This is a genomic window from Thermaerobacter sp. FW80 (assembly GCF_004634385.1).
In the GTDB taxonomy this organism is placed as follows: domain Bacteria; phylum Bacillota; class Sulfobacillia; order Thermaerobacterales; family Thermaerobacteraceae; genus Thermaerobacter; species Thermaerobacter composti.
Genome location: NZ_CP037895.1, coordinates 346,029 through 461,371, shown reverse-complemented (window position 1 = coordinate 461,371; position 115,343 = coordinate 346,029). Strand labels below are relative to the sequence as shown.

Here is a 115,343-nt window from a genome sequence, read left to right as displayed (position 1 = left end):
CGGGCGGGCGCGGCGGGCGAGGGCACCGCGTCCGCCCGGCACCAGCCAGAGCAGGCTGGACAGGATGACGGGCTGGGCGGGGGCTGGCGTCTCGGCCTTGCCGGCCAGCGCCAGCATGATGCCGGTGCGGAGCACGGCGTAGGACGCGGCGGCCGCCGGTGCGTCGGCCGGTCGACGGGCCGACGACGCGGCATGGGCCAGGACCCAGGCGGAGAGGACCACCGACCCCAGGACGAAGGCCGTCGGCGGCAGGCGGTGGACGGGATGGTCCGCGGGCAGGGCGGCGAACTCCCACGGGGCGAGGGCGGCCAGGCCGAGCGCCAGGGCGGCGCCGTGGCAGGTCCAGCGCTGGACCGCGCGCCAGGGGTCGTCGGTGCCCGGCGGGGCGGCGACGTCACCCGCGATCAGGGCGGCGAGGACGGCGGCCATCAGCACCCCGAGCCCGGGCAGCGTCCACAGCTCCGTGCCCAGGGCCGGCAGCGGGGCGGAGCCACTCCCGCCGAGCCACGCGGACGCGGCCAGGCCGTAGCCGGCGAGGCCGATCCCCGCCAGGACGAACCGGCGCGTGCCGCCGGGCGCCGCTCTGGGGCGGGCGGGTGCGGCGTCGGGACGGCCGGGTTCAGCGTCGCGGCCGCAGGGTGCGGCGTCGGGACGGCTGGGCCGTCCCGACGCCGCGGGGGCTTCGCTGCGGTGGGACAGGCGGCCCGCGACGGCTTGGGCCGCCCACCGCACCGCCAGCAGCCCGAGCCCCGCGGCGGGCAGGGCCGCCCCAACGGCCAGCAACGGATGCCGGGAGGGCGGGGCGCCCGGGTCGCGCACTGCGGCGGCGAGGCTGAGGTAGAGCCCGACCACCGTCAGGACCGCGCCGGCGGCGGCGAACCACCCCCAATCCGCAGCGGGCGCCTTCCGTCGCTCCGATGTCCTCGCCCGGGAGCGATCCGCCAAGGGGACGAGGACCAGGGGTAGGGCCTCGCCTGCCGCGTCGCCGCGGGGGGAGGGGACGGCGGAAGCGAGGGGCACCGGGCGCCGGCTCCCGCCGTCCGCGCTGCGCGGCCCCGGCGGGCGCAGGGCGGCCCCGCGGGTTCCGGCCGGGACGGCGGGGTCGGGCGCCCGAGGGTCTTCAGCGATGGGAGCGGGTGGGCCGTACGGTGCCACGGAGATCCCTCCTTCGGGGCTGCGAGGGCTGTGGCGTCGCCGTTCCCGGTCGCGGCCCCCACGGCCCTCGCGGCGACCAGCCCGCGGTCGGTCGGACGGCACCGGCCGACGGCCGCCCCCGTACCGGCGGCCGGGTCGACGGCCGTCGTAGCCATGCTATGCAGGGGCTCGGGCGGACATGGCAGACGGGGCACTCTTCGTGGCGGCGGACTCGCGGGGCGGTATGACCGGGGCCCGGGCGGACATGGCAGAGAGGGGCTCTGCGGTTCCAGCTCTGCGGTTCCAGGCAGTGACAGGAGGAGTGGCCGCTCGCGGCGGGGAATGAGGCAGCCGGGAGGAGGGAGGACGTGGCGGCGATCCTCCGCTTGGTGTTGTCGGTGGTGGTCTGGCTTGCGGGGCTGGCCGCGACCCGCGCCGTGCTGGAGCCGGTGGTTCGCCAGGGCGGCGAGGCCTTCCCGCAGCTGGCCTGGCCGGCCTTGGCGGTGGCCCTGTTGGGGGCGACCGGGGCGTACGGCATCCTGGCCATGGGTTGGGGCCGGTGGATGGACGGCCGGAGTGCCTGGCTGCGGATCCCCGTTGCCGTGGTGTGGGCGGGGGTGGCGGCGTTGGCCCTCCTGGCCGCCGTGCGCGGCATCGTCCGCGTCGACCCGGCGACCGGTGCCGCGCCCACGGCCCCGGCGCTCCTGCTGGCGCTGCTTGGCTCCCAGCCCGCGTGGATCGCGGGGCTGCTGCTGGCCCTGGCCGGCGCGACCCTGGGCGCCCGGCCGCCGGAGCGGCGCCGGCGCCTGGGTGGGGGGCCGCCCCGCTTCGGCTGAGCGGTGCCGCGTTCGTCCGCGCGGTCGACGCCATGCGCGGTCCACTCGACGACGCGACCCGCGCGAGGCCGTCAACGCAACCAGCGGATGCGCCCCAGCGGCCAGAAGACCAGCACCGCCCGGCCGTCCAGCCGGTCCACCGGCACGGGGCCGAAGGAACGGCTGTCGTAGCTGCTGGGGCGGTTGTCCCCGAGCACGAACACGGTCCCCGGCGGCACCTCCAGGGGCGGCAGGTCCGACCGGTCGTCGTACACCACGTAGGGCTCCTCCAGGACCACGCCGTCGCGGATCACGCGGCCGTCGTCCAGGGCGACGACGGAGCCGGGGCCGGCGATCACCCGCTTGATGTACTCGCCGCCCGGCTGCTGGGGCGGGCGGAAGACCACGATCTCCCCCGGCTGGGGTTCCCGCCAGCGGATGCCCAGCTTCACCACCAGCACGCGCTCGCCGTGGTGGAGGGTGGGCTCCATGGAGTGCCCCTGCACGACGAAGGACTCGGCCACGAAGGCGCGGATCGCCAGGGCCAGCAGCAGGGAGAGGACCAGGGTTTGCAGCAGTTCCATGAGAACGCGTCCTAGCGTGCGGAATCGGGCCATGAACGACGCTCCAATGCGGGGACCGGACCTGGAGGCGGTCCGCTCCCGGCTGATCCATTGGTATGACCGTCACCGCCGAGATCTTCCCTGGCGGCGCACCCGGGATCCCTACGCCGTGCTGGTGTCGGAGGTCATGCTCCAGCAGACCCGGGTGGAGACGGTCCTGCCATACTACGTTCGCTTTCTCCAGCGATTCCCGTCGGCCTCCCATCTGGCGGCGGCCTCCGAGGACGAGGTGCTCCGCCTCTGGCAGGGGCTGGGCTACTACCGCAGGGCCCGCCAGCTGCACCAGGCGGCCCGCGTCCTGGTGGAGCGTTACGGCGGGCAGGTTCCTCCGGATCCCGAAGCCGTCCGAGCGCTGCCCGGGGTCGGCGACTACACCGCCGGCGCGGTCCTGAGCATCGCCTTCGACCTGCCCGTGCCCGCCGTCGACGGCAACGCCCAGCGGGTCCTCGCCCGGGTGTTCGGGGTGGACGAACCGGCCGACCAGGCGGCCGGGCGGCGGCGGTTGCACGACCTGGCGCGGCGCCTGGTGGACGGGCCGCGGCCCGGGGCGCTAAACCAGGCGGTGATGGAGCTGGGCGCCACGGTGTGCCGCCCCCGGCGGCCCGGCTGCGGCGACTGCCCGCTGGCGGAGCTGTGCGTCGCCGCGCGCACCGGCGACCCCGAGGCCTGGCCGGTGCGGCGGCGCTCCGGCCGCTGGGTGGAGGAGGACGTGGCCATCGCCTGGTGCCGGGTGAACGGGCGGGTGGCGGTGGTGCGGCGGCCGCAGGAGGGGTTGCTCGCCGGGCTGTGGGCGCTCCCGTACACGCGCCGGCGCGACGGGGAGGGGTGGCTCGAGGCCCGGGACCGGCTGGCGGCGGCCCTGGAGGCGGCCGTGGGACGACCGCTGCGTTGGCGGCGCGAGACCCTCCAGGGACGGTGGGACTTCAGCCATCGACGGTGGCACTGGCGCCTGTTCCTGGCGGACGACGCCGGGGAACGCCCCGATGGGCCAGCCGGCGGACCGGCGGGTGGGCGGGGCCGGCCCCAGGGTGGGTGCGGGGCGTCGCGGCCGGCTGGCCGGCCGGCGGCGGGGGACCCCTCCACCGCGCACGAACCGGCTCCGCCCCGGGTGCCGACGGGGTCCGACGGGGCGGCGGTGGCCGAGGGCCTCGCCCCGTGGGGTTCCGCGGGCGAAGGGGGGGAGCCGTCGCCGTCGCCGGCGCCGGCGCGGCCGTTGCGGGCGTGCGCCGCGGCGACCGCGGAGTGGGCGGCGGAGACCATCACCTGGGTTCGGCTCGCGGACCTGGAGCGGCTGGCCATGGCCTCCCTCGACCGCCGGGTCCTGGCGGCGGTGGCAGGGCGGGGCGAGGGGGGGCCGCGGGGCGCCGGCGCCGGGGCCGCGGAGCGCCCGGACTGAGGCGCGGGCGCCCGGGATGCGACGGGCCGGCGGAAGGAGGCGGCGGTGTTGCGGACGCGGGCAGGCCCAGGGCCGGCCGTGGCCTCGCCTGGCCCGAACCCCGGCCCCGAGGGGTGGCCAGCGGGCGCAGGCCCAGGGCCGGCCGTGGCCGGTGCCGTCCGCGGCCGCTGGGCAGGGGTCGCCGCGGCAGGGAGTGCGCCCCCACCGGATCCCGCGGGCCGGCGTCCGCCGGCGAGGTGGGCGGCGGACGCCAGCCCGGCCGTCGGCCGTCGTAAACGCGCGGGCTCATGCGGCCCGCGCGGTCGGGTCCGCCATGGCGGCGCGGGCCGCCCGGGCTGGTTCGCTGCGGCGGCGCGATCCGGCCGGACTGGTCCGCTGCGGGATTGCGATCCGGCCGGGCTGGTCCGCTGCGGCGACTCGGCCCGCCCGGGCCGGTCCGCTGCGGCCGCGGCCCGCCGTCATGGGGCGGCTCGCTGGCACGCGGCGGATCGCCCGGTTGCCCGGCAGGCGACGGGGCCGGCGATGCCGGCCCCGTCGCCTGCGGAGCAGGGGTTGCCCTGCCCGGGTCCCGTCGCCTGCCGGGGAGGGCAACCCCTGCCCGCGCCCCATCGCCTGTCGGGCGATGGCTACCCTGCCCTACCACATCTCCGCCATCCGCCGCCTGATCTCGCCCTCCTCGGGGAACCGGCCCGTCTCCGCCTTGTTGAAGACCTCCCGATCCCCGGCGGTGACGATGAACCGGCCGCCCGACGAGGGGACCAGCGTCACCGAGGCCACGCGATCCGGGTACGCGGCGAGGATCTCTTCCGCCACACGGGCGGCTCGCGGCAGGTACCCTCACGACGTGCAGTACTCGATGCGCACCGGGATGCGTTCGTCCACCGTAGACCCCCCTCGCCTTCCCGGGGCTCGGACCGCGGCCGGGCCGCGACGACGGCCCGTCGCCGGTGCGCGGTGTCCCGGGACCTGGCCGCCGGCCGGTTCGGTCCCCGACCGGGACCCTGCCCCACCCGCCCCCGGGGATCCGGGCTGCCCTTGGGGCGTCGGGATCCGGGCAGGGCCGTGCGCCGGCCAGCCAGAGCCGCCCCCCGGCTCCTGGCGCGGGGCTGCCCGCATCGGACGGGGCACCGGGGATCTCACGGGACACCGGGACCGGGTCGCGCGCACCGCGTGCAGCAGGCCCGTCCACCCCGGTCACGCTCCATGCCCTACTCTACCACTTCCCGGGGATCGGGCGGGATGGATCGGTCGGAGGGCGGGCTCAGAGGATGCGCTTGCCGAAGGCTGAGGCGATCAGGGCCACCGCCACCTCGGCGGTGCGGTTCAGCACGTCGCGGATCGGGTTGACCTCGACGACCTCCATGCCGGCCAGCAGGCCGCTCTCCGCCACGATCTCCATGGCCAGGTGGGACTCGCGGTAGGTCAGCCCGCCGACCACCGGCGTGCCCACCCCCGGCGCCACGTCGGGGTCGACCACGTCCACGTCGAAGCTGACGTACAGCCGCCGCACCCCTTCGCCGTCCAGGTGCTGGAGGGCGCGGCGGGTGACCTCCGCGATCCCCAGCTCGTCGATCTGCTGCATGGTGTAGGTGACGATGCCGCTCCGGCGCAGCTTCTCCCGTTCGCCCGGGTCGACGTCCCGCAGGCCGATCATCACTAGGCGCCGGGCGGGCAGGTACCGCGGCAGCCAGCGGGTGTGGGCCAGCAGCTCGGGCGTCCCATGGCCGACGATGCACGCAACCGGCATCCCGTGGACGTTCCCCGACGGGGTGGTGGCCGGGTCGTTGAAGTCGGCGTGGGCGTCGAACCAGAGCACCCCCAGGTCGTCCCAGCCGGCGGCCAGCAGCCCGCCGATGGTCCCCACGGCCAGGCTGTGGTCGCCGCCCAGCACCAGCGGCACCCGCCCCTCCCCCGCCAGGCGCGCCACCCGGTCGGCCAGGAGCCGCCACACCGGCTCGATGGCCTCGATGTGCTTGAGGCGCGGGTTGCCCGCATCCAGGCTCTCGGCCACCGGGACCTCCAGGTTGCCCAGATCGCGCACCCGATGCCCCACCTGGCGCAGCGCGTCGGTCAGCCGCGCGTAGCGGATGGCGCTGGGCCCCATGTCGGTTCCCCGGCGGCTGCTCCCGAGGTCCATGGGGACGCCGAGGATGCCCACTTCCAAGGGCTCCATCCCCCTTCGTCGCCGTCTTCCCCGTGGTGCGGAGCTCCGGGGACATTATGGCACATTCCCCCCGGCCCACCGGGGCATGCTCTCCGCGGACAACCGCGACGGAGGAGGCCGTGCCATGGAGAACGCCGGCGTGCTCCTGATCCTCGGGTTGCTGGTCGTCGGGGTCCTCGCCCTCTGGGCCATCAACCGCGCGGGCACCCGGGCGGGTCTGCCCACCGACGTCCCGTCGCGCCCGCGTCCGGTGCCCGGCCGTCCCGTGAACCCCCGGCGCCCCACCCTGGGCGGCGACACCTTCACGGCGGCGGAGAACGTCCTCACCGGGGGGGACGAACCCGGCCGTTCCGCCGGGGGCGCGGACGCGACGCGCCGGGAGGCCGACGACGGGCGCGGACGCGCGGACGAGGACGGTCATTCAGCCTAGCAGAGCACGGCAGGATCGCTGTGGCCGCCCTTGAACCGCGAAGCCCCGAGTCCTTCGCCTGGGCCAAGAGCTCCGGGAAGCCCCGAGTCCTTCGCCTGGGCCAAGAGCTTCCGGGCGACCCCCCGCTGTCCTCGCGTGCACACCCGCCACTGGAACATGGCATAAGGGAGTTTGTCGTGCTTTAGGGCCTGCAAACCGCAAGGCCCGCTGCGTACCGGCGCGGACCTGGCCGGCTTCGACCGGGACCGGTCCCGCCGGTGGCTCGCCCACTGGGCCGACCGGGAGCTGACCCGCCTGCTGTGGGAGAATCTTTTTGCAGCAAATGTGCATACTCGATGTTGAACCGTTCTATTGCAGTCACCCTGGAGGGTGGTACAATGGCGGCGACAAGGATGAAAAGGGGGCGGCGAGCCGTGGCGGTCGTACGGGTGCAGGGCCGAGGCCAGCTGACGCTCCCCGCAGCCTTCCGCAAGGCGGTGGGCATCAAGCCTGGGGATGTCCTGCTTCTGGAAGAGCGGGGCCCGGGACACTTTGAGGTGCGCGTGCTCTCGCGACGGTCCCTGCTGGACTTCCCGCGGGTCGACGCCGCGGGGTTCGACATGCGCTCGGCCCGGGAGGAGATGGAGCGCGCGCTGGCCGCCGAGGCCATCGAGACCCCGCAAAACCGCAGCAATGGCGCCCGTCGCGAGGTGGCCGTAACACGCGATGCCTAGCCGACCAGGAGCGGTCTGGCTCGACAGCAACATCTTCATCCACGCCCAGCTGCGGGATGCCCACAGCGAGGCCTGCCGGAAGGTGCTCGCCGCGCTCGAAGCGGGCACGATCGAAGGTTGGGTCGATGCGACGGTGCTCCACGAGGTCGCCTACGTGCTGACCCGGCGCTTTGGATGGTCCCGCCACGAAACGGCCGAGTACCTACTGCTCATCCTCAGCGCCCCGGGAGTGCGTACCGTGCACCCTCAGGAGGCCCTCGAGCAGGCCGTCACCTTCTGGATGCGCTCCGACAAGGCCTTCGTCGACTGCCTGCTGGCGGCCCTGGCGGAGGATCAGGGCGGGGCCGTCTGCACCGTGGACGCGGACGACATCCTCGCATTGGGCGCCAAGGCCGCCACACCGGACGAAATCGTCTGATCTGCCGATCCGGGCGAACGGAGGCTCTTTTCCTGTGAGCCTTCTCCCCGAGAGGGCTGAACAGCACTTGGAGACGAAGCGGGTCGAGCGGGGCATGCAAACCGCAAGCCTCCTCGAGTACCGCCACGACCTGGCCGACTTTTGCCGCTGGCTGGCCGGTCGGCAGGCGGGGCCAGGGCGCCTGCCATGACTTGCCGGCGTGAGGTCCCGCGCGACGGATCATATTACGACTGCCAGCCTCGGCAAAAGGACACGGGCCTCGGGAGGAGGTGACAGGCCTTGGCTCGTGGGCAGCAGGGCAACCGGCATCTGGTCCCGGGGGCTGCGCGGGCCCTGGACCAGTTCAAGTACGAGGTGGCGCGGGAGCTGGGCATCCAGATTCCTCCCGACGGGTACTGGGGTGACATGCCCACCCGGCTGACGGGTGCCGTGGGCGGCCACATGGTCCGGCGCATGATCGCCCTGGCCGAGCAGCAGCTGGCGCAGCGGGGCGGGACCCTGCCCCCCGCGGACGTGACCCGCGGTGCGCCGGCCCCCGCCTACGGGACGGCCAACTGGCCGGCCGGCCGGGCCGACGCCTTCCAGCCGGCGCCCCGGGTCTGAGCCGTGCCTCCCCCGTCCGTCCCGCCGGGACGGCGGGCGGTGTTCCACCGGTATCGATCGGCGGAAGGAACGTGGGATCGAAAAGGGGCTGCGGGCCTTGGCGACCATCGACCCGACCTCCGGGCGGGCGGCGGCAAGGCCCGTTTCGCGTGTCGTCGGGATACGGACCGCCGCGCCAGCGGGCCCCGGGCGCCAGGGAGGCGGTCGGAACAGCGGTGACCGCGAAGCGGTCGGGCCACGGCCGCCTGCGAGGCGGTTTCGGGGGCGCAGGATCGGGATCGGCTGCGGTCATCCGCCCCAGGGAGCCACGGTGTACCAGAGCCACGAGGAGAGACGGGCCAGCTGCCCGGTGAACACCAGCACCCCCAGCACCACCAGGGCGGCGCCGCTGGCCCGTTCGATCCACGGCAGGGCGGCACCGCCCCGGCGCAGCCAGCCGGGCTCCAGGCGATCGAGCAGCACGGCCAGGGAGAGGAAGGGCACCGCGAACCCGACGGTGAAGGCGGCCAGCAGCAGCACGCCCTGCCAGACGGTGGCGGTGGAGCTCGCCAGCAGCAGGATCGACCCCAGCACGGGGCCGACGCAGGGCGTCCAGCCCATGCCGAAGGCGGCGCCCATCAGCACGCCCGGCAGGAACCCTCCCGCGCCGCGGGGCGCTGCCCAGCCGACGCGCCACTCCCGCTGCAGCCACCTCCAGCGCAGGATCCCCAGCATCTGCAGCCCGAAGGTGGCGATGAGGACGCCAGCGACCCGCTCCAGCGTGGTACGGTAGGCCACCAGCAGCGCGCCCAAGGCCGAGAGGCTGGCCCCCAGGGCCATGAAGACGAGGCCGAGGCCGACGACGAAGCCCGCCGCGCCGGCGAGGCGCCGGGACCAGGCCCACCGCCGGTGGCCGCCGCCGGCGCGGGGTCCCCGGCCCGCCCCGGGCCGGGGACCCCGCGGGCCGGGTTCGTCCGCCGGTGGGGGGGCGCCGGGGACGTCGAGGCCGGCGGGGGCCGGACCCGTGCCGCCCAGCCAGGCCAGGTAGGCCGGGTAGAGCGGCCAGACGCACGGGGAGAAGAAGTAGGCCATCCCCGCCAGCAGGGCGATGCCCACCGTGACCTGAGCCGCCAACGGCGATTCGGCGCCCGTCATGGTGCGTCCGCCTCCTCGTGGCGCCTCCCACCGCTCGCGCGGGAGGGGCGGGCACGGCGCCCGGCCGCCGCGGGGGAGGGGCGGTGGGGCTTGCGCCCGGCTACCGGCGCGCCCCGTCGGCGATGTCCACCACCGGGGTGGGGACGGCGACGGCGATGCCCGGCTTCCAGCAACGGGTCGTCCACGGCGATCGGGTGCCCATCGAGTCCGCGGACCGGGAGCGCTACGCCGACAGGGATGGCGGAGCGAGTCCGCAAGCGGCGGGCAGGTGCCCATCGCGTTCGCGGCCCGGGAGGGGCGGCGATTCCCTGCCCGACTCCCTGCCCGACGCGGGAGCCGCCGGCGGCCGGCCGGGTTCGTCCGGGGGTGTGGGGGGCCGGGACGCTTCCGGCCCCGCCCGCGCTCCCGGGGCCGGAGGCGTTCAGGCAGCGGGCCGGTCCAGCGCCCCGGCCTCGAGGGCGATCCGCTTGAGCTCGGCGATGGCGTCCTGCACGTAGGCCGGCAGCCAGAGGGCCCGGCACGTCTCCTTGCTCGGCGTGATCGAGCGCATGAAGAGGTGGGTCGTCAAGAAGTCGACGTAGACCCTGCGCCCGTCCTCCGTCCCGAGCTCCACGTACGACGTGTTGGGCGACAGCTCGAACAGGAAGCGGAAGTTGGGCCGCTGGGCGTCGTCGTCGACCCGGGGCGGGCCGAACCGGGCCTCCAGCGCCTCGCGCAGCCGGGCGATGCGCGGTCCCATCTGGCCTTCGGGGGCGTCGTCGACCAGGCGGTCGAAGGCCGTCCCGGTGACGCGGCGCCGCTCGAGCTCCTCGATGGTTTGCCGGAAGAGGGTCTCGTCGAGGCGGGCCGAGACGTTCTGCATGGGTCATCCCCTCCGGGCGTCGATTGGTCCCCTCCACCGCGAATTCTACCAATGGCCCCCGGGGGGCAGAAGCCGACGGCCAAGGTCCGGGACCCGCGGATGGGAGGCGGGCCGTCCCGGCGATGGCGGGAGGGGTCGCCCGTCCCCGGGTCGCCGCCGGGACCCCCGACCGGGGGGCGGGCACGGCCCCAGAGCCCGCCCTGTGGTAACATGTTCGAACGTGAGCGCGCGAGCGTCCCCGGCCGCCGCCCCCGGCGGCCGGGGCGTCGCCGGACGGCGGCGGTGGCCTCCCGGCCCCCGTCGCCGGGCGAGGACGGTGGCGCGATTGATCGAGGTCCCGGTGGGCAGCTGGTGGTCCCCCCTGGCGGCCGTCGCTTGGGTCGCCCTCCTCCATGCCCTCCCCGTGGCCGTCGGCCTCGCCCTCTCCCTCTCCCGCCTGACTCCCCGCCGCCCCGGCGGGCAGGCCGGTCCAACGGGCGCGCAGGCGACGCCGCGCACGGGGCCGGCCGGCGCCGCGGGCGGTCGCGGCCTGGCCGCTGGATTCTTCACCCACCTGTGGATGGCGAATCTCGTGGCGACGCTCGGGCTCGGCCTCGACGGGCCGGGTTGGCTGCCGGCGGCCTGGTTGCACGCCGCCTTCCTGGGCGCCTTTCTGATCCCGGCGTACCTGGGCTGGATGCGGCCAGGCGGGCGGGTCGGGCGCCGCGTCGGGTGGACGTGGGCCATCGCCCTCGGCCTTGACGGGGCCGCCGGGGCGTGGACCGTACGAGCGGCGCTGGAGACCGGGGGCTTGGCCGTGGGCCGTGCGGTGGCCCTGGCGGCCATGCGGGCGGCGCTGGGATGGGGCGTCGGCCTGCTGCTGGCCGAAGGCCGGCGGCCACCGCGGCGGCGGCTGCTGGCCGCGGGTGTGGTGGCCGGGTTGCCGCCGGTGGTCGCGGCGAGCCTGCCGGCCGATGCCCTCTGGGTGGCGTGGACCCTGGTGCTGCGTGCGGCCGCCGCGGGGCTGATCCTGGCGGGCCTGGCGGGGGGGCGGTTGGTGCCCGGGGCGCGCCGGCGCCGCGGCGAGGCGCAGTGGGCCTTCGCCGTCGCCATGGCGGGGGCGATGGCCGTGATGTTCCTCTTATCGCGGTGGTAGGCCGGGTCACGGCGACCGGTCCAGGCGGGCGGTCCGACGGCCGCGCCCTGCAGGCACTCGACTTGTGAAATCCGTCACGAAAAACGCAACAAGCCTCCTCCCGGAGGCTTGTTGCGTCTGGGGGATGCGTCACGGGGCGGTGCGGCCGCCCGCGAGAGGGGTGTACCGACAGCGGTTTGACCGCTTATCGGTGGCAACCGGGCCGGGTGTCGTGCCCGGTTGCAAGGTCAAAATAGCATCCTTGCAGAGCGCTGCCCAATCGGGTGGAGGTCGTATCTTGGCCTTCGGGTGAGGACCTGACCGGCAGGGTTGCACGGCGGCGCGAGACCTGCAAGTCGGGCCCTCCGGCACACACCATGGTTCCCGGCGTCGGACCCCGGCGCACCCTCGCAGGCACCTCCCCCATCTTCCTCGCGATCCGGTTCCGGCACCGTCCCCTGGGGCGCCGACGCGACGTCGGCGCCGGCACAAGCCACAGGAACCAGGGTGGCATGCTATGGCCGACCGCACCGCGGCGCGGCCGGCCCCGGGGCGGCTCGTCCCCCGGTGTCAACCGCAGCGGGGCGTGGCCCGCCCAGGGCCGGTTCGTCGCCGGACACCGATCGCACCGGGGCCGGGCCCGCCCAGGGCCCATGTGGTCAGGGACGGGTCGACCACCAGCACCACGTCGCCGCCGCGGCCGCCGTCGCCGCCGTCGGGCCCCCCAGGCGCCCCAGACCCAGGCGGCACCGGCACCGTGGGGGTCCTCGCCTCGGCCCGGTCGCCCAGCCCGGCCTCCCGGGGGAGTCCGTGGTGGTCTCCGGGCTGCGCCCGGACGGCGAGGGTCGGTGCGGGGACCCGGCCCGCCACATCGTTCCGAGGGCGGCGCCCGGGCGCGGCCACCCGGCGCCCGGACCGCCGGGGGACGGCTGCCGCTGCTGCGCCCAGCTCCCGGGGCTGCGCCCGCGCCAGGTCGCGGCGCCCGGACCGCCGGGGGACGGCTGCCGCTGCTGCGGCGGCCTGGGGCTGCCTCGGCGCCCCGCGGCGACCGGTGCGCGCGAACGACCCGGGGGCGCGGGCGCCTGGGCTCGCCCCGGCCGCTCCGTGGCGGCCGGGGCACGCGGACGGGCCAAGAGTGACGCGGACGCCCCGCTGCGATGCGCGGACGGTCCCGGGTTGCCCCGGACGTCCCGCGGTGACCGGTGCGCACAAACGGTTCAGGGTTGCCTCGGACGCCCCGGGGCCACCGGTGCGCGCAAACGGTCCAGGGGTGGCGTCGACGCGCGGCGGCGGGCGATACGCGGCGGGTCCAGGGTGCGCGCGGGCGTCCCGCGGGGACGGCAGCGCAGACGGTCCGAGGTCGGCACGGGTGCCGATGGCGGAGGTGGAGCGCGGGTTGTTCAGCGGCACGACGGCACTGCTGGTCGGACTGGCGGTCCTGGTCCTGATGGGGGTGGTCCATCAGGTCCTGGACCGCATGCGGCTCAGCAAGAGCACGGCCCTTGCCCTGCTCGGCGCGATGATCGCGGGTACCTTCTTGCCGGAGATGGCGCTGGGCCCTGGGGTCCGGATCGACCCCGGCGGTGCCCTCGTGCCGGCGGCGGTGGCGCTCTATCTGCTGCTGACCACCGACCACGCCTTCGAGCGCCGCCGGGCCCTGGTCGCCTCCCTCTGGACCGCCGCGGCGGTGTACGCCACCGACTGGTTCCTCCCCAGCGACCCGGGCGGGGGACGCTGGTGGCTGATGGATCCCCTCTGGAGCCCGGTGGTGGTGGCCGCGCTCTTCGGCTACCTGGCGGGCCGCTCTCGCCGTGCGGCCTTCATCGCCGCCACCCTGGGCGTGTTGCTGGTCGATCTCATTGGAGCGGTCACCAACAGCCTGCGCGGCATCCCCGGCGCCTGGGTCAACCTGGGGGGAGGCGGCGTCTTCGACGCGGTGGTCCTGGCCAGCGTGGGCGCCGTGGCCTTGGCCGAAGGCGTCGGCGAGATCCGCGAGTGGCTCGCGCGCCGGGCACCATGGCGGCGGGGCAAGGCGCGGCCGGCACCGCCGCCCTCGGTGGCGGAGCAAGGGGTGGCCCCCTCGCCCGCCGCCTCGTGGCTGCTGGCTGCCCTCGCCCTGGTCGTGGTGGCGGTCACGGCCTGGCTAGGCCCGCGGTTTCAGCAACCCACGGGCGACGAGCTGGTCGACGCGCCCATGGAGCTCCGCGAGGTCGGCACGGAGCGCCTGCTCCTGGTCTCGTCCCGCGTCATGCAGGTGGGCGACATCTGGATCGACGCCGCCGACCGCTGGTACCGCATCGTGCGGGTCGAGGGCGCCATCGCCTACGCCCGGGCGCTGCTGGCCCCGGCCGACGGAACCCTCGCCGGACGAACCGGCGCCCCCAGCCCGAGGGGGCCGGGGGCGCCCGAGACGGGCCCTGCGCGCGCGACGGGCCCGGGGACCCCGGCCCCAGGTCCGGACGGCCCGGCGGCGGGGGCGGATGCCGGCGTAGGCGGCGCGCCCACCGGGCCCGACGCCTTCGCCTCGCCGCGGGTTCGGTGGACGCCGCCCTCCCTCTTCTCCGTCTGGCGGGCGGCCCCGGCCGGCCTCATCCCGGATCCCTGGGGAACGCCGACGGGGGGCGTCGGTGCGGCGGCGAACCATGGCGCCCTCGACCCGCTCCCGGGACGGGGGCCGGGACCCCGGCCCGGTCCCGCGGCCCTGGCCAACGCCCTGCCCCTGGGGGCGCTGTTCCAGAAGGTGGTCGACCCGTCGCCGGTTCGTCCGCAGCCCAGGGGCGAGGGGTTCATCGGGATCTACCACACCCACAACGACGAGTCGTACATCCCGACGGACGGGACGGCCAGCGTCAACGGGCGCGGCGGGATCCACCGGGTCGGGGACGTCCTCGGCCGGGAGCTGGCGCAGCACGGTTTTCGGGTGGTGAAGTCGGAGGCCCTCCACCTGCCCCACGACCGCGGCGCCTACCGGCGGTCGCGGCGCACCGCCCTGAAGATGCTGCCCAAGAATCCGCTGGTCCTGCTGGACGTCCATCGGGACGCGACGCCGCCCGAGTTCTACCGGGAGGTGGTCAAGGGGGAGCCGGTGACCCAGATCCGGTTGGTGGTGGGGCGCGAGAACCCCTTCCACCGGACGAACCTGGCCTTCGCCCGGCGCCTGAAGGCGGAGGCGGACCGCAGCTTCCCCGGCCTGGTCAAGGGCATCTACTACGGGCGGGGGAACTACAACCAGGACCTGGGGCCGCGGACGCTGCTGATCGAGGTGGGGGCCCACACCAACAGTCGGATCCGGGCGGAGCGGGGCGCGGCCATGTTCGCCACCGTGCTCGACCGGACCCTGGCGCGGGCCCGTTGAGGCCAGAGGAGGACCCGTGGCCGGCGGGGGCCGCTCGGGGAGGGCCGGCGAGGATCGCCGAGGCCATGGGCATCGCCGACCCCCGTCGACCAGCGAGCCTGGCGAGGGCGGGGTCGCCGGGCGACGCCGCGGGCGTCGCGTGGCGATGGCCGCGGGGACACGGGCCGACGGCGGCGGCGGGGAGAGGGGGCGATGGCGGCCAGGATCGTGCGACGGCCGCAGGCGAGCGACTTCAGGTAATCTCTTCAGGTAATCTCTTACGTAAGGCAGTCGGATCGTGGGCCAGGGTAGGCGGATCGTGGGCAGGGGCGGCAGGCCATCGCGCGAGTTCCCCTACGGGGGACGGTCGGAACGGGCGTTGGGAGGGCGCGCCATGAGCGGCCAACAGGAGCCCATGGAGCTCGGCCTCGCCCTTGGGGGCGGCGGCCTGCGCGGGTTGGCCCACGTCGGGGTGCTGCGGGCGCTGCAGGATGCCGGGTACGCGCCGGACGTGGTCACCGGGACCTCGAGCGGCGCCATCCTGGCGGCCCTCTGGGCGTGTGGCTGGACGCCGGCCCAGATGGAAGAGGTCTCGCGCCGCCTCCGTTCCGTCGAACTCTACGATTCCAACCTCACCTGGGGCTCGGTGCTGGCGGTCATCGCCCAGGTCCTGCGGCTGCGCTGGCGTCCGCGGCGGCCCGTGCCCCAGGGCGTGATCCAGGGGCAGAAGCTCGAGCGCTTGTTCGGGCTCTGGACGCGCGGCGCACGGCTCGAGCAGCTCCAGCGGCCGGTGGGGATCATGGCCGCCGACGTCCGGTCCGGTCGGGCGGTGGTGTTCTGCCCCCCGGCCTACCGCGAGCGGGTGCAGCGGGCGATGCCCGCTGCCATCGTCGTGGACAAGGGCAGTCTGGCCGCGGCGGTGCGCGCCAGCATCGCGATCCCCGGGATCTTCGAGCCCAAGCGGATGGGGCCCTACATCCTCGTCGACGGCGCGGTGAAGGACAAGGTGCCGGCGGAGGCGGCGCGGGCCCTGGGCGCCCGGGTCGTCGTGGCGGTCGACGTCTCCGCCCGCCGGCGCCGCGAGCCGGCCGGCTTGCTGGACTACCTGGGCCAGGCCTTCGACCTGATGGCCCGTGATCTGGCCGGGTTCAAGCTGGAGCGCTTCGCGGACCTGGTGCTGCAGCCGGATCTCCCGGATGTCGAACTCACCGATCTGCATCGCGTCCCCGAGTGCATCGAGGCGGGCGCCCGGGCCCTGCGCGAAGCCCTCGCCGATCTGGAGCGCCTGCTCCACCCCGCGGCACCGGAGGCGGCGTCGGGGCAGGCGGTGACGTGAAGGATCCGCTGCGATCCGCTGCGAGTGGGATGCACGGCACCCCGGTGCGAGCGGTCCCCTGCGATGATCTCGATGATGCAGGCTGCGGAGGAGGTGCAGCCATGGCCACCGCGACGCGCAAGCCGTGGACGGCCGAGGAGCTCGAGCGGCTGCCGGACGGGTGGCGCTACGAGATCGACGAGGGGGAGCTGGTCATCATGACCCCCGCGGGCTGGCGCCACAACCGCGTGGTCACCCGGATCGCTCGGCTCCTTGGGAATTTCGTCGAGGAACGGCGGCTCGGCGGGGAGGTGATCACCAACGAGCTGGGCATCCTCCTGCGCAAGGAGCCCGTGCACACCCTGCGCGCGCCCGACGTGGCCTACTTCACCGCGGAGCAGGTGGCGCGCATCGGGGACGAGAGGGGGTTCCCCGCCGTGGTGCCCGCGCTCGTCGTCGAGGTCCACGATGCCTCGGAGCCGGAGATCGGCCGTAAGGTCGCCCAGTACCTTGCGGCGGGGGTGCGGGCGGTGTGGGTCGTCGATCTCGAGGCCAGGACCCTTACGCGTCATGGGCAGGAAGGGGAACCCCGGACCTGGTCGGGTGCCGACGCGGTCATCGAAGAGCCGGTCCTGCCGGGGTTCTCTTGTCGACTGTCGGAGCTGCTCGGCTGACCGAGGACCATCTCGCCGCCCGACGCTCTCTCGCCTTCTCGCCCTCCTCGCCGAGCCTCCACGGCGCGGCTGCCATGCGCCGCTGCAAGGCCGGGAGGGTGGCTGACCGGCGCCGCTGGCCGGCCCCGCCGCCCCCGACCGAGGCCTGCCTTGCCCCTCCTGCCCTTCTACCCCAAGCTCCCACCGCATAGCCTAGCCTGGGCCGGTCCCGACGCGGGGGCGTGGCGGAGGCGGGTCCATGGACGCACGATCGCGACCCCGCGGGCACACCGCGCGGGCCGTGGCCGTCGCCGTGGGCGGCCTGCCCCGCAGGAGTCGTATCGGAATGCCATTGGGGGGTCGCGGATGGCGCGCCGCCTGGGGCGGTTCTTGCTGGGGTGCCTCGTGCTCGCCGGCGCCCTCCTCTGGGTGGGGGGCACCAGGCCGGCGGGGGGATGGCGGGCGGTGGCCCCGTCTGCGGCGAGCGGGAGGACGCTCGGACCGCGTACTGGCGGTTCCTCCGCTGGTGGGCCGCCGTGGCGGGACTGGCCTTCCAGGGAGGGCGGTCGGCCGTGGCGGCGGCCGACGACGTCCTCGTGGTCATCGACATCGACGCGCGCAAGCTCACCGTCTACCGCAACGGCCGGCCCGTCAAGACCTACCCCGTCGCCGCGGGTCGGCCCGGCGAGCCTTCGCCGGTGGGGGAGTGGCGGGTGACGGACATCGCCCACTGGCCGGGCGGCCCCTTCGGCGCCCGCTGGTTCGGACTCAGCACACCCTGGGGTTCCTACGGCATCCACGGGACGAACAACCCCGGCTCCATCGGCACCTACGCCAGCCTCGGGTGCATCCGCATGTTCAACGAGGACGTCATGACCCTGGACGACCTGGTCAAGGTGGGCACGCCCGTCAAGATCACCGGTACCACCGAGGTCTACTACAAGCTGCCCGTCTACCGGCGCGGGGCGGTGGGCCAGGACGTGGTCCTGCTCCAGCTGGCCCTGCGCGCCGTCGGGTTCGATCCCGGGGTGGCCGACGGCGTCTACGGAGGGGCCACGGAACAGGCGGTGACGGGCGCGGAGTGGTGGTTCGGGCTGGATCCCGACGGGGTCGCGGACGCGGCGCTGCAGCGGCTGGTGGGGTTCCGACCGTAGGCGACCGGCGGCCGGTGGGGATCCGACCGTCGGCCACCGGCGACGGGAGGCGAAGCCATGGCATCCGGGAGGAACCAGGCTCCGGGCTCGCCGTCGGGGCCCCGCGGCGGGCGCCCGCGGGGCCAGCGGATCGCGCTAGTGGTGGGCGTGGCGGCCCTGCTGGTCGTGGCGGCCGGCGCGTTCGGCCTCTGGCTCCAGCGCCGGGGGGATCCCTGGGCACGGTACCGACCGGTGCCGCTCGATCCCGAGAAGACCTACGAGGTCGTGCTGTGGGAGACGGAGCTGCCCGTCGCCGTCCTCCCGGACCCCTTGCGGCTGCCGGAGGGCCCGAGCCCCGAGCCCCTCTACGGTCCCCAGGGCAAGGCATCCGGCCAGGGGGAGGGCGACCCGGGGCCGCGGGGCGCGCCGCAGGGCCCGGGCTCGGCCTCCGGGCCGGGTTCCCCGGACGGACCCGACGCCGGGGGCCCGCGGGATGCGCCGCCCGTCGGCCCGTCGGCCCCAGGGGGGAGGACGCCCGCCAGCCAGGGCGCCGTCCAGGGGCCGGGGCGCCGCGGTCCGAACGCCCTGACCCGCCGCGGCCAGCCCCCGCCGGTTCCTCCGCTGGAGGGGCCGGGGCCCTTCACCCACCGGGAGTACCTGGACCAGGCCCTGCGGGCCTTTGCCCGCCAGTTCCCGAACGTTCGCGTGCGGGTGGAGTGGATCCCCGCCCGGGAGGCGGCCGCCCGGCTACAGCGGGCGCTGGCCGATGGCAAGCCGCCCGACGTCTTCGGCGGGTGGGGCAGCGCGCTGCTGGTCCGGCACCCGCTGCAGGTGCCCCTCAACCCCTACCTGGGCCGCGCGGAGCGGCGCTGGTACAACCCCACCGCCCTCGCCCTCTATCAGGCGGACCGGCGCCTTTGGGTCTGGCCGCGCTGGGTGGCGCCCCACACGTGGTGGGTGCGGGTCGGCCGGGTGCGAGAGGCGGGCCTTGACCCCAACGCCCTGGCCCTGACGGGGTGGACCTATGCGGACGTCGACCGCCTGGCCGGCCTTCCTGGGGACGAACCCGGCCCTGGCGGTGCGGAATCCCAGGGCGCGCCGTCCGGGACCCCGCAATCGCCGGGGGCGCGACCCGGTGCTGGGCAGGCGGACACGCCGGCCGGGCAGGGCCCGGGCCTGACCCTGTGGGTGGGGCGGGCGGATCTTCCCCTCGAGCAGCTGCTGCGGGTGCGCGGCGTGGCCTCGCCCCTGGCTCCCTCGGGCGCCGTTCTCTGGGCGGGCCCGGAAGGGCGGGCGGCGCTGGCGTGGCTGGAGCGCCTGCGGGAGCACCGGCTGCTCGAGCCGGTGATGGAGGCGGCAGCCGCCGAGTGGCTGGCCGGAGACGACCCGGCGGTGATGGCAGGGGGGTTCACCCCCGCCCTGGGCCGGTGGCTGCTGGAGCGGGAGACCGGGCTGGTGCCGCGCCGGTTGGAGGAACCCCCGCCTCCTCGCCCGGGTACGCTGCCCGTGCCGCCCCTGACCCGAGGCGGCCGCGCCGGCGGCGGTGGGGAAGGGGGCTCCGCAGCCGACGCGGCGGACGGCGATGCCGCCGTGCCCGAGCGCTGGCCCCTGCCGCCGCCACCGCAGGTCGAACCCTCCGGGCGCGTGACCGGCGGCCTTCCCTCCGCCGGCGACCCGCGGCGCGGGGAGCCGCTGGTCCCGCCGGATGCCGAGGGGTTGGTGCTGCTGCCGCCTCCGGTGCCCGAGGGCGCGCCGCGGCCGGCGCTGCTGGAGGTCGGGGGGCTGATGGTCTTCCGGCAGAACCGGTACCGGGGGGATGACCACACCCAGGCTGCGGTGGAACTGGCCCGGTTCCTCAGCCGGTGGCGGACCGACGTGTTGACCCGGCGGCTGCTGGCGGTGCCCGCCGACGTCACCTCGCTGGCGGCCTGGCGGGCCGAGAGCCCCCTGCCAGCGATGTACCGGCGGCAGTTGGAGCACCTGGTGCTGGGCATCTGGAACCGGGACGCCCGCGGCCGCTGGCAGCGCCTGGCCGTCGCCTATCCCGTGGCGCCGGGGGCGCCCGGCCCCGAGCACGAGGACGTGGGCCGGCAGGTGCGCCCGCCCCTGGCGGACTTCTGGGCCGGCGAGGCGGGGGCGGACGGCGTGATCCAGCGGTGGGGCGGGTCGCCGGCGCCTGAAGGCGGTTCGCCCGCGCCGGGGGATCGCTCCCAGGCTCACCCGTAGCCGCAGCGGGTCCCCTCGGGCCGCCGACGCGCCGCTCCCATGGCCCCGGCAGGGCTCCGCCGGCAGGACGCCGGGAGGACGAGGGGAAGGCGAGGGCGCAGTCGCTGAGATGCCGGCTTCCCCTTGGCGACGGCGGCCGGCCTTGCCTTACAATGGGGCCGTGGCCGCGGCACGTCGCTTCAAGCCGCCGGCCGCGGGTGAGACGGTGGACCCTCAGCCCGGCACGTCGCCCGGAGCCCAGCCCGACCCCGCCGCCCTGGAGCAGCAACTCCTCATCGCCCGTGCCAACCTGCGCGGGTACCTGATGCTGTTTCTCCGGTACGCCGAGGAACGGGGGGAGGGGCCGGACGATCTGGCGCGGTACCTGGGCGATCGGGTGGCGAAGACGTGGGAGCCCCTGCGCCACTGCTCGGGATGGGAGTTCGCCCAGGCCCTGGCCCAGATGGTCACGGCGGGGGGCGACCGGGTGGTGACGGTTCGGGACGAGGGGGGCATCGCCCGCCTGGAGCTGGAGCCGCCGCCCACCGACGACGACCTGCTGGCCCGCTTCGGCATCGACCGCAACCGGTGGCACGCCTTCTACTACGGCCAGTTCGAGCGCATCGCCGCTCGCCTCGGCCTGCGTTGCGTCCACCAGCGGGAGGGCAACCTCCACCGCTTCTACTTCGCCCGCATCGCCCGCCGCACCGGCGGGCACCGGCCCATCCCGGTCTAGCACCGCCCGTCGATGGCCTCCGCCGCCAGGGTCCGCCTGTCGATCGCCTCCCACGGCCAGCGGGCGGACGCCGGTGCTGAGAGTTTGCGTCCGGGGGTAGGGGCCCCCCTCCGGGTGGGGCGAACCGCGGGCCGGTGCGGACGCGTTTCGCCCGTTGACCGACCCGAGGGGCCGACCTATCATGAAAACGATTCGATGATTGTGGAATCATTGACAGGTTGCGCAGGTGCGCGGGGCGCCGCGGCCTGCGGTCTGGAGGGTTCCCCGGTGAGCGTCCAACCCGACGCGGCGCGGCGGGACGTGTGCCTTCGCTTCGACCCCCACGCGGAGCAGGTCGCCCGTCTGCGGGACCGGCTGCTGGAGGTGGCCGGCCTGTCCGAGCTGTTCGGGGTGCTGGCCGACGAGACGCGGACCAAGATCGTCTACGTGCTGGCGGAGGCGGAACTCTGCGTGTGCGACCTGGCGACCCTGCTGGATCTGTCCCTGCCCGCCGTCTCGCACCACCTGCGCCTGCTGAGGGCCATGCGGCTGGTCAAGTACCGGCGGGAGGGCAAGAACGTCTACTATTCGCTGGCCGATGACCACGTGCTGCGGCTGATCCAGGTCGCCCAGGAGCACTACGCGGAAGACCGCTGACCGCCGGACGGCTTGCCGGCGCCCAGGCGGCATGGGCAGCGTGGTCGCACGCCGGGGGTCCCCGCGCCCCGATCGGACCGGATCGGACGGCGCGGGCTGCCGCTGGGGGGACGTATGCGATTGGCCGCTGCGGGGACGTCGGCGGAAGGGACGTCGATGGACTTGCCCAATCGGACGCTGCAAGCCTACCCGCTGGTCGGCGTGGACTGCGCCCGCTGCGCCCAGCGCATCGAGGACGCGCTGCGCCGGGAGCCGGGCTTCGAAGATGCCACCGTCGACGTCGCCACGGGCGCGGTGCTGCTGCCGCCCGACGGGCTCGAGCGGGCCCGGGCCATCGTCGCCCGGGTGGAGCCGGGCGCCCGGCTGCTGGACCGTCCTGCCGCGCCGGGCCGGGAGCGCGGTGGCGCGGCGACGGAGGCCGGTTCGTCCACCCGGTTGGGGGATCGCCCGGCCGGCGGGGGCGGTCCGTGCTTCGCGATGCGGGACGAACCGGCCCAAGGGGCCGCGGCGGCCGCGCCGGCCGGCGGAGCCGGACTGCGGGAGGGGGCGCACCGGGGCGCGGGGGCCGTCGGCGACGCGGAAGCGGACGAACGCCGGGCGATGCGGCGGCGCCTGGCGGCGCTCGGGCTCGCCACGGTGCTCTTCGCCGCCGCGGCGCTCGTCCATCGGCGGTTCGCCGGGACGCCGCTGGGGTTGCTGGCGGACGCCGTCCTGCTGGCGGTCTACCTCGGCGTCGGCCGCGGCGTGCTGACCGCCGCCCTGCGCAACCTCCGGCGCGGGGAGGTCTTCGACGAGAACTTCCTCATGACCGCGGCCACCCTGGGGGCCATCGCCCTGCGCGAACTGCCGGAGGCGGTGGCCGTGATGCTCTTCTACACCGTGGGCGAGTTCTTCCAGGACCTGGCCGTGCAGCGCTCCCGCCGGTCCATCCGCGCCCTCCTGGACCTGCGCCCCGAGTTCGCCCGCGTCCGCCGGGGTGGGGTGCTGGAGACGGTGGACCCCGCCGCCGTGGCGGTGGGCGAGGCGATCGAGGTGCGGCCGGGGGAGCGGATCCCGCTGGACGGTCGGGTGACGGCCGGTTCGTCCTTCGTGGACACGTCGGCCCTGACGGGCGAGGCGGTGCCCCGGCGGGTCGAACCCGGCGACGAGGTCCTGGCCGGCATGGTGAACGTCCGTGGCGTCCTGACCGTGCGCGTGAGCCGGCCCTTCGGCGCGTCCCAGGTGGTGCGGGTCCTGGAGCTGGTGGAGCGGGCGGCTGCGCGCAAGGCGCCCACCGAGCGCTTCATCACCACCTTCGCGCGGTACTACACCCCCGCGGTGGTGGCGGTGGCCGTGGCCCTGGCCGTGGTGCCGCCGCTCGTGGTGCCCGGGATGGGGTGGGGCGAGGCGGTGCGGCGGGCGCTGGTCCTGCTGGTGATCGCTTGCCCCTGCGCTCTGGTCTTGTCGGTGCCCCTGGGCTACTTCGCGGGTTTGGGGGCGGCCTCGCGGCAGGGCGTGCTGGTGAAGGGCGCCCACTACCTGGATGCGCTGGCGCGGCTGGATGCGGTGGTCTGGGACAAGACGGGCACCTTGACCCGGGGCGAATACGAGGTGGTGGCCGTCCGCGCCTGTGACGGGACGACACCCGAGCGGGTGGTGGAACTCGCGGCCCACGCCGAGGCGGCGTCGGGACATCCCATCGCCGCCGCCATCGCCCGTGCCTACGGCCGGCCGGTGGATCCGGGTCGCGTCGCGGAGGTGGAGGAACTGGCCGGGCGGGGCGTGCGCGCCCGGGTGGACGGTCACCGGGTGTGGGTCGGCAGCGCCCGGTTCCTCCGGCAAGAGGGGGTCGACCTGGCAGACGGCGAGCGGCTCGGGCTGAGGTTCCCTGCCCCCGCGGGCGCTGTCGCGGTGAGCGGGTGCCCAACGGGAGGCGGTTGCGCCGAGGGGCGCGATGGTGGCGTGACCGGGGTGGCAGGAGAGGCGAGCGGGTTTGGCGGTGCCAAGGCTTCCGGTGGTGCTCCCTCCGGTGGCGCTCGCGCCATCGCCGGTGCTGCCGGGAGCCGCGGTGAAGGCGGACCGCGGAGGGTTGAGCCGGGGACGGCGCCCCCGCCTCCCGCAGCGTCGGAGGCGCGGTCGGGGAAGGGGGTCGGCCGCTGCCGCGTCGGTACGGAGACGGACGGTGCGGCGGACGGTCCGGGCGGCACCGAGGTCCTGGTCGCCGTCGACGGCCGGCTGGTGGGGCGGATCGTCATCGCCGATCGGCTGAAGCCCGGCTCGGTGGAGGCCATCCGGGCCCTGCGACGCCTCGGCATCCGGCGGCAGGTCATGCTGACGGGCGACCGGCCCGAGGTGGCCCGGGCGGTGGCGGCCGCCTTGAGCCTCGACGAGGTACGGGCCGGGCTGCTGCCCGATGAGAAGGTGGCTGCCCTGGAGCAGCTGGAGCGGCTGGGCCGGCACGAGCCGAGGGCGGATGGGTGATGGTCGCGGCGGGGCCGGCGCGCGCCCGGGTTGGACGGGTGGCTGTCGCGGCGGGGCCGGCCGGCCGTGGCCTTCGTGGGCGACGGGATCAACGACGCCCCGGTCCTGGCACGGGCCGCGGTGGGGGTCGCCATGGGCGGGCTCGGCTCCGACGCCGCCATCGAGGCGGCCGACGTGGTGATCATGGATGACGACCCCGGGCGCCTGGCCGCGGCGGTCACCGTCGCCCGCGCCACCCGCCGGGTGGTGCTGCAGAACGTCGCCCTGGCGCTGGGCGTCAAGGCGGCGTTCGCCGTCCTGGGTGCCGTGGGCGGGGCCACCCTGTGGGAGGCGGTCTTCGCCGACGTCGGCGTCGCCCTGCTGGCAGTGCTGAACGCGGTTCGGGTGCTGCGGGCGGGGACGGTGGAGGGCGGACCGCGGGGTAGCCGTCGTGCCTTCGGTGACACGGGCGGCCGTTGGGAAATCAAATCGCCATTTCGATTTCTAAGCAAAATAGGCAAAGTGTAATATGCCTATCCTGGCCTGGGCGGTTTCCAGGTTGCGTTGGATGTCGCCGGGCGACCCGCAGAGGGCACCGTGGGGGTGTCCCGTCCGTGGTCGACGACGCCGAGCGGTTGCGCGTCCTGTGCTGCTGCAGAACGCTGCGTAATCCACCACGCCGCAGCGACCCTTGGTCACCGGGACACCCAGACTCGCTGCCACCCCGCACGACGGCCTCGCGGACCGCGAGCGGGTGCGGGCGCTGCGTCAGCTGGCCGGCCTTTTCGTCTTGACAGCCCCAATCGCTCGTGCTAGCATTGGCCCCGAGCAAAAAACGCCCCTTTAAACTGGTCCCGTGAGGCCGGTAAGGAGCCATACGGGTGGCGCGGCCCAGGCCGCCCGGCCAGGTGCCGGGCGGCGGTGCCGGGGCAACCGGTGGCGCCGGCACAGCCGGCGGGCCGGGGCAGGACCGGCGGGGTTCGTGAGGCGCCGCGCCGCGCTGCCACCAGCGACTTCTTGCCGGCGGGCAAGAAGTTTTTTTGTGCCTGCGGGACGGGGCGATCGGGAGGCGAGATCGTGCCAGCCGGGACGACGCCCCAGTCCATTTGGCCCGCCGCACGGTTGCCGCAGCGACCCGGCCCGGCGCCGGTGGCGAAGACGGCCGGCGTCGCCGCGCCCGGGGACGGGGGGACTCTTGAACGACCCCTCCATGGGCCGGGGCGATCCATCCACCCCGATCCATCCGCCCTGGTCCGCTCCGGGTCCGCGGGGCGTTCCCGTTCCCTCACCGGCATCGCCGCCCTGTCGATCGCCGACCTGGAAGACCTCCTGAGCCGCGCCCGGCGGATGCTGGCCGCCCTGGAGCGCGGCGGCGGACGACCGCTCACCTCCGCTCCCCTGGCCGGCCGCCGCATCGTCACCCTCTTCTACGAGAACAGCACCCGCACCGCCCAATCCTTCCACGTGGCCGCCCATCTGCTGGGCGCGGCCCCCTTCGACCTGCCCGTGGCGCGCAGCAGCGTGCAGAAGGGCGAGGGGCTGCGCGACACCTTGCGCACCTGCGAGGCCCTCGGGTTCGACGCGGTGATCCTGCGTCACCCCGTGACGGGGGCCGCGGCGTACGCGGCGACGGTGCTCGGCGTCCCGGTGATCAACGCCGGCGACGGCACCGGCGAGCACCCGACCCAGGCCCTCCTGGACGCCCTGGCCATCCTCCGCCACAAGGGGCGACTGGCAGGGCTCAAGGTCGCCATCGTCGGCGACGTGCGCCACAGCCGGGTGGCGCGGTCCAACGCCCTGTTGCTGGCGCGGCTGGGTGCCGAGGTCTGGCTCTGCGGTCCTCCCGGCCTCGTGCCCGCGGCCCCGCCCTGCCCGGGCGTGACCGTCACGACCTGCCTCGACGAGGCCCTGGACGCGGCCGACGTGGTGATGGCCTTGCGGATCCAGCGGGAGCGCCTGGCGGGGGTGCTGCCCGACCTGGGGGAATACCGCCGCGGCTGGGGCATCGGCCCCCGGCAACTGGAACGGGCCCGGCCCGATGCCATCCTGATGCACCCCGGCCCGGTGAACCGCGGCATCGAGCTCGACCCCGCGGTGATGGACGACCCGCGTTGCGTCGTCGAAGACCAGGTGCGCTGCGGCGTGGCGGCGCGCATGGCCGTGCTGGAGTGGGCCCTGGGGCCGGTTCGTCCGGAAGGAGCGGTGGACGAGCCCGCGGGTGGTGAGGACGGACCCGCCGGGGACGAGGACGAACCGTCCGGTTCCGGAGCAGCCGAACGCCTTGGGGCGGACGAACGCGCCGCGGAGGCCCCATGGGCGGCGGCAGGTCAGCGTGCGGAGTCGCACCGCGCGGAGGCGGGCGGCGTCGCTGTGGCCCCGCCGGAATGCGCGGCCGGGGCCCGCAGGCCGGTCGTGGCCAACGGCCGGGGGCGGGCCGGGGCGGAGGTGGGCCGCCGATGACGCGCCTGTGGATCCGCGGCGGCCGGGTGATCGACCCCAGCCAGGGCCTGGACGGTCCCGGCGACGTGGTGATCGAGGCGGGACGCATCGTCTACGCCGGCGCGCCCTTGCCGAACGCGGAGGCGGTCGCCCGGGTGACGGTCCCCGGCGGATCGGCTCCTCCGAGCCCATCCGACGAACCGGCCCCTGCCGCCCCCGCCGCCGGCGGGATCGGCACCCGCCGCGCACGGGGAGCCGACGGGGACGGGCGGCCGGCCCGGGCTGCCGCCGTCGCACCCGCCGGGTCGACCGGCGCATCCCCTTCGGTCCACGTCCTCGACGCCCGCGGGCTCTGGGTGGTGCCCGGGCTCATCGACCCCCACGTCCACCTGCGCACGCCCGGTGAGACCCACAAGGAGACGCTGGCGACGGGCGGCGCCGCGGCGGCGGCGGGGGGCTTCACGGCGGTGGCCTGCATGCCCAACACCCGCCCGCCGCTGGACGACGCCATCCGCGTGGAATGGCTCGCCATGAAGGCCGCGGCCGAGGCGCCGGTGCGCGTCCACGTCGTGGCCGCCGCCACCCGCGGCCTGGCCGGGGACGAGCCCGCCCCCTACGGCGCCCTGAAGGCGGCGGGGGCGGTGGCCGTCACCGACGACGGCCGGCCCATCGCGCGGGCCGGCGTCATGGCGCGGGTGCTGGAGGGGGCGGCGGCGGCGGGGCTGCCCGTCCTGGTCCATGCCGAGGAACCGGAGCTCAGCGCTGGCGGCGCCATGCATGCCGGGGCGGTGGCGGCGGCCGCGGGGATGCCCGGCATCCCGGACACCGCCGAGACGGTGATGGTGGCCCGGGACCTGCTGCTGGCCGAGCGGGCGGGGGCGCGCCTGCACGTGCTCCACGCCAGCGCCGCCGCCACCTTGGATCTGGTGCGCTGGGGCAAGGCGCGGGGCATCCCGGTGACCGTGGAGGTCACGCCCCACCACCTGCTGCTCTGCGACGAGGACGTGGCGGCGGCCGGGTTCCACCCCCACTGGAAGATGAACCCGCCGCTGCGCTCGCGGCGGGACCGGGAGGCCCTGCTGGAGGCGGTGGCGGACGGGACCGTGGACGCCATCGCCACCGACCACGCCCCCCACCATCCCCTGGACAAGGACGCGCCCTTCCCGGAGGCCGCCTTCGGGGTGGTGGGACTGGAGACGGCCCTCGGCCTGCTGCTTACCCACCTGGTCCCCGACCCGCTGCCGCCCGCGCGGCTCGTCCAGCTCATGTCCACCGGCCCCGCCCGCGTGTTGGGGGTCCCCGGCGGCACCCTGCGGCCCGGCGCGGCGGCCGACGTGACGCTGATCGACCCCGGGTACCGGTGGGTGGTCGAACCGGAGCGCTTCGCGAGCCTCGGCCGCAATACGCCCTTCGCCGGGTGGAACCTGCGGGGCCGGGCGGTGTGCACGCTGGTGGGCGGCCGGGCGGTGTTCCGGCTGCCGGGCTGTCCGGTGCCCGAGCCCGTCGCGGTGGGGCTGGCGACGCCAGCGACGCCAGCGACGCCGGCGTCGCCGGCGGGGCGGCCGGCAGGCCAGACGGACGCGGCCGGGCAGGCCGGCCCGTGACGGGCTGGCGGAGGTTTGTATAATGTTAAAGAGTGCGTGTATATTTATGCAGACCGCTCGTACCGCGGCCGTCGCCTCGCCCATGAAGGACGTGCACGGCACCAGGGACGACGTGCACGACGCCACGGCCGGAGGCGCGGCCCGTGCGACCCGCGAGCCGATCCGGGCAAAGGAGGCACGAAGGATGGACTGCGGTGAGCCCGTCCCCCCTGCGCCGGCGCTCCGCGACGGCGACCCTGCCCCCCACGCGGCCGTGCGGGGTGCGAGCGCACAGGTGGCGCCGGTGGCCGGGCGAGGCGCCGCTCGGGTGGCCGGCAGGGGCGCCGATGGGGCGGCGGCCCCGGCCCGCGCGGACGTCGTCCCCGCCCGGCTGGTGCTGGAAGACGGCACCCAGTGGTTCGGCCGCCTGGTGGCGGGGCCGGGCCCCGGGCGCGGCGGCGCGGGAGGGGCCTGGGCCGTGACCGGCGAGGTGGTCTTCAACACCGCGATGACGGGCTACCAGGAGCTGCTGTCGGATCCCTCCTACGACGGACAGATCGTGGTCCTGACCTACCCGTTGGTGGGCAACTACGGTGTGCACGACGGCGAGGACGAGTCGGCCGGTCCGCGGGTCCAGGCGTTGATCGCCCGCGAGTTGTTCGACGCCGGCGCCGTCGGGCTCCAGCCGCTGGCGGCGCACCTGGCGGCCGCCGGCGTGCCGGCGGCCGACGGGTTCGACACCCGGGCCCTGACCCGGCACCTGCGGCGCCACGGCACGCTGCGGGGGGTGCTCACCACCGACTTCGGCGTCCCCGTGGAGGAGCTGGCGGCGCGCGCCGCCCGCTGGCGGCCGCCGTCCGCCCTGGAGGCGGGCACCCGCCGGCCGTACCGGCTCGAACCGCCTCGGGCAGCCACCGCCACCCCTGACGGCGCGATCCCCGCGCCGGACGGCGTCGGGTCGGCCGGACCCGCGGTGCCGGCCGGGGCCGGGCACCACGCCGTCCTGGTGGACTTCGGCGTCAAGCGCAACATCCTCCGGGCGCTGGTGGCCCAGGGCTGGCGCGTGACCGTGGTCCCCGCGCGCACCCCCGCCGACGACATCCTGGCCCTGCGGCCCGACGTGGTGATCCTGTCCAACGGCCCCGGCGACCCGCGGGACCTGGGCGAGGTGCTGGGCACCGTGCGGCGCGTCGCCGAGGCGGTGCCCACCTTCGGCATTTGTCTTGGCCACCAGCTGCTCGGCCTGGCCTTCGGCGGCCGCGCCTACAAGCTGCCCTTCGGCCACCGCGGCGCCAACCACCCGGTGAAGGAGATCGCGGTGGCGGCCTGGGCCGGCGCGGGGGGCGGCGAGGGGCGGGTCTTCATGACCTCCCAGAACCACGGCTACGCCCTGGACGCCGAATCCCTCGAGGCGGCGGGCCTGATCGTCACCCACGTCAACCTCAACGACGGCACGGTGGAGGGGCTGTGCCACCCCCACCTGCCGGTGCGCGGCCTGCAGTTCCACCCCGAGGCGGCGCCCGGTCCGCGGGACGCGGCGCCGCTGCTGGCCGAGTTCCTCCGCCAGGTGACCGGCGGGGCGCCGGCGCGGGCGGCCGAAGGAGCGGCCGTCGGCGCGGGGCGGGGGTCCGCCGCGGCTCCGGCGACCGGCGCGGGACGCGCGGCGGGTGCGGAGCGGCCGGCCGGGGGGACCGGGCCTGCACCGGCCGCAGCGGGGCGATGGCTGGCGGCGGCGCCGGGGGCGGTGGAAGGGGGGATCGCCGGTGCCTGAGGCGGGTCCGCACCGGGATCGATCCCCGGCGGCGGGTGCCGGGGCGGGGACGGCGACCGGGCGCCGGGCCGCGGCCGGCACGGCCGCCGGCGCGCCCGCCGGCGTGCGCAAGGTGCTGGTCATCGGCTCGGGCCCCATCATCATCGGCCAGGCGGCGGAGTTCGACTACTCGGGCACCCAGGCGTGCCGCGCCCTCAAGGAAGAGGGCCTGGAGGTGGTCCTGCTCAATTCCAACCCCGCCACGGTGATGACGGACCCCGGCACCGCCGACCGGGTCTACGTCGAGCCCTTGACGGCGGAGTTCGCCGAGGCGGTGATCCGCAAGGAGCGGCCCGACGCCGTGCTGCCCACCCTGGGCGGCCAGGTGGGCCTCAACCTGGCCATGGAGCTGGTGCGGTCGGGGGTGCTGGAGCGGTACGGGGTGCGGCTGCTGGGCACGCCGCCCGAGGCGATCCAGCGGGCGGAGGACCGCGATGCCTTCAAGCGGCTGATGCTCGCCATCGGCGAGCCCGTCCCCCGCAGCACCATCGTGCGCTCCTACGAGGAGGCGCTGGCCTTCGCCCGGCAGGTGGGCTTCCCCGTCATCGCGCGGCCCGGCTACACCCTGGGCGGCACCGGCGGCGGCATCGCCCGGGACGAGCGGGAGCTTGCGGCGCTGGTCGACCGCGGCCTGACGGCCAGCCCCATCGGCCAGGTCCTCCTGGAAGAGAGCCTGCTGGGCTGGAAGGAGATCGAGTTCGAGGTCATCCGCGACGGGGCCGGCAACGCCATCGCCATCTGCAGCATGGAGAACGTGGACCCCGTCGGCGTGCACACCGGCGACAGCATCGTGGTGGCGCCCGCCCTGACCCTGACCGACCGGCAGCTGCAGCGACTGCGCTCGGCGTCCCTGCGCATCGTCGACGCCATCGGGGTGGAGGGAGGCTGCAACGTCCAGCTGGCCCTGCGGCCCGACGGGGCGGAGTACCGGGTCATCGAGGTCAACCCCCGGGTCAGCCGCTCCAGCGCCCTGGCGTCCAAGGCCACGGGCTACCCCATCGCCAAGGTGGCGGCGCGGGTGGCCCTGGGCCGCCGGCTGGACGAGATCCGCAACCCCATCACGGGCACCTCGGCCCTCTTCGAGCCGGCCCTGGACTATGTCGTGGTCAAGATCCCCCGCTGGCCCTTCGACAAGTTCGCCACCGCCGACCGGCGCCTGGGCACCCAGATGAAGGCGACGGGCGAGGTCATGGCCATCGACCGCAGCTTCGAGGGGGCGCTGCTCAAGGCGGTGCGGTCGCTGGAGATCGGGGTCGACGCCCTGGAGTGGCCCGAGGCCCGCGATCTGGACGAACCGGCCCTGGAGGCAGCCATCCGGGAGGGCGACGACCGGCGGCTGTTCCTCCTGGCGGAGGCGCTGCGCCGCGGCCACAGCGTGGAGGAGCTCCACCGGTGGACCGGCATCGACCGGTTCTTCCTGCACCGCATCGCCCGGGTGGTGGCGCTGGAGGAGCGGCTGCGGCAGGTGGGGCGGCGGGGAGGCGGCGCCACCGCCACCGGCGCCGTACCCGGGCTGCCGCCGGATCTGCTCCTCGAGGCCAAGCGCCTGGGTCTGACGGACCGCCGCATCGCCCAGCTGGCCGGTTCGTCCGAGGAGGCGGTGCGGCGGGCGCGGCTCGCGGCGGGCATCCGCGCCGGGTACAAGATGGTCGACACCTGCGCGGCGGAGTTCGAGGCGCTGACGCCCTACTTCTACTCGACCTACGGCGAGGCCGACGAGGCGGGGCCGCGCAAGGCCGAGGACGGCGACCGCCCCGTGGTGGTGGTGCTGGGCGCGGGGCCCATCCGCATCAGCCAGGGCATCGAGTTCGACTACAGCTCGGTCCACGCCGTCCGCACCCTGCGCGCCCTGGGTTACCGGGCGGTGATCGTCAACAACAACCCGGAGACGGTGAGCACCGACTTCGACACCGCCGACCGGCTCTACTTCGAGCCCCTGACGGCGGAGGACGTGCGCAACGTGCTGGACCTGGAACGGCCCGTGGGGGTGCTGGCCCAGTTCGGCGGGCAGACGGCGGTCAACCTGGTGGCGCCCCTGGCGGCGGCCGGGGTGCGCATCCTGGGCACCGCCCCCGACGCCGTCGACGTGGCGGAGAGCCGTGAGCGGTTCGACCAGCTGCTAGCCCGGCTCGGGCTGCGGCGGCCGCCGGGGGCGGCGGCGCGGTCGGTGGCGGAGGCCCTCGCGGCGGCGGACCGCATCGGCTACCCGGTGATCGTCCGGCCCTCCTACGTGCTGGGGGGCCGTGCCATGCAGGTGGCCCGCTCGCCGGAGGAACTGGCCCGCTATCTGGAGACGGCGGCCCGGGTGGCCGGCGACCGGCCGGTGTGGGTCGACCGGTACATCGCCGGGATGGAGCTGGAGGTCGACGCCGTGGCCGACGGGGAGACGGTGGTGATCCCCGCGGTGATGCGCCACATCGAGCGGGCGGGGGTCCACTCGGGCGACTCCATCGCCGTGGTGCCGGCGCCAGGGGTGCCCCCGGCGGTGCTGGCCCAGGTGGAGGCGGCCACCGTCGCCCTGGCCCGAGCCCTCGGGGTGCGCGGCGTGATCAACCTGCAGTTCGTCTGGGACGGGTGCGACCTGTACGTGCTGGAGGTGAACCCGCGGGCCAGCCGCACCGTGCCCTTCATCACCAAGGCCACCGGGGTGCCCCTGACCGAGCTGGCCACCCGCGCGGCGCTGGGGGAGCGGCTGGCGGACCTGGGCTGGCGCACCGGCCTGCTGCCGCCGCCGGGCCACGTGGCGGTGAAGCTGCCGGTGTTCTCGTGGAACAAGCTGCCCGGGGTCGATCCCTCGCTGGGGCCGGAGATGCAGTCCACCGGCGAGGTCATGGGCGTCGACACCACGCTGGAGGGCGCCCTGGCCCGCGGGCTGCTGGCGGCGGGGATGAAGCTGCCGGCCCCGGGGGAGGGGGTGCTGCTGACGGTGGCCGACGCCGACAAGCCGGCCGCGGTGGAACTGGGCCGGCGGCTGGCGGCGGCGGGCTACCGGCTGTACGCCACACCGGGGACGGCGGCCGCCCTGCGCGCCGCGGGCCTGGAGGTCACGGTGCTGCCCAAGATCTCGGGCGCCGGGACGGCGGAACCGGGCAGCCCCGCCCGCCGGCCGGTCGCGTCCCGCGCCGCGGGGGACCCGACGGCGGGCGCCGCCCCCAACGGCGGCCGGGCCGTCGATGCGGCGGCGTCCGCCGGCGGCGCGGCCGAGCCGGCGCCCGGCGGCGGGGCCCGGTCGGGCGGCGCGCCGCTGCTCGATGCCCTGCGCGACGGCCGCGTGCGGCTGGTGATCAACACCCTGACGGAGGGGCGCCGGCCGGAGCGGGACGGGTTCCGGATCCGGCGGACGGCGGTGGAGCGCGGCATCCCGTGCCTGACCTCGCTGGACACCGCCGCCGCCCTGGTGGAGGTGCTGATGCGCCATCCGGACCGGCGGGCCCTGGCCGCCACGGTGCGGGCGCTCCAGGACCTGGAACCGGTGGCCCGCGCCGAGGTGCTGCTGCGATGAGGGACGAGGGGCCCGGTCGGCCGCCCGTCGGATCGGGACCATCGGCCGGCGGGGCGCGGGTACCCGGGGCCGGCGGGCCGCCGTGGGCGGTCACGGCCCGGGTGGTGCGCACGCGGTCCGTGGCTCCGGGCGTGGCCTCCACGATCCTGGAGGCTCCCGCCGTGGCCGCGGCGGCCGGGCCCCTGCAGTTCGTCCAGGTGCGGCCGGGCGCCGCGGAGGCGGGGCGCCCCTACCTGGGCCGGCCCTTCTCCATCGCGGATGCCGATCCCGACACGGGTCGCATCGTCCTGGTCTACCGGGTCGTCGGGCCGGGGACCGCCCAGCTGGCGGGCCTCGCCCCCGGCACCGCGGTCGCGCTGCTGGGGCCGCTGGGCCGGCCCGCGCCGGTGCGCGCGGCGGGGGATGGCCCTGCGCCCCTGTGGCTTGCCGCCCTGGGCTGGCAGGCGGTCGCCCTGCGGCTCCTGGCCGCCCGGGCCGTGGCGGCGGGGGTGCCGGTGACGGTCCTGCTGGCCGCCGAGGGGGACGACGCGGCGGCGCTGGCGGACCTGTGGTCGACCCTGCTCCCGCGGGCGCCCGCCGCGGGCGCCGGGGCCGCGGGGGCTGCGGCCGCGGGGGAGGAAGGGGTGCGGGCCGCCCCGGTGCCGGGCCATCTCACCGTCCTGCCGCCGCGCCAGGTCCTGAGCCTGCTGGCGTCCGCCTTCGGCGACAGGGCGGGTGCCACCGGGGCGGCCGGTTCGTCCGGCGTCGGGTGCGGGACCGGTGCCCCGGGTCGGATCGCCGCGGTCGTGCCGGCGGATGGCGGCCTCGCCGCGGGCGACGACCCCCGCGTCGGGGGGTCGGGCGCGGCCCCCGGCACCACCGGGCCCGCCCCGCCGCCCGGGAGCGCAGGCGGCCCGCGCCCGCGGCTGTTTGCCGCCGGGCCGCCCCCGTTCCTGCGGCAGGTCCAGCGGGCCGTGGACGGTCGGCCGGTGGATGCCTTCCTGGTGGTCGACGCCTACATGCCCTGCGGGTACGGCGCGTGCCTGGCGTGCGCGGTCCCGGTGCGGGGCGGAGGGGGGACCCGCTACGTCCGGGCTTGCCGGGAGGGGCGCTGGTTCGCCGCCGGGGAGGTGGTCCTGTGAGGGATCGACAGGCCCCGCACCACGGGCCCGGCGACGGGGACGGGGCGCGGCGACCGCGGCTCGAGGTGCGCCTGGGCCCTCTCCGCCTGAAGAACCCGGTGGTGACCGCCGCCGGCACCTTCGGCTACGGCCGCGAGGCGGCCGCCTTCTACGACCTGGGTGTCCTCGGGGCGGTCACCGTCAAGGGCCTCAGCCTGGAGCCCTGGCCCGGCAACCCCCCGCCGCGGGCCGTGGAGACGCCGGCGGGGATGCTCAACGCCATCGGCCTGCAGAACCCGGGCGTCGATCACTTCGTCCACAACGACCTGCCCTGGCTGCGCCGCTTCGACGTGCCCGTCATCGCCAACGTGGTCGGCAAGACGGAGGCCGAGTACGTGGAGGTGGCCCGGCGGCTCGATGCCGCCGGGGTCGACGCCCTGGAGCTCAACGTGTCCTGTCCCAACGTCAAGGCCGGGGGGCTCGAGTTCGGCAGCGACCCGGCCGTGGCCGCTTCCCTGGTGCGGGCGGTGCGGCGCGTCACGCAGCGGCCCCTGCTGGTCAAGCTGTCCCCCGAGGCGGGCGACCTGCCCGCGCTGGCCGCGGCGGTGCTGGAGGCGGGCGCGGATGCGCTGTCGCTGATCAACACGGTGCGCGGGGCCGCCATCGACGTCGAGGGGGAGCGGCCGGCCCTGGCGGCGGTGACGGGCGGTCTGTCGGGTCCGGCCATCCGGCCGGTGGCGGTGCGGTGCATCTGGGAGGTCTACCGGCGGCTGCGGGCGCCCATCCTGGGCATGGGCGGCGTGGCCTCGGGCCGCGATGCGGCCGAGCTGATGCTGGCCGGGGCGGCGGCGGTCGCGGTGGGCACCGCCGCCCTCGTCGACCCCCGGGCGCCGGTGCGGGTGCTGGACGAACTGGCCGCGATCCTGGCCGCCAAGGGGATCGGCGCCGCCGAGCTGACCGGGCGCGCCCACCGCCGCGAGGAGCCCGGCGGAACGGCGCCTTCAGGGCCGGCCGGAGCGGCGGCCGGCGGGCGCGCCGGCGCCGCCGCGCCCGCCGGGGAACGGAGCCCGCTGACCGGGTGCTCCTGGAGGGACGGCGGTTGATGCCGGAGGACGCGACCGCGGAGGGCATCGGCGGCGGAGCGGGGATGCCGCCGGACCGCGGCGGGGGACGACCGGGAAGGGGGAAGCCGGCGATGGGGGGCACCGTGCCGGGGGCGGAACGGCTGATCGTCGCGCTGGACGTGGCCGACGCGGGGCGGGCCCAGGCGCTGGTGGACCAGCTCGCCCCGGCGGGCTGCGCCTTCAAGATCGGCCTGGAGATGCTCTACGCCCAGGGTCCGGGCTGGATCGACCGGCTGGCCGGGCGGGGGCTGCGGGTCTTCGTCGACGCCAAGCTGCACGACATCCCCCATACCGTCTACGGCGCGGCCCGCGCCCTGGGGGCTCGCGGCGCCTGGCTGCTGACGGTGCATCTGGCGGGCGGGCGCGACATGTGCCGGGCGGCGGTGGAGGGAGCGGCCGCGGGAGCCGCCGCCGCGGGCGTCCCCGCACCGCGGGTGATCGGGGTCACGGTGCTCACCAGCTTGGCAGGAGCGGCGTACGCCGAGGCCACCGGTGCCCGCCTGCCCCTCGGGGCGGAGGCGGCGCGCCGTGCCGGCAACGCCCGGGCATGGGGGTTGGCCGGCGTCGTCTGCTCGCCGGCGGAGTTGCGGGTGGTGCGGGCCACGGTGGGGCCTGGCGTGTGGCTGGTGACCCCGGGCATCCGCCCTGCCGGCAGCCCGCGGGGCGACCAGCAGCGGGTGGCCACGCCGGCCGAGGCCATCGCCGCCGGGGCGGACTACCTGGTGGTGGGACGGCCCGTGACCGCCGCGGCGGATCCCGTGGCCGCACTGGAGGCCATCGCCGGCGAGGTCGCGCAGGCCCTGGACGGCGGCACCCCCGACGGCGGGGCTCCACGGCACCCTCCCGCCGGAGTCGACGCCAGGACGACGCCCGGGGCGGGCCAGGGGTGAGGGCCGGGGCACCCGCCCGCCGGGGCCGGCGCCAAAAGACCGCCTCGGGTGGGCCAGGGGTGAGGACCGGGAAGCCGGCGCCTGCCCCGAGCGGGACGAGGGCGGCATCCGGTTCGGCAACGTCACGGGCCCGGAGCCGACCCCTCCCGCGGACGGCATGCCGGGATGGGGGCGACGGGTCACCCATGGACGGGGAGGGCGGCAGCGGCATGGCTGGTGGAGACGGTGCGAGGGACGCGACGACGGAGCGGGCGGCGCCGGTCGCGGGCGGGACGCCATCGGCGGCGGCGCCCGACGGGGCCGCCCCGGCCGGCGCCATCGCGGGTTTGCTCGAGCAAACCGGCGCCCATCGGATCGGCCACTTCCGGCTGACCACAGGCCTCCACAGCGACGAGTTCTTCCTGCTGGCGCGCGCCTTTCAGTACCCCGCGGTGCTCGAGCACCTGGGTGCGGCCCTGGCCGCGCGGCTGCGGGCCGTCCTGCCGCCGGAGGTCGCCTCCGGCCACCCGCGCCGCGCCGCCGGGCCCGGCACCGCCCACGGAGCCGTGGTGGGTCCCGCCATGGGGGGCGTGCTCCTGGCCCACGCGGTGGCCCGCGCGCTCGGCGCCCGTTCGCTCTTCGCCGAGAAGGAGGCCGACGGCTCCATGCGCCTCAAGCGCGGGTTCCGGTTGGCGCCCGGCGAGCCGGTGGTCGTGGTGGAAGACGTGGTCACCACCGGCGGATCGGTCCGCAAGACCATGGCGGCCGTCGCCGCCGCGGGCGGCCGGGTGGTAGCGGTGGGGGCCGTGGTCGACCGCAGCGGAGGCCGGGTGGCCTTCGGCGTACCCATGGTGGCCCTGCTGACCCGTTCGGCCGCCGTCTTTCGCCCGGAGGAATGCCCCCTCTGCGCCCGCGGCGTACCCCTGGTCGCGCCCAAGGAGATCTGAGTTCGCAGCCGGTCGCTCCGGCGGCGAGCCACGCCGCGGGGTCCGCGCGGACCCGCCCCTCTCGCCGCGCCCACCCGCGCCTCTTTCCCGGCGGTCGCCTGGGGGGCGGCGGGCGCCTGCGGGCGGCCAACGGGGGCGGTGGCCTCCCATCGGCCACCGCCCCCTGCCCCCGTCGGCGTCGCCCGGGGCTGGCGGCGCGACGCCACGGCCGCGCCGAGGACGCGCCGGCCGCCGGCGCTCTCGTGGCGGCTGGGGCCGGCGGCGCGACGGCCCTACCGCCCGTGGCGGGCCAGGAAGATCTGACCGCGGATCTCCCCCTCGAAGTGCTGGACGGTGTGCACGTTGACGTAGGCGTTCCCGGCCAGCATGTTCTGCAGCAGGTCCGAGAGCGGCCGTCCGGCCAGCGGGCCGACCAGGTCCGCCCGGGTGAAGGCGCGGTTGACGATCTGCGTCTCGGGGCCGATGTCGACGGGATCCGTGGGCCCGTAGAGATTCATCACGATGGGGCCGTTCACGCCCGGTCGTCCCAGGTGGATGTGAGCGGCGAAGACCCCCGGGTGTTGCGGACGCTGAGCAGCACCAGCAGCAGGTCGGGCTTGTCGGGGCGGTCGATGAAGAACAGGTGCGCGCGCCCCTCGGCCGGCGTGGCGACGGGAGGGACCTCCTGGGAACCGTCCAGCCTCGCCGCGAACTCCACGACGGACACCATGGCGATCCGCTCCTTTCGCGATCCTGCGGGCAACCTATGCGGCGGTGGGGACGGTGGACCGGCACGCCTGGCCCGGGGCGGCGCTTTTCCACGCACGCCTGCGCGACCGTGACACCGGCTGAGGCGAGGGGGACGCGATCCTCGGTGTCCCGGCTCCGCGCCGCGATGGCCCGGCCGGACCCACGGGGGCGCCGGGGGACCGCCGGGAAGGCGATGGACGAGTCCGTGCGCCTGGGGTGCGACCCGCCTGGGGACGGACGGCCGAAGTACCCGGGGGACGGTGGACCGGCCGCGGTTGACAGCCGCGACGGCCCGCGAGTAACCTTAGACCAGAACCAAATAAGGATGGATTCGCAAAAACACCCCATGGACGGTTGGTCCGCCATCGCCCACGGGGCCACGCCCGGAGGTGAGCTGGGTGGCCAAGGAGCTGGTCGAACTCGGCCGTGAGTACAAGTACGGCTTCCGCGACCCCGAGGAGTACGTCTTCAAGTCTCCCAAGGGGCTGACGCGGGAGATCGTGGAGAGCATCTCCCACTACAAGGACGAGCCCGACTGGATGCGGGAGATCCGCCTCAAGGCCTTCGAGGTCTTCCAGAAGAAGCCCATGCCGACCTGGGGTCCCGACCTCTCCGGCCTGCGCTTCGAGGACATCCACTACTACATCAAGCCGACGGAGCGCCAGGGGCGCAGCTGGGACGAGGTGCCGGAGTACATCAAGCGCACCTTCGACCGGCTGGGCATCCCCGAGGCGGAGCGCAAGTTCCTGGCCGGCGTCAGCGCCCAGTACGAGTCGGAGGTCGTGTACCACAGCATCCGGGAAGACCTGGAGCGGCAGGGCGTGATCTTCTGCGACACGGACACCGCGGTCAAGGAGTACCCCGACCTGGTGCGGGAGTACTTCGGCACCGTGGTGCCGGCGGAGGACAACAAGTTCGCCGCCCTCAACACGGCGGTGTGGTCCGGCGGCAGCTTCATCTACGTGCCGCCGGGCGTGCGGGTCGAGATCCCGCTGCAGGCCTACTTCCGCATCAACGCCCAGAACGTCGGCCAGTTCGAGCGGACGTTGATCATCGTCGACGAGGGGGCCTTCGTCCACTACGTGGAGGGCTGCACCGCGCCCATCTACTCCACCGACTCGCTGCACTCGGCGGTGGTGGAGATCATCGTCAAGAAGGGCGGCCGTTGCCGCTACACCACGATCCAGAACTGGTCCCACAACGTCTACAACCTGGTGACCAAGCGGGCCGTGGCCTACGAAGAGGCGACCATGGAGTGGGTCGACGGCAACATCGGCTCGAAGGTCACCATGAAGTACCCCAGCGTGTACCTGCTGGGTCGCGGCGCCAAGGCCGACATCCTCTCCATCGCCTTCGCCGGCCGCGGCCAGCATCAGGACGCCGGCAGCAAGGTGATCCACGTGGCCCCGGACACCTCCTCCACCGTGGTGTCCAAGGGCATCTGCAAGGACGGCGGCATCCAGACCTACCGCGGCCTGGTGCAGGTGCACGAGGGGGCGGAGCGGGCCAAGGTCAACGTCCAGTGCGACGCGCTGATCCTGGACCCGTACTCCAAGACCGACACCTTCCCCTACATCGAGATCAACGAGGACAGCGTCACCATCCAGCACGAGGCGACGGTGTCCAAGGTCAGCGAGGAGCAGCTCTTCTACCTGATGAGCCGCGGCATCGACGAGCAGACGGCGACGACGATGATCGTCAGCGGCTTCATCGAGCCCTTCACCAAGGAGCTGCCGATGGAGTACGCCATCGAGATGAACCGGCTGATCCAGCTGGAGATGGAGGGCTCGGTCGGCTGATCGACAGGCGGCCGGGAGGCGGCCGCGGGGCGCGCCGGCGCGCGACCTGGACGCGGTCCGGTGCCGATGGACGCGGTCCGCGGCGGGTGCGGCATCCCGTCCGCCCGCTGGCGGGCCCGTTGGCGGCGCCGCACCGCGCCCCATCCCGCAGCGGCGCGGGGAGCGCTGCGGCGGCTGCGGGACCGGCGGGCGGCAGGCGAGAGGGCGTCGAGACGGTGTCGGGACGAACCGGCGAAGGCCGGTGGCCGGCGGCCACCGGCCTTCGCGTGCGGGGGGAACGCAGCATGGCCTGGCGGCAAGTGGCGACGCGGGACCAGGTGCCGGCGGGCACCGGCTTCCGCGTCGAGGTGGACGGCCATCCCGTGGCCATCTGGCACACCGAGGGCGGCGAGTTCTACGCCACCGACGACACGTGCACCCACGCGCAGGCGTCCCTCAGCGAGGGGGGCCTGGAGGGCTACCTCTGCATCTGCCCGCGCCACGGGGCGCGATTCGACGTGCGCACGGGCGCCGTCCGCGCGCTGCCCGCCGTGGTGCCGCTGCGCACGTACCCGGTGCGGGTGGAGGGCGACGCGATCCTCATCGACTGGACCGACTGACCGCTGGGAACGGCGGGAGCGGGGGACCGAGCGGGGAACCTTGGTAGCGGCGCGAGGGAATCCAGCGGGAGGGAGCGGGTCCGTGGCCGCAGGCGGTGCACTCCGTCGGCTGCTGGAGGGCGCGGGACCGGCCCCGGCGGGCCGGTTCGTCCAGACGGCGCACCTGGCCGCAGGGGCAATCCTGTTCAGCCTGGGCATCAACGGCTTCCTGGTGCCCGCCCGCCTGGGCGAGGGCGGTCTCAGCGGCATCTCGCTGCTGGTCCACTATGCCACGGGCCTGCCGGTCTCCCTGGTCTACCTGCTGCTCAACGTGCCGCTCTTCGCCTTCGGGTGGTGGGGCATCGGGCGGGCGTTCATCCTCCGCACCGGGCTGGCGACGCTGCTGGTGACCCTGGCCCTGCGCCTCACGGAGGGCGTGGCCTTCCGGGTGGGCGAGCCGCTGCTGGCCAGCCTGTACGGGGGTGCCTTCATCGGCACCGGCATCGGGCTCCTGTTCCGGGCCGGGGCATCCAGCGGCGGCATCGACATCGTCGCCCGCTTCCTCAAGGAGCGGTACGGCATCGGCATCGCCGAGACGTTCCTGGTCGTCGACAGCCTGGTGCTGGCCGCCATCGGGCTGACCTTGGGTGCAGATACCGCCCTCTACTCCATCCTGGTCACCTTCCTGGGCGGTCGGCTGGCCGACATCGTCCAGGAGGGGCCGTTGCGGGCCAAGAGCGCCTGGATCATCACCACCCGCCCGCGGGACGTGGCACAGGCGGTGACGACCCGCCTGGGACGCGGCGCCACCCTGCTCCGCGCCACGGGCGCCTGGACGGGGGAGGAGCGCGCGGTGGTCATGGTGGTGCTGAACCGCAGGGAGCTGGCCCGGCTCAAGCAGCTGATCCGGGACATCGACCCCCACGCCTTCGTGGCGGTGACCGACGCGGCCGAGGTCCTCGGGGAGGGCTTCCCGGCGGCGTGGTCGTGACGTCGAGGACGGGGCGTCGAGGACGCGACATTGACTTCACCACGGTTCCTCACGGGCGCCGACCACTCACCAAAGCGCATGGGAAAGGAAAGCGTGAAAGGACTGCGCCCCCGCCTTGAAATATGCGCATATGCACATATATACTTCTTAAAGCGGCGGGGCCCGGCCATGCGCCGGTAGAACTGGAGAACAGGACGGGCGGGAAGCAGGGGGTTGACCCGTGACGGAACTCTCGCGAATCACGGATGTTTTCAAGGCACTGTCGGATCCTACGCGCCTTCGGATCGTCCGGCTCATGGCCGCGAATGATGAGGAGGTGTGTGTCTGCGAACTCGTCGACTCCCTTGAGGTACCCCAATACCACGTGTCACGGCACTTGAAAGAGCTCCGCAACGCCAGGCTACTGCGGGCACGACGAGACGGCCGGTGGGTCTACTATTCGCTCGATCTCACGGACCCGGTCGTGAAGGAGCTGGCAGAGGTCGTCAGGCGGCTCCCTGCCGACTTGTTCCGTGAAGACCAGAAAAACTTCGAGCAACGGATGACCTTGCGCGTCGGCGGCCGGTGCCGTGCGGGGATTCAGAAGAAGCACCTGGCCCCCAACGTCCGTGTGCGGAAGTAGTGCGAAGGAGGAATTGTCATGGACGAAAAGAGCCTTACCACGCGCGCCGTCACCGAGGAGGCGGAACGCCATTCCTCGAGCCGAGAAGATGAGGACGCTGAAGAGGAGGAAGAAGGCTTCGAAGGCCCCTGGTACCGCTTCCCCCCCATCCGTAATGCTGGCCTCGGAGGCATCGTGCTGGGCTTGGGCTGGTTGGCCGGGAAGCTAAGCCTTGGCCCTGCGCTCCAGATCCCCTTGTACCTCGTTGCCATGGCCCTCGGGGGCTACTTCTGGGTACGCGAGGGTTGGGAAGAGTTCCTTGAAGAGCGGGAAGTAGGCATCGAAGCTCTCATGGCCTTCGCCACGTTGGGAGCCGGGTGACGTCCTAAACTGTCTGTAAACGCGAAGCGGTCTGGGCTACCATCGGTGGCGTCGGAAAACTCGCCCCAGCTGGGGCACACCGAGGAGGACCCAGACCTATGTCCAGGATACCACCCAGCCAGCAGTTGGCGGAGCTGGCCCGGCAGCTGGCCGCGCAGGCCCGGGAGGGTACGGAGGTCGAGGACCTGACCCATGCCCTCGTCCGCCTGGGCGCCCGCAAGCTCATCCAGGAGCTGCTGGAGGCAGAGGTCACGGAGCTTTTGGGGCGCGGACGCTACGAGCGGCGCGAGCCTGGCCAGGAAGGCGCCCGCAACGGCTACAAGCCGCGGACGCTGCGTTGCGCCGAGGGGCGGCTCGAGATCGACGTCCCCCAGGTGCGGGGCATGGAGGGACTGTGCCAGCCCACGCTGTGGAGGGCCCTCAAGCGGCGGACGGACGTGCTGGAGCGCCTGGTGGTGGAGATGTACGCCCGGGGCCTCTCTAGCCGGGACATCGAGGATGCGCTGGCGGAGCTGGCGGGCAGCGAAGCGCCGCTTTTGAGCCGGTCCACCGTGAGCCGGATCACCGAGGCGCTCCACGAGGAGTTCGAGGCCTTTGCCCAGCGGGACCTGTCAGGCCTCGACGTGGTGTACCTGTTCGCCGACGCCATCTACGAGTCGCTGCGCCGGCAGGCGGGCTGCCGTGAGGGCATCCTGGTCACCTGGGCCATCTTGAGCGACGGCAGCAAGGTGCTGGTGCACCTGAGCCTGGGCAACAAGGAGCGCTACGAGGACTGGCTGGAGCACTTCCGGGATCTGGTGCGCCGGGGGCTGAAGACGCCGCTGACGGTGACGACGGACGGGGCGCCGGGGCTGATCCAGGCGGTGGAAGCCATGTGGCCGGAGGCGGAGCGCATCCGCTGCTGGGTGCACAAGATGCGGAACGTGCTGGACAAGGTGCCGGAGGAGGCGCGGCCCGTGCTCAAGCCCTACCTGGAGGCGATCCGGGACGCACCGGATATCGAGCAGGGCCGGCGGCTGGTGGCCGAGGTGGTGGAGCGGTTCGGGCGGGAGTATCCCTCGGCCATGCGGAGCCTGCAGGAGGACCTGGAAGCGAGCCTGGCGCACCTGCGGCTACCCGCCGCCCACCGCAAGCATGTCCGGACCACCAACCTGGTGGAGCGCAGCTTCGAGGAGGAGCGGCGGCGCGCCAAGGTGATCCCGCGGTTTCGGAGCGAGCGGGAGTGCCTGAAGCTAGTCTTCGCCGTGCTGTGGCGGGCGAGTGAGCGCTGGCGGCGGGTGCAGTTCAGCGAGCACGAACGAAAGCAGCTGGAGCGCTACATCGAGGAGCGGCAACGGCAAAGAGCGGCGCAGAAAGAGGTTTCACCCGCTGCCACCGTGGCATGACCCAGACCGCTTTTACAGACAGTTCGGGACTTGACCTGGGAGCCGTCCTTCTCGGCCAGTGGTTTGAGGCCGCCTTCCTTGTCTTTCTCTACGGGCTGGCAGAAGGCCTGGAGGAGTACACCTTCGCTCGCACCCGCTCCGCCATCAAGGCGTTGCTCGATTTGGCCCCCAAGGAGGCGCGGCTCCTCGAGAACGGCCGGGAGCGCATGGTGCCGGCGAGCTCCCTGAAACCGGGCGATCGGTTCCTGGTGCGGCCGGGCGAATCCATCGCCACCGACGCCATCATTCGTGAAGGGCGGTCGAGCATTAACGAAGCTGCGGTCACAGGCGAGTCGGTGCCTGTGGCAAAGGGCCCAGGCGACCGGGTCTTTGCCGGCACAGTGAACGGTGAGGGCGCCCTTGTTCTGGAGGCCACGGCTACTTTCGAGGACAATACCCTGTCCAAGATCATCCGCCTGGTCGAACAGGCTCAATCAGAAAAAGGGCGGGCTCAGCGCTTCATCGAGCGGTTTGGTAGGCGTTACAGCCCTGTTGTCCTGCTTGCAGCCGTGGCCTTGGTCTTGCTCCCGCCCCTGATCGGTCTCGACTGGTCGACCTGGGCCACCCGCGCTGTGGTCCTCCTGGTAGCAGCGGCACCTTGCGCCCTTGTCATGTCGACGCCCGTGGCCATGGCTTCCGCCATCGGTACAGCCGGCAAGAACGGCGTGCTCATCAAGGGGGGCATCCATCTTGAGAACCTCGGCACGGTCCGCGCAGTGGCCCTCGACAAGACCGGAACGCTGACGCGCGGAGAGCCCGTGGTGACTACCATTGTCGCAGCGCCCGGATGGACGGAGCGGGAAGTGCTGGCGCGAGCGGCCGCGATTGAGCGTTTCTCCGAGCACCCCCTGGCCCGAGCCGTCATGGCCAAGGCCCAGAATGAAGGGATCGAGGTACCCGAGGCCGGGGACTTTCAGGCTCTACCCGGAGCCGGGGCCAGGGCGGTGGTCGGCGAGGTGAGCCTCTATGTTGGGAGCCCCGCTCTCTTTCAACAGCTGGGAGCCCGGGTCCCCGCGGAGCTGTCGGACAAGATCGACGAGCTGCGGGACAGCGGGCATACGGTCGTCTTCGTGGGCACCGATGACGAAGTGAAGGGGCTGCTGGCCATCCGCGATGAGATCCGGCCCGAGGCAAAAGACGCTCTACAGGCATTGCGCGAAGCGGGTATCGAGCACTTCATCATGCTAACCGGCGACAATCAGCGGACGGCGAACGCCATCGCCCGGGAACTTGGCATCGACGATGTCCGGGCGGAACTGAAGCCGGACGATAAGGCGAGGATCGTGAAGGCGCTGGCTGAAGAGTATGGCGGTGTGATCATGGTCGGCGACGGCATCAACGACGCGCCGGCCCTAGCCGCTGCCACGGTCGGGATGGCCATGGGCACCGCGGGTACCGACGCCGCGATCGAAGCCGCCGACGTCGCCCTGATGGCCGACGATCTGAGAAAAGTGGCCTACGCTGTCCGCCTGGGGCGCCGGGCGCGTGCCATCAGCCGCCAAAACATCATCTTCTCGCTAGCCGTTCTGGCGATCTTGATCCCGGGCGCGCTGACAGGCTGGCTTGGTGTCACGCTGGCCGTTGCCGCTCACGAGGTGAGTGAGCTACTGGCCGTCGCCAACGGCCTTCGTGCCCGTTAGAGGCATCGACGAAGGGGCAGGACCCGGCCGGAGTGCCGGGTCCTGCCCCGCCTTTCCGCGTCAGGGCACCTAGTCACCGGCTTTCTCGAGGCGTCTTTTGTCGAGATCGCTGAAAAAGGGGAGGGAAGCTGGGGCCCATGGGGCCGAAGGGAGTTGCCAGCGATTGGATGGGATACTGTTCCGTGCCTCCCCCAACCGCTGCCGAAACCGCACCCGCGTCGTGTCGTCGGGAATCGCGTCCTCCCAGCCCATACGGCAGAAGGAGCGATAGAGGACGTTGTAGCGCAGCGGCTGGCCGACCTGGCCGCCCGGCGGGGGCTTGATTCCACCATGCCGACAGAGACCTCCTGAAAAGTTTGACAAAACGATTACAAAAAGGTTAAGCTGCCGCCATGAAGGACTGCGGGCCGGCGATCGCGACGGTGCCCGGGGCCCCGGTCCCGCGGCCCCGCTCGTCGAGGCTCTGGGGAATCGGGCTGGCGGCCCTGATGGCCGTGCTTTTCTGCCACCAGGCGGCGGTGGGGGTTCAACCCGGCGACGCGCGGGCCGGGGCGGCGGGTCGACCTGTGCCGGGGGTGGCGTCGCCGGTGACGGGGGGCGCCGACCAGCGAGGGGCGGTCGCGGGCGGGACCACCCAGGCCCCGGCACCTGCCAAGGACGGCCGCCATCCGAACCCCACCCTGGCTCACGCCGACCCCGTCGGCCCAGGGACCGGCTCCCTCGCCTTGGAACCGGGCGAACGCGAGCTCCCGCCCCGGTCGGGTGATGCCGTGGCCCGCGCGGTGCAACGGATGCTCTTCCGACTCGAGCGCCTGGAACCCGCCGTCGCACCTCTGGAACCGTCCCTCCTGGAGCTGGAGCTCGCCACTCCCGAGATGCCCTTCGTGAAGGTGGTCGTGTCCGCCCAGCCCACCTCGCCGCACGGGGCGGACCCTGGGCCCGGTGTTCCCCGGGCGGTGCTGTTGGTGGCCTTCGGTCCCCGCTTCCCGGAGACGGCGGGGCACCTCATCGCCACGTGGACCGGTGGGCCCGGCGGCGTGCACCTCCAGGTGGTCGAGCCGTCGCCGCCCCGAGCTGCGGTCGGGGGGGCCGGGGCGGGATCCGAGCCATCCCCGGCCCCCCAGGCGTCGTGGGCGACCGGGCTGGTCGAGCAGGCCTGGCTTTGGCCGGGGGGCGACGGCGCGCCCCCGCGGCTCCTGGTGGTGACGGACCACGATCCGGCGGGCGCCGGGCCCGCGCTCGCCATCACGCTGCTGGAACGACGGCACGACCAGTGGCGGCCGGTGTGGAGCCTGGGGCCGAAGGTGGCGGCGGCGGCCTCGTTGCCTGCCGCCCGCGGGGAGGCCGTGCCGGGGCGCACGGGGGCGGAGGGTACGGTGCTGGCTGCCGGCGCGGCGTCCAGCCCCACCGACGGCGGGGAGCCCGGGGCGGCCGCCGCCAAGGCGGACCAGGACGCCCTGGATCGGCAGCAGTGGGCGGCAAGGCCGGCGGTGCCGACGGGAGGGGAGGGCATCGTGCGGCGGGTCGAGGTCGCCCCCGACGGCACGTGGATCCGCGTGGTGGCCGAGGGGCGGCCGGTTCCTCCGGGGCGGATGGCCGCCGGCGAAGCCCCCGGCGGTCCGCCCGGCGGCCTGGCCGCGCCCCCTGCCGCGGCAGCGACCCTCGGCGCTGCGGAGCCTCCGGTCCTGGTCACCGCGGAGGGTCCCGTGCCGGCTCGCTGGTACCAGCGGTGGACCTGGTCGCCGCGAACCGGGACCTACGTGCTGAGCGCCGCGGGGCCGGCGGCGCAGCCCTTGAGCGTGCTGCGGGCCTTCATTACGCTGGTGAGCCGGGGGGACCTGGAGCAGGCCGCGGGCCTGGTGGAGCGGCAGGACCCGACCCTGGTGGCGGCCGGGCGTGCGCTATTGGCCCAAGAGCCCCTGGGCCAGGGCTGGCGGGTCGAACCGGCCGCCGGTGGCGGCGGTGGGGGACCGCTGGTGGTCACCCGCGGCGACGGGAGGCGCGTCGCCGTCGCCTTTGCCGAAGAGCCGGGCCCCGACGGCCACCCGGCGGTCCGCATTTCGGCCATCACGGCCCTGGGGCGCTGAGCGAGACCGGCCGCGCAGCGGCGCGCGCCGTCACGTCACGATGCGGGGCGGGCGTTCCCCCTCGCTCCCCTGGGCCCGCAGGATGCCGCGTCGAGGAGGCCATCCCGTGGACATCGGCTTGATCGGCCTTCCCCAGGTGGGGAAGTCCTTGTTGTTCCGGCTGCTGGCCGGTGAAGGGCGGGGCGGCCCCGGCCAGACCACCGTCGGCATGGCGCCCATCCCCGATCCCCGCCTCGATCGCCTGGCTGCGCTCTACAAGCCCCGCAAGGTGACGCCGGCCGCCCTGCGCGTCACCGACGTCCCCGGTGCCGTCCCCGGCGACGATCGGGCGCGCTGGAACCGCTTCCTCGAGGCGGTGCGCGGCGCCGACGTGCTGGTCCACGTCATTCGCGCCTTCGCGGACGAGACCCTTCCCCACGTGTTGGGCGACGTGGATCCGCTGCGCGACGCGCGCCTGATCCGCGACGAGCTGATCCTGACGGACCTGGCCGTGGTGGAGAGCGCCCGGAACCGCCTGGAGGCCCTGCCGCCCCGCAAGCGCCGCCCGGATGACGAGGCCCTGCTGGAGCGCCTGCCGCTCCTGCAGGCGGCCTTGGAGCAGGAGCGGCCGCTGCGGGAGCTGGAGTGGAGCGACGAGGACCTGCGCCGCGTCAGGGGCTTCGGCCTGCTCACCCTGAAGCCCATGGTGCTGGCCGTCAACGTGGACGAGGCACAGCTCCAGGCGGGCACGTTCCCCGGGGAGAGCGCCCTACGGGAGGCAGCCGCCGGGTGGGGTGAGCCGGTGATCACCTTCTGCGGGCCGGTGGAGGCGGAGATCGCGGAACTCGAGCCCGCGGAGCGGGAGCCGTTCATGGCGGAGTACGGCATCGCCGAGCCGGGGGTGGCGCGGCTCGCCCGGGCGGCCTACGAGGCCAGCGGGCTGATCAGCTTCTTCACCGCCGGGGAGGAGGAGGTCCGCGCCTGGCCGATCCGTCGCGGCACCACGGCCAAGGAGGCGGCGGGGAAGATCCACTCCGACATGGAGCGCGGCTTCATCCGCGCCGAGGTGGTGGCCTACGACGACCTGATCCGGCTGGGGTCCATGGCCGCGGTCCGCGAGGCGGGGCTGCTGCGCCTCGAGGGCCGGGACTACGTGGTGCAGGATGGCGACGTGATCCTGTTCCGCTTCAACGTCTGACCATGGACCCGTCGGGGCTGCGGTCGATCAGGGGGGAGCGGGCGTGCGCGGGATCGTGACCTACGACCGACGGGACCTGCGGACGCTGCGCGAGATGGGGTTGTTGGACCGGCGCCCTCGCCTCCACGTGTTCTACGAGATCAAGAGCGTCCTCGGTCGGACCGATCCGCCGGTTCCCGGCGTGCACAACATGATCAGCTGCTTCGGCGACAACCGCGCCGTCCAGCGCGACCCGGGCCTGGCGGCCGTGGGACCCGGGGGGATGCGGGCGGTCCGCGGGACGCCCTACTTCGACTGGGACTGGGTCTGCCCCAGCGACGAGGGCTATCGCCGGAGCCTGCTGGACCTGGTGGCGCGAGCCGCGGCCCAGGCCGTGGCCGGGATCCGCCTGGACACGGTGGGCTTCCCCCGGGAGGGCTTCTGCCGCTGCCCCCGCTGCCAGGCGGCCCAGCGGGCCTCGGGCCTGGACGAGGAGACGTGGCGGGCGGCCACCATGACCGCGTTCATCCGCGAAGCGGTGGCCCGGGCGCGGACGCCGCGCGCCGCGGCGGACGCCGGTGGGGGTGCGGCCCCGCGCGCTGACGGCGGGAATCCGACCCCCTCGGGATCCGTCCCCCCGCCGGAGCCCGCGCCGGCGCCCCGGCCCGTGTCCGTCACCCTGTACCCCGATCCCTTTGGCGACCATCTGTTTCGCCGCTTCGGCCTCGACGTGGCCCAGCTGGGCCGCCTGGTGGACTTCTTCGTGGTGCCCATCTACGACCTGCATTACAGCACCACCTATTGGGTCGAGGCGCTGGCGTGGGGATTCCGCGACCTGCTGGGGGACGTCCCCTTCGTGGCGGAGCTCTACGCGCTGAACGTCGATCGCAAGGGGCTGCTCAAGGCGGCCCGGGTGGCCGATGCCTACGCCGACGGGATCCTGCTGGCCTACGAACGGGCGCCGGAGGCCGTGGGCATCTTGGACGAACTCGGCCCGCCGCCGTCCCACAGCCGCCTGGCCGGGTAGGGCGGACTCACCGGTCGCGGGCCGGGGCTGGCGCCCCGGGCGCCCGCGCGCCGCACGGTGGCGACGGTTCCCTGGCCGGGTGGGACGGGTCGCCCGCTTGGGCGGGGGCGACCCGTTGGCGAGATGGTGGACGCTGGTGCGAAGGCTGCCGGGGCGAGGGGAGGGGCCGCTCGGCGGTGACCACCGGGTTTCCGGCCGCGGGGCGGGTGACGACGCTCGCCGCCGGTTCCGCCCGCTCCTCGGCCGCGGCCGCCGCATCCCCGGGCCCTCCCGCCTCGCCTGCTTCCAGACGTCGCAAGGCCCGGCTGCCCGCGAACAGGGCCAGCAGCAAGAGCCCCTCGACGACCCCATAGGGCAGCTGGGGGTGGAGGTCGAACAGGGTGCCGGCCACAAGCGGTCCGGCCATCCGACCCATGCTCTCGAAGGACGCCTGTATGCCGAGGGCGGTGCCCTGGCCCAGGCGGGTCCGACGGGAGACCAGCGTGGTCAGCGGCGGCCGGATCATCGCCAGCGCCACGCCCCAGACGGCCACGGCGGCGGTGGCCTGGCCGACGTCGCCGGCCAGGAGCAGCAGGAGGAAGGCCACCGCCCCGGCCAGGAAGCCTGCGCTGGCCGTCCGCGTCTCCCCCCACCGGCCCATGGCCGAGCCCACGACGGTGAACTGGACGGCGGCGGAGGCGATCCCCATGACCGAGAACGCCATCTGATTGGCGGACTCCGGCGCGCCCATCCGCTCCATCAAGTAGTAGCCCAGCATGGAGAAGACGCTGGAGCCCGCCACGGCCGCGACCAGCACCAGCCAATAGCAGGGCGCCTCCGGGCTCGCCACCGCCAGCTGGAGGGCCTGCGGCAACGGCGGGCGGCGTCCGCCGCCAGCGGCGCGGGGTGGCGGCGCGGGCAGGACGAAGGCGGCCAGGACGGCCGTCAGGAGGATCGCGAGGCCCCCGGTCAGGGCGAGGCCCGGGAAGCCGTAGCCCAGGGCGATGATGGGCACGCCGAGGAGGGGCCCCAGGACGAAGCCGAGGTTGCTGGCGCCGCCCATCATCGCCAGCGCCGGGCCCCGCCGCTCCGGTGGCGTCAGGTCGGCGACCAGCGCCTGGGCGGCGGGGAAGGTCGAGGCCGAGAGCATCCCGCCGAGGAACCGGACGGCGATCAGCGCGGCCACGGAGTGGACGAAGGCCATCGCCGTGAAGGAGAGGCCGAAGCCGGTCATGCCGGCGATCAGCACGGGTTTGCGGCCGATGCGGTCGGACAGCGACCCCCACATCGGCGCGAAGAGGAACTGGGCCAGGGCGTAGAGGGAGACCATCAGGCCCATCTCCACGCTGCTGGCGCCCATCTGGCGGGCGAAGTAGGGCAGCACCGGGAGGACGATGCCGAATCCCGCCACCGTCAGGAACATGGTCAGCAGGAGAACGAAAAACCCGTGGCGGGAGAGATCGCCGCCAGCGGGTGCCGCTTCCTGCGGGGTCACGATGGGTGCGCTCCGCTCCGGCATGGCCGACCTCCGCGGGGATGCCCACGAGCTCGCGAGGCGCGGTGGGCCTGGAAGACCGCACCTCGGCGAATACTTCGGTACCCAAAGTATTTTAGCGCGGAAGGAGCGGCCCACCAAGCGGCGGGGGCGGCCCCGCTGCCCAGCGGCGCCGTCGGCCGCGTCAGCGGCCGCCCCCAGCATCCGCGCCGAACCAGCCCTCGAGGCGTTCCCGCTCGAACGCCAGCTTGCGGGCCAGGAACTCCCGGGAAGGGGACGCCACCTCGACCCGCGGCGCGGGTTCGGCCAGGAACTCGCCGCGCACCACCGTCGCCAGCCCGCCGCCCAGCTCGAGGAAGCAGTAGCCCTCGCCGCGATAGCGCTCCGGCGGCGGGCCGCCGGTGATCTCGGCCGCGATGGCCGCGGCCGCCACCGCGGCCTCGCCCTCGGCGAAGATGCCCGCCTTGGGCAAGGGCTGGCCGTTGGCCATGGCGATCTGGGTGCAGTCGCCGATGGCGTACACCCGCGGATGGCGCGTGCGCAGGGTGGCCGGATCCACCGCGATCCACCCGTCGGCCGGCGCCAGGCCGGCATCGACGGCGACCTGCGGCACCCGGTGGGGCGGCACGCCGAGCAGGAGATCGTAGGGCTCCCGGTTCCCCTCGGCGTCCACCAGCGCCCCCGGTTCGACCCGGACGAACCGGCGGTTGGGGTGGAAGGCGATCTGGCGCAAGGCCAGGCTGGATTCGATGGCCTGACAGCCGGCGGGGCCCGCCACGGGCAGGGAGCTCGGCTGCGGGGTGAAGACGGCGATCTCGAAGGCGGCCCGGTCCCCAGCCTGGCGCGCGGGGATGCCGGTCCCCGCCGCGGCGGGCCGCCCATCCTGGAGCTCTTGGCCCGCGGCGTCGGCAGCGGTGGCCCCGTCCTGCCCCGGACCGGGGGGTCGGCGCCATCCCTGGCGCAGGTAGTCGTCAACCAACAGGGCCGCCTCGTAGGGAGCCGGCGGGCACTTGTAGGGCAGACCGAGGATGGCCACCACGATGCGCCCGCCCGTCAAGGCCGCCAGTCGCCGGCCGGCGGCCAGGGCGCCGTCGGGATCGTACAGGTTGAAGGCGTTCGGTGCCTCCAGGAAGCCGGGGACCCGGTCCGGCCGTGGCTGGGCCCCCAGGGCGACGATCAGGTAGTCCCACTCCAGCCGGCGCCGGTCCCCGGCGGCCGCGGGGGACGCCGCGGCGCCCCCCGCGGCGCCGCCCGCCGGTTCCACCTCCACCCACCGCCCTTCGGGGTCGATGGCGGTGACGTGCGCCTGCAGGTACCGGATGCCGCGCGCGGCCAGGGCGTGCTTGGACCGGGTGGCCTCGCCGGGCCGCGTCTTGCCCACGAGGAGCCACGTCTTGCGGAACCCCAGGCGGAAGGTGGGGTTGGGGTCGACGAGCACCACCTCGTGACCTGGATCCAGCCGGGCGCGCAGCTCCAGGGCGGCCTTGATGCCGCCCCACCCGCCGCCGGCGATGACCACGCGCTGCGCCACCGCGTCACCCCCTCGACCATGCCCGCGGGCATCGTGTTCACCCCTCCACCGTCAAGCCGCGCTCCTCGAGAAAGCCGCGCAGCCGCCTTCGCACCTCCTCGCCGGTGGCCAGGGCCACCAGCTCCTCGGCCAGCTGGCGCGCCTCGTCGTAGCGGATCCCCCGGACCACCTGCTTGACCTCCCATAGCGCCCGCGGGTGCATGCTCAGCTCGGTGATCCCCGCGCCGACCAGGAAGGGCGTCGCCAGGGGCTCGCCCCCCAGCTCGCCGCACACCCCGGCCCAGATGCCCGCCTCCTCGGCCGCCCGGCCCACCTCCAGGATCAGGCGCAACACCGCCGGGTGGAGGGCGTCGTAGAGGGCGGCGACCTCCTGGCTGGTGCGGTCCACGGCCAGGGTGTACTGGGTCAGGTCGTTGGTCCCCACCGAGAAGAAGTCGACCTCGCGGGCCAGGGCGCGGGCTGCGAGGGCGGCCGCCGGCGTCTCCACCATGATCCCGACTTCCACCCGGCCGCGGGGGATCCCCTCCCGGTCCAGGGAGGCGGCGGCCTCCTCCACCGCCTGGCGCAGGCGCCGCACCTCCTCCCGGGTGGTGACCATGGGGAACATCACGCTGATGGGGCCCTCCGCCGCGGCCCGCAGCACCGCGCGGAGCTGGGTGCGCAAGAGGTCCGGGCGCGCCAGGCCGAGGCGCGCACCCCGCAGGCCCAGGGCGGGGTTCATCTCCTCGGGCCAATCGATGAAGGGCAGCCGCTTGTCGGCGCCCACGTCCAGCGTGCGCAGCACCAGCCGCCGCCCCCGCAAGGCCCGGACGGCGGCGGCATACGCCTGCCGCTGCTCCTCCTCCCCGGGCGGGCGCGACCGGTCCAGGAACAGGAACTCCGTGCGGAAGAGGCCCACGCCCTCGGGGCCGTAGGCCTCGGCGGCGCCGATCTCCTCCGGTCGGCCGATGTTGATGGCCAGTTCGATCCGGCGACCGTCCCGCGTCACGGCGGGCAGGTCCCGCAAGGCCGCCAGGCGGCGGGCCCGCTCGGCCTGGGCGGCGGTGGCCTGTTCCACCGCGCGCCGCCGCTCCGGGCTCGGGTTGAGGATGACGCGGCCGGCCGAGCCGTCGACCACCACCGGCTGCCCGGGGGTGACGGCGGCCACGGCGCCGGCGGCACCTGCCACCGCCGGGACCCCGGCCCCGCGCGCCAGGATGGCCACGTGGGAGGTGGCGCCGCCGGCCTCCGTCACCAGACCGAGCACCCGCTCCCGCGGCCAGCGGGCGGTGTCCGAGGGGGCCAGGTCGTGGGCGACGATGACGCTGGGCTCCTCGGGGGCCAGGTCCAGCGGCACGTCCAGCAAGGCGGCCAGCAGCTGGCGGCCCACGTCGCGGACGTCGGCGGCGCGGCCGCGCAGGTACTCGTCGTCCAGCTGCTCGAGGGCCTGGGCGAAGGACTCGGTGACCGCGGCGACCGCCGCCGCGGCGGTGCGCCCCTCGGCGGTGATCGCCTGGCGCACCCGCTGATCCAGTTCGGGATCGTCCACCAGCAACTGATGGGCGGCGAAGATCGCCGCCTCCTCCTCGCCGGCCTGCTCCCGGGCGCGAGCGGCCAGGTGGTCCAGCCGCGTCCGCACCTGCTGGCGGGCGGCCTCCCAGCGGGCCACCTCCGCCTCGGGCTCGACGGGACCGGCGGGCGGTGGTACCGTCAGGTCGGGCGGTTTGTAGACCCAGGCCGGGCCCAGGGCGAGCCCCGGTGCGGCGGCGATCCCCTCGATGATGCGCTCGTCCGCCGGTTCCGGCGCCCGCGCAGCGGCCTCCTGCGCGGCGTCGGCCGCGCCGGCGCCATTCCCCGCGGCCGCCGGCGTCCGGTCCGTGGCGGCTCCGTCCTGGGCGTCCGCGGCCTGCGCCCAGCCGCCGGCCTCGGCCGGCACCGTGCCGCGGGCTCCGGCCTCCCCCTTTGGCGGCTGGCTGGGTGCGCTGGGCGTTGGGGCCGGTTCGTCCCGCACGGCATCACGACCCTTCGCCAAAGTTGGTCTCCACGAGCTCCTTGAGCGCCGCCACGGCCTCGGCGGCGTCGTCGCCCTCGGCGCGGATGGTCAGCACGGTGCCCTGGCGCGCCCCCAGGCCGAGGATGGCCATCATGCTCTTGGCGTTGGCCGTCTTGCCGTTGGCCTGGACCTCGATCTGGCTGCGGAAGCGGCTGGCGGCCTGGACGAAGAGCGCCGCCGGACGGGCGTGCAGGCCCGTGGGATGCTGGATGGTGACGGTGACCTCCGCCATGGAGAACCCCTTTCCGGGGGCGGCGCCGCGGGCGGGACACCCTAGAGGGCGAGGAGGGAGTGCCGTGGACGAACGGGCCACGGGCCCAGCCGGGGCATCCCGGGACGGCGCACCCCATGTGGTGATCGTGGGGGCGGGTTACGCGGGGTTCGCCACAGCCCGCCGGCTGCGGGCGGCGCCCGCCCGGGTAACCCTGGTCAACCCCTATCCGTATCACTACTTTACAACACTCCTCCACGAGCCCGTGGCGCGACCGCGCCAACGGGAGCGGATCGCCCTGCCCCTGGCGCCCTACCTGCCGCCGAACGTGCGGCTTTGGCTGGGTCGAGCCGTGGCCATCGATCCGCGCCGGCGGGCGGTGGAGGTGGAGGAACGGGCGACGGGCAGTCGGCGCTGGCTCGAGGCCGACCGGCTGGTGGTGGCGGTGGGCAGCGAGCCGTTGTTCTTCGGCATCGCCGGGCTCGAGGAGCGGGCGCTGACCGTCCGCGACCTGACCTCCGGGCCCCTGATCCGCAGCACGGTGGAGCATCGCCTGGCGCGCTACGCGGCGGGGGCGATGGGCGCCGAGGGGCGCCGCATCGTCGTCGGCGGCGGCGGTTACACCGGGGTCGAGCTGGCTGCGGAGCTGGCCGAGGCGCGGGACGACCTGGCGCGGGCGACGGGGGTGGCGGCCCACGCCATCGAGATCTACCTCGTCGAGGCGGCGCCCACCCTGCTGCCGGGATTCGACCCGGCGTTGACGCGCTACGTCACTCGGTTCCTCGAACGCGCGGGGGTGCGGGTGATCACCGGCACCCCCATCGCCGAGGTGACGCCGCGCCACGTGGTGCTGGCCGACGGGCGCCGGTTGGAGGCCGGCACGGTGATCTGGACCGGGGGCGTGCGGGCCCACCGGCTGGTGGAGCAGGCCGGCTTCGAGGTGGACCGGCGCGGTCGGGCGTGGGTCGACGGCCACCTCCAGGCGCGCGGGTTCGAAGGGGTGTACCTGGCGGGCGATGCGGCCGCCTTTCCGGGCGACGACGGTCGCCCGTTGCCGCCCACCGCCCAGGTGGCCCTGCAACAGGGCGAGTACCTGGGGCGCGCCCTGGCGCGCCGGCTGCGGGGGCTGCCGGTGGAGCCCTTCCGGCCGCGCGTCCTGGGCACGGTGATCAGCCTCGGCCGGCGGGACGGGGTTGGCTTGCTGGGGAGGGGGTACCGGGTGACGGGGCGGGCGGCCCGGGTGCTCAAATCGGCCACGCTGTGGCGATACCTGTATCGGATCGGCGGGGCGCGGCTGCTGATGCGGGTCCTGGGGGGCGCGCCGCTCCAGCCGCTACCCGGCCGGCCGGAGCCGTGAGCGATGGAGCGGGCGCCGGCGTTGACCGCTTGGGCCCGCGGGCTTGCAGCCGCGACCGGCCGGACGGGACGTCGCGGGATCGGGGTCGGCGCGGGCCGTTCCGTTGGCGGCCAAGCGGCGTGGCGGGTGGGCGGCGGCCGAGGGCCCGGCGACGGGGGGCGGGGCGCGAAAATCGGCGGCGAGGGGTCTTTTGCGGGACCGCGGGACGTGGTACACTACCTCCAGTTAGCCGTTCGGTAGGCCGGTCTCGACGATCGGGCTTCACCGTCGCGACCAGGACCCGGCCATCGGGGGCAGCGGGGAGCCGGCACCCGCCGCCGACGGGGCGGGATCCCGGGAGCGTCCCGGCTAGCGAGTCTCATCATCTGTACGGAGGTATCCGCGGTTTGACCGGGACAGTCAAGTGGTTCAATGCGGAGAAGGGCTACGGCTTCATCACCCGCGACGATGGCCAGGGTGACGTCTTCGTCCACTTCTCCGCGATCGTCGGCACCGGTTACCGGACCCTGGAAGAGGGCCAGAAGGTCACCTTCGACGTCGTCGAGGGCGAGAAGGGGCCGAAGGCCCAGAACGTCATCGTTCTGTAAGTCCAGGCACCGGAAGCCCGCGGGCGCCGCACGTTGGTGCGGCGCCTTTGCTTTTCTCGCCTTCTCGCGGCGCGCCGCACGGCGGCGCGCGACCCTCCCGGCGGTGCGCTACCCTGGAGATAGGTTTCGGAGGGACGGAGGGCGCGGCCGGTGCCAACGGACCGCCGGCCCGCCTGGGGGTGCGGGCCGGGGGCTCGTTTCGGGATCGGGCCTCGGGTCGTCGCGGCCGGGGCCCCGTTGCGGCTCCCGGCCGTCGGGCCGGCGGGGGCGGCGGGAAGGCCGTCCGGGGCCGGAGGCGGGGCGGCGGCCGGCCATGGAGGAGGCGGAGGCGGGGATCGGCCATGACAGCCGGAACGGCGGCGACGGGGATGCGGTGCAGGGACGTCGGGTCGCGCCCGTGGCGCAAGGTGCCCGAGGGGTTTCGCCCGTGGCGCAGGGCGCCCGACGGGTTGCGCCCGTGGCGCAGGGCGCCATCGAGCCGCGGCCCCACGGGCCTGCGGACCCTCGGTTCCCTGGGCGCCCTGCGGCCCCTGGGGCCTGTGGTCGTGGCCGCCGTCCTGCTCGCGGTCCTGTCGCGACCCGCGGTGGCGCGGGACGGGGACGGGTCCTGGTTCCGACGCTACCCGCTGCCGGCGGGGAGCCAGCCCTGGAGCCTGGCGGTGACGCCCGACGGGACCGTATGGGTGACGTTGACCGGGACCCGGCGGCTCGGCGCCCTGGACCCGGTCACGGGCCGGTGGCGGTTCGTCGACCTCCCGCCGGCGGTGAGGCAACCCGCCCGGCTGGCCGCCGGGCCGGACGGCGCCCTGTGGCTGACCGACAACGACTTCGGCCAGGATCCCCCGGCGGTGCTCTACCGCTACGAGCCGGCCGCGGCGCGGGCCGGCCCCGGGGGAGGGCGGGCGTCGGGGAGGTGGCGGGCCTATCCGCTTCCCTTCGCCGGCGCCTCGGCGGCCCTGCCGACGCGGGAGGGGGTCTGGGTCATCCAGTTCCAGGGCAACCGCCTGGCCCGGCTGGACCCGGCCACGGGCCGCGTGGAGACGCACAGGATGCCGCTGCCCGAGCACCCGTGGCCCTCCACCTGGGACCTGGACCGGGACGCCGACGGGCGGCTGTGGACCGTCAGCCCGCGCACCGGCACCGTGTACCGGTTCGACCCGCGGGACGCGACCTGGGCGTCCTTCGCGTTGCCGCCCGACGTGGCGGGACCGGCGGGGGTGGCGGTGACGCCGGACGGCACCGGCGTGTGGGTGACCGAGCACGGCGGCCGCACCATCGGCCGGCTCGACGTGGCGACGCGGGCCTGGGTGCCGCTCCTGACGCCGCCGGCGCCGCCCGGCGAGGAGATCCAGGCCACCCGTCCCAACGACCTGGAGTGGGACGCCGAGGGCCGCCTGTGGGTGGCGCTGCACACCGGCAACGCCCTGGCGCGGATCGATCCCACCAGCGCGACGTTGGAGCTCTTCCCCTTCCCGGCGACGGAGCCGAAGACGTGGGTCCAGTGGTTGGCCCGGGCCCCGGACGGCGCCCTCTGGTTCGCCGCCTACGGCCGCGACTACGTGGGCCGGGCGGATCCCGCCGCCCTGCCCCTGGTGCAGCTCGCGGCCACGGCGGAGGCGGTGCGGGTGGCGCCGGGGGCGACGGTGGGGGTGCGCCTCGCCCTGGTGGACCCGCAGCGCATCGGGGGCGGCCGCGTGGATTGGGAGGTGGCCGACCTGCCCCGCGGCTGGCAGGCCCGGTGGGAGGAACGCGGCCCCGGGGCGGCGCGGGTGCGCCTGGTCGTGGAGCGCGGGGCGGAGGCGGGGGTCTACCCCGTGGTGGTGGCGGCGCGCCTGGGGGACGGACGGGTCGTCACCCGCACCGTGCGCCTCGAGGTGGCGCCGGAGGCCGCCCTGCCGTGGGCCACCCTGGCCGGCTTCGGTGCCCTGGTGGGGGCCTTGACCGTGGGCTGGATCGGCGTGCTGGCCGGGATCCGGGGCGAGCGGGCGCGCCGGTGGGCGAGCCGCTCGTCGCCGGCAGGCGCTGCCGGCGGCGACCCGCCCGGCGACGAGGCGGACCCCGCATGACGCGGTGCCAGGCCGGGCGGCGAGGGGCGGGGCTCCCGGAGGGAGGACAGGGCGAGGGGCTCTCGCGGCGGGGACGGGCGGGGCGGTCCTCGACGGCGTGGACCGGGCGGGGCGGGTGGCTGCCGGGACGAGGACGGGCTGCGCGGCTTGCGAGGGCGATCCGGCGGGGTCGCTCCCCGGGGGCGGGCGGGACCCACCGCTGCGGAGGAGGGCGGCTGCGCGGGTCACGTCTCCGGACCGGGGTGGCGGGGCGACGATCCCCTGCGCATCGCACTCCCCGGCCCGGGGTCGGGGTGGTGGCGGACGGGTCGATGCCCGGCCCGAGGCGGCCGGCCCCGGCCCCGGGTCGGCCCCCGATGCGAGGGCGCCGGCCGTTGTGCTATGCCGGTGGAGAGCGGCACCCCGGTCCACCCATGGATTCCCCCGGCGACGGGAAGGCTCCGGGAACGGGGCGACCCGGGACGGGCAGGGGACCGCGGGAGGGGCCGGGATCCGATCCGGACGGCGACGGGCCCGTCGGCCCGCGACCGCGAGGGGAGGGCTTGTCATGATCACCGGAATCATCGGAGCCCCGGGTCTTTGCCCGACGGGAGCGAGGGTGGCGTCGGGCGACGGCGGCACCGGCGGCGGGTCGCGGCGCCCGCCGCGCTGTCGGCGCAGACCATGGGCAGGCGCGGTCCTGCGGGCCGCCGCCGGCCTGGCGGTCCTGCTGGTGGTGGCGGGGTTCGCCGCGGGGTTCGGAACCGGGCGGGCCGAGGCCCACGCCGCCCTGGTGGGCAGCGAGCCGGAGCGGGGAGCCCGCCTCGAGGAGCCGCCGCGGGAGGTGGCGCTGACCTTCTCGGAGCCGGTGGAGGCCGAATTCAGCGAGCTCACGTTGAGCCGCGAGGGCGGCGGTGCGGTGGAGCTGGGGCCGGTGCGGGCGGAGGGGGAGACCCTGCGCGCCGAGGTCCGCGGTCCCATGCCCGCGGGCGACTACGTCCTGCGTTACCGCGTGCTCTCCCAGGACGGCCACCCCGTGGAGGGGGAGGTGCCCTTCTCCGTGACGGCGGCGGCGCCGTCACCGGGCGCGGGGACCACCGATCAGCAGCCCGCTCCGCCGGCGGCCGAGCCGGACGAACCCGGCGGTGCCGCCCCCCCGGCCTCGCCGCAGCCGGCGCCGCCAGGCGGTGGCACACCGCGGTGGCTGTGGGCGGCGGCGGTGGCCGTCGTCGCCGCGTTGGCGGCCGGCCTCATGACCCTGCGCCGTCGCACCCGGCGGTGAGGGGACGACCGCGGCGACCGCCGGCGACGGGGCGGGAGCGCCATCGGGGGAGGGGTGCGGCGTGCCCGAGCTGGCGGCCGGAATCCTCCGCTGGATCGGCCTGCTGGGCCTGATGGGTCTCGCCGGGCCCGCCATCCTGGACGGCTGGATCCTCCGCGGCCGCCCCGGGCTCGACCCGGGGCCGGGTCACGCCCGGCGCAGCCGCCGCCTGGCCGTCACGGGCGGGCTCCTGCTGGCCGCCAGCGCCCTGGCGGCGGCCGTGGTCGCCGCGTGGGAGCTCACCCAGGCCCGTCCCGCGTCGCTGGGCCGGTTCCTCGTGGGCACCCACGCCGGGCGCGCGGCCCTGATCCAGGCGGCGGTGGGCCTGGCTGGCGCGGTCCTGGCCTGGCGATGCTGGCCCGGCGGGCTGCCGGCGGGCCGGACGTGGGTCCTGGTGGCCCTCGCCGCCGTCGCCGCGGTGGTGTGGAACAGCCACGCCGGCATCCGCGGCGGTTCGGCGCTGGTGGTCGACGGCCTGCACGTGGCGGCGGTCGCCCTCTGGATCGGCGGCCTCCTGCGCCTGGCGCTCCTGGACTGGCGTGCGCTGGAGCACCGTGGGGAGCTGGGATCGCCGCGGGTCCTGGCCGCCTTGATCCGTCGCTTCTCCGATCTGGGGGCGCTGGCCGTCCTGGCGACAGCCGTCAGCGGCATCCTGGCCGCCCGGCGCAACCTCTACGGCGCCGACGCCCTGATCCGCAGCCCCTACGGCCAGGCGTTGCTGGCCAAGCTGGCCCTGGTGGCCGTGCTGCTGGCCATCGCCGCGGTCAACCTCTTCGCCCTGCGGCCGTGGCTGGAGCGCGCCGCCGGGGCGGTCACGCGCCGGACCGGAGGCGCCAGGCGTCGCCGCGGGGCGCTGGGCGGGGCGGGTGCCTGGAGCGCCGACGGGCCGGGCCGCGACGCGGCCGATGCCGTCGGCGCGGGGCACGGGGCGGGGGGCGCCGGCGACCCGCCGCCGGCGGCGGGTCGCCGGCCGGCCGTCGTGGTGCGGCGCCTGGTTCGCGCCGAGGCCGTCGCCGCGGTGGCGGTCCTCCTGGCCTCCGGCATCCTGGCGGTGCTGCCGCCGGCCGATCGCCCCGCCGCGGCCACGGAACCGGTCACCTGGCGGGCCGAGGTGGGCGGCGAACCGGTGGAACTGGCGCTGCAGCCCGGCCAGCGCGGGGCCGTGACCCTCTCCGCCCGGTCGCTGGGCCGGGTGCCGCTGGCCCGCGGGCTGGTGCGCCTGGACATGCCCGAGCACCCCATGGGCCTGTATCAGATCGCCCTGAGCCCGCCGGCGGATCGCGGCGCGGGGAGCACCGGGACCCTGGAGGCCCGCGCGGTGCTGCCCATGCCGGGGCTCTGGCGCCTCACGTGGACCCTGGCGCTGGAGAACGGGGCCCAGGCCACGGTGACCACGGACTTCGAGGCGGCGGGTGCGCCGGGCAACCAGCGTCAGGGGCGGCTCAGCCTGCGCGCGGCCTTCCAGTCGACGGGCGGGGCGATCCAGGCGACGGTGGCCCTGCTGGGCCTGGTCGAGGCGGCGGCCCTGGTGGCCATCGGGTGGCGGCGGCTGTGGCCGATCCCCTTCGGGGCGGGCCTGATCGCCCTGGCCCTGGCCGCCTGGCTCCTGGGACAGGTGGCCTGGATCGACGCCTACCCCACCACGTACGTGCCCAACCCGCTGCCCGACAGCCCGGCGGTCGTCGCGCAGGGCCGCCGCGTCTACGAGACCCACTGCGCCGCCTGCCACGGGCCCGAGGGACGGGGCGACGGCCCGGCCGCGGCGGGCATGCTGCCCCCACCCGCCGACCTGACCGGCGTCCACGTACGGCAGCACACCGACGGCGACCTCTACTGGTGGATCACCCACGGCATCGAGGGCACCGCCATGCCGGCCTTCGAGGACGTCCTCACGGAGGAGGAGCGCTGGGCGGTGATCCGGTTCATCCGCCGCCTCGATCCCCGGGACCGTTGACGTCGCCAGGATCCCTCAGGGCGTGTCCCCCCACTCGCCGGTGCCTGCCGGGGGCCCCTCCCCGGCGCCAGCCGGGGCCGGTTCGTCCGCCGCGTCGGCCGCCGACCGGGCCAGCCCGAGGCAGATCAGGATCAGGGTGAAGGCGGTGAGCGCCATGAAGGGGATGGTGATGAACCCGAACCAGTCGATCCAGGGCGTGAAGCACGGGGCGTCGGCCCCGCAGACGGGCAGGCGCAACCCGGGCACCTGCTCCTGCAGGTAGTGGAAGGCCGCGATGCACCCGCCTGCGGCATTCAGCGGCAGGAGATAGGGGATGATCCGGCGGTCGTCCCGGTAGCTGGCGAGGCCCAGGAGCAGCGCCTGCGGATACATGAAGATCCGCTGCCACCAGCAGAGCTCGCAGGGGACGAAGCCCAGGACCTCGCTGAAGTAGAGGCTCCCCAGCGTCGCCACCGTGGCCACGACCCACGCCAGATAGAGCCCGTAGATCTGGAAGAACCGGCGCATCGGCGACCTCCGTCGGACGTCGCGGCGCCAGGCCGCCTCGCGGCGCCCCGCGGTCCCGCGTTCGGCCGCCGGGCCGCCGCGTCCGTCCTCGCCCGGCGCCGCGGCCCAGATCAGGGCGGGGGATCCCCGCGTGTCCCCCGGGTCCCGTCCGGCCGCGGTTCGGCGGCCCCGGCGGGCGGCACGAAGTCCCGGCGGCACCGGGGCCCTGGCCCCGCCCGGTCCCGCCCCTGAACCCGCCCTGGTCCAACCCGCCGCCCGGGTCCCGTTCCCCGACCCGCCCGCGCCCGTTCCCCGGGCTGCGGCCGCTGGACCCTACTCCGCGTCGCCCGGGGCGGCGCCGCCCTGCCTCCGGGCCAGCGCCTCTTCGACGGCGGCCTGCAGGCCCTCGAAGGACCAGTCGTCGACGAACCGGCCGTCGACGAAGATGGCCGGCGTCCCCTGCACCCCCACCTGGCGGGCGATGGCCCGGTCCGCCTCCACCTCGTCCCGATACCGGCGGGCCCGGAGGTCGGCGGCGAGCCGCTCGGCATCGATGGAGGGTACGGCCTCGCGGGCCAGCTCGACCAGGAACTCGGGCGTCGCCCACTGCTGGTCCTCCGGACCCTGGCGCTGCATCACCCGCTCGATGAAGGCCCACGCGCCCTCGGGGTCCTGGGCGTAGACCGCCTCCAGCGCCTCGGCGGCGGTGTCCGAGTCGGGTCCGATGAAGGGGTAGTTGATGAAGTAGAAGCGCACCTTGCCGGTGTCGACGTAGGCCGCCTTGAAGCGCGGGAACTCGTGGAGAGTGAAGTCCCGGCAGTAGGGGCACTTGAAGTCGGCGAACTCCACCACCGTCACCGGGGCGTCGGGCGACCCCAGCATCGGCTGGCGCTCCAACTGGAACACGTCGGCGGGGACGGCGCCCTCGCCGGGCTCGGGTTGACGGGTGGCGGCCACGGCCAGGGCGACGGCCAGCACCACCACCGCGGCGGTCCCCAGGGTCAGCCAGCGCAGGCGCCGCCGACGGGCCTCCGCCTCCCGGGAGGCGAGGCGCGCGGAGGGACCGGATCGCCGCCCGCTGGACGGCGTAGCGGCCGCCGCGCCGCGGTGGCGGCTGCGGTCCGCGCCCGGCGGCGGGGTCGACTTGGACGTCACGCTCCCCATCCTTTCGTCAGGGCTCGGCTAGTCCCATGGTAGCGGGAGCGGGCCGGTCTGGGAAGGCGCGGGCCCTCGGGCCGCGGGGTGGATGCGCGGACCGGCGGTGCCGCGACCGGACCCCCGGGCCGCTCAACGGCGCGGCGCCGCCAGCAGCCACCCCATCAGGCCGAGGCCCAGCCAGCCCATCAGCGGGTAGAGGACACGCACCAGCGCCGCGAAGCCGGCCCCCGCGACGGTGGTCGCCGCCGCGGCCGCCGCCACCACCGCGAGCCGGTAGGATCCGCTGCCCGGCGGGGCGAGCCGGCTGGCCAGCCCGTAGAGGCTGCCCACCGCGGTGGTGAAGATCTCCGTCCAGAGCACCGCGGCGACCCCGCCGCGGAACCACGCCGGCAGGCCGCCGGCCAGGTACAGCACCGGGATCTCCCGGGTCGCCGGGGCCGGCATGTGGACCAGCATGGCCAGGTGCAGCAGCATGGCCAGGCCGGCCAGCCCGACACCGCCCATCAGGCTGCCTTGCCGACGGGCGGCCGGAGGCGCGACGCCGCCCAGCGGCACCAGCACCGGCAAGGCCAGCAGCAGGTTGAAGCCGGCGTAGAGCAGGGCCGCCAGGAGCCAGTGGGCGGCGGGCGCGGCCGGCAGCGCCGTCGCCACCGGCGCCAGGGCCGGGGAGCCGCGCCCCGGGGCCCCGCCGGGGGATGGGGGCGGGAGGGTCCGTCCCAAGGGTACGGCCTCCGGCAGCCGCGGTTCGGCGGGAGGCGGCGGCAGCGGTGCCGCGGCGTGGCTGAGGCCGTGCACGGCGACGACGACCACGGCCAGCACCAGGACCGGCACCACCACGGCGTTGGCGGCCAGCACGCCGGGCAGCCCGCGCCACACCGTGGCGGCGCAGAGCGCCGCGAACACCAGCCGGCCGGTCCACGGGGACCACCCCAGCTGGTCGGCGGTGACGGCCGCGGCTCCTGCCGTCATCACGCCGACGCCGGCGAAGAGGGAGGCCACCAGCAGGCCGTCCAGGACGGCGCCGGCCCACGGTCCCGCCGCCAGCGCCAGGGCCTCCCGATACGAGGGGGCGCGGGTGCGGGCGCCCAGCTCCAGCCACCACCGTCCCCCCGCGGCGAAGGCCGCCGCCACCAGCACGATGCCGGCGGTGCCCGGCCAGCCGTACAGGGTGAAGAACGACAGGATCTCCTGGCCGGACGCGAAGCCGGCTCCCACCACCGTGCCGATGAAGGTGGCGGCCACGGTCCAGGGGCCGGGCGCCGGTGGAGCGGCCGCGTAGGCTGGTCCCCGGTGCGCGGTCATGGCACTCCACGGTATGCGCGATGGCGGGACGGTAGGCCTGGGGGGAGCCGACGGGGGTCGAGGGCCGGGGGCCGGAGGCCGTGAGGCCGCCCGCGGCGCTGCCGGTCGACACGGTCCGGCGCAACGAGTAAGATGGAGGACGCACCGGTTGCGATCGTTCGGCACCCGGCTGCGAGTCGGCGACCTGGGTCGAGCCTTGGGCGACGGGAGGGCGCGAACGGTGGGGCGGAAGCGGGTCTTCAGCGGCATCCGGCCCACGGGGCCGATCCACCTGGGCAACTACCTCGGGGCGATCAAGAGCTGGATCCAGCTCCAGGACCGGTACGAGTGCATCTACGCCATCGTCGACTACCACGGCATGACCACGCCGTACCATCCGGCGGAGATGCGCGCCAACGTCCGCGAGCTGCTCATCGACTACCTGGCTGCGGGCGTCGACCCGGAGCGCTCGATCCTGATGGTCCAGTCCGCCGTGCCCGAGCACACGGAGCTGGCGTGGATCCTGGGCACGGTGACCCCGATCGCGTGGCTGGAGCGGGTGCCCACCTTCAAGGAGAAGGCCGAGCAACACCCGGACTACGTCCACCTGGGCCTTCTCTCCTACGGCGTGCTCATGGCCGCCGACATCGTGCTATACAAGGCCGAGGTCGTCCCCGTGGGCGAGGACCAGCTGCCGCACCTCGAGCTCACCCGCGAGATCGTGCGCCGGTTCCACCACCTGTTCGGGGTCAAGATCTTCCCCGAGCCCCAGGCGCTGGTGGCGCAGGAGACGGCGCGCATCATGAGCCTGACCGACCCCGAGAAGAAGATGAGCAAGACCCTGGGCCCGCGCAGCTTGATCGCCCTCTCCGACCCGCCGGAGGCGATCCGCGACAAGATCATGAAGGCGGTCACCGACACCGGGCCCAGCGGCGAACGGATGAGCCCGGGCGTGGCCAACCTCTTCCAGCTGCTGAAGATCTTCGGCACCGAGGAGGAGTACCGCTCGCTGCGGGCCGAGTACGACGCGGGCACGCTGCGTTACGTGAACCTGAAGCGGACCCTGGCGGACGCCATCATCCGCAGCTTGGAGCCCTTCCGCCGACGCCGCGCGGAGCTGGAGAACGACCCGGCCTATCTCGATCGCGTCCTGCGCGATGGCATCCGTCGCGCCCGCGCCATCGCCCGCGAGACCATGGCCGAGGTGAAGGAGGCCTGTGGGCTGTTGCGGGACGAACCCGGCCTCGGGGAGGCCGGGGTGGCCGCAGCGGCCGGGTCGAAGGCGGCGGGCGAGCAGGCCCCCGAGGCCGTGGAGCGTCGCTGACGGGCGCCGGCGGCCGCCGGGCGCCGGCGGCGACCGGCGGCCGCCGGATGGACCACGTGGCCGGACTCCCGGACGGACCGCGTGGCCGGCTTCGGCGACCGGCGCGGACCGCGCCGGTCGCATCGACGTTCCCCGACGTTCGCCGGACGTTCCCCGACGTTCGCCGTCCGATGGTCGGAGAGGCCGACGGCGCCACGGGGCGCCGAGGCGCGCCAAGGGTCATTGCGGGCGCCGTCCGGTCCCCGGGGTGGGGCCGGTTCGCGGCGCGCCGGGCGCGGCACCGCGCCGGCCGCCGGGGCTGGGGTGCGGGGGCGCCGGGTGCGATCAACGCCCGGCGCCTGCACCACCGGCGCTTCCGCTCCCTGCGGGGCCGCCCGCCGCTGCGCCGCGGTCACCACCGCTGCCGGTGGTGGTGCCGCCGGAACCGCCGCCAGCCCCGGCGCCGGCACCGCCCCCGCTCCCACCGGCCGCACCGCCGCCCGAGCCGCCCGACTGGGCCATCGTCGACTGGATCAGGGCGACGAGGTCGGCACGGATGGCGGGGTCCTGGAGGAGCCTCCGCATGACGGCGACCATGCGGCGGCGGAGCTCCGGATCGTCGGGGATGCCCTCCAGCAGGTCCACCGTGTTCTCCAACATCGCGGGCCGGGTCTCCCGCGCGGTGGCGGTTGCCCGGGTGAGGTCGGCGTTCACCCGCAGGGCGTCGTCGCGGACCGCCGGTTCGTCCAGGATGCGGCGCTGCTCGCGCACCACCTGGGCCAGGATCGTCCGACGGGCCTCCGCATCGCGGGCGATCACCTCCCCCCGTCCGCGGGCGAAGGCCTGCTGCACCTGGGGGTCGCTGGCCAGGGACGTGATCATCCGCCGGTTCTCGGTCGGGCCGGGCTTGGCGGCGGGGGTGCAGCCGCCGGCCGCCACGGTGACGGTGGCGGTCACCACCAGGGCCAGGAGGCGCACCGCCGCGAGGGCGGTCGGTCGGCGGGGACGCGGCGACGCCGGCCCGCCCTGGGTCGGGGTCAGGCCGGGCGTCGTCGGGGCGGTGCGGGGCGACGCCATGGGATCGCGGCACGGCATGGCCGCGTTGCCATCGGGCGGCGTACGGCGGGAGCCGGGGGCGAGGCGTCGGATCACGGTGGGGTCCCTCCTCGTGGAGCGCAGGGGGCGGGATGGCCCGCCGGTCGCGCTCCGGGTCCGCAGGGGTTAGGCAGGGTTAGCATGAGGCGGCGCCGTCGGCGCCATGCAGAGAGACCCCCCGCACCGCCGTCCCGCCAGCGCCGCAACGTCTCCCGGTCGACGCCGGCGCGGGCAAGTCGGCGGCACGGGAGCGATTCGCGTGCCGCGGGTGGGACGTGCCGCGTCAGGGGGTGGGACGTGCCGCGTCACGGGGTGGCACGGATGGCAGGAGCAGGATGGCAGCGGGACGGACCCCTGGACCGCGCAGAGACCGGGGGACGACGCGACGCCGGGCCGCGGGGCGGATCCGGAGCGGACCGCCCGCTCGGTCCGGCGTCGAAGGTGTCGACCTCCTGTTTCGAAGGGCGCTGCGTCAGCGATGGGCGGACACTTCCGCTGGAGCGGCCGGCGGCGCGGCGGGCGCCACCGGCCGAGCGATCGCTACCACGGCCGAAGCGTGCCCGTCGGCCAGGGGGCACCCCTCACCGCTCGATGGGCGCCCGCACCAGGTTGCCCCACTCGGTCCAGGAGCCGTCGTAGTTGCGGACGCGCTCGAACCCCAGCAGGTACTTGAGCGCGAACCAGGTGTGGGAGGAGCGCTCGCCGATCCGGCAGTAGACGATGATGTCGTCGTCGGGCTTGAGGCCCTGTTCCTCCAGATAGATCTTGCGCAGCTGGTCGGCGGACTTGAAGGTGCCGTCGGGGTTCACGGCCTTCGCCCAGGGCACGTTCTTGGCGCCCTTGATGTGGCCGCCCCGCTGCGCGCCCTCCTGCGGGTAGTTCTCCATGTGCAAGAGCTTCCCGGAGTACTCCTCCGGCGAGCGCACGTCGATCAGCGGCTTGCCGAACTCGATGTGGCGGAACACGTCCTCCTTGAAGGCGCGGATGTACGGGTCGTAGCGGGTGACCGCCTTGTAGTCGGTCTTGGGGAAGCGCGGGACCTCCTTGGTCAGGGGCCGGCCCTCGGCCTCCCACTTGGCGCGGCCGCCGTCCATGATCTTCAGGTTCTTGTGCCCGAAGAGCTGGAAGACCCAGAAGGTGTAGGCCGCCCACCAGTTGTTCTTGTCGCCGTAGAAGATCACCGTGGTGTCGTTGTCGATCCCCTTCTCGGACATCAGCCTGGCGAACTGCTCGGGCGAGAGGTAGTCGCGCACCACGGGGTCCTGCAGGTCCGTCTGCCAGTCGATCTTGACGGCCCCCGGGATGTGGCCGGCGTCGTAGAGGGTCACGTCCTCGTCGGCTTCCACCAGGCGGTACTTGGTGCTGTTGGGGTCGGTCAGCTCGTCCAGGTGATCCGCCACCCATTGGGTGCTGACCAGCACCTCGGGGTGGGCGTAGCCCCGCTCCTGGAAGACCTTCTCCACCGCCTCCGACACGGCAACCCCTCCTCGGGAATACTGAGTTACCTAAACGGGATTGTAAGCTAAAGAAAGCCGGACCAGCAACCAGGATGGCGCCGTTCTTCGCGGACGAACCGGCCGCGGCGCCGGCTGCCGCCCGTGTCCCCGCGATCCCGGGGTCGAGGCGGCAGACCGAGGCGGCGGCCGCCGGGGGGCGGGTCGCACCCCCCGTCGCACCCCCGAGCACCCGTGATAAAGTAAAAGGGATCGCGCCAGGGGGGACGCAACGGTGGAGTGGGACCGGGAGACGCTGATCCAGATCCTGATCGAGGAGGCCCGCAACCCGCGGATGCGCGGCCGGCTGCAGGACGCGGACGTCACGGTCTCGGGCGGCAACCCGGGGTGCGGGGACGTGGTGCACATCTACCTCAAGGGCACCGGCGACGGCCACGGCATCGCCGACGTCCGGTTCGAGGGCAGCGGCTGCAACGTCAGCCAGGCGGCGGCGTCCATGCTGCTCCAGAAGGTGGTCGACGAGGGGCTCACCATGGACCAGGTCCTCGACCTGCGGGGCGAGGACATGAAGCAGTTCGTCGGCGAATCGGCCCTGGCCACCCGGCCCCGCTGTGCCACCCTCGCCTTGAGCACGCTGAAGGAGGCGGTGCGCCAGTACCGGCGCCGGCTGCGGAACGAGGGCCGGTGGCAGGGACCCGTCGATCCCCATCAGGAAGGGGCATGACCGACGCCCGTCCGGCCGCGCCGCTCGGCGACCGCCGTCCGGCGGCCCCTCGGTGGGAGGGGCTCGTCGGCAGCGGCCCACCGCCGTAGCGCGGACGATGCCCATCGCCCCGGGAAGCCCCGACGCCGAGGATCCACCTCGAGCCACGGCGCGGGGAAGCAGGCACCTTCTGGGAGACGTCGCGGCGACCGGCGCAACGCCGCAGCGAGGCGGAGACGCCCTAGCCCTCTGTGCGGATGCCCCGCAACGAGAGCCCCAGCCGCCGGCAGAGCCGCGTGAGGTCGGCGGGCAGGGGCGCCACCACGTCGACCCCGTTCGGAAGAACCAGCCGGTAGCCGTGCAGGGCGGGCCGGTGGAGCCCCTCCACGCGGGGGCCGCCGTACTTCGCGTCGCCCGCCAGGGGATGACCCGTCGCCGCCAGCTGGGCGCGGATCTGGTGGCTCCGGCCCGTCAGCAGCTGGATGCGGCACAGGCTGAAGCCGTGCCGCGAGTCCAGGACCCGCACCCGGAGCGAGGCCTCCCGGGTCTCGGCGTCCCGGAGGGCGGCCTCTTGCGCCCCGGCGTCATGGAGGGGGGCCGCTTGCGCCCCCGCGTCATGGCCCGCGTCCCCGTCAGGCCGGGCGCCGCGGCCCCCTTGGGCGCCGCCCGAGCCCGCCGGGGCCCCGGCCCACTGCCCGGCGGCGGACCGCCCCCCATGGCCGGCCCGGTGGGCATCCCAGGCCCCCGGGCCGGGTCCGCCGTCCGCGGACCCGGCCCGGGGCGCTGCGGCCCGGGGGGCCGCGGCCTGGGGCGGCGCGGTCCCCGCCGCCCCAGGCCGCGGCGATGGCTCCAGGGCTAGGGTCAGCCGCCGCTGCCGATCCCGCCGCAGGCGGTGGTGGACGAGGCCTTCCGGCGGGCGACCCGAGACCACCGCCACGTACTCCTTGACCGCCTGGCGGCTGCGGAGCCAGGCCGCGAGGCGGGCCGCACCCCGGCGCGTCTTGCCGAAGGCGACAAGCCCCGAGGTGTTCCGGTCCAGCCGGTGGGCGGGCGAGGGCTGGAAGAGGCTGCCCTGCGGCAGCGCCCCCCGGCGCGCCAGCTCCTCCCGCACCCAGTCCACCAGGGTCGGCTCCTGGCGGCGGGCGTGGTCCGCCCCGTGCGTGAGGAGTCCTGCCGGCTTGTGGACGACGAGGATGTCGGGGTCCTCGTAGACGATGGCCGGGGTCCGATCCCCTGCCGGTCCTGGCCCCAGCCGGCCAGGGCGGGCGATGGTCGGCGCGTCGGGACGGCGCGGCGGGCCCGCCTGCCGCAAGGGCGCCATCGAGCCAGCCTCGGGCGGATCCGGTCGTCCGCGCGGGACCCGAGGGGACGCGACGGGCGGCCGGCTCGGCGATGGGGTCGCGTCCAGCTCCGCCTCGATGACGTCGCCCGCCCGCACCACGGCGTTGTGGGGTGCGCGCCGGCCGTTGACGGTGATCCGCCCCTGACGGAGCAGGCGGAAGACGGCGCTCAGCGGCACGTCGCGCAGCCAGCGGCGGGCCAGGCGATGGAGCCGTTGGCCCTCGTCGGCCGTCGTCACCACGTAGCGCACCCGCATCGTGGACCGCCCCCTTCCCCCGCCGGCCCGGCCGGGCGGCGCGACCCGTGGCTCCGCCCCGCTCCCATCCCTTGCGGGGGGATCCGGCTTAAATGGGGAGGCGCGGCGCACCCCCGGGCGTCGGCGCGTCGCGGCCGGCCGGTTCGCCCCCGTCCCCGCCGGCGGCGCGCCCAGCCGGGTTCGTCCGGCCCGCTCGCGGGCGATGGCGCGGGGGGCCGCGCGGCCATGGCCGGGCCATGGCCGTCGCGGGAGGCCGCGTTCGTCACGCCAGGAAGGCGGCCAGCACGCCCACCAGGAAGATGCCGTCGAACACCCCGGCCCCGCCGATGCTCAGCATGCCCGGACCCATGCGGTCCAGCGCCCGCAGGTTGAGCAGGTCGGCGCCGATCAGCGTGCCCAGGGTTCCGGATACGTACGCCACGGCCGCACGGCTGCCGGGCGGCGCCACCAGGAGGGCGATCACGGCCGCCGCCAGCGGCGGGATGAAGGCGGGCAGCACGATGCCGCGGCCGGGCACGGGGCGGGCCAGGGCCTTGGCCACCGCCGCCACCAGGACGGTGGCCAGGACGGCGGCCGCCAGGGGCGCGCGGCCGGCGCCGAGCAGGTAGAGGCTGAACAGCGCCGGGATCACCGCACCGCCGACGTTGATGGCCAGGACGCGCTCCGCCACCCGCGGCGGCTGGACCATCGGGAAGAGCCAGAAGAAGGCGATGGGCGGCACCGGCGGCGGGTCCACGGGCACCCGCTGGCGCCGGATGGGCACGTTGATGCCGCTGCCGATCAGCGAGAGGGTGAAGAGCAGGAACGCGCCGCCCGGGCTGAGGCCGAGGCGTGCGAAGGACAGCGCCGCCACCTGGGCATAGGTGAAGAAGAACAGCATCGGCAGCGAGAGCAGGAAGAACAGCAAGAGGGGCAACAGGGGCACGTCCCGACCTCCCCGGCGTCCGCCCGACGGCGTGAGTCGCCTCCATCATACCACCCCACGGGCGTTCGTCGGCCCCCTTCGACCCCTTGGCCTCATGCCGGTTCCTCCCTGGCGGCCGGACGCATACTAGGGGCGGCCACGGTCCCGATCCGGCCGGGGACGGAGCGCGCTGCGTTGGCATCGGCCGCCCCGGGCGATGCGGGCGACGGTGCCCCGGCGGGCGCGGGCCCGCCCGCTGGTGCGGCGTCCCCGCCGCGGCAGGATCGCGGGCCGCAGGCCATGCCTGCAGACGTCACATCCCGCGAGGAGGGGTGCCCATGCCCCAGATGGCGCAACACCAGGCGGCCGAGCTCTGGGAGCTCTGCCGGGACCACGCGGTGGCCGGCGCGAAGCTGCGCGCCCTGGCGTCGTCCTGCCAGGACGCCTCGCTGCGGCAGACCATCGAGCGGCACGCCGGCGCGTTCCAGCAGGCCGCCCAGCGGCTCATGAGCTTCCTACAGGAAGGGTCCTACGGCGCGCATGCCGGCGTGTACGGCCAGACCGCCCATCCGTACGGCCAGGGGACCGCCGGCACCTGGCAGTGGCAGGGGGCGGCTTCGTGGCAAAGCCCGTACCAGGCCCAGTGGCAGGCCGGCCCGGGCGCCGGGGCGACCTGGCAGGCCCAGACGGCCGGCTACGGGACGAACCCGCCGATCCACGGGACGAATCAGTTCCACCCGGCGGGCGTGCAGGCCCAGCCCCTGGACATCGCCCTGGCCTCCGACTGCCTGCGGATGTGCAAGACCTTCGCCGTCCAGTGCATCTGGGGGGCCACCGAGTGCGCGGAGCCGGCCCGCTCCTACCTCTACCAGCTGGCGGGCCAGCACCTGCAGATGGCCATGGACCACTACCGCTGGCTGGAGCAGCACCAGGTGTACGCCTCGCCGCGGATCGACCCGCAGGCGGCGCAGGAATACGTGCAGAAGCTCGGCCAGTTGGTGCAGGTGGGCCAGGCGGTGGCGGCCCAGGGGCTGGCGCCGGCCAACCGGGTGGCCGCCCCCGCCGGGATGGCCGCGGCGACGGCGGCGGGACAGGGCGGCGGGTACGCCGGTTCGTCCTTCGCCCACCCGGCCGATCACCAGGCCGGCTACGGCCAGCACCCGGGCTCCCGGGTGGCGGGTACCCACCACGCGTACGCCACGCCCTCTGCGTACGCGCGGGTGTGAGGGGAACCGGCGTCCACCGTGCGGCGACGCCACCGGCCGGTCGCGGGGATCGCGGTGGCCTGCGGGTGGGTTGCCGGCGGCCGCCCTAGCCGCCGGCCGCTGGCCAGGGCGGGCGCTCGCCGGATCTCCCGTCGGCGTCGGGGCCGGAACCGGCCGCGGGTCGCCGCCGGACGGGCCAAGGGCTGCCGGCGCCGGACGCCCGCCGGCGTGACCCCAGGATGCGGCGGGGCGGGTCTCCGGGGGAGACCCGCCCCGCCGGCCGTTCTACCGGCGACCCGCGCCGGGCGCCGTTCGTCCGGGGAACAGGATGCTCAGATCAGAAGAACAGGCCGTTGACCACCAGCAGCGCCAGCAAGCCGGTGAGCCAGCCCAGGGTCGACGGCACGGACCAGGTGAGGAGCTGGGTCTTGACGTCGGTGATGCCCAGGGTGCGGTTGATGACCCAGAAGTAGCTGTCGTTGAAGTACGAGAACACCATCGATCCCACGGCCGCCGCCTGGGCCGCCATCACCGGCGCCACGTCCAGGGAGGCCAGGATCGGTGCGGTGATGGACGCGGCCGTCACCATGGCGACGGTGCCGCTCCCCTGGACCAGGCGGACGAGGGTGGCGACCAGGAAGGGCAGCAGCAGCGGCGGCAGCGGCATCTGGGCGATCTGCTGGGCGATGAAGTCGCCTGTGCCGCTGGCCCGCAGCACGTTGCCGAGCGCGCCTCCCGCGCCGGTCACCAGGATGATGATCCCGGCCGAAGCCACCCCTTCCTCCACGCGCTGCAGCACCTCGTCCCGCGAGGCGCGACCCATCAGACCGTACACCGCCAGCAAGAGACCGATGGCCACGGCGATCACGGGGTTGCCCAGGAAGATCAGGTACGCCGCCACCGGTCCCTGGGCGCCCATCGCCGACAGGGTGGTGTTGAGGAAGATCAACAGGACGGGGACCAGGATGGGTGCGAAGGCACGCCAAGCGCTGGGCAGCTCGTCCGGATCCCCTGTCCCGCCGAGGCTCCCGGCGCCGGCGGTTCCCGCCCCGGCCGCACCACCGGCCAGGGTGCCGCGGTTCACGGCCGCGCTGACCTCGGAGCCCCCGGTGATGGGCGGCAGCCCCGCCGGTCCGGCCGCGGAAGGCCCTGCGGTAGCCCCGTGCTGCGCCCGCGCCCCGCTCCCGGCGGTGGTGGGGTCATGCCGCGGGCCGGCCTCCAGGGTGATGCCCCGGGTGGCTGCCCAGCGGCCCAGCCAGCGGGCGTACAGCATCGTCACGAGGTACACGGGGACGGCGATCACCAGCCCCCAGAAGATCATCAGCCCGAGGTCCACCCCGAAGGTGCCGGCCGCCGCCAGGGGACCTGGCGTGGGCGGAACCAGGTGGTGGGTCGCCATGAGGCCGGCTGCCAGCGCGACGCCCAGTCCCAGGGCCGGCTTGCCGGCCTCCCGGGCCAGGGCCCGGGCCAAGGGCGAGAGGATGACGAACCCGGAGTCGCAGAAAATCGGGATCGACACCACGGCCCCGGTGGCACCCAGGGCCCACTCCTCGCGTCCGCGGCCGAACAGCTGCAGGAAGGTCAGCGCCATGCGCTGGGCGGCGCCCGTGACCTCCAGGATCCGCCCGAGCATCACGCCGAAGCCGATGACGATGCCGATGCTGCCCAGGGTGTTGCCGAACCCCTGAGTGATGGCCTGGGCCAGGTCGCCGGGCGCCATGCCACCGACCAGGCCCGTCAGGGCCGCGGCGGCGATCAGCGCCAGGAAGGTGTGGATCTTCGTCCGCAGGATCATCAGGATGAGGGCCGAAACCCCGACGACCAGGCCCAGCACCATCTGCGCTCCGTCCGACAGCATGGCCATCACCCTCCCCTCTCGACGGTGGCCGTAGGGCCAACGGCGGTCGAACCGGCCGCAGCCCGGGCGGCGCTGCCATGGGTCGCCCACCGCCGGGCCAGTTCACCGGCCGTCAGGATCGCCCGCTTCATGCTCACGGCGTTGGCCTTGCCGGTGCCGGCGATGTCGAAGGCGGTGCCGTGGTCCACCGACGTCCGGATGAACGGCAGGCCGAGGGTCACGCTGACGGTGCCCTCGAAGTCCATGCTCTTGGCGGCGATGTGGCCCTGGTCGTGATAGAGCGACAGCACCGCGTCGAAGGCCCCCTGTCGCGCCAGGTGGAACACGGAGTCGGCCGGTACGGGACCCGCGACCCGATGCCCCTCCCGACGGAGGGCCTCCACCGCCGGCGCGATCTCGTCGATCTCCTCCCGGCCCAACAGACCTCCGTCGCCGGCATGAGGATTGAGCGCCGCCACGGCCAGCCGCGGTTCGGCGAGGCCCAGGGCGCGGAGGTGGGCCAACGCCGCGCGGGCGGTGGCGACGATCCGGTCCTTGCGGATCAGGTCCAGGGCGTCCCGCAGGGCGACGTGACGCGTCAGGAAGAAGATGCGGATGCCCGCCACCTCGAACATCGTCAGGGGCTCGGGCGAGCCCGTCAGCTCCGCGAAGATCTCCGTGTGGCCGATGTGGGGCACGCCCGCCGCCCGCAGGGCCTCCTTGTGGATCGGGGCCGTGGCGACGGCGTCGACCTTGCCGGCGAGGGCCCAGGCGACCGCCCGCTCGATGAACTGGTAGGCGGCGCGCCCCGCCGCCGCCTGCACCCTTCCCAGGGGGAGGTCGGCCGGCACGTTGGCCAGGTCGACCAGATCCAGGGTGCCGGGTGCGTAGGCACCCTCGGCAGGGTCTGCCACCATTCGCACGGCGGGGGCGTCCGGCACCAGGGCGCGGGCCCGCTCGACCGCCCCCCGGTCGCCGATGACCACGGGCCGCAGCACCCGGTAGACCTCCGGGTCCGTCAAGGCCTTGACCACGATCTCCGGTCCGATGCCGGCCGGATCGCCCAGCGTGACAGCCACCAGCGGCCGCTCCGCATCCACTGCCGGGTCCCGAGGCTCCACCTTCACCGGCCTTGCACCTCCGTCGTCAATCTCCCAGGGACCGGCCCGGCCCCCGGGTCGGATGAACCGGCCCCCGCGCGCGGGTCCGACCGGTCCGCGCCCTCCCCGGCGTGGGAGGGGGCCGTGGCGGGATCGGCGCGACCCACCCGGTGCTCCAGGAGCCGGATGAGCAGATGGTCGTCGCCGACCAGCCCGCCCTTGGTGATCACGGCGAGCCCCGACCGGCGGCCGCCTTCCAACGAGCCGCCCGCCACCAGGGGCGCCAGCTCGCTGGTGATGTGCAGTCCGCCCGCCCCCAGGGCGGTGGCCACCGCCGCCGCGGTGTCGCCACCCGTCAGGACGAGCCCGGCCAGCGGGGGCAGCCGTTCCGTCAGCTGGGCTGCCATCCGTCCCAGGGCGTGGGCCACCCGCTGGGCGGCCCCACCGCTCACCGACCCACCGGTCTGCGTTCCGCCCAGCACCTGCCGGCGATCCGTCTCGACGACGGCCAGCCCCCACCGCTCGAGGGCGGCGTTCACGGCCGGGAGCAGGGTCGCGGCGCAGCCTTCCGGGTCCGCCAGCAGCTGGTCCAGCGGGGCACGGAGACGGGCCACCGGCCAGCGGCGGCAGAGGGCGGCGAGCTGCCGGTCCGTCAGGGTGGTGAGGCTGCCCGCCACCACGAGCCAGGGGCCCCGTTCCCGGAGCGGCGGTGGGCTGGTCGCGGCCGCCAGGGCGGGAGGGGTCCGCGTCCCCGCCCCGGCTGCGCCCACCTCGGGCTGGTGGGCGAGCCAGGCGGCGAAGAACGGACCGGGATCCACCGCCAGCACGGGCACGGGTGCGCGGGCGACCAGGGCAGCCAGGGTCTCGACGTCGTCGTCGGTGGTGGCGTCGAGGACCACGGCGCGGACCCCTGCGCCGTGCAGCCTCGCCAGCCGCTCCGGCAGGTCGTCGCCGTACCCGGCGGGCCCGGGCGGGAGATACCGGACGTCGAGCCCGCTCTGGGCGACCAGCAGCCGGGCCACGTCGTCGTCGGTGACGGGCGTGACGGGGTCCCGGGCCGCCTCGGTGTCCAAGAGGGGGACGCCGTGGATCCGCAGGCGACCCGCGACGGTGGCCCGGCCGGAGGCGGGGAAGGCCGCGACCACCACGGCCAGGTGGCCGGGGAGGGCATCGAGGGCCCCCGCCAGTTCGGCGCCCAGGTTGCCGCGCAGGGTGCTGTCGATGCGCTTGCCGAAGCGTCGACATCCTCGCCGGCGCAGGCCGAGGAACGCGGTGCGCACGCGCCGGCGGGCCTCGGCCGGTTCCACCGTCCGGGAGTGGGTGGGGACCACGTGCAGGGACGGCTCGGCGTCCGCCGCGGCTGCAAGGGGGTCTGCGTCATCCGTTGCCGCCGGTGCCGTCCACGTCCCGGGATCCAGCACCACCCGACCTGGGATGCCGGTCCGGGCCGCCACCCGGGCCGCGGTGGCGTTGGCTCCCGTCACGTCGTCGGCCACGAGCCCAAACATGCTGGCCCTCCTTTGCCCGGTGGGCTGGCCCTCCTGCGCCTGGTTCCAAGGCCTTCCCCTCCCCGCCGCGAGCGCCGCCCCCTACCCGTCATGCCCGTCGCGGGCGGGTCTCGTCGTCACGTCGCCAGCAGGATGGCGAGTCCCGCCTCCTCCAGGGCTGCCAGCTGGGACGGGCACGCGGTGCGGGCCTCCTCGTCGCAGATCAACGCGCCTACTTCGCCGACGGCTGCGAACCGGGCGAAGGCGCGCCGGCCCAGCTTGGTGTGGTCGGCGACCACGTAGGTGTGCTCGGCGGCGGCGAGCATCGCCTGCTTGACGGGGACCTTTTGCCGGTTGGTGGTCGAGAGGCCGTAGACGGCGTCGACGCCGTCGGCGCCCAGGAAGGCGCGGTCCACGTGGGTCGCCCGCAGATAGGCCTCCGTCTCGGGTCCCTGCAGGCTGTAGACGCCCCGCCGCACCAGCCCGCCGGTCACGTAGACGTCGATGTCCTCGCGGTCCGCCAGTTCCCGGGCGATGAGCAGGTCGTTGGTGACCACCTTCAGCGCCACCCGGGGTGGCAGGTGGCGGGCGATCTCCAGGGTGGTCGAACCGGCATCGAGGACCACCGTCTCCCCGGCTTGCACCAGGCTCGCCGCCAGCCGGCCGATCTTGCGCTTCGCCTCGACCTGCCGGGCGCGCTTGGAGGCGTAGGGCAGCTCCCGGGGCGTGGCGGTGCCCACCGGCAGCGCCCCGCCGCGGGTACGGACCAGCAGCCCGTCGGCCTCCAGCCGTTCCAGGTCGCGGCGCACCGTCATCGGCGAGACGGCCAACCGTCGGGCGGCGTCGGTCACCTGGATGCGTCCCTCTTCCTCGAGCCACTGCAGCAGTTGACGGCGCCGCTCTTCCGCGAGCACCGGACCCACCGCCTCCTGGACGCTCGAGCCGTCACCCCCGCCGGCATCGCCGCGCGCAGGGTGCACGACCGACCGCGAGACCAGGCCCCGACCCGCCGCCGGCCCCGCGCGTCCCGTTGGTGCCCGCCGCCGGTCGCCCCTCGGGCGGCGTGCTGGCCGCAGCCCCGGCTGGGCCCTCGGGTTGGCCCCTTGGTGCCCGGCCTGTGTCCAGCCTGGAGCCCGCATTTGTGCGCACATGTAACATAGACTGTGCGATAAGATGCGAAAATGTACGTTGGTGTTCGTTTCTTTCGCTGCCCAGGGGCTGGGTTCCTGCCGGGCGTCTGCCCTTCCGAGTCGGAAATGGATGGGGTGGCTGCCGGCTGCGAGATGGCGGCCAGGCTGGGGTCGGAGCGGCCGGTACCGAGGGGGGCGACCTGGGATCGGTCAGCGATCGGGTGCCTGCCCGGGGGTCCCTTCCCGCCCGATCGGGGCTGAGAACAGCGCGTGCGGGGAGTGGTCCGGAGACGGAAAACGCCCGTGGACGGGACGGAAGTCCTGCGGCCCGGCAGGTGCTCCCAGAGGAAGCGGGAAGCCGGCACCGGCTCATGGCCGGGGAAGACCGGCACCGCCGATCCGCAAGGATCGGCTGTCTGAATCAGATAGTGATGGTTCAGGGGAGGGCGCCTCACCGCGGGCGGCCCCGCACCGCGCCGGGCGGCCCGCCGCGGCGCATGACCATCCGCCAGGCGAGGAGCAGCGCCCACAGGGCTCCCGGGAGCAGCGTCGCCAGCAGCACGGGCACGGCGACGGCCGGGATGAACCAGGCGATGGCCATGCCCGGGAGGCCGGGCAGCAGCGCGGCCAGCGAGATCCCGAGGGGCACGGCGGGACCCCCCGCCCCCTGCCGGCGTGGCTCCCGCCGGCCGTTGCCGCCGGCGTCGGCCGGCGGCAACGGCCGGGCACCCGCAGGGCCATCCGCCTCGGGGCGGGAGGAGCCCGCCGGGGCCGCAGCCGGGGACGTCGCGACGCCCCCCGGGGTGCCGGCCGGGGGCGCGGCCAGATCCCACGCGGCCGCGATGCCGGCGAGCCAGTAGAGCCCCGTGGCCACGTAGCCGCCAGCCAGCGTCGCCGGCCAGGCCGCGTTCCACCCCAGGGGACTGTGGCCCGGGGGCGTGGCCCGGGCGATCAGCGGTAGCCCCGCCGCCTCCAGGGCCAGCAGCGGGATCCAAACGGCCAGCGCCGCCACCGCCAGCATGGCGCCGGCCCCGCTCCAGCGGGCGCGGCCCGCGTCCCGCAGCCCCTGGTAGACGGCGAACCACCCCAGCGACCACGCGGCGACGCCGACGCCGAGGGTCACGTGGACGGCGATCCACCGCGTCGAATTGGCGCGCACCGCGTCGAGCACGGCCGCCGAATCGCGCGGGTTCAGGGTGACCGGGTGGAGGGCCGTGCTGGCGGCCGCCAAGACGCCGCCGACCAGCAGGAGCCAGCCGGCCTGCCGGAACGCCGTCGACCCGCCCGTCGCGTCCGTTCGCGATCCCTCGGCCATGCCTACCGCTCCGGCCATGCCCACCGCTCCTCTCCGTCTAGGGTGCGCCGTCTCCAGTCTGCACCGCCGGGCCGCGGCGATCGCACAGGGCATCGCCATCGATTCGATGGGCCCCGGGTCGCGGGACGCCGGTGCCGCCCGCCGCTGACCCCCTGGTGCCGGCCGCTGGCCGGCGCCGGGCCACCCTTTGCCGCCGATCCGTGGCTGGACGGCGCGAGTCCGCCTATCATGGGACATGGAGCTCGGGGCGGGGCCGCCCGGACACCCGGCGGGCCGCCCCGCCCCCGGTCCTCACCCGCAACGCGGCGTGCCTCACGGGGTCCGGTTCGTGCTGCGAGCCGGTTCGTTCTTCCCCCCAACCTTCCCCAGAGCGGCAGAGCCTTCCCCATTCGATCCTGCCCCGGTCGGCGTGCAGCCTCCCGACCGGCGACGGCAGCCGGAGCGTGCGTCGTGCCGTCCAGGAGCGTGCGTCGCTCCGTCCAGCGGTTCATCCGTCCAGCGCCAGCTCGCCAACCGCGCACGGGCTCTTCACCCGGCGGCCAGGCGCGCGGGGCGGTGCTGGCGGTGGCGCCGTCGTGGTCACGGGCGGCGCCGCCTTCGCCCGCGGCACCGGCGGCGGCCGTCCGTCGCAGCCGGCCCCGGTCCGCGGGACATCGCCAGTGGCCCCCTCCCCGGTGGCGACCCGCTCGTCGCGGTGGCCGGGGGCCAACCCGCCAACCCTGCGAAAATGGCCGGGCGGCAACCCTGCTAAAATGGTAGGGAGCGCCTGGCCGGGGTGGGATCCTTCCCCCCGGCCCGACGTCGTGCGGACGAGCCATCGCTCTGGAGGTGCCACCGATGACGGGGCGCCGGACGCTGCCGGCATCCTCGCAGGCATCCTCCCGGGACGTCACCGGTGCCGACGGGATACCGGACGGCACCCGGGCGGCTCCCGACATCCTGGTCGTTTTGCTTTGCCCGCTGGGTGACACCCTCTTCGCCACCCCGGCCCTGCGTGCCCTGAGGCGGCACTTCCCGCGCGCCCACATCACCGCGCTGTGCTGGACCGCCAACGAGCCGCTGTTGCGCCACAACCCGCACCTGGACGAGGTGGTGGCCTGCCCCGGCGCCTGGGACCTGGCCCTGTCCACCGTCCGGATGCTGGACCGGCGCTTCGACATCGGCGTCGGCCTGTCCCACTTCGGCAGCTGGGTGACGCCCTTCTTCCGCGCCCGGGTGCGGGTGGGCTTCCATGGTCTCGGCCGCTTCCGCCGTCCCGGTCGGCTGCCCCCCGCCAGGGGTGCGGCGCGATCCGCCGACCGACGGACGGGTTTGCGGGCGTCCCTGGGACGGCTGCCGGTGGCGGGCGGCCGTCGCTGGCGACTCGTCGGACCGCCGGCAGGGCCGGGTCCGGTCGCGGCGGTCCAGGGGTGGTGGGCTCGGCACGGACGCGGGGCGACGGAGGGCTGTGGGGGTGCAGAGTTCGGCGGGACCCCGGTGGGCCGTTCCGTCCACCTGCGCCGGCGCTTCGGCCGGGCGGATGACGGGGGGACCGAGCGCGCCTGGCGCTGGCCCTGGCGCCGCCTGGCCGCCCTCGGCGGCACCGCGCCCGACCGGGAGCTCCACGCCATCGAGTACTGCCTCCAGGTGGTGGCGCGCCTCGGTTGCGCGCCCTGTGGATTGGAGATGGAGCTGGTCACCGGTCCGGACGAACGCGGCCGCGCCGCGGCGCTGCTGGCCGGCCTGCCGGGGGACGGGCCCGTGGTGGCCCTGCACCCGGGTGCCGACCACTTCCCCGCCAAGCGCTGGCCCGTGGATCGGTTCGCCCTGCTGGCGGACCGCCTGGCGGAGCGTTACGGCGCCCGGGTGGTCCTGGTCGGCGGCCCCGGCGACGTGCCGCTGGCGGCGGCCATCCGGGAGCGGGTCCAGCGGGCACCGCTGCTGGACCTGACGGGACGCCTGGCCCTCCTGGAGACGGCGGCGGTGTTGGAGCGGGTCGACCTCATGGTGGGCAACGACAGCGGCCCCCTGCACATGGCCGTCGCCGTGGGCACGCCGGTGGTGGCCCTCTTCGGCCCCTCCGAGCCGCGGCACTTCGCTCCCCTCGACCCGCGGCACCGGGTGCTGGTGGGCCCATGCCTGCGGGGCCGCCGCTGCGTGCGCTGGCTCAACGGCCCCCTCGCCTACCTGCAGGCGGCGGAGTGTCGCTGCGAGGCGATGGCCACCATCGGCGTGGAGGCGGTGGTGGCGGCGGCCGGCGAGCTGTTGGGCGCTGGCCGCCGGCCCGGGGCGCCTGGCCCGGCGGCCGCCGAGGCGACCGGTGGTTCGGCCGGCGACGGGGGTGCCGGCGGATGACGGGGGTACGCCGTCAGCGGCCGGTGGCACCGGGCGGGGCCGGGCGGTCGGCGCCGCCGGCCCACGGCGGGCAGGGTCACCCGGGACAACCCGCGCCCCTGGCCGGCGGTGCCGCCGGCCAGGCCGAGTCGGGGGTGGCGACGGCGCCTGCCACGGCGGGCGGCGGTGCCCGGGAGGCCGGCTCCACCCCATACCCGGTCTGGCGGACCCGCGCCCGCCCCTGCCGCGTGCTGGTGGTCGGCGACCCGGTGGCCGACCTGTGGGTGTACGGGGTGCCGCGGCGCATCTCGCGCGAGGCGCCCGTGCTGATCCTGGAGTACGACCGGCAGGAGATCATGCCGGGGGGCGCCGCCCACTGCGCCCGCAGCCTGGCTGCCCTGGGCGGGCAGGTGGTCCTGGCGGGGCCCTTCGGCGACGACCCGTGGGGACGGGCCGTGGTCGATGCCCTGGGGCGCGCGGGCGTCGAGGTGCTGGCCGCCCCCGTGCCCCGGGGATGGCAGACGCCCCTCAAGGCTCGCTTCGTCGCCGCACCGCCGGCGGCGCCGGCCCAGCAGGTCCTCCGCCTCGACGTGCTGCCGCAGCGGGCGGGAGCCGGCTTCGGGCTCGGGGCGTGGCTCGCCTCCGCGGGCCGGGCGGCCGGTTCGGTCCCGCCCCAGGGCGCGGGCAACGACCCCGAGGAAGCCGCCTGGGCCGCCTTCGCCCGGTCTCTGCGCGAGGCGGTGCGCGCGGCGGATGCGGTGGTGGTGGCGGACTACGGCCTGAGCGACCTGGCGCCCCGCCTCTGGCCGCGCCTGGCGCGGTGGGCACGGGGCCGACCCGTGGTGGTCGACTCCCGCCACCGCCTGCTGGCCTTCCGCGGCGCCACCCTGGCCACGCCCAACGTGGAGGAGCTGGCCGAGGTGTGGGGTCGCCCGCTGACGGCTGACGACCTGGGCCGCGCCGCCGCCGTCGTCCGCGGGCGGGGGCGCTTCGGCGCCCTGGTGGTGACCCGCGGACCGGAGGGCATGCTGGTCGATCCGGGCGACGGCGTGCCCATCGCCATCCCCGCGGTGCGACCGGCCGCCGTCTACGACGTCACCGGGGCCGGTGACACCGTGGCCGCCGTGCTGGCACTGGCCCTGGGATCGGGGCTCGACGTGGTGGGCGCAGCGCGTCTCGCCAACCTGGCCGGCAGCCTCGCCGTCCGCAAGGCGGGCACCGAGCCGGTCACGGCCGCAGAGCTGGAAGAGGCCTGGAAAGCCTGGGTGGGGGCGGCCGATGCAGGGACCCTCCCAGCCGCGGGTGCCGGGCCGCTGCAGGACGCCCCCCACGGCACGCCCCACCCTGCGCCGGGAGGGGCCACGGGATGAACGCCGCCCCGCGGGCCGCCGCGACGAAGGTGGTCGACCTGGCCACCCTGCGACGGCACCTGGACGCCCTGCCGCCCGCGGCCCAGGTGGTCCTGACCAACGGTTGCTTCGACTGGCTCCACGTGGGCCACCTGCGCACCCTGGAGCACGCCCGGTCCCTGGGCGACGTCCTGGTGGTGGGGGTCAACGACGACGCCAGCGTACGTCGGCTCAAGGGGCCCGGGCGGCCCGTGGTCCCGGCCCGCCAGCGAGCCCTGCTGGTGGCGGCGCTGGAATGCGTGGACTGGGTGGTAGTCTTCGCCGAGGACACCGCCGCCGGGCTCGTCCGCGCGGTGCGCCCGCAGTGGTACGTCAAAGGGGGCGACTACCGCCTCGAGACCCTCCCCGAGGCCGAGCCGGCCCGCCAGGTGGGGGCGCGGGTGGTGCTGGTCCCGCCCGAACCCGGCCTGTCCACCACCGGGCTGCTGGCGCGGGCCCTGGCGCAAGGCGCCGCGGGCGAGGGGCGTGGCAGGGCTTCTCCCCATCCCGTCCCGCAGGCGGACGGTTCCCCACAGGAGGCATGAGGGGTGACGGAGGGCTGGGAGTCCGCTGCCCGGTTCCTGGGCTTGGTGTTCGTCGATCTGCTGTTGGCCGGGGACAACGCGGTGGTCATCGCCCTGGCGGCGCGGCGGCTGCAGGGGCGGCTGCGCCGCCAGGCCATCTGGCTGGGCGCCGGCGGCGCCGTGGCGCTGCGGCTGGTGCTGGCGGCCGCCATCACCTGGTTGCTGCACGTCCCGCTCCTGCAGGCGCTGGGCGGTCTTCTGCTGCTATGGATCGCCCGCAAGCTGGTGACCGACGACCGGGGCGGTCCCGAGGAGGTGCGCGCGGCCGGGAGCGTCTGGGAGGCGGTCCAGACCATCATCCTGGCTGACGTGGTGATGTCCCTGGACAACGTGCTGGCACTGGTGGGCGTCTCAGGCGGCCACCTGGGGCTCCTGCTCGCCGGCCTCGCGCTGTCGGTGCCCCTGATCGTCTGGGGCAGCTCGCTCCTCAGCGGCCTGATGGACCGCTGGCCGTGGCTGGTCTATGCCGGAGCCGCCATCCTGGTGTGGGTCGCCGTGGAGATGGTGATGGACGACCGGGTGGTCCACCAGGCGCTGGCCGGCGTGTCCGAAGGCGTACTCCTGACCGCCCACGTCCTGGTGACCCTGCTGCTGGCGGGTCTGCTGATCCTGGAGGGCGTGCGGAGCGGCGAGGCTCCCGCACCAACAGGCCAAGCTTCCGTGGGAACAGGCGAGGCTCCTGTGCCCGCGGGCAAGGCTCCCGTGCCGGCGGACGAGGCGCTGAAGCGGACCGGCGCGGCCGCAGGCGACGCGCCATCGGAAGGGCGGTCCGGCCCTGCGGGACGGGTGGACGGAACCATCCCGCGCGGTGGCTCCAGCTCCAGCGGCCCTTCCCGTGCGGACGAACCCGCCCGCGGCGACACCGGCTCGGCCGACGGCCGGCCGGCGGCCGCGGGGTGGCGCCCCGCACCGGCGCCCGCGGACGCGGCGCAACCCACCGCGCCGCCCGCCCGTCCCGTCGGCGACCCGACCCGTCCCGGGGCAGGGCCGGAGGAAACGTGACCCCGGCAACGCCCGGAGGGCCGCAGCCCTGCGGGGCCGCGGCCGGCAAGGAGGGCTTACGCCGGCACCGCTGCGGCCAGCTGCCAGACCGACGCCTCGGTGGCGGCGTCGAACAGGTGCAGGTGGCCGGTCTCCAGCGTCAGGGCGAGCCGATCGCCCGGCCGCAACACCATGCGGGGGTCGACCCGGACCGTGAGGGCCAGGGACCCGGCCGTGACGTAGACGTACGTCTCCGCCCCCAGCGGTTCCACCACCTCCACGGTGGCCACCAGGTGCGGACCCTGGCCGGCTGCGCCCCCGGAGGCTCCCGTCCCGGCGACGGACCCCTCGTCCGCAAGGCGGGCCTGGACGTGCTCCGGTCGGACGCCCAGGATGGCGTCGCGACGCCCTTGGCCGGACGCGCCCGCACGGTCGCCGTCCGAGGATCCGAGCCCGTCGCCCGTGCGCAGGTACGCGGCGGCCGCCTCCGCCAGCTCGCCCTCCAGCCGGCACGTCAGGCCCTCGCCGGTGAACCAGACGCCGTCCTCCCGGCTCTCCACCTGTCCCCGGACGAAGTTCATCGGCGGCGAGCCGATGAAGGAGGCGACGAACACGTTGGCCGGACGCGCGTAGATCTCGTGGGGCGTGGCCACCTGCTGCAGCTTGCCGTCGCGGAGCACGGCGATGCGGTCGCCCAGGGTCATGGCCTCCACCTGGTCGTGGGTGACGTAGATCGTGGTGGTGCCCAGGCGCTGGTGCAAGCGGGCCAGCTCCGTGCGCATCTGCACGCGCAGCTGGGCGTCCAGGTTGGAGAGGGGTTCGTCCATCAAGAACACCTTCGGATCGCGGACGATGGCGCGCCCCAGGGCCACGCGCTGGCGCTGACCGCCGGACAGCTGGGCCGGCCGGCGCTTCAGGAGGTGGGTGAGGCCCAGCGTCTCCGCCGCCTGGCGGACGCGCCGGTCGATCTCGTCCCGCGGGACCTTGCGCATGCGCAGACCGAAGGCCATGTTGTCGTAGACGGTCATGTGCGGGTAGAGGGCGTAGTTCTGGAAGACCATGGCCACGTCCCGATCCTTGGGCGGGACGTCGTTGACGTTGCGATCGTCGATGTAGATCTCGCCCTCGGTCACGTCCTCGAGTCCCGCGATCAGCCGCAGGAGCGTGGACTTGCCGCAGCCCGAGGGTCCCACCAGCACCAGGAACTCGCCGTCGGCGATGTCCAGCGACACCCGGTCGACGGCGACGGTGGAACCGAAGCGCTTGGTCACCTCCACCAGCTGGACCCGTGCCATCCACCCATCCCCCATCTGCAGGCAAGCGGTCTTGCCGTAAGGGTTCGCCGCCGAGGCGCTACGCGCACTCCAGCGATCGCGTCGACTCCGTGCACCCCCGCGGCCGCGTCGACGAAGCCGAAGCCGATGCGGAGCGAAGCGCCTGGACAGCCGTGCCGGCTTGACGCCGTGCGCCCTTCACCTTGCCGCCTTGCGCTCTTCACCGTCGCGGCGCCCGACGCCGACCGAGGGCTTTCCAGAGCCCCCTCCCGGCGGCATCCCCCATGGGCGGGGTGCCGCATGATCGACGGGGGTGCCGCATGACGGACAGCGCAGCCTCCATACTATGGTTGCGCTCGGTCGCAGCTTGCGATCGGCGCAACCTGCGCTTCACACCATCGCAACATTCGCACGGAACGGATTCGCACGGAACGGCGTCGATTCCTGCTGCGACGACCCGCGGCGGCCGGGACCTCCGGCGGATTCCGTCAGCTCGCGGGCTCGCCGGCGCGGACCTCCGCGTGCCGACGCGCCCCCCCGGGCGAAGAGGCCTTCCCGCCCGCTTGTGGTAAAAGGACCTGGGGGGTGCTCCTTCGCCTCGGCAAGTCCCTCCGGAGGTGGTAACATGCGGGGAATCTGGCGATGGCTGGCCATCCTGGCGGCGGTCGCGCTCGTGGTGACGGCCTGCGGCCGGGGTGGCACAGGCGCCGGCGACCAGCAGGGTGCCGCCGGGGAAGGCGGGGGTGAACTGACGGTCATCGGGCCCTGGGCGGGTCCCGAGATGGAGCAGTTCCTGCCCGTGCTGCAAGAGGCGGAGAAGCGCCTTGGCGTCACGATCCGCTACCAGACCCAGCGCGCCGAGGATCTCGCCCAGGTGCTGCCGGCGCAGTTCGAGGCCGGCACGGCGCCGGGCGACGTGATCTTCATGTGGGACTGGTGGGTCAAGGAGCACGCCGATCACGCCGTCGACCTCAAGGACATCTGGGAGCCGGAGGCCTCCGCCTTCCGCATGCCGGCGGCGGAGGCCGAGGGAAAGGTGGTGGCGGTGCCGTACGCCCTGACCGTCAAGCCGGGGTTCTGGTACCGCAAGTCGTTCTTCGCCGAGCACGGGCTCGAGCCGCCCACGACGTGGGAGGAGTTCATGGCCCTGCTCCAGCGTCTGGACCGGATCGAGGGCATCCAGGCCCCGGTGGTCAGCGGCGACGGCACCGGCTGGCCCCTGACCGACGTGGTGGAGCACTTCCTCATCGCCTTCGGCGGTCCCGACCTGCAGCGCGGCCTGATCGAAGGGCGCGTGGCCTGGACCGACCCCGAGGTGCAGGCGGTGTTCCGCGACCGCCTGGTCCCGGCGCTGGAGTACTTCAGCGATCCCATGGACTGGACCCAGGCGGCGGAGCTCTGGTGGCAGGGCGAGTACGGCCTCTACTTCATGGGCAACTGGCTGACCGGCATGGTGGACGACCCCTCGGATCTGGGCGTGTTCCCCTTGCCGGGGACGAAGGGCATGGTGGCGGCGACGGACTACGCCTTCATCCCGCGCCACAGCCCGCGGGTCGACAAGGCCAAGGAGCTGCTGGCCTTCCTGATCGGGCGCGAGGGCATGGAGCTACGCGCCAAGCAGGGCGGCAAGCTGTCGAACCGCACCGACGTGCCCGCCGATGCGCATCCCGATGTGGACCGGCAGGTGGCGGAGCTGCTGGAGGGCGTGGAGCTGCTGCCCGACCTGGACGACGCCATCGGCGGCGACTGGCAGCGCACCTTCTGGGACCAGCTCAAGCTCCTGTGGGTCCAGCCCGACCAGTGGCAGGGGGTCCTCGAGCGCCTTGAGCAGGAGCGCGGGAGGTAGCGGTCCGTGGCGAAGGCCGAGAACGGAGCGCTCCCTCGTCGGCGCCGGCGCGGCTGGGACCCCTTGTGGCTGGCCGCGCCGGCCCTCGCCCTGGTGCTGCTGCTGGTCGTCGTGCCGGCGGTCGAGACGCTGGTCCTGGCGTTCCTCGCCCCCGGCGGCGGATGGGCGGGCCTGCAGCACTTCGCCGCCGTGCTGCAGGACCCGGAGACCTATGCCCCCGGCCGCTTCCCCGGCCAACCACCGCCGTGGGGCTCGCTGCTGCACAACCTGGTGTGGATCGTCGTCCACCTCCCCCTGACGGTAGGGGTCGGGCTCGTCCTGGCCCTGGTGCTGCGGGAGGTGCGGGGAGCCGCGCTGCTGCGGGCCTTCGTCTTCCTGGGCATGGTGACGCCGCTGATCGTCGGCGGCGTGCTGGTGCGGTTCCTGTTCGACGAGAACGCCGGCGTGGTCCCCGCCCTGTTCGCCGCCCTGGGCATCGACGCCCTGGCCCGGACGTGGACGGCCTATCCCCAACTGGCGCTGCCCGCCCTGGTGCTCGGCTCCGTGTGGCTCTGGGCCGGCTTCGCCATGGTCCTCTACGCGGCGGGCCTCGGCACGATCCCCCGCGACTACTACGAGGCGGCGGCCGTCGACGGCGCGGGCTGGTGGGCGCGCTTCCGCCACATCACCTGGCCCGCCCTCCGGCCGGTGACGGCCGTCATCGTGGCGATGACGGTGCTCTGGGAGCTGAAGATCTTCGACCTGGTGTACACGGCCACCCAGGGCGGGCCCGGCGGGGCGACCATGGTCCTGGCGCTGCAGATGTACTTCTACGGGTTCCGTTCCCTGGATCCCCACCGGGCGGCGGCGGTGGCCACGTTGTTGACCCTCAGCACGCTGGCCATCGGCGTCTGGTTCCTGCGCACCGCGGAAGGAGGGGAGCGCGCGTGAGCCAGGAAGCGGCGGAGCGGCGCATGCCGGCACCGCGGACGCCGGACGGCGGGCGCCCCCCGGCGGCCTCCCGGCCCCGACGCGGGGTTCGGCCCCTCCGCCGGCGAGCGGTCGGCAGCCTGCTCCGCCATGGGGTCGCCTGGGCGCTCGGCCTGATCTGGGTGATCCCCTTCGCCGGGGTGGCGATGAGCGCCCTGCGGCCGCAGGAGGAGTTGCTGCACGGCTGGTGGCACCTCCAGCCGCTGACCCTGAGCGTCGACAACTTCACCCGCGCCCTGGACCACCCCACGGCGGCCATCGGTCAGGGCCTGTGGAACTCCCTGCTGGTGGCGATCCCCGGCACCCTGCTGCCGCTCCTCCTGGGCTCGCTGGCGGCGTACGGGCTGCTCCGCTCCCGATCCCGGGCCCGGCGTCCCCTGCTGCTGGCGGTGGTCCTGCTGCTGGCGGTCCCCCAGCAGATGGTGGCGGTGCCCCTCTTCCGCATGATGCGGGACGCGGGGCTGATCAACTCCCGTACGGGCCTGGTGCTCGCCCACACCGCCTGGGCGCTGCCGTGGATGATCATGTTCTTCCGGAACTACTTCGCCACCCTGCCGCGGGAGGTCGAGGAGGCGGCACTGCTGGACGGGGCCAGCCGCTGGCAGGTGTTCGTCCGGGTGATCCTGCCCATGAGCCTGCCCGCCCTGGCCTCGGCGGCCGCGCTCCAGTCCACCTGGGTGTGGAACGACTTCTTCCTGGCGCTGATCCTGATCTACCGGCCCGACCTGCTGGTGGCCACCCAGCGCATCCCCCTGTTGCGGGGGCAGTTCCACGTGGACTGGGGGCTGCTCTCCGCCGCCTCGGTGCTGGTCATGGCGGTGCCGGTGCTGGTCTTCGCGCTGCTGCAGCGCTACTACGTCAAGGGGCTGGTGGGCTGGACGCTGAAGTGAGGCGTCCACCCCCGGCGGCCCAAGGCCTGGTGCGCGGGCGAGGCACGGACGGCCCACGGCACCGCCGGGTGCGCGGGCGGGGGTGGTTGGCCCACGGCATGGCCGGGTGCGCGGCCGGGGGACGGTCGGCCCACGGCATGGCCGGGTGCGCGGCCGGGGGGCGGTCGGCCCCCGGCACGGCCTGGTGCGCCGGCGAGGGACGGTGCCCGGCGGCGCGTGCGCCGGAAAACGGCAGGGAGCGCGCCGGTGCCGGCGCCGGAGAGGGGCAGGTCGGCGACCGTGGCACGGTCGCGGTCCTTGACCGGTCGCGAGGTGCCTGCATAGCATGTTGGCCCGGACAGCATGGACGGGACCGACCCGTCGAGGGGGACCGGTTGCGTGCAGGCGCCGAGGCGAGAGGACGCCCGCCGCCAGGGCGAAGGCCTGGCCACCTTGTCGGAGGCGGCACCGCGGTCCAGCGGGGATGGAGGGGCTGACGGCATCGCGCCCCTCGCGCAGGAGGCGGACCGGCTCGCACAAGAAGGAGGTCGCGGGCAGCCCGCCGCCCCGGGCACGGCGACCTTGGAGCCGCCGGAGCGAGGAGGGGGTGGGGACCCGTCCGCCGTCCTCTCGATCCGGCCGCGGCAGGAGGTCGCCGGTCGCGGGCGGCCGTCGGCCGACGCGGCGGCGGGGCAGCCGGTTCCACCCACCCTGTGGTACAAGGACGCGGTCATCTACGAGGTGCACGTGCGCACCTTCTTCGACGGCAACGGCGACGGCACGGGGGACTTCCGCGGCCTGACGGCGAAGCTCGACTACCTGCAGGAGCTGGGCGTCACCGCCCTCTGGCTCCTGCCCTTCTACCCCTCGCCGCTGGCCGACGACGGCTACGACGTCGCCGACTACACCGCGGTCCATCCCGCCTACGGCACCCTGGGCGACTTCAAGCGCTTCCTGGCCGAGGCCCATCGCCGCGGCATGCGGGTCATCACCGACCTGGTGCTCAACCACACGTCCACCCAGCACCCCTGGTTCCAACGGGCCCGGCGCGCGCGGCCCGGCAGCCGCTGGCGCGACTTCTACGTCTGGAGCGACAGCCCGGACCGCTACCGCGGGGTGCGGGTGATCTTCCCCGACTACGAGGCGGACAACTGGACCTGGGATCCGGTGGCGCGGGCCTACTACTGGCACCGCTTCTACGCCCACCAGCCCGATCTCAACTACGACAACCCCATGGTGCGCCGGGCGATGCTGAAGGTGGTGGACTTCTGGCTGCGGCTGGGGGTCGACGGCTTCCGCCTCGACGCCCTGCCCTACCTGTTCGAGCGCGAGGGGACGGCCTGCGCCGGGCTGCCCGAGACCCACGCCTTCGTCCGGGAGCTGCGGGCGTACATCGAGGCGCGGTACGGCGAGCGGGTGCTGCTGGCGGAGGCCAACGAGCCGGCGGCGGAGCTCGCCCGCTACCTCCAGGGCGACGAGTGCCACATGGCCTTCCACTTCCCCCTGATGCCGCGCCTGTTCCTCGCCCTGGCCCGCGAGGAGGCGACGCCCATCCTCCAGGTCCTGCGGGACGAACCGGCCATCGCCCCGGCGTGCCAGTGGGCGCTGTTCCTCCGCAACCACGACGAGCTGACGCTGGAGATGGTGTCGCCGGAGGAGCGGGAGGAGTTGTGGCAGGCCTACGCCGCCGATCCGCAGGCGCGGGTGAACCTGGGCATCCGGCGCCGCCTGGCCCCCCTGCTGGGCAACGACCGGCGGCGCCTGGAGCTGGCCTACGCCCTGCTGTTCTCGCTGCCGGGCACCCCCGTCATCTACTACGGCGACGAGATCGGCATGGGCGACAACATCTACCTGCCCGACCGCCACGCCGTGCGCACCCCCATGCAGTGGAGCGGGGGGCGCAACGCGGGCTTCTCCACCGCCAACCCGCAGCGGCTGTGCGCGCCGGTGGTGGTCGACCCGCCCTACCACTACGAGGCCGTGAACGTCGAGGCCCAGCTCGCCAGCCCCGACTCGCTGCTCAACTGGCTGCGGCGGCTCATCGCCGTGCGCAAGCGCTTCCCCGCCTTTGGCCGCGGCGACCTCGAGCTGATCGCCGGCGACAACCGCCGGGTGTTGGCCTTCGTCCGCCGTCTGGGAGACCAGGCGATCCTGGTGGTCGCCAACCTCTCGCGGTTCGTCCAGGGGGTTCGGCTGGACCTGGCAGCGTATGCCGGTTGCCTGCCCGAGGACGCCTTCGGGGGCGCGACCCTGCCCCCCATCGAGCGACGGCCGTACTTCCTGACCCTGGGGCCCCACGGGTTCTACTGGTTCGTCCTGAAGCGTCCAGAGGGTGAGATTCCAGAGCCGCGCTGAGCCTCAAGGCGGGCAAAAGCCGCGACGGATGCGACGAGCCTGCCGAGGCGCTGAGGGACTCCGGCGCCGCGGGACCGCAAGGCAGGCACCGGGCGATGGGTCGCGTATTCTCTCCCCGGGAGGCCGTTGCAGGGGGTGAGGTCGTGGCCCAGAAGGCGGACGCGTCGGTCGCAGCCGACACGGTGCTGGTCGACCTGCGGGAGGCGGGCCAGGCGGAGCGCACGGCGGGCTATCTGATCCGCGCGCCCCACCCGGCGGTGATCGAGACCGGCGGCAAGGCCGGCGTCGAGGCCTGGCTCGAGGCCCTCGAGCAGCAGGGCATCCCGCGAGACGAGGTGGCGTACATCGTCGTGACCCACATCCACCTGGACCACGCCGGCGGTGCCGGCACCCTGGCCCGGTACCTGCCGCGGGCCCGGGTGGTGGTGCACCCCCGCGGCGCCCGGCACCTGGCGGACCCCACGCGGCTGGTGGAGGGGGCCCGCATGGTCTTCGGCCAGCGCCTGGAGGAGCTGTTCGGCCTCCCCGAGCCGGTGCCGGCCGAGCGCATCCTGGCGCCGGAGGCCGACGGCACCCTGGACCTGGGCGGCGGTCACCGGTTGCGCTTCATCGACGCCCCCGGCCATGCGCGTCACCAGTTCATGATCCTCGATGAGGCCACGGGCGTCCTCTTCAGCGGCGACGAGCTCGGGGTGCGGTACCCCGCCCTCTCCCGGCGCATCGGCCGCGACTACCTGCTGCCCTCGACAGCGCCCAATCAGTTCAACCCTGACGCCATGCTCCGCTCGGCCCGCTCCCTGCCGGCGCTGCGCCCGGCGGCCATGCTGCTGTCCCACTTCGGGGCGACGGGACTGACCGCCGACGAGGTGATCCAGCGCATGGAGGAGCAGGTGCCGCGGTTCGTCGCCTGCGGCGTGGTGGACGGCCGGGCCGCGAGTCCGCAGGAGACCCGGCGCCGGCTGGCGGAGCACATCCGCCGGGATGCCGAGGCCCACGGCCTGCAGTGGGCGGAGGTGGAACCGGCGGTGGCGCTGGACCTGGACATCTGCGCCCACGGCATCGCCGACTACCACCGCCGACGGGCACAGGGCAAGGTGTGAGGCCGCGCCGATGGACGTGAACGCGGCGGGCTGCAGCCGGCGCGACGGGCAGCCGACGGGCCGGGACGGGAGCGCCCAGCGGGTCGGGGGAGGGAAGGGGGATGACGGCCACGGTGGCGGACGCCTTTTCCGCGTATCTCGTGGAACGGCTTGACGACGGCACCCTGCGGCAAGGGGTGCGCACGCTGACGGCGGCGGACCTCCCCCCTGGCGAGGTCACGATCCGCGTGGCCTACTCCGGCGTGAACTACAAGGACGGCCTGGCCAGCCGGCCCGACGGCCGGGTGGTGCGGTCGTACCCGATGGTGCCCGGCATCGACCTGGCGGGGAAGGTCGTGGAGTCGGCGGATCCGCGGTTCCGCCCAGGCGACCCGGTCCTGGTGACGGGTTACGAGCTCGGGGTCAGCCACTACGGCGGCTACGCCCAGTACGCGCGGGTGCCCGCCGGCTGGGTCGTGCCCCTGCCCCGGGGGCTCGACCTGCGGGAGGCCATGATCCTGGGCACCGCGGGGTTCACCGCGGCCCTGGCCCTCCACCGCCTGGAAGACCACGGCCTGGCGCCGGGGCAGGGCCCGGTGCTGGTCACCGGCGCCTCGGGCGGAGTGGGCTCCATCGCGGTGGCCCTCCTGGCCCGGCGCGGCTACGAGGTGGTCGCCAGCACCGGCAAGGCCGAGGCGGTCGACTACCTGCGCCGGCTCGGAGCGAGCCGGGTCATCCCGCGGGACGAGGTGGCGGTGACTGGCGGCAAGCCGCTGGAGAAGCAGCAGTGGGCGGCGGCCATCGACGCCGTGGGCGGTGACACCCTCGCCCACGTGCTCCGCACCACCCGCTACGGCGGGGCCGTGGCGGCGGTGGGCCTGACGGGCGGAAGCCACCTGCACACCACCGTGTTCCCCTTCATCCTGCGCGGGGTGAGCCTGCTCGGCATCGACTCCGTCTACTGCCCCATGCCGCTGCGGATGCGGATCTGGCAGCGCCTGGCGGGGGACCTGCGGCCGGAGGCGCTGGAGGCGATGGTCTACCGGGAGGTTGGCTTGACCGAGTTGCCCCAGGCCTTCGACGACGTGCTGGCGGGGCGGGTACGGGGACGGATCCTCGTCCGCATCGCTTAGTCGTTGCTGGGCGGGGGCGCGGGCACCGGCACCGCGGACGGTCGGGATGGCGGGTGCCGCTGCGGGCCTTCAGGAGCGGCGACGGCCCGGCCTCTGCCCGGCTGGCAGGCGGGTGCCGGCCCGGCGCAGCAGACCGCCGAGGCCACGGCCGGCCAGCGAGCCCAACCGCAGGCCCAACCGCACCAGCGCCCCCGTCCCCCTCCGGCCCAGGTGCCATGCGCCGCGTCCCGTGGCCGCGAGCACGTCCCGGGTCCCATCCCGGACAAGGCGCCAGTCGTGCTCGACGGTGACCCCATCGAGACCGGCCTGGCGTAACACCCGGGCCTGGACGGGGGCGGGCAGGGACCGCAGGGCCTGCCGCAGGGCGAAGAGGGCCACCAGGAGGTCGTCCAACTGGCCCAGGACGGGGATGAACCCGGGCAGCGGGTCAAGGGGAGCGAACAGATAGGCCAGGCCGGCCAGGACGAACCGGCGTGCCCGGCCGCTGCCCGGCACCTGGGCTTGGGGCCCGAGGCCTAGGATGAGTCGGGCCAGCTTCACGTACCGGGGCAGCCGGGATGCCACCTCGCCCAGCCGGGCCAGCTGCTCCGCCGACATGCCCCGGCCGGTGGAACCGGTTTGCCGCCGGCCGCCGGCCGCAGCCGGGCTGCCGCCGGCCCGCCGGGCTGCGGGGTCCTTTGCGAACATCGACGGGGCCATGGTCGGCGAACCCTCCTCGGAGGCCCTCGGGATTGTCCCGCTCTTCACCCTCTACATGGTATGCGACGGGGTCGGGACACGCCTCCTTGCCGGCCGGACGTCGGTTCGGAGGCCCACCGGCAGGGATCCCTTCCCGCCTCTGAGAACCTGTTTCCCACCACGTCACCTCGGGCGGCGGATCCCGTCGCGACCACCAGGGAGATGCGGCGCCGGCCGGCGGGTTCCACCCCATGCCGTGGGCGGTCGGGGACCGTCCCGGCCGCTCCACCCAACGACCTACCACAGGGGGGATGGGTCATGGCGGCGGTGCAGGAGGGGACCCTGCTCTGGACGCCCTCGGCCGAGTTCCAGCGACGGTCCCGGATGCGCCACTACATGGATTGGCTGGCGCGGCGCCGGGGCTTGCGCTTCGAGACCTACGACGCCCTCTGGCAGTGGTCGGTCCGGGATCTCGAGGGCTTCTGGAGCAGCCTCTGGGAGTACTTCGACGTCCAGGCGTCGGCGCCCTACGAGAGGGTCCTGGCCAGCCGGCAGATGCCGGGGGCCCGGTGGTTCCCGGGCGCCCGCCTGAACTACGCGGAGCACGCCCTGCGGGCCGTGGCCGGCGGTGCGGCGGACGGCGGTGCGGACGCCGCCCGGTCCCCCGGCCCCACGGCGGGCGCAGCGGGCGGTCCGCGGGTCGATCCTGCCAGTCCGGCTGTGATCTTCCAGTCGGAGCTGCGGCCCCGCACGACCTTGTCCTGGTCCGACCTGGCGGCCCAGGTGGCGGCCGTGGCCGCCGGGCTGCGGGCGCTGGGGGTCGGTCGCGGAGACCGGGTGGTGGCCTACGTCCCCAACATCCCCGAAGCCCTGGTGGCCTTCCTGGCCACGGCCAGCCTGGGCGCCATCTGGTCCAGCTGCTCCCCCGACTTCGGCGCGCCCAGCGTGGTCGACCGCTTCCGGCAGATCGAGCCCAGGGTCCTCTTCGCCGTCGACGGCTATCGCTACAACGGCCGCGACTACGATCGCCGGGCGGTGGTGGCGGAGCTCCAGCGGCAGCTTCCCACCCTGGAGGCCACCATCCTGATCCCCTACCTGGATCCCGACCGGACCGGGCGCGGCGGTGGCACCACCGTGGGCCGTACCGGCTCGGCGGTGCACGCTGCCCTGGCGGCCTCGGGGGGCAGCGGTGGGACGTCGGCAGAGGTTCGCGAGAGCGGCGGCACGGGTATGGGTGGGAACGACCGTGCCGCGGGCGGCGCCGGGATGGGTGGCGTCGCAGGGGCGGGGTTCTTCCCAGGACGAACCCTGCCCTGGTCGGACCTGCTGCGCCAGCGGGGTCCGCTCACCTTCGAGCAGGTGCCCTTCGACCACCCGCTGTGGGTGCTCTACAGTTCGGGCACCACGGGCCTTCCCAAGCCCATCGTCCAGGGGCACGGCGGCATCCTCCTCGAACACCTCAAGATGCTGGCACTCCACAGCGACCTCGGGCCGGGGGACAGGTTCTTCTGGTTCACCACCACGGGCTGGATGATGTGGAACTTCCTGATCAGCGGCCTTTTGGTGGGGGCGACGGTGCTACTGTACGACGGCAGCCCGGGCTATCCCGACATGAACGCCCTGTGGCGGTTCGCCGAGGCGACGGGGATGACGCTGTTCGGGACCAGCGCCGCCTACATCACGAACTGCATGAAGGCGGGCATCGAACCCGGGCGGGACTTCGACCTCAGCGCCTTGAAGAGCGTGGGGTCCACCGGCTCGCCCCTCTCGCCCGAGGGATTCCAGTGGCTCTATGACCACGTCAAGCGGGATCTGTGGGTGGCCTCGGTGAGCGGCGGCACAGACCTCTGCACGGCCTTTGTGGGCGGCTGCCCGCTGCTGCCGGTCCACGCGGGCGAGATCCAGTGCCGCTGCCTGGGGGCCGACGTACAGGCCTTCGACGAGGAGGGCCGGCCGGTGGTGGACCAGGTGGGCGAGCTGGTGATCACCCAGCCCATGCCGTCCATGCCGCTGTTCTTCTGGAACGATCCCGACGGCAAGCGGTATCGGGAGAGCTATTTCGCGATGTTCCCCGGCGTCTGGCGCCACGGCGACTGGATCAAGATCACGTCCCGGGGCAGCGTGGTGATCTACGGCCGGTCGGATTCCACCATCAACCGCCACGGCGTCCGCATGGGCACCAGCGAGATCTACCGGGTGGTGGAGGACATCCCCGAGGTGCTGGACAGTCTGGTGGTCGACCTCGAGCTGCCGGGCCGGGGGGCGTACATGCCGCTGTTCGTGGTGCTGCGGGAAGGGGTCGAACTCGACGACGAGCTGCGCGACCGCATCAAGCGGCGGATCCGGGAGAGCCTCTCGCCCCGTCACGTGCCCGACGACATCGTGGCGATCCCCGAGGTGCCGCGGACGCTGAACGGCAAGAAGCTCGAGGTGCCGATCAAGAAGATCCTCATGGGCGTACCGCGGGAGAAGGCGGTGAACCCGGATTCGATGAGCAATCCGGGGGCGCTGGGGTTCTTCGAGCAGTTCGCCCAGCAGCTGTCGGCGGCAAGCTGAAGGCGTCGTGACGAAGGCTGCCGGTGCCGGGGGCCCGTCGGCCGCCTGGTGCCGGCAGCTTTCGTTTTGTCGACAGGAACGGTCGTCGCCGTGTTGCCGAAGTTTCCCCAAGCCTTGATGGGCCCTTAACGGCTGCGGCGGCCGGCCGCGGTAAGGTGGGGACGGGGAGCGGGCAGAGGAGGGTGGGACCACGACGGGGGCGCAGCCGAAGGAGGTGAACGCACCTGGCATCCCCAGTCCGAGCGGACCCCCGTGGGGCACGGCTGGTGATCTTCGATCTTGACGGCACCCTGTACGACGACTTGCTGTACTCTGTCGCGTATACGCGGGCGCTGGCGGCCCACCTGCCCGAGTCCCTTCGCGATGCCTTCCTGCGGGAGGCGTTCCCGTTCTCCGACGTGAACCGGCGCCTGCGCATGGGAAGGATCTACGACCGGATCGAGGACGTCCTGCTAGGCCACCCGCGGCTGGAACCCGGCGTGGTGGTCGGTTGGGAGGGAACGTCGGCATCGCGGTGGCGGCCGGTCGCCGACGCCGGTGGCTATGTCGGGGCGCCGGGCCGATACCTGGCCCTCGGGGATGCGTGGATGTTGGCGACGGCCACGGCGCTGCGGTTTGGGACAGAGCCTCTCCGGGTGCTGGTGACCAATGCGACCGCGCGCCACGCCGAAACGATCCTGGGCGCCATCGGCCTCGAAGGAGCCTTCAGCCACCGCGTCACCGAGGCCGGCAAGCCCCAAGGATGGCGACGCATCATCCCATGGCTGGAGCAGACCACCGGCGTTCCGCGCGACTCGATGCTGGTGGTGGGTGACAACTTGCTCAACGATGTCCTGCCCGTCCGTGAGCTGGGGGTCCAGGCCGTGCTGCTGGACCGGTACGGCCTCTACCCGCGGTACCCCGCCCGGGACTGGGCGGTCATCCGGTCCCTCGAGCCCCTGTTCACGGCCCTCGCGCCGAAGGCGGGCCGGCGCCTCGTACCTTCTTGAGGACCGGATCGGCCAGGCGAACCGGGAGGCGGCCCTGCCCGCCGAACCGCGCTCGTGCCCTCTTAAGGCCCATGCGCGAGGGCTTCCCGGCTGGCACGGCGGCCGCTACACTGTCTGGCGAGAGAGCGGGCGCGGGCCGCGTGTCCGCAGCAGGGGGCGGCGTTAGGGGTCCGATGGACGCGACGACGTCGGGCGGGTCCGGTCACGCGGTGCGAGCGACCGCGGATGGTCGGGCCATGGGCCAGCGGTGCCGACGACGCCGGCAACGGTGCCAACGAGGCCGGTGGTGGGGCCGCGGGCCTTTGGTGTCGACGTGCCGAGGGGCGGGCCTGGCGCCCTGGGTGCCGACGCTGGCGATGCGCCAGGGAGCGGCGGAATACCATGACCCAGGCGTTGTGCGGCGTCTGGGGAAGGGGCAGTCCATCGCACGGGCCGGCGGGATGGCGCCGGCCCGCGGAGTTTGCGGCGGAGGTTGGTCCAGGTTCCCATGGATCGCGGTCTACCGTCCTTGGCGTGGGCCCTCGAGCGGCAGCGGCCGCTGACCTGTGCCCATCGCGGCGGCCGCGCGCGGGCCCCGGAGAACACCCTGTCCGCCTTCCGGGAGGCGGTGGCGGCCGGGGTCGACATGGTGGAGCTCGACGTGCAGCTGACGGCCGACGGCGAGGTGGTGGTCTTCCACGACGCCGACCTGCGCCGGACCACCAACGGCAAGGGGAGGGTGGCCGAGGCCCGGTGGGACGAGGTGCGCCAGCTGGACGCCGGTGCCTGGTTCGGCGGCCGGTTCCGCGGGGAGCGCGTCCCCACCCTGGCGGAGGTGCTCCACTGGGCCCGGGGCCGGGTGTACCTGCAGATCGAGCTCAAGCCGTACGGCCGCGACGCCGCCGCCCTATGCGAGCGGGTGGTCGAGCTGGTGCGGCAGCGGGACATGCACGACCAGGTGATGCTGCTGTCCTTCGACCACTACGTGCTGCGGTGGTGCAAGGAGGTGGCCCCCGACATCATGACGGGCGCCATCTGCCAGGCCCGGCTGATCGACCCGGTCGCGGTGGCGCGGTCGGCCGGTGCGGACGTCTTCTGCGTGGATGCCGAGCACCTGGCGCCGGAGGAGGTCTACCTGCTCCACCGGGCGCAGATCGCGGTCCACAGCTTCGGCGAGAGCCGCGCGGTTCTGCGGGAGCTGGCGGGCTGGGGGGTGGACATCCTCCAATCCGACGACCCGCAGGCCCTTGGGGAGTTCGCCATGGCGCGCCGCTAGGCGCCGGGGTCGTCCGGGTGAGCTTGTCCGTCTCCCGGCCCGCCCTGTGCCGGCCGCCGGTCGTAGCTGCCGATGGCGGCCGCCCTTCGGGTTTGGCCAATGAACACAACATGTTGTAGGATGGCGTCGAACAAAATTCCATATCTGGCATGTGGCTGCGGTCCGCGCTGCGCCCCCGAGGGCGAGGACCCAGCCACGGCGCGGTGCCTGTCCGACAGGGCAGGGCGCGGCCACCGGAGCGCATCGCCCCCGACGGGGGATCGCGCTCCCGATGAGCGGATCCTGGCGGGGACCGTCCTCCCAGGCGGTCCGCGAGGGCGACCGCGGCGGCGGGGCCATGGTCCGGCCGCGGCGCCGGTGGCCCGCTGGGGGAAGACCGGTGAGAGTCCGGCGCTGTCCCGCAACGGTGACCGGCGCGCCGGAACCGGTGCACGGGATCGATGCCCGGTGTGCGAGGCCATCGACCCGCGCCCGGGGACGGCGGCGCCGGAAGCCCGAGTACCCACACCGCGCCTCCGTTCCGCCCCCGCGGAGGGGTGAGGGCGGGCCGAGCGCGGGCATTCCCTTGCCATGCAACCCGGCCCCCCGTGGGCCGGGTTTCGTTTCCCTCCCGCCAGCCGACGGCATCCACGCCGGTCTCCATCGCCTGGCGGGGCGGGCCGGGGGCACCCGCCGGCTCCTCCCCTCCTCCGTGCCGCGCCGATGGCGCTGGGGCGGAACCGCCAGGGGAGGGGAGGAAGCCCATGGACGACGTCCTCCGCCGGCTGACCGCCGGCCTACCCGATGCGGCCCGCCTCGAGCAGATCCTGCGCCGCGATCTGAAGTGGGTGGCAGCCGGCTCTCCTGGGGCCGGGATCCTCGCCGCGTCCCCAGCCGACTCGGTCGGCTCCCTCGCCGGCGGTTTGGCATCGCCCGGCGTCGTCGCCGCGCCCGCCGGAACCGCTACCGCGCCCGTCGGAACGGCTACCGAACCCGCCGGGACCGCCACCGAACTGGAGGAGCTCCTGGTCCAGGCCGCCACCCAGCACCTGCACCGGGAGCCGCGGATGGAACGGGTGGCGGTGCGGGCGCGGCTGCGCCAGCTCTACCGGTTCGTCCTGGGGGAACCGGACCCGTCCCCGGCGGCCTACCGGGCCGCCTTCCCGGCCTACATCCGCAAGGGCGTGGCCTGCGGTGCCCTGGACCAGCGGCTGCTGGCCTTCGACCTCGACGCGCTGGCGGCCGCCCTGGACCCGGAGCGGGACGAGACCTTGCCCTTCATCGGCCTCGTCACCCTAATGGACCGGTACCTGGTGCGGGAGCCGGAGAGCCGCCGGTGCCTGGAGACGCCCCAGTTCCTCTTCATGCGGGTGGCCATGGGGCTGGCCCTGGCGGAGGAACCCGGCCAGCGGGAGGCCTGGGCCCGCCGGTTCTACCACGCCATGTCGACCTTCCGCTATCTGCCCAGCACGCCGACCCTGTTCAACGCCGGCACGCCCCACCACCAGCTCTCGTCCTGCTACCTGGCCGACGTCCACGACTCCATGGAGCACATCCTGGAGGCGGCCAGTGACTTCGGCCGGCTGGCCAAGTACGCCGGCGGCATCGGGGCCTCGGTGACGCGGCTGCGGGCGGCGGGATCGCCGGTGCGGGGGATCAACGGCGAGTCGTCGGGCGTCATCCCGTTCATCCACTTCTACGACGCCCTGATCAAGGCGGTGAACCAGGGTGGCCGCCGGCGGGGGACGCTGGCGGTGTACCTCGAGCCCTGGCACCTGGAGATCGAGGCCTTCCTCGACCTCAAGCGCAACAGCGGCGACCCGTACCTGCGGGCGCACAGCGTCAACACCGCCCTCTGGATCCCCGACGAGTTCCTGCGCCGCGTGGAGACCGGGGAGCCGTGGTACCTGTTCGACCCGGCCTACGTGCCGGAGCTGCCCGAGAAGGTGGGGCGAGCCTTCGCCGCGGCCTACGCCGAGCGCATCCGCCAGGCCGAGGCCGGGGCGCTGCCCGGCCGGGCGTGGAAGCGGGTGGACGCGCGCCAGCTCTTCCGGGAGATCCTGGCCACCCTGCAGGAGACCAGCCACCCCTGGCTGGTGTTCAAGGACGCCGGCAACCTGCGCTCGCTGCTGCCGGGGGTGATCCACTCCAGCAACCTCTGCACCGAGGTCTTCCTCCCCACCACCGCCGACGAGGTGGCGGTGTGCAACCTGGCCAGCGTCAACCTGGCCCGGCACCTGGGGCCGCAGGGCATCGACTGGGGCGCCTTGGCCGAGACGGTGGCCGTGGCCATGCGGGGGCTGGACAACGTCATCGACCTCAACCTCTATCCGATCGAGAAGGCGCGCCGCTCCAACCTGCGCCACCGGCCGGTGGGGCTGGGGGTGATGGGCTTCGCCGAGGCGGTCAACCGCCTGGGCTGGGGCTACGCCGACCCCCAGGCGGCCGAGCTGGCCGACCGGGTGCTGGAGTTCATCAGCTACCACGCCATCCTGGCCTCGTGCCGCCTGGCGGAAGAACGCGGCCCCTTCCCCGCCTTCGCCGAGAGCGGCTGGGCCCGCGGCCGGGTGCCCCTGGACACCCTGGCGGATCTCGAGGCCGGGCGCGGACAGCCCGTGGCGGTCGACCGCACGGCCCGTCTCGACTGGGATGCGGTCCGGGACCGGGTGCGCCGGGGCATGCGCAACGGCACGGTGCTGGCCGTCGCCCCGACCGCCACCATCAGCCTGATCGCCGGGACCACGCCGAGCCTGGATCCGCCCTACGCCAACGTCTTCTCCCGGCAGACCCTCTCGGGCAAGTTCCTCGAGATCAACCGCGTCCTGGTGGAGGAGCTGGAGCGGCGGGGCCTCTGGGAGGCCGCCCGCGACCGCATCGTGGAGGAACGCGGCGACCTCCAGCCCATCGCCGAGATCCCCGCCGATGTGCGCCGCCGCTACCCCACCGCGTACCAGGTGCCGCCCGAGGTTTACCTGGAGGTGGCGGCCCGCGCCCAGAAGTGGGTCGACATGGGCATCAGCCGCAACCTGTTCCTGGCCGACCGGGACCTGGGGGCCATGGAGCGGGTGTATCTCGAAGCTTGGCGGCGGGGGCTGAAGTCCACCTACTACCTCTTCATGGCGCCGCGGATGTACGCGGAGCCCTCGACGGTGCGAGTGAACAAGGCGCGCCGCAAACTGCGCTGGAACCTGGACGAACCGGCCGGAGCGGGGGCCAGCCCGGGTGGCGTGCACGCCAGCGTGAGCGTGACCGGAGCCGGGACCCACCCGAGCGCGGTGGAGACCAGCCCGGCCCGACCCGGATCCCACCCGGGCGGCGGGGAGGCACGCCCGGGCGGGTCCGAAGCCGGCCCGGCTGGCGCCGCGGCAGCCACCGGCGTCCCAGCGCCGGTCGCCGTGGATGCGCCGGCTGCCGAGCGTGAGGGGGTAGGGGATCCCCCGGACCTCGACGGACGCCCCGACGGGCGCCTTGGCGGGCGCGGGGCGAACGGCCTGCCGCAGGCGGCGTGCCGCGTTCGTCCCGAAGATCCGGATCTGATCTGCGAGTCGTGCCAATGAGCCGGTGACCCAGCGAGCCCCACGCGGGCGCGATGGCGCCGGTGCACCGCGATCGCACCACCCCTGGCAAGGCACCAACGGAACAGGCAAGGAGGAGATGGCTGTGGAGCCCATCATCCGCCCATCGGCCGACCAACCGGCTCATCACCATCAGGCCGAGGAGGGGCCTGGGGGCCGTCCCATGCTGGATGACCGCCCGCCGGACGGTGCACCCCACGGTCAACGCCAGCCGGGCGGCCGGCGACCTGGTGACGCCCCAGCGGGGGAGGCGGGCGACCGCGTCCCCGGGGATCGCCTGCTGGGCGGCGACCCCCTGGAGCCCATCCAGCTCTTCCCGCTGCGGTATCCCTGGGCCTACGCCCACGCCCAGCAGGGTAAGCGCAACACCTGGTTCCCCGAGGAGATCCCCCTGGCCGACGACGTCCGCGACTGGGAGCTGCGCCTTACGGACGACGAGCGGCGGGCGGTCGAGCTGCTGCTGGGCTTCTTCAACCCGATGGAGTCGCTGGTCACCCACAACCTGGTGATGTCCATCTACCCGCTGCTGACGCCGCCGGAGATCCGTCTCTACCTGGCGCGGCAGATCTGGGAAGAGGCCAACCACACCATGGCCTTCGAGTACGTGCTCAAGACCCTGCCCGTCGACCGCGAGCGGGTCTTCGCCGCCCACCGCGACGTCCCGGCCATCCGCGCCAAGGAGGCGTTCCAGCAGGAGCTGACCCGCCAGCTGCTGGTCCGCCCCGACGTGTCGACCCTGGAGGGGCGGCAGGCGTTCCTGCGCAACCTGATCGGCTACTACATCGTGCTGGAGGGCGTGTTCTTCTACGGCGGGTTCCTGTTCGCCTACACCTTCCGGCGTCGCAACCTGCTCAAGGGCCTGGCGACCCTGGTCGATTGGGTGCTCAAGGACGAGAGCCTGCACCTGTCCTTCGGGATCCACCTGATCACCGCGCTCTTGGAAGAGCACCCCGAGCTGATGACGCCGGCCTTCGCCCGGGAAGTCAAGGGGCTGATCCTGCGGGCGGTGGAGCTGGAGCGGGATTACAACCGCGCTCTGCTGCCGCGGCCCATCCTGGGCGTCAGCGCCGACTATCTCAACGCCTACGTCGAGTACGTGACCGACCGGCGCCTGGACGAACTCGGCCTGGGCCCCCACTTCGGCACGCCCAACCCGGCCAAGTGGATGGCCACCGAGGTGGACGTGCCGGAGATCGTCAACTTCTTCGAGGCGCGCAACATCCACTACGAGGTGGCGGCGGACCGGAACCGGTGAGGGATCAGGCGCTGGACGGTGAGGTAGCGGTTGCAGACCTGTTGCCCAGGTGCCGGCGCGTGGCCTACTCCCGTGCCGGCACCTTTTCGACCAGGAATTCCTGGTACGGGCCGGTGACGATGAAGCGGACAGGAACGCGCTGGCCGTTCTTGTACCGGTTCAAGTCGATCTCGACGTCGTGGAACGTCCCATCCTGCGGCACGATGGTGACGTCGATGGAATCCGGATGGAGATCGATGCGCGCGATGTACGCCCCTAGGGTGGTGACCCGGGTGGCAACCACGCGGAGGTGACTCTCGTTCCTCGGCGGAGTCAGAGCTGGGTCGATGTGAATCGCCGGTGGGGTGGCGTGTTCCAGAGGACTGCCGTCAAGGCTGATGGGCAAGATCCCGAGCTCCTTGAGCCCGCTCGACCAATCCGAAAGCCCCTGGGAGACGAAGGCGATGATCCCCTTGTTGGCCCGCAAGAAGGCCTCGACCGAGATCAGGTCGGCCCCGGCGGGGGACGAGGCTCCCCCGCCGGCTGGTTCTGGCGATGCGGGTCCGGGTTCCTCCAGGGACGTCGGGCCGGCGTCGCCAGCTTGGCCCTGGTTCGGGCCGGTGGCCGCGGCAGAAGCCGCCGGGCGTTCCGTGGTCCCCGATTGCGCGCAACCGGCCGCTGTGAAGAGGAGGAAGGCGAGCACCGACCACGAAATCAGCCGCGAAATCAGCCGCACGGTGCGGTTCGGCATGTGACGCACCCCACTCGAGGGCCCAGTTCCCGTGGCCCACCGGCTCCGGCCGAAGCCACGGTCATCCACGAGATGCCCGAGATGTCGGCCCCAGCCATGGGTGTTACGCAAGGAGCGTGACCATGTCTTGCGGCGGTGCGGATGTGGTGGTCTTGGGGTAACGGTTCTGCGACGGCTACCCTGGTCCTCTCGCCACAACCCGTGATTTTGGTGTCGCGTGTTACCCGAAACATTTAGGAACACTTAGGGGCCGGCGGTGCCGGTCGACCCAGCCGAGATTGAAACCAGCTTCCCGCTTCGCGTGATCGACCGTACGTGGAGGTGGCACCGTGCCTGACACACCGGCCGCGACCGCGGGGCCACGGATCACCGTGGCGCTACTTCCCACCTTACACCGGCTACACCTGGAGCCGGCCTTTGCCCATTACGACTTCACGGTGATCCGTCGCATCATCCTTGCGTTCGGGCCGGATGCCATCTGTGGCGAGGTGCGGCCCATCGACTGGCAACGGACCGCGGGCGGCACGCGCCCCGGTTACTGCGGGCCTGTGGAGTACCGGCAGCTCATCTTGCCCCTGTGCCGTGAGAGGGGAATCCCTTTTCACCCCGTCGATGATTACCCCGACGAACCGGACGCCGGTTCGGGCGAACGAGCCGGCCCGGCGGACCCTGGTGATCCGAAGCCGGAGCCGCGGCCGGTGGGCGGCGGGGGCATGCCCTTGGCCTCTGTGGCCGGCCCGCCGGTGCCGGCGGCCTGGCAGACCGCCGCGGAGGCGACGTGGCAGGACGTGACCCAAACCTTTCTCCAGTGGATCGGGCGCCGCGAGCTGGGACTGCGGGCCATCTTTGATTAGGGGGTGATGGACCTTATCCGGGCCAAGCACCGGCTACAACTCCAGCTGGACGCCACGGAAGAGATTCGTACCTGGTCAGTGCGGAACCTCCGCATGGCGGCAAACATCCTGGACGCTTGCGCTTCCGTGCTTCGTGCCGGCACCCATGCCGGCACCCGCCACCTGCGGCGGCGGGTGCTGGTGACCGTCGGGTTGGAGCACGTGCCTGTCCTATGGGATCTCCTGCAAGCCGGTGGCGCCGTGGACCTCTGGCCGGTGGACTGGCCGCTCCACCTGGTCCAAGACCGGCTGGAGCGGCCGCACCGGCCAAAACACGAGCCGAATCAAGCCATGGCAAGGGCCGAATCAAGCCGCGCGAATCAAGGGCTGAACCAAGACACTGCCGGAATCAGTGAAACACGGCGACCAGGGCCGCCCACCAACGCCTGAGGGCTGTGAGCAAAGCCGCCCACCACCCGCCGGGCCGGACGGGGGCGCCGCCGGCACCGGCGTCCCGTTCTGCCCCGCCGTCCGCCACGGTAGCGGCCGGCGAGGGAGCCGGAGTCACGGCCGGGCCGCCCTCGGCACCCAGGAGCTGCACGGGCTCGGCCTCCACCACGACGATGGCTTCCGCCCCGGGGAGATGCCGAACGGCGGCCTGCGCTTGTTCCAGGTCGCTGGCGACGCCCAGGCGGACCCGGTTGGTCCGCACGTCGACCCCGCTCCAGACCACCTGGACTCCCTGCTCCTGCAGCCGGGGCATGGCCTGGGTCAGCGTCCCCTGGATCCGCTCGAGTTCAGCCAGGGTGTATCGGCCCTCGACGAACCGCAGCGGCTTGCCGCCCAGGCGCTGGCGAAGGGCCTCCTCGCCGCCGGCCCCCAGGGGTCGGGTGACCACCACAACAACGGTGAACTGGCCATTGCCGGCATCCTACAGGTAGAGGCCGCCGAACCGGTCGGCGAACCGCTGGCGCAAGTACGCCTCAGCTGCTTGCACGTCGTCGGGGGCCACCAAGTGGGATACGGGCTCGTCGGGGGAACCGGCCCGCTGCGGGGATGTCCGCTCGGGCGACTTGCCCTGATCCGCTCCACCGGTGGACGCATGGGCGAGGCCGCTGGGCAGTCCCAACAACACCGCCGCCAACACCATCAGCCAGCCCAGGAGCCACCCAGCCTTACGGCACCTTACGGCCGGCCGGCCAGCGATCCGGGTAACAGGGCGGCTGTAACCCGGTCCCACGGTGCACAAAACGGCTGCTCCCTCTGGGATGCATGCGGGCCGGCGCCTGGTGTGGCGTCCGCTGCGGCCGGCGACCTTGACCCCCGAGGTGCGTTGTTCAGGTAGCAAAAGCAGGCCCGACTCGGGCAGTTGCAACAGGATCACCCCCGGGCTTGTGCTGGACGGTGCACGCAGGGCCCAGCAGCCACCGGCCGGCGGGCGCCGGGCGGTGGCCCTGGCCGCCTCCCTGCCAACCTTGCCGGGTGCACCGTCGCCCCTTGGACGCCGCCCCGACCCGCCCGGTTCCCCGCCGGCGACCCGGCAGGAGGTCGGCCCTCCCGTCGGGTACGAATGAGAGGGACGCAGCAGGAACGGCAAGGGGACCGTGAGGGGTGACACGCCCGGCATGTACAGGGAAATCCAACCCCTCGGCCGGACCCCGACCAGATCAAAAGGGGTGGCGTCATGGAGAACCAGGAGTATCGCCCCGGTCTTGAGGGCGTGATCGCCGCCGAGACCCGCATCTCCTACCTGGACGTGGAGAACGAGGAGATCGTGGTCCGCGGCTACAACCTGCTCGACCTCATCACCCAGAAGACCTACGTGGACGTGCTCGGCCTGCTGATCCACGAGCGGTTGCCCGGCGACCAAGAGCGCAAGGAGCTGGAGCGGCAGCTCCTGGCCGCCGAGGTTCCCCAGGCCGTGTGGGAGATCCTCGCCAAGTTGCCGGCGTCGATGCACGCCATGGACCGCCTGCGCACCGCCGTCTCCGCCCTGGCCGGGTTCGACCCCGAGGCGGACTCGCCGGACCCCGAGGCCGAGCGGGCCAAGGGCGTGCGGCTGGTGGGCCAGGTTTCGACCATCGTCGCCAACCTGACCCGGATCGCCCAGGGCGGGGAGCCGGTTCTTCCCGACCCCCAGCTGGGCTTCGCCGAGAACTTCGTGTACATGATCACCGGCCGGCGGCCGGACCCCGCCGGGGCGCGGGCCTTCGACCAGGCCCTCATCGCCTACAGCGAGCACGAGATGCCCAATTCCACCTTCACCGCCCGGGTCATCGCGTCGACCCTCTCCGACGTGTACGGCGCCCTGACCGGGGCGGTGGCGTCCTTGAAGGGGCCCCTGCACGGCGGCGCCAACGAGGCCGTGGCCCACATGATGCTGGAGGCCGGCGACGTGGAGGGCCTGGACCGCCTGATCCGCGAGAAGCTGGCCCGCAGGGAGCGCATCATGGGCTTCGGACACCGGGTCTACATGCGCAAGTTCGACCCGCGGGCCTGGATCCTCAAGCAGACCCTGGCCCGGCTGGTGGACGAACGCGGCGACGAGGAGGGCCGCCGCTGGCTCGCCATGTGCCAGCGGGGCGAGGACATCATGCGGGAGGAGAAGGGCCTCTACCCGAACCTGGACTACTACGCCGCGCCGATCTACTACGTGCTCGGCATCCCCATCGAGCTGTACACGCCCATCTTCTTCGCCGCGCGGACGGCGGGCCTCGTGGCCCACGTGGTGGAGCAGCACGCCCAGAACCGCCTCTACCGGCCGCGGGTGCGCTACCTGGGGCCGCGGGGGCTCAAGGCCTGAGCGGTCGTGGCCATTCCGCGGCGGGCCGCCAGGGCGGCGCCTGTGGCGGCGATGCGCCATGGGTGCCCCTGCATGGCGACGGCCGTGAAGGCGATGGCCCGAGCCGCTAAGGCGGTACCAGCGGCGGTTGAATAGGGTTGAATTCCGTGGCGATGGCAGCTGAGTCCCGTGGCGATCATCGCAGGGGAGGTCGCAGGACGGCACCATGGCAAGTCACGACGCAAGCGCCCCGGCCGGCGGGGCCACGAGACCCCAGGAACCGGACCGGGTCCTGGTGGAGATCGCCGACTATGTCCTGAACCAGGCCATCGACAGCGAGCTGGCCTATCGCACCGCCCGCTGGGTGCTGATGGACTCGCTGGCGGCGGCCTTCTACGCCCTGGCCTATCCCGAGTGCACGAAGCTGCTCGGCCCCACGGTGCCGGGCACCATTGTGCCCCATGGGGTCAAGGTGCCGGGCACGCCCTACGTGCTGGATCCCGTGGAGGGCGCCTTCAACATCACCGCCCTGATCCGCTGGCTGGACTACAACGACACCTTCCTGGCCAAGGAGTGGGGGCACCCGTCGGACAACCTGGGCGCCATCCTGGCCGTGGCCGATCACGTCAGCCGCCTGCGGCGCAGCCGCGGCGAGGCGCCCTACACCGTCCGCGACGTGCTGGCCATGGCCATCAAGGCCCACGAGATCCAGGGCGTCCTCTCGCTGGAGAACAGCCTCAACCGGTTCGGCTTCGACCACGTGCACTTCGTGAAGGTCGCGTCGGCGGCGGTGGCGACGGCCCTCTGGGGCGGCGGGCGGGACGAGGTGGTCAACGCCCTCTCCAACGCCTGGATCGACGGCGCCGCCCTGCGCACCTATCGCCACTTCCCCAACACGGGCTCGCGCAAGTCCTGGGCGGCGGCCGACGCGGTGAGCCGCGCCGTGCGCCTGGCCCTCTTCGCCGTCAAGGGGGAGATGGGCTATCCCACCGCCCTCAGCGCCCCCCGCTGGGGCTTCGAGGACGTGGTCCTGCGCGGCGAGAAAGTGGTGCTGGCGCGCCCCCTGGGGTCCTACGTCATGGAAAACGTGCTCTTCAAGATCGCCTACCCCGCCGAGTTCCACGGCCAGACGGCGGTGGAGGCCGCCCTGAAGCTCCATCCCCAGGTCAAGGACCGGCTCGAGGAGATCGAGCGGATCGTCATCGAGACCCAGGAGCCGGCCATCCGTATCATCGACAAGAAGGGCCCGCTGACGAACCCGGCCGATCGCGACCACTCCCTGCAGTACATGACCGCGGTGGCGCTGATCTACGGGGAGCTGACCTACCAGCACTACGAGGAGCCCATCGCCTCCGATCCCCGCATCGACGCGCTGCGGGAGAAGATGGTGGTGGTGGAGAACGAGCGGTACAGCCGCGACTACCTGGATCCGGAGAAGCGCTCCATCGCCAACGCGGTGCAGGTGTTCTTCCGCGACGGCACCGCCACCGAGAGGGTGGAGGTGGAGTACCCGCTGGGCCACCGCCGGCGGCGGGATGAGGCCCTGCCGCTGCTGCACGAGAAGGTGCGGGGCGCCTTGCGGGAGGTCTTCCCGGCCAAGCGGGCGGAGCGGCTGTTCCACCTGCTGGCGGAGGACCCGGCCTTGCCGGAGATGGCGGTGGACCGCTTCCTGGACGAGCTGCACCGGCCCTGACGGGCGGCGACGGGACGCCGCGCGGCGGGAGGCGGCACGTTCCGGGCAGACGGGACGCCCAGCCTACCTGGCCTTCGCCGCGGCGCCTCCCGGTCGCAACCCGGACGCAGAGCGGAGGCGCTCAGTCGGCGCGGGACGGTCCAATGGTGGGCATCCGAGCCTGGGAGCCGGCGGGTCTCCGCAGCACGGAAGCCGGGTGCCCGACCTGACCTGGACGAACCGGCCCGCCCGGGGTTTTGCCCGCCTGGGCGGGCCGGTTCGTCTCCCGAGCCGGCCGGTCGCCAGGGACGGGGGTCAACCGTGAGGCCGTGGGGAGCTCACCCGACGGAGGCTATCCTGTAGATCGCGAGATCCCATCCCATCGCGGGGTCCGATCCTGGAAAGGTGAGGTCGTGCAAACGGATGGTTGGATCGCGGTCCGACCGGGAGTAGCAAGCGCGCCGTGCCGTCGCGAGCCGGTGCGACGGAGGCTGGATGGAGGGAGGTTCAGCGGATGGCCTGGCTGCTGCAGAAGGAGTCCCCTCAGCGGGAGCTCGCCGAGCGGTTTCGTCAACTGGTCAAGCGAGGACCGGTGGTGCTGCCCGGCGCCCACGACGCCCTCTCGGCGCTCATCGCCCAGCGGGTGGGCTTCGAGGCCCTCTACCTCTCGGGCGCGGCCTACACCGCCAGCCGCGGGCTGCCGGACCTGGGCCTGGTCACGAGCCAGGAGCTGGCCGAACGAGCCCGCGACATCGTGCGGGCGACGGACCTTCCGCTGATCGTCGACATCGACACGGGGTTCGGCGGGGTCTTGAACGTGGCGCGCACGGGCCGGGAGATGGTGGAGGCGCGGGTGGCGGGGGTCCAGATCGAGGATCAGGAGATGCCTAAGAAGTGCGGCCACCTCAGCGGCAAGAGCCTGGTCACGGCGGATGAGATGGTGCAGAAGATCCGGGTACTCAAGGAGACCGCACCGACACTGTACGTCATCGCCCGCACCGACGCCCACGGCGTCGAGGGGCTCGAGGCCGTCATCGCCCGGGCCCGCCGGTACGTCGAGGCGGGAGCCGACGCCATCTTCCCCGAGGCCCTGACCACGGAGGACGAATTCCGCGCCGTGCGGGAGGCGTTGCCCGGCGTGCCGCTCCTGGCCAACCTGACCGAGTTTGGCAAGACACCCTACTACAGCGCGGCGGATCTCGCGGCCTGGGGATACGACATCATCCTGTTCCCGGTCTCGTCCCTGCGGGTGGCGGCGCGGGCGGTGGAGCGGCTGTACCGCCATCTGCGAGAGACCGGCTCGACCCGCGAGCTCCTGGGCGAGATGCAGGACCGGGCCGAGCTCTACGAGACGATCCGCTATTTCGCCTACGAGGAGCTGGATCAGACCCTGGCCCGCTCGACCCTACCCCCGCTGGCGCGGGAGCGGGAGGCGTCGAGGAGCACCACGCCGTCCCGCGTCATGCGTCCCAGGACCGATGCGACGGATGCCGCCTCCGACACGGTGTAGACGTGGGGTTCGAGCGCGCGGAGGGGGATGGTCCGCCGCACCCGTTGGAAGGCGTCGGGAACGGGCGGGTCGTCGTAGATCACCAGCAGGTCGATGTCGCTGTACGCCGTGAACCGGCCCCTCGCGTACGAGCCGAAGAGCGTGACCTCCCGAAGGGGCAGCTGGTCCGCGAGCTTGGGCAACGCGTCCCGGATGCGCTGGATGACCTCTTCACGACTCAGGGCCGGGAAGATAACGCGCACAGAAGTCGAGGATGGCTTTCGCATGGCCCAGCATCCTCCTCGCCTCGGACGCGGTGTACAACCGCCTGGGCGCTCCCGTGGGGTGGGCATCGGGGTATCGCGTGGGGATGTACGCCTTGTCGAGCTCCAGGGCACGATCGCGGAGGTCCGCAGGAACGGGGATCCGCTCCGCGAGGGCGTCGAGAAGGGCATGGACGGAATGACCCCACGCCTCGGCGCCAAACCTCTGGCAGACGGCCTTGACCGCCTTCTCGGCAGCCTGTTGGGCCGAAAAGCAGGCCCAATTATAAAAGCCCCGTTCCAGGTCGCTCTCGGCGTGGGCGAGGTCGCCGAGGGCCTCATCCCACCAATCCTGGCTGCGATCCAACGGGCTCACCTCGCAGCAGCCGTTACCTCCATGATGCCACGGATGGTGGGGACTCTGCAGTTCAGCGAGCGCTGCGATGGCGCGCCGGTTCGTCCCATCCAAAGGCCTGCACGATCAAGCGGGCGATGTCCGTGTTGTCAAGCAGGCCGTGCACGGCCGTGGCGCCTGGACCGGAGGCCAGCAAGGGCACCGCCATGGCGGTGTGACTCGTTCCCCGCCGCCATGGCACAGAAGCCCTGTCCTGCCGGGGTCGTCATCGGCCGCGCCGTGGGGCGACGTGCACCAGGCCCGGTACCTGGCGTGGTACTACCTGGTGAGCCGTGACACCCGCGGCTTGGATGCTCCCCGAATGGCGGCAGCGACGATCGAGTCCCTAGCCGAGACCGCGTCGGACAGCGTGGTCGCACCGTTCTTCTACTTCGTCCTCGCGGGCCTACCCGGGGCGCTGGCGTACCGGTTCCTCAACACCGCCGACGCCATGCTGGGCTACCGTGGTCCGACCCGCGAGTGGCTGGGCAAGGCGCCGGCCCGAGCCGACGACGCGGCCAACCTGATCCCCGCACGGCTGGCCGCGGCCCTGCTGGTACTCGCGGCCGCCTGCCTCGGCGAGGATGCACGGGGAGCTTTCGGCATCTGGCGGCAAGACGCCGGCAAGACGGCAAGTCCCAACGCCGGTCATCCCATGAGCGCCATGGCCGGTGCGCTGGGAGTGGAACTGGAGAAGGCCGGGCACTACAAGATGGGCGAGGGCCTGGCCCTGTCCGGGCCGAGCGACATCGGGCGGGGTCGTCCGGCTCTTCTACGGCCCCTTAGTGATGGGCCGCTTGACCCCGACTGCCTATGCGGATCTTCCCTAGCACGGACTGAAAGCGATGGCTATACGAGGAAGGGGTGGCGCTGTACGCCCTTAGCCCTCTCCACGAAACCGGACCAACTTCACGTAAGCGGCCGTCGGCACCCTAAACGAGGGACTGCACCTGATGCCAGATCTGCTTCCACTTGGGGCCAAGGCGGGCGGCCAGCTCGACGGCGTGCACCAGGCTGTCCTCGCGGGCGACACCTTTGCCCGCGATGTCGAACGCCGTGCCGTGGTCCACGGAAGTCCGGATCACGGGTAGACCAACCGTGATATTGACACCCTCGTTGAAGAAAAGGCTCTTGAAAACAGCATGTCCCTGGTCGTGATACATCGCTACTACAAACCGGTACCTACCCGCTGCAGCCTTAGGAAAGACCACGTCCGCCGGCAGAGGGCCCTCCACGGGGATGCCCTCCTCCAAAGCTGCCGCCACGGCTGGCCTGATGATGTCCCGCTCCTCAGTGCCGAAGAGCCCGCCCTCACCGGCGTGGGGGTTGAGGCCTGCTACCGCAATGACCTCACTTGCCTGTCCTAGCGCAACAGCCAATAGGTGGGCAAGGCGAATCTGATCAAGCACTCGCTCCTTCGTGATAAGATCAATTGCCTGGCGCAGCGATACGTGAGTGGTTACGTGAAAGACAAACAACCCCCGCGCGGTCAACACCAACGAGTAGCGCGCCACCCCAAACTCCTTGGCCAGGAGTTCTGTATGGCCAGGATAGTGGAAGCCTGCCCGGTGCATGGCCTCTTTATTGAGCGGTGCAGTGACAATGCCCTGTACCCGCCGCTCCTTTGCTAGCGAGACGGCGGCTTTCACGTAACTCACGGCTCCTCGGCCAGCCACCGGGGACAGCTTCCCGGGTTCAATACGGCCCAATGGAGGCCCCGGCTGCAACACGTTAATGACCTCAGGACGCCACTCTGCCTCCTCGGGGGTAGCGGTGGCATGAATGGAGGGTCGCCCAACACTCTCCTTACCCCTCCAGTACCGCAGGTGGTCCTCGATGATACCGACGTCGCCGATTACAAGGGGGCGACACAATGCCTGTACCTGCGGCC

General features: G+C 74.2%; 94 protein-coding genes, 3 pseudogenes and 1 riboswitch (2 of these 98 cut by a window edge). Of the genes and pseudogenes, 63 read left to right on the top strand and 34 right to left on the bottom strand.

Features of this window, described 5'->3' with window-relative positions; all coding sequences use genetic code 11:
* On the bottom strand, window positions 1-1,020 hold the 5' end (the start) of the coding sequence (locus tag E1B22_RS12840) for a hypothetical protein (RefSeq protein WP_207669913.1). The gene continues 1,353 nt to the left of window position 1, outside the view; 1,020 of the gene's 2,373 nt are visible here — the first part of the coding sequence; the start codon lies at window positions 1,018-1,020; the stop codon falls past the left edge of the window.
* A gap of 482 nt (window positions 1,021-1,502) precedes the next feature.
* Here E1B22_RS12840 and E1B22_RS01880 point away from each other — a divergent pair, with 482 nt between their 5' ends.
* Window positions 1,503-1,970, top strand: coding sequence for a hypothetical protein (locus E1B22_RS01880; protein ID WP_135224335.1), 468 nt, complete (start codon window positions 1,503-1,505; stop codon window positions 1,968-1,970).
* 71 nt (window positions 1,971-2,041) lie between these two features.
* Here E1B22_RS01880 and lepB read toward each other — a convergent pair whose 3' ends face one another.
* A complete protein-coding gene (gene lepB / locus E1B22_RS01875; protein WP_135224334.1) occupies window positions 2,042-2,533 on the bottom strand; it encodes a signal peptidase I in 492 nt (163 codons plus the stop codon).
* A gap of 31 nt (window positions 2,534-2,564) precedes the next feature.
* On the opposite strand from lepB, the gene mutY reads away from it, so the two are divergent.
* On the top strand, window positions 2,565-3,968 hold the full coding sequence (mutY, locus tag E1B22_RS13060) for an A/G-specific adenine glycosylase (protein ID WP_135224333.1): 1,404 nt from the start codon (window positions 2,565-2,567) through the stop codon (window positions 3,966-3,968).
* Window positions 3,969-4,604: 636 nt separating this feature from the next.
* Here mutY and E1B22_RS01865 read toward each other — a convergent pair.
* Together E1B22_RS01865 and rocF are read right to left on the bottom strand one after the other, a co-directional pair.
* A complete protein-coding gene (locus tag E1B22_RS01865) occupies window positions 4,605-4,850 on the bottom strand; it encodes a SelT/SelW/SelH family (seleno)protein (RefSeq protein ID WP_135224332.1) in 246 nt (81 codons plus the stop codon).
* 379 nt (window positions 4,851-5,229) lie between these two features.
* On the bottom strand, window positions 5,230-6,141 hold the full coding sequence (gene rocF, locus E1B22_RS01860) for an arginase (protein WP_135224331.1): 912 nt from the start codon (window positions 6,139-6,141) through the stop codon (window positions 5,230-5,232).
* Between the two features lie 115 nt (window positions 6,142-6,256).
* On the opposite strand from rocF, the gene E1B22_RS01855 reads away from it, so the two are divergent.
* The 5 genes from E1B22_RS01855 (at window position 6,257) to E1B22_RS01840 (ending at window position 8,296) form a co-directional block, all read left to right on the top strand.
* Complete coding sequence (locus E1B22_RS01855; protein WP_135224330.1) at window positions 6,257-6,562, top strand: hypothetical protein; 306 nt, start codon at window positions 6,257-6,259, stop codon at window positions 6,560-6,562.
* Window positions 6,563-6,975: 413 nt separating this feature from the next.
* A complete protein-coding gene (locus E1B22_RS01850) occupies window positions 6,976-7,275 on the top strand; it encodes an AbrB/MazE/SpoVT family DNA-binding domain-containing protein (RefSeq protein WP_243123614.1) in 300 nt (99 codons plus the stop codon).
* Window positions 7,268-7,693 (top strand): PIN domain-containing protein, encoded by a 426-nt coding sequence (locus tag E1B22_RS01845; protein WP_135224328.1) that lies wholly within the window; start codon window positions 7,268-7,270, stop codon window positions 7,691-7,693. The genes E1B22_RS01850 and E1B22_RS01845 overlap by 8 nt, the downstream gene beginning before the upstream one ends.
* Before the next feature lie 34 nt (window positions 7,694-7,727).
* Window positions 7,728-7,883, top strand: coding sequence for a hypothetical protein (locus tag E1B22_RS12640; protein ID WP_167758826.1), 156 nt, complete (start codon window positions 7,728-7,730; stop codon window positions 7,881-7,883).
* Window positions 7,884-7,972: 89 nt separating this feature from the next.
* Entirely contained in the window at window positions 7,973-8,296 is a 324-nt protein-coding gene (locus E1B22_RS01840) for an alpha/beta-type small acid-soluble spore protein (RefSeq protein ID WP_135224327.1), read from the top strand.
* A 288-nt stretch (window positions 8,297-8,584) separates the two neighbouring features.
* Here the strand turns inward: E1B22_RS01840 and E1B22_RS01835 are convergent, their stop codons facing one another.
* Together E1B22_RS01835 and E1B22_RS01830 are read right to left on the bottom strand one after the other, a co-directional pair.
* The gene (locus E1B22_RS01835) at window positions 8,585-9,430 is read right to left on the bottom strand and encodes a cytochrome c biogenesis CcdA family protein (protein WP_135224326.1); all 846 of its coding nucleotides are present in this window, start codon (window positions 9,428-9,430) and stop codon (window positions 8,585-8,587) included.
* Between the two features lie 421 nt (window positions 9,431-9,851).
* A complete protein-coding gene (locus E1B22_RS01830; RefSeq protein WP_135224325.1) occupies window positions 9,852-10,292 on the bottom strand; it encodes a hypothetical protein in 441 nt (146 codons plus the stop codon).
* 316 nt (window positions 10,293-10,608) lie between these two features.
* Here E1B22_RS01830 and E1B22_RS01825 point away from each other — a divergent pair, with 316 nt between their 5' ends.
* The 18 genes from E1B22_RS01825 to pyrE all read left to right on the top strand — a co-directional run bounded on the left by E1B22_RS01825 (window position 10,609) and on the right by pyrE (window position 37,231).
* Window positions 10,609-11,427 carry a hypothetical protein gene (locus tag E1B22_RS01825; RefSeq protein WP_243123612.1) on the top strand — a complete coding sequence of 273 codons (819 nt, stop codon included), beginning with the start codon at window positions 10,609-10,611 and terminating at the stop codon, window positions 11,425-11,427.
* A 1,354-nt stretch (window positions 11,428-12,781) separates the two neighbouring features.
* Window positions 12,782-14,761: a stage II sporulation protein P gene (gene spoIIP / locus E1B22_RS01820; RefSeq protein WP_243123807.1), complete on the top strand. Its 1,980-nt coding sequence runs from the start codon at window positions 12,782-12,784 to the stop codon at window positions 14,759-14,761.
* Window positions 14,762-15,134: 373 nt separating this feature from the next.
* A complete protein-coding gene (locus tag E1B22_RS01815; protein ID WP_135224323.1) occupies window positions 15,135-16,076 on the top strand; it encodes a patatin-like phospholipase family protein in 942 nt (313 codons plus the stop codon).
* A gap of 101 nt (window positions 16,077-16,177) precedes the next feature.
* Window positions 16,178-16,729 carry a Uma2 family endonuclease gene (locus E1B22_RS01810; RefSeq protein WP_167758825.1) on the top strand — a complete coding sequence of 184 codons (552 nt, stop codon included), beginning with the start codon at window positions 16,178-16,180 and terminating at the stop codon, window positions 16,727-16,729.
* A gap of 434 nt (window positions 16,730-17,163) precedes the next feature.
* Window positions 17,164-17,862 (top strand): L,D-transpeptidase family protein, encoded by a 699-nt coding sequence (locus E1B22_RS01805; protein WP_243123611.1) that lies wholly within the window; start codon window positions 17,164-17,166, stop codon window positions 17,860-17,862.
* Window positions 17,863-17,919: 57 nt separating this feature from the next.
* The gene (locus E1B22_RS01800) at window positions 17,920-20,067 is read left to right on the top strand and encodes an extracellular solute-binding protein (RefSeq protein ID WP_135224321.1); all 2,148 of its coding nucleotides are present in this window, start codon (window positions 17,920-17,922) and stop codon (window positions 20,065-20,067) included.
* 142 nt (window positions 20,068-20,209) lie between these two features.
* Complete coding sequence (locus E1B22_RS01795) at window positions 20,210-20,782, top strand: hypothetical protein (protein WP_243123610.1); 573 nt, start codon at window positions 20,210-20,212, stop codon at window positions 20,780-20,782.
* Window positions 20,783-21,049: 267 nt separating this feature from the next.
* Window positions 21,050-21,418, top strand: coding sequence for a metalloregulator ArsR/SmtB family transcription factor (locus E1B22_RS01790; RefSeq protein ID WP_243123608.1), 369 nt, complete (start codon window positions 21,050-21,052; stop codon window positions 21,416-21,418).
* 156 nt (window positions 21,419-21,574) lie between these two features.
* On the top strand, window positions 21,575-23,878 hold the full coding sequence (locus tag E1B22_RS01785; RefSeq protein WP_167758824.1) for a heavy metal translocating P-type ATPase: 2,304 nt from the start codon (window positions 21,575-21,577) through the stop codon (window positions 23,876-23,878).
* A gap of 66 nt (window positions 23,879-23,944) precedes the next feature.
* Entirely contained in the window at window positions 23,945-24,385 is a 441-nt protein-coding gene (locus E1B22_RS14040; RefSeq protein WP_135224318.1) for a hypothetical protein, read from the top strand.
* A 549-nt stretch (window positions 24,386-24,934) separates the two neighbouring features.
* Complete coding sequence (locus tag E1B22_RS01775) at window positions 24,935-26,317, top strand: aspartate carbamoyltransferase catalytic subunit (protein WP_243123606.1); 1,383 nt, start codon at window positions 24,935-24,937, stop codon at window positions 26,315-26,317.
* Window positions 26,314-27,900, top strand: coding sequence for a dihydroorotase (locus tag E1B22_RS01770; protein WP_135224317.1), 1,587 nt, complete (start codon window positions 26,314-26,316; stop codon window positions 27,898-27,900). Before E1B22_RS01775 ends, E1B22_RS01770 begins: the two co-directional genes overlap by 4 nt.
* Before the next feature lie 184 nt (window positions 27,901-28,084).
* Window positions 28,085-29,650 (top strand): glutamine-hydrolyzing carbamoyl-phosphate synthase small subunit, encoded by a 1,566-nt coding sequence (gene carA / locus E1B22_RS01765; protein WP_135224316.1) that lies wholly within the window; start codon window positions 28,085-28,087, stop codon window positions 29,648-29,650.
* 103 nt (window positions 29,651-29,753) lie between these two features.
* Entirely contained in the window at window positions 29,754-33,191 is a 3,438-nt protein-coding gene (carB, locus tag E1B22_RS01760; protein WP_243123806.1) for a carbamoyl-phosphate synthase large subunit, read from the top strand.
* A 131-nt stretch (window positions 33,192-33,322) separates the two neighbouring features.
* A complete protein-coding gene (locus E1B22_RS01755) occupies window positions 33,323-34,312 on the top strand; it encodes a hypothetical protein (protein ID WP_135224314.1) in 990 nt (329 codons plus the stop codon).
* Entirely contained in the window at window positions 34,309-35,394 is a 1,086-nt protein-coding gene (locus E1B22_RS01750) for a dihydroorotate dehydrogenase (RefSeq protein ID WP_207669911.1), read from the top strand. The genes E1B22_RS01755 and E1B22_RS01750 overlap by 4 nt, the downstream gene beginning before the upstream one ends.
* Window positions 35,394-36,305 (top strand): orotidine-5'-phosphate decarboxylase, encoded by a 912-nt coding sequence (gene pyrF / locus E1B22_RS01745; protein WP_243123605.1) that lies wholly within the window; start codon window positions 35,394-35,396, stop codon window positions 36,303-36,305. The genes E1B22_RS01750 and pyrF overlap by 1 nt, the downstream gene beginning before the upstream one ends.
* Before the next feature lie 209 nt (window positions 36,306-36,514).
* Window positions 36,515-37,231, top strand: coding sequence for an orotate phosphoribosyltransferase (gene pyrE, locus E1B22_RS01740; protein WP_135224313.1), 717 nt, complete (start codon window positions 36,515-36,517; stop codon window positions 37,229-37,231).
* A 272-nt stretch (window positions 37,232-37,503) separates the two neighbouring features.
* Here the strand turns inward: pyrE and E1B22_RS12635 are convergent, their stop codons facing one another.
* Window positions 37,504-37,746: a CHRD domain-containing protein gene (locus E1B22_RS12635; protein WP_167758823.1), complete on the bottom strand. Its 243-nt coding sequence runs from the start codon at window positions 37,744-37,746 to the stop codon at window positions 37,504-37,506.
* Window positions 37,743-37,940 carry a hypothetical protein gene (locus E1B22_RS12630; RefSeq protein WP_167758822.1) on the bottom strand — a complete coding sequence of 66 codons (198 nt, stop codon included), beginning with the start codon at window positions 37,938-37,940 and terminating at the stop codon, window positions 37,743-37,745. The genes E1B22_RS12635 and E1B22_RS12630 overlap by 4 nt, the downstream gene beginning before the upstream one ends.
* Before the next feature lie 418 nt (window positions 37,941-38,358).
* Between E1B22_RS12630 and sufB the strand changes: the two genes are divergently transcribed.
* From sufB to E1B22_RS01700, 7 genes are all read left to right on the top strand, one after another.
* Window positions 38,359-39,759, top strand: a complete 1,401-nt coding sequence (gene sufB, locus E1B22_RS01730) for a Fe-S cluster assembly protein SufB (RefSeq protein WP_135224311.1) — start codon at window positions 38,359-38,361, stop codon at window positions 39,757-39,759.
* 284 nt (window positions 39,760-40,043) lie between these two features.
* Window positions 40,044-40,358 carry a non-heme iron oxygenase ferredoxin subunit gene (locus tag E1B22_RS01725; protein ID WP_135224310.1) on the top strand — a complete coding sequence of 105 codons (315 nt, stop codon included), beginning with the start codon at window positions 40,044-40,046 and terminating at the stop codon, window positions 40,356-40,358.
* Window positions 40,359-40,440: 82 nt separating this feature from the next.
* Complete coding sequence (locus E1B22_RS01720) at window positions 40,441-41,328, top strand: YitT family protein (protein ID WP_243123604.1); 888 nt, start codon at window positions 40,441-40,443, stop codon at window positions 41,326-41,328.
* Between the two features lie 220 nt (window positions 41,329-41,548).
* Window positions 41,549-41,950, top strand: a complete 402-nt coding sequence (locus E1B22_RS01715) for a helix-turn-helix transcriptional regulator (RefSeq protein WP_135224308.1) — start codon at window positions 41,549-41,551, stop codon at window positions 41,948-41,950.
* Between the two features lie 18 nt (window positions 41,951-41,968).
* Window positions 41,969-42,310 carry a hypothetical protein gene (locus E1B22_RS01710; RefSeq protein ID WP_207669909.1) on the top strand — a complete coding sequence of 114 codons (342 nt, stop codon included), beginning with the start codon at window positions 41,969-41,971 and terminating at the stop codon, window positions 42,308-42,310.
* 98 nt (window positions 42,311-42,408) lie between these two features.
* On the top strand, window positions 42,409-43,695 hold the full coding sequence (locus E1B22_RS01705) for an IS256 family transposase (protein ID WP_135224086.1): 1,287 nt from the start codon (window positions 42,409-42,411) through the stop codon (window positions 43,693-43,695).
* Complete coding sequence (locus E1B22_RS01700) at window positions 43,692-45,374, top strand: cation-translocating P-type ATPase (RefSeq protein WP_243123602.1); 1,683 nt, start codon at window positions 43,692-43,694, stop codon at window positions 45,372-45,374. The genes E1B22_RS01705 and E1B22_RS01700 overlap by 4 nt, the downstream gene beginning before the upstream one ends.
* A gap of 69 nt (window positions 45,375-45,443) precedes the next feature.
* Here the strand turns inward: E1B22_RS01700 and E1B22_RS14035 are convergent, their stop codons facing one another.
* Complete coding sequence (locus tag E1B22_RS14035; RefSeq protein WP_371413479.1) at window positions 45,444-45,737, bottom strand: transposase; 294 nt, start codon at window positions 45,735-45,737, stop codon at window positions 45,444-45,446.
* 125 nt (window positions 45,738-45,862) lie between these two features.
* Between E1B22_RS14035 and E1B22_RS01690 the strand changes: the two genes are divergently transcribed.
* From E1B22_RS01690 to E1B22_RS01680, 3 genes are all read left to right on the top strand, one after another.
* A complete protein-coding gene (locus tag E1B22_RS01690) occupies window positions 45,863-47,461 on the top strand; it encodes a hypothetical protein (protein ID WP_167758820.1) in 1,599 nt (532 codons plus the stop codon).
* A gap of 106 nt (window positions 47,462-47,567) precedes the next feature.
* On the top strand, window positions 47,568-48,638 hold the full coding sequence (gene ychF, locus E1B22_RS01685; protein ID WP_135224305.1) for a redox-regulated ATPase YchF: 1,071 nt from the start codon (window positions 47,568-47,570) through the stop codon (window positions 48,636-48,638).
* Window positions 48,639-48,681: 43 nt separating this feature from the next.
* Window positions 48,682-49,644, top strand: coding sequence for a hypothetical protein (locus tag E1B22_RS01680; RefSeq protein WP_135224304.1), 963 nt, complete (start codon window positions 48,682-48,684; stop codon window positions 49,642-49,644).
* 7 nt (window positions 49,645-49,651) lie between these two features.
* Here E1B22_RS01680 and E1B22_RS01675 read toward each other — a convergent pair whose 3' ends face one another.
* The 4 genes from E1B22_RS01675 to E1B22_RS01660 all read right to left on the bottom strand — a co-directional run bounded on the left by E1B22_RS01675 (window position 49,652) and on the right by E1B22_RS01660 (window position 54,913).
* A complete protein-coding gene (locus tag E1B22_RS01675; protein WP_135224303.1) occupies window positions 49,652-51,142 on the bottom strand; it encodes an MFS transporter in 1,491 nt (496 codons plus the stop codon).
* 160 nt (window positions 51,143-51,302) lie between these two features.
* Window positions 51,303-52,649: an NAD(P)/FAD-dependent oxidoreductase gene (locus E1B22_RS01670; protein ID WP_135224302.1), complete on the bottom strand. Its 1,347-nt coding sequence runs from the start codon at window positions 52,647-52,649 to the stop codon at window positions 51,303-51,305.
* A 37-nt stretch (window positions 52,650-52,686) separates the two neighbouring features.
* Entirely contained in the window at window positions 52,687-54,660 is a 1,974-nt protein-coding gene (gene ptsP, locus E1B22_RS01665; RefSeq protein ID WP_243123601.1) for a phosphoenolpyruvate--protein phosphotransferase, read from the bottom strand.
* Complete coding sequence (locus tag E1B22_RS01660) at window positions 54,644-54,913, bottom strand: HPr family phosphocarrier protein (protein WP_135224301.1); 270 nt, start codon at window positions 54,911-54,913, stop codon at window positions 54,644-54,646. The genes ptsP and E1B22_RS01660 overlap by 17 nt, the downstream gene beginning before the upstream one ends.
* A gap of 64 nt (window positions 54,914-54,977) precedes the next feature.
* Here E1B22_RS01660 and E1B22_RS01655 point away from each other — a divergent pair, with 64 nt between their 5' ends.
* The 5 genes from E1B22_RS01655 (at window position 54,978) to E1B22_RS01635 (ending at window position 62,156) form a co-directional block, all read left to right on the top strand.
* A complete protein-coding gene (locus E1B22_RS01655; RefSeq protein ID WP_135224300.1) occupies window positions 54,978-56,249 on the top strand; it encodes an NAD(P)/FAD-dependent oxidoreductase in 1,272 nt (423 codons plus the stop codon).
* Window positions 56,250-56,635: 386 nt separating this feature from the next.
* Window positions 56,636-56,836 carry a cold-shock protein gene (locus E1B22_RS01650; RefSeq protein WP_135224299.1) on the top strand — a complete coding sequence of 67 codons (201 nt, stop codon included), beginning with the start codon at window positions 56,636-56,638 and terminating at the stop codon, window positions 56,834-56,836.
* A gap of 341 nt (window positions 56,837-57,177) precedes the next feature.
* Window positions 57,178-58,902, top strand: a complete 1,725-nt coding sequence (locus E1B22_RS01645; RefSeq protein ID WP_135224298.1) for an SMP-30/gluconolactonase/LRE family protein — start codon at window positions 57,178-57,180, stop codon at window positions 58,900-58,902.
* A 547-nt stretch (window positions 58,903-59,449) separates the two neighbouring features.
* Complete coding sequence (locus E1B22_RS01640; protein WP_135224297.1) at window positions 59,450-60,163, top strand: copper resistance CopC family protein; 714 nt, start codon at window positions 59,450-59,452, stop codon at window positions 60,161-60,163.
* Between the two features lie 61 nt (window positions 60,164-60,224).
* Window positions 60,225-62,156: a CopD family protein gene (locus E1B22_RS01635; RefSeq protein ID WP_135224296.1), complete on the top strand. Its 1,932-nt coding sequence runs from the start codon at window positions 60,225-60,227 to the stop codon at window positions 62,154-62,156.
* A gap of 15 nt (window positions 62,157-62,171) precedes the next feature.
* On the opposite strand, the gene E1B22_RS01630 is transcribed toward E1B22_RS01635, so the two are convergent.
* The 3 genes from E1B22_RS01630 to E1B22_RS01620 form a co-directional block, all read right to left on the bottom strand.
* Window positions 62,172-62,663 carry a disulfide oxidoreductase gene (locus E1B22_RS01630; RefSeq protein WP_135224295.1) on the bottom strand — a complete coding sequence of 164 codons (492 nt, stop codon included), beginning with the start codon at window positions 62,661-62,663 and terminating at the stop codon, window positions 62,172-62,174.
* 312 nt (window positions 62,664-62,975) lie between these two features.
* Complete coding sequence (locus E1B22_RS01625) at window positions 62,976-63,797, bottom strand: DsbA family protein (RefSeq protein ID WP_243123599.1); 822 nt, start codon at window positions 63,795-63,797, stop codon at window positions 62,976-62,978.
* 132 nt (window positions 63,798-63,929) lie between these two features.
* Window positions 63,930-65,102: a hypothetical protein gene (locus E1B22_RS01620; protein WP_243123597.1), complete on the bottom strand. Its 1,173-nt coding sequence runs from the start codon at window positions 65,100-65,102 to the stop codon at window positions 63,930-63,932.
* Window positions 65,103-65,322: 220 nt separating this feature from the next.
* Here E1B22_RS01620 and trpS point away from each other — a divergent pair, with 220 nt between their 5' ends.
* Complete coding sequence (trpS, locus tag E1B22_RS01615; RefSeq protein WP_135224293.1) at window positions 65,323-66,405, top strand: tryptophan--tRNA ligase; 1,083 nt, start codon at window positions 65,323-65,325, stop codon at window positions 66,403-66,405.
* A gap of 324 nt (window positions 66,406-66,729) precedes the next feature.
* Here the strand turns inward: trpS and E1B22_RS01610 are convergent, their stop codons facing one another.
* Both E1B22_RS01610 and E1B22_RS01605 read right to left on the bottom strand, forming a co-directional pair.
* Entirely contained in the window at window positions 66,730-67,536 is an 807-nt protein-coding gene (locus E1B22_RS01610) for a hypothetical protein (RefSeq protein WP_135224292.1), read from the bottom strand.
* 524 nt (window positions 67,537-68,060) lie between these two features.
* Complete coding sequence (locus E1B22_RS01605; RefSeq protein ID WP_135224291.1) at window positions 68,061-68,954, bottom strand: sulfurtransferase; 894 nt, start codon at window positions 68,952-68,954, stop codon at window positions 68,061-68,063.
* Between the two features lie 253 nt (window positions 68,955-69,207).
* Here E1B22_RS01605 and E1B22_RS01600 point away from each other — a divergent pair, with 253 nt between their 5' ends.
* Window positions 69,208-69,657 carry an iron-sulfur cluster assembly scaffold protein gene (locus E1B22_RS01600; protein ID WP_135224290.1) on the top strand — a complete coding sequence of 150 codons (450 nt, stop codon included), beginning with the start codon at window positions 69,208-69,210 and terminating at the stop codon, window positions 69,655-69,657.
* Between the two features lie 220 nt (window positions 69,658-69,877).
* Here E1B22_RS01600 and E1B22_RS01595 read toward each other — a convergent pair whose 3' ends face one another.
* Together E1B22_RS01595 and E1B22_RS01590 are read right to left on the bottom strand one after the other, a co-directional pair.
* Window positions 69,878-71,233 (bottom strand): RluA family pseudouridine synthase, encoded by a 1,356-nt coding sequence (locus E1B22_RS01595; RefSeq protein WP_135224289.1) that lies wholly within the window; start codon window positions 71,231-71,233, stop codon window positions 69,878-69,880.
* Window positions 71,234-71,495: 262 nt separating this feature from the next.
* The gene (locus E1B22_RS01590; protein WP_135224288.1) at window positions 71,496-72,158 is read right to left on the bottom strand and encodes a DUF1614 domain-containing protein; all 663 of its coding nucleotides are present in this window, start codon (window positions 72,156-72,158) and stop codon (window positions 71,496-71,498) included.
* A gap of 317 nt (window positions 72,159-72,475) precedes the next feature.
* Between E1B22_RS01590 and E1B22_RS01585 the strand changes: the two genes are divergently transcribed.
* Window positions 72,476-73,363 (top strand): hypothetical protein, encoded by an 888-nt coding sequence (locus tag E1B22_RS01585; RefSeq protein ID WP_135224287.1) that lies wholly within the window; start codon window positions 72,476-72,478, stop codon window positions 73,361-73,363.
* 316 nt (window positions 73,364-73,679) lie between these two features.
* Here the strand turns inward: E1B22_RS01585 and E1B22_RS01580 are convergent, their stop codons facing one another.
* From E1B22_RS01580 to E1B22_RS01560, 5 genes are all read right to left on the bottom strand, one after another.
* Window positions 73,680-75,200, bottom strand: coding sequence for a GntP family permease (locus E1B22_RS01580; RefSeq protein ID WP_135224286.1), 1,521 nt, complete (start codon window positions 75,198-75,200; stop codon window positions 73,680-73,682).
* Between the two features lie 5 nt (window positions 75,201-75,205).
* Window positions 75,206-76,306: a 4-hydroxythreonine-4-phosphate dehydrogenase PdxA gene (gene pdxA, locus E1B22_RS01575; protein ID WP_243123595.1), complete on the bottom strand. Its 1,101-nt coding sequence runs from the start codon at window positions 76,304-76,306 to the stop codon at window positions 75,206-75,208.
* On the bottom strand, window positions 76,303-77,787 hold the full coding sequence (locus tag E1B22_RS01570) for a four-carbon acid sugar kinase family protein (RefSeq protein WP_135224285.1): 1,485 nt from the start codon (window positions 77,785-77,787) through the stop codon (window positions 76,303-76,305). The genes pdxA (E1B22_RS01575) and E1B22_RS01570 overlap by 4 nt, the downstream gene beginning before the upstream one ends.
* A 116-nt stretch (window positions 77,788-77,903) precedes the next feature.
* Complete coding sequence (locus E1B22_RS01565; protein WP_243123592.1) at window positions 77,904-78,689, bottom strand: DeoR/GlpR family DNA-binding transcription regulator; 786 nt, start codon at window positions 78,687-78,689, stop codon at window positions 77,904-77,906.
* A 658-nt stretch (window positions 78,690-79,347) separates the two neighbouring features.
* Entirely contained in the window at window positions 79,348-80,229 is an 882-nt protein-coding gene (locus tag E1B22_RS01560) for a hypothetical protein (protein WP_243123589.1), read from the bottom strand.
* A gap of 819 nt (window positions 80,230-81,048) precedes the next feature.
* Here E1B22_RS01560 and E1B22_RS01555 point away from each other — a divergent pair.
* The 4 genes from E1B22_RS01555 to E1B22_RS01540 are packed head-to-tail and all read left to right on the top strand — an operon-like array spanning window position 81,049 to window position 85,498.
* Entirely contained in the window at window positions 81,049-82,545 is a 1,497-nt protein-coding gene (locus tag E1B22_RS01555; RefSeq protein WP_135224284.1) for a glycosyltransferase family 9 protein, read from the top strand.
* The gene (locus tag E1B22_RS01550; RefSeq protein ID WP_135224283.1) at window positions 82,542-83,894 is read left to right on the top strand and encodes a bifunctional heptose 7-phosphate kinase/heptose 1-phosphate adenyltransferase; all 1,353 of its coding nucleotides are present in this window, start codon (window positions 82,542-82,544) and stop codon (window positions 83,892-83,894) included. The genes E1B22_RS01555 and E1B22_RS01550 overlap by 4 nt, the downstream gene beginning before the upstream one ends.
* Window positions 83,891-84,457, top strand: a complete 567-nt coding sequence (locus E1B22_RS01545) for an adenylyltransferase/cytidyltransferase family protein (RefSeq protein WP_135224282.1) — start codon at window positions 83,891-83,893, stop codon at window positions 84,455-84,457. The genes E1B22_RS01550 and E1B22_RS01545 overlap by 4 nt, the downstream gene beginning before the upstream one ends.
* A 3-nt stretch (window positions 84,458-84,460) precedes the next feature.
* The gene (locus E1B22_RS01540; protein WP_135224281.1) at window positions 84,461-85,498 is read left to right on the top strand and encodes a YjbE family putative metal transport protein; all 1,038 of its coding nucleotides are present in this window, start codon (window positions 84,461-84,463) and stop codon (window positions 85,496-85,498) included.
* Between the two features lie 56 nt (window positions 85,499-85,554).
* Here E1B22_RS01540 and E1B22_RS01535 read toward each other — a convergent pair whose 3' ends face one another.
* On the bottom strand, window positions 85,555-86,772 hold the full coding sequence (locus E1B22_RS01535) for an ABC transporter ATP-binding protein (protein ID WP_135224280.1): 1,218 nt from the start codon (window positions 86,770-86,772) through the stop codon (window positions 85,555-85,557).
* A 604-nt stretch (window positions 86,773-87,376) separates the two neighbouring features.
* Here E1B22_RS01535 and E1B22_RS01530 point away from each other — a divergent pair.
* The 6 genes from E1B22_RS01530 to E1B22_RS01505 all read left to right on the top strand — a co-directional run bounded on the left by E1B22_RS01530 (window position 87,377) and on the right by E1B22_RS01505 (window position 95,002).
* Window positions 87,377-88,597, top strand: a complete 1,221-nt coding sequence (locus tag E1B22_RS01530) for an ABC transporter substrate-binding protein (protein WP_135224279.1) — start codon at window positions 87,377-87,379, stop codon at window positions 88,595-88,597.
* A 6-nt stretch (window positions 88,598-88,603) separates the two neighbouring features.
* Entirely contained in the window at window positions 88,604-89,527 is a 924-nt protein-coding gene (locus E1B22_RS01525) for a carbohydrate ABC transporter permease (protein ID WP_207669908.1), read from the top strand.
* Complete coding sequence (locus E1B22_RS01520; protein ID WP_207669907.1) at window positions 89,524-90,456, top strand: carbohydrate ABC transporter permease; 933 nt, start codon at window positions 89,524-89,526, stop codon at window positions 90,454-90,456. Before E1B22_RS01525 ends, E1B22_RS01520 begins: the two co-directional genes overlap by 4 nt.
* 378 nt (window positions 90,457-90,834) lie before the next feature.
* Window positions 90,835-92,790, top strand: coding sequence for a maltose alpha-D-glucosyltransferase (gene treS / locus E1B22_RS01515; RefSeq protein WP_243123587.1), 1,956 nt, complete (start codon window positions 90,835-90,837; stop codon window positions 92,788-92,790).
* Window positions 92,791-92,933: 143 nt separating this feature from the next.
* A complete protein-coding gene (locus tag E1B22_RS01510) occupies window positions 92,934-93,890 on the top strand; it encodes an MBL fold metallo-hydrolase (RefSeq protein ID WP_243123585.1) in 957 nt (318 codons plus the stop codon).
* 101 nt (window positions 93,891-93,991) lie between these two features.
* Window positions 93,992-95,002, top strand: coding sequence for an acryloyl-CoA reductase (locus E1B22_RS01505; RefSeq protein WP_207669906.1), 1,011 nt, complete (start codon window positions 93,992-93,994; stop codon window positions 95,000-95,002).
* A 69-nt stretch (window positions 95,003-95,071) separates the two neighbouring features.
* Here E1B22_RS01505 and E1B22_RS01500 read toward each other — a convergent pair whose 3' ends face one another.
* Complete coding sequence (locus E1B22_RS01500) at window positions 95,072-95,701, bottom strand: YkvA family protein (RefSeq protein ID WP_243123583.1); 630 nt, start codon at window positions 95,699-95,701, stop codon at window positions 95,072-95,074.
* 297 nt (window positions 95,702-95,998) lie between these two features.
* On the opposite strand from E1B22_RS01500, the gene E1B22_RS01495 reads away from it, so the two are divergent.
* From E1B22_RS01495 to E1B22_RS01475, 5 genes are all read left to right on the top strand, one after another.
* Window positions 95,999-98,236: an acetoacetate--CoA ligase gene (locus tag E1B22_RS01495; RefSeq protein WP_135224277.1), complete on the top strand. Its 2,238-nt coding sequence runs from the start codon at window positions 95,999-96,001 to the stop codon at window positions 98,234-98,236.
* A gap of 266 nt (window positions 98,237-98,502) precedes the next feature.
* Window positions 98,503-99,225, top strand: a complete 723-nt coding sequence (locus tag E1B22_RS01490) for an HAD family hydrolase (protein WP_243123580.1) — start codon at window positions 98,503-98,505, stop codon at window positions 99,223-99,225.
* A gap of 487 nt (window positions 99,226-99,712) precedes the next feature.
* A complete protein-coding gene (locus tag E1B22_RS01485; protein ID WP_135224276.1) occupies window positions 99,713-100,480 on the top strand; it encodes a glycerophosphodiester phosphodiesterase family protein in 768 nt (255 codons plus the stop codon).
* A 368-nt stretch (window positions 100,481-100,848) separates the two neighbouring features.
* Window positions 100,849-100,984, top strand: a riboswitch (cobalamin riboswitch).
* Between the two features lie 239 nt (window positions 100,985-101,223).
* The gene (locus E1B22_RS01480) at window positions 101,224-104,016 is read left to right on the top strand and encodes a ribonucleoside-diphosphate reductase subunit alpha (RefSeq protein ID WP_135224275.1); all 2,793 of its coding nucleotides are present in this window, start codon (window positions 101,224-101,226) and stop codon (window positions 104,014-104,016) included.
* 97 nt (window positions 104,017-104,113) lie between these two features.
* Entirely contained in the window at window positions 104,114-105,289 is a 1,176-nt protein-coding gene (locus E1B22_RS01475) for a ribonucleotide-diphosphate reductase subunit beta (RefSeq protein ID WP_243123579.1), read from the top strand.
* 64 nt (window positions 105,290-105,353) lie between these two features.
* On the opposite strand, the gene E1B22_RS01470 is transcribed toward E1B22_RS01475, so the two are convergent.
* Window positions 105,354-106,019: a hypothetical protein gene (locus E1B22_RS01470; protein ID WP_135224274.1), complete on the bottom strand. Its 666-nt coding sequence runs from the start codon at window positions 106,017-106,019 to the stop codon at window positions 105,354-105,356.
* Window positions 106,020-106,348: 329 nt separating this feature from the next.
* Between E1B22_RS01470 and E1B22_RS01465 the strand changes: the two genes are divergently transcribed.
* Window positions 106,349-106,873 (top strand): hypothetical protein, encoded by a 525-nt coding sequence (locus E1B22_RS01465; RefSeq protein WP_135224273.1) that lies wholly within the window; start codon window positions 106,349-106,351, stop codon window positions 106,871-106,873.
* A 388-nt stretch (window positions 106,874-107,261) separates the two neighbouring features.
* Here E1B22_RS01465 and E1B22_RS13055 read toward each other — a convergent pair whose 3' ends face one another.
* Together E1B22_RS13055 and E1B22_RS13050 are read right to left on the bottom strand one after the other, a co-directional pair.
* Window positions 107,262-107,750: an alpha-lytic protease prodomain-containing protein gene (locus E1B22_RS13055; RefSeq protein ID WP_243123577.1), complete on the bottom strand. Its 489-nt coding sequence runs from the start codon at window positions 107,748-107,750 to the stop codon at window positions 107,262-107,264.
* A gap of 33 nt (window positions 107,751-107,783) precedes the next feature.
* The gene (locus E1B22_RS13050) at window positions 107,784-107,981 is read right to left on the bottom strand and encodes a hypothetical protein (protein WP_243123575.1); all 198 of its coding nucleotides are present in this window, start codon (window positions 107,979-107,981) and stop codon (window positions 107,784-107,786) included.
* Between the two features lie 555 nt (window positions 107,982-108,536).
* On the opposite strand from E1B22_RS13050, the gene mmgD reads away from it, so the two are divergent.
* The 3 genes from mmgD (at window position 108,537) to prpB (ending at window position 112,816) form a co-directional block, all read left to right on the top strand.
* Window positions 108,537-109,655, top strand: a complete 1,119-nt coding sequence (gene mmgD, locus E1B22_RS01455) for a citrate synthase (RefSeq protein ID WP_135224272.1) — start codon at window positions 108,537-108,539, stop codon at window positions 109,653-109,655.
* A gap of 205 nt (window positions 109,656-109,860) precedes the next feature.
* Window positions 109,861-111,327: a bifunctional 2-methylcitrate dehydratase/aconitate hydratase gene (locus E1B22_RS01450; RefSeq protein WP_135224271.1), complete on the top strand. Its 1,467-nt coding sequence runs from the start codon at window positions 109,861-109,863 to the stop codon at window positions 111,325-111,327.
* 493 nt (window positions 111,328-111,820) lie between these two features.
* Window positions 111,821-112,816 carry a methylisocitrate lyase gene (prpB, locus tag E1B22_RS01445; RefSeq protein WP_243123574.1) on the top strand — a complete coding sequence of 332 codons (996 nt, stop codon included), beginning with the start codon at window positions 111,821-111,823 and terminating at the stop codon, window positions 112,814-112,816.
* A gap of 74 nt (window positions 112,817-112,890) precedes the next feature.
* On the opposite strand, the pseudogene E1B22_RS13045 reads toward prpB, so the two are convergent.
* The 3 genes and pseudogenes from E1B22_RS13045 to E1B22_RS01430 all read right to left on the bottom strand — a co-directional run.
* Window positions 112,891-113,082 (bottom strand): annotated as a pseudogene (locus tag E1B22_RS13045) (nucleotidyltransferase family protein); the annotation flags it as partial.
* The gene (locus E1B22_RS01435; protein ID WP_135224269.1) at window positions 113,027-113,425 is read right to left on the bottom strand and encodes a HEPN domain-containing protein; all 399 of its coding nucleotides are present in this window, start codon (window positions 113,423-113,425) and stop codon (window positions 113,027-113,029) included. The pseudogene E1B22_RS13045 and the gene E1B22_RS01435, both read right to left, overlap by 56 nt.
* Window positions 113,426-113,486: 61 nt before the next feature.
* Window positions 113,487-113,657 (bottom strand): annotated as a pseudogene (locus E1B22_RS01430) (hypothetical protein); the annotation flags it as partial.
* Between E1B22_RS01430 and E1B22_RS14030 the strand changes: the two are divergent.
* Window positions 113,628-114,161: pseudogene (locus E1B22_RS14030) on the top strand (CobD/CbiB family cobalamin biosynthesis protein); the annotation flags it as partial. The pseudogenes E1B22_RS01430 and E1B22_RS14030 overlap by 30 nt on opposite strands.
* A gap of 223 nt (window positions 114,162-114,384) precedes the next feature.
* Here the strand turns inward: E1B22_RS14030 and pdxA (E1B22_RS01420) are convergent.
* Window positions 114,385-115,343 carry the 3' portion of a 4-hydroxythreonine-4-phosphate dehydrogenase PdxA gene (pdxA, locus tag E1B22_RS01420; protein ID WP_207669932.1) on the bottom strand. 82 nt of this gene lie beyond the right edge of the window, so the window shows 959 of its 1,041 coding nt (coding positions 83-1,041); the start codon falls outside the window, past its right edge; its stop codon occupies window positions 114,385-114,387.

Coding starts and splice junctions, on each gene's coding strand:
- lepB (WP_135224334.1), bottom strand. CDS start 2,533: ATGGAACTGCTGCAAACCCTGGTCCTCTCCCTGCTGCTGGCCCTGGCG.
- mutY (WP_135224333.1), top strand. CDS start 2,565: ATGAACGACGCTCCAATGCGGGGACCGGACCTGGAGGCGGTCCGCTCC.
- rocF (WP_135224331.1), bottom strand. CDS start 6,141: ATGGAGCCCTTGGAAGTGGGCATCCTCGGCGTCCCCATGGACCTCGGG.
- E1B22_RS01855 (WP_135224330.1), top strand. CDS start 6,257: ATGGAGAACGCCGGCGTGCTCCTGATCCTCGGGTTGCTGGTCGTCGGG.
- E1B22_RS01845 (WP_135224328.1), top strand. CDS start 7,268: ATGCCTAGCCGACCAGGAGCGGTCTGGCTCGACAGCAACATCTTCATC.
- E1B22_RS01835 (WP_135224326.1), bottom strand. CDS start 9,430: ATGACGGGCGCCGAATCGCCGTTGGCGGCTCAGGTCACGGTGGGCATC.
- E1B22_RS01830 (WP_135224325.1), bottom strand. CDS start 10,292: ATGCAGAACGTCTCGGCCCGCCTCGACGAGACCCTCTTCCGGCAAACC.
- spoIIP (WP_243123807.1), top strand. CDS start 12,782: ATGGCGGAGGTGGAGCGCGGGTTGTTCAGCGGCACGACGGCACTGCTG.
- E1B22_RS01815 (WP_135224323.1), top strand. CDS start 15,135: ATGAGCGGCCAACAGGAGCCCATGGAGCTCGGCCTCGCCCTTGGGGGC.
- E1B22_RS01810 (WP_167758825.1), top strand. CDS start 16,178: ATGGCCACCGCGACGCGCAAGCCGTGGACGGCCGAGGAGCTCGAGCGG.
- E1B22_RS01805 (WP_243123611.1), top strand. CDS start 17,164: ATGGCGGGCGGTGGCCCCGTCTGCGGCGAGCGGGAGGACGCTCGGACC.
- E1B22_RS01800 (WP_135224321.1), top strand. CDS start 17,920: ATGGCATCCGGGAGGAACCAGGCTCCGGGCTCGCCGTCGGGGCCCCGC.
- E1B22_RS01785 (WP_167758824.1), top strand. CDS start 21,575: ATGGACTTGCCCAATCGGACGCTGCAAGCCTACCCGCTGGTCGGCGTG.
- E1B22_RS01770 (WP_135224317.1), top strand. CDS start 26,314: ATGACGCGCCTGTGGATCCGCGGCGGCCGGGTGATCGACCCCAGCCAG.
- carA (WP_135224316.1), top strand. CDS start 28,085: ATGGACTGCGGTGAGCCCGTCCCCCCTGCGCCGGCGCTCCGCGACGGC.
- pyrF (WP_243123605.1), top strand. CDS start 35,394: ATGCCGGAGGACGCGACCGCGGAGGGCATCGGCGGCGGAGCGGGGATG.
- pyrE (WP_135224313.1), top strand. CDS start 36,515: ATGGCTGGTGGAGACGGTGCGAGGGACGCGACGACGGAGCGGGCGGCG.
- E1B22_RS12630 (WP_167758822.1), bottom strand. CDS start 37,940: ATGGTGTCCGTCGTGGAGTTCGCGGCGAGGCTGGACGGTTCCCAGGAG.
- E1B22_RS01725 (WP_135224310.1), top strand. CDS start 40,044: ATGGCCTGGCGGCAAGTGGCGACGCGGGACCAGGTGCCGGCGGGCACC.
- E1B22_RS01710 (WP_207669909.1), top strand. CDS start 41,969: ATGGACGAAAAGAGCCTTACCACGCGCGCCGTCACCGAGGAGGCGGAA.
- E1B22_RS01705 (WP_135224086.1), top strand. CDS start 42,409: ATGTCCAGGATACCACCCAGCCAGCAGTTGGCGGAGCTGGCCCGGCAG.
- E1B22_RS01700 (WP_243123602.1), top strand. CDS start 43,692: ATGACCCAGACCGCTTTTACAGACAGTTCGGGACTTGACCTGGGAGCC.
- E1B22_RS01690 (WP_167758820.1), top strand. CDS start 45,863: ATGGCCGTGCTTTTCTGCCACCAGGCGGCGGTGGGGGTTCAACCCGGC.
- E1B22_RS01675 (WP_135224303.1), bottom strand. CDS start 51,142: ATGCCGGAGCGGAGCGCACCCATCGTGACCCCGCAGGAAGCGGCACCC.
- E1B22_RS01660 (WP_135224301.1), bottom strand. CDS start 54,913: ATGGCGGAGGTCACCGTCACCATCCAGCATCCCACGGGCCTGCACGCC.
- E1B22_RS01645 (WP_135224298.1), top strand. CDS start 57,178: ATGACAGCCGGAACGGCGGCGACGGGGATGCGGTGCAGGGACGTCGGG.
- E1B22_RS01640 (WP_135224297.1), top strand. CDS start 59,450: ATGATCACCGGAATCATCGGAGCCCCGGGTCTTTGCCCGACGGGAGCG.
- E1B22_RS01630 (WP_135224295.1), bottom strand. CDS start 62,663: ATGCGCCGGTTCTTCCAGATCTACGGGCTCTATCTGGCGTGGGTCGTG.
- E1B22_RS01620 (WP_243123597.1), bottom strand. CDS start 65,102: ATGACCGCGCACCGGGGACCAGCCTACGCGGCCGCTCCACCGGCGCCC.
- E1B22_RS01595 (WP_135224289.1), bottom strand. CDS start 71,233: ATGCGGGTGCGCTACGTGGTGACGACGGCCGACGAGGGCCAACGGCTC.
- E1B22_RS01585 (WP_135224287.1), top strand. CDS start 72,476: ATGCCCCAGATGGCGCAACACCAGGCGGCCGAGCTCTGGGAGCTCTGC.
- E1B22_RS01580 (WP_135224286.1), bottom strand. CDS start 75,200: ATGCTGTCGGACGGAGCGCAGATGGTGCTGGGCCTGGTCGTCGGGGTT.
- E1B22_RS01570 (WP_135224285.1), bottom strand. CDS start 77,787: ATGTTTGGGCTCGTGGCCGACGACGTGACGGGAGCCAACGCCACCGCG.
- E1B22_RS01560 (WP_243123589.1), bottom strand. CDS start 80,229: ATGGCCGGAGCGGTAGGCATGGCCGAGGGATCGCGAACGGACGCGACG.
- E1B22_RS01555 (WP_135224284.1), top strand. CDS start 81,049: ATGACGGGGCGCCGGACGCTGCCGGCATCCTCGCAGGCATCCTCCCGG.
- E1B22_RS01550 (WP_135224283.1), top strand. CDS start 82,542: ATGACGGGGGTACGCCGTCAGCGGCCGGTGGCACCGGGCGGGGCCGGG.
- E1B22_RS01545 (WP_135224282.1), top strand. CDS start 83,891: ATGAACGCCGCCCCGCGGGCCGCCGCGACGAAGGTGGTCGACCTGGCC.
- E1B22_RS01535 (WP_135224280.1), bottom strand. CDS start 86,772: ATGGCACGGGTCCAGCTGGTGGAGGTGACCAAGCGCTTCGGTTCCACC.
- E1B22_RS01530 (WP_135224279.1), top strand. CDS start 87,377: ATGCGGGGAATCTGGCGATGGCTGGCCATCCTGGCGGCGGTCGCGCTC.
- E1B22_RS01505 (WP_207669906.1), top strand. CDS start 93,992: ATGACGGCCACGGTGGCGGACGCCTTTTCCGCGTATCTCGTGGAACGG.
- E1B22_RS01500 (WP_243123583.1), bottom strand. CDS start 95,701: ATGGCCCCGTCGATGTTCGCAAAGGACCCCGCAGCCCGGCGGGCCGGC.
- E1B22_RS01495 (WP_135224277.1), top strand. CDS start 95,999: ATGGCGGCGGTGCAGGAGGGGACCCTGCTCTGGACGCCCTCGGCCGAG.
- E1B22_RS01485 (WP_135224276.1), top strand. CDS start 99,713: ATGGATCGCGGTCTACCGTCCTTGGCGTGGGCCCTCGAGCGGCAGCGG.
- E1B22_RS01480 (WP_135224275.1), top strand. CDS start 101,224: ATGGACGACGTCCTCCGCCGGCTGACCGCCGGCCTACCCGATGCGGCC.
- E1B22_RS01475 (WP_243123579.1), top strand. CDS start 104,114: ATGGCTGTGGAGCCCATCATCCGCCCATCGGCCGACCAACCGGCTCAT.
- E1B22_RS01470 (WP_135224274.1), bottom strand. CDS start 106,019: ATGCCGAACCGCACCGTGCGGCTGATTTCGCGGCTGATTTCGTGGTCG.
- mmgD (WP_135224272.1), top strand. CDS start 108,537: ATGGAGAACCAGGAGTATCGCCCCGGTCTTGAGGGCGTGATCGCCGCC.
- E1B22_RS01450 (WP_135224271.1), top strand. CDS start 109,861: ATGGCAAGTCACGACGCAAGCGCCCCGGCCGGCGGGGCCACGAGACCC.
- prpB (WP_243123574.1), top strand. CDS start 111,821: ATGGCCTGGCTGCTGCAGAAGGAGTCCCCTCAGCGGGAGCTCGCCGAG.